This is a genomic window from Pseudomonas sp. 5.2, assembly GCF_059025405.1.
The window spans coordinates 168,175-279,218 of sequence record NZ_JBYBHH010000003.1; the positions used below are offsets into that span (position 1 = coordinate 168,175).

The window sequence follows — 111,044 nt, forward strand, 5'->3', positions numbered from 1 at the left end:
GATATCTGGCGCAACGAGCTGATCTGGGCCCACAGCCAAGTGCTGTGGGACGCGCCGAGCAAGGTGCTAGCCGATGACGAGCCCGACCCGCACCTGCTGCTGAGCCAGCAGTTGGCGCCGGACCTGGCCAACGTGCACAAGGAGCTGATCCTGGTATCGGCGTACTTCGTGCCGGGCGAGCCGGGGTTGCTGTACCTGACCGGCCGTGCCGATGCCGGGGCGTCGGTCCGGCTGCTGACCAATTCGCTGGAAGCCACCGATGTGCCAGCGGTGCATGGCGGCTATGCGCCCTACCGCCGTGCGCTGCTCGAACATGGCGTGCAACTGTTCGAGCTGCGCCGCCAGCCGGGCGACCCCAGCGCCGGGCGCCTGAGCTTCCGTGGCAGCTCCGATTCGAGCCTGCACAGCAAGGCGATCGTCTTCGACCGGCGCAAGACGTTCATCGGCTCGTTCAATTTCGACCCGCGTTCGGTGCTGTGGAATACCGAGGTCGGGGTACTGGTGGACAGCCCGGAGCTGGCCGAATACACCCGCGAGCTGGCCGTGCAGGGCATGGCGCCCGCGCTGAGTTATCAGGTGAGGCTGGCCAATGACAAGCTGGTCTGGGTGACCGAGGACAATGGCCAGCTGCACACGCTGAAAGCAGAGCCCGGCGGGCTCTGGCGGCGCTTCAATGCCTGGATCAGCAAGGCGGTTGGCCTGGAGAAGATGCTGTAGTTCCGATTGCGGGGGGGCGCTTTGCGCCCCATTCGCAGCACAAGGCTGCTCCTACAGAGCACCGCTATTCCTGTAGGAGCAGCCTTGTGCTGCGAAAGGGCCGCAAAGCTTCCAAAGAACATCAGGCAGGCGCAGGTTCGAAGGCACCGCGCCGACGGGTCAACACCACCAGCCCTGCGGCCCCAATAGCCATCAACAACGGCAACGCATGCCCGCTGATCCACTGGCTACCCGCCCCAGCCAACAGCGGCCCGAGCAGGCAACCGATGCCCCACAGCTGCGCCACATGGGCATTGGCACGTACCAGCGCATCATCCCGATAACGCTCGCCGATCAGCACCAGCGACAGGGTGAACAACCCCCCAGCACTGGCCCCGAACAGCACCCACAGCGGCCAGATTACCGGCGTGTGCAGCAGCAACGGAATCGCCAGGCTGGAGCACATCAAGGTCACCGCACAACCGGTGAACAGGGTGCGCCGCGACATGTGGTCAGCCAGCGCGCCGATCGGCAACTGCAGCACTGCATCGCCCACCACCACCGTGCTCACCATGAACAAGGCAACCTCGGTGGTGAACCCTTGCTGCAGGCTGTAGACCGGCAACAAGGTCAGGATCATCGCCTCGAACGAGGCAAACAGGGCGATTGCCCAAGCGATCACCGGCAGGCGGCGACAGAAAGCGACCAGGTCGCGGAAGGTGACGCTGTAGGCTTCAGTGGTCGGCGCCCCGCCGCGGCCCAACAGCACCAGCGGTGCCAGCAACAGCAAGCCGGTCGCGGCCCAGAACCCAAAGTCGTCGTCCGAACCGAGAAAGCCCAGCACCAGCGGCCCGGCCAGTTGGCTCAACGCATAGCTGCTGCCATACAGCGCCACCAGGCGGCCACGCCATTGCTCGACCACCAATTGGTTGATCCAGCTTTCGCCGAGGATGAACACCACGGTCAGGGACATGCCGATCAGCAGGCGCAGGGCCAGCCACAGCGGGTAGCTGGGCAGCACCGCGACCAGGCCAATCGACAGCGCGCCGCCCCAGAGGCACAGGCGCATGGCCGAAGGCACGCCGACCCAACCGGCCAGGCGGCTGGCCAGGCTGGCACCCAGCAGTACGCCCAAGGCGGGCATCGCTGCCATTACGCCGATGGCGAAACTGCCGTAGCCCCAGGCCTCCAGGCGCAGGGAGACCAGCGGCATGCTCACGCCGAGCGCAAGGCCGACGCTGAGTACGGATGCCAGTACGGCGAAGTAGGTGCCCCAGCGCATGTGCTCCCCCTGTTGGATTTTCTTGGGCCCATTCGCGGGACAAGCCCGCTCCCACAGGTACTCCGCGATTCTGAAATCAGCGGTGAACGTGTGGGAGCGGGCTTGTCCCGCGAATGGGCCGCATCGCGGCCCCAGCGATTTACAGCTTGATCCAGGTCGCTTTCAGCTCGGTGTATTTCTCCAGCGCATGCAGCGATTTGTCACGGCCGTTGCCCGACTGCTTGAAGCCACCGAACGGCGCGGTCATGTCGCCGCCGTCGTACTGGTTGACCCAGACGCTGCCAGCGCGCACGGCACGGGCGGTCTTGTGGGCCTTGGAAATGTCCGAGGTCCAGATGCCAGCCGCCAGGCCGTACGGCGTGTCGTTGGCAATGGCGATGGCTTCTTCGGCCGTGTCGAAGGTGATCACCGACAACACGGGGCCAAAGATTTCTTCCTGGGCGATCTTCATGGCATTGGTCACGCCGTCGAAGATGGTCGGCTCGACATAAGTGCCGCCGGTCTCTTCGAGGATGCGCTTGCCACCGGCCAGCAGTTTGGCGCCATCCTTGTGGCCAGCGTCGATGTACGACAGCACGGTGTTCATCTGCTGGGTATCGACCAGCGCGCCAACGGTGGTCTGCGGGTCCAGTGGGTTGCCCGGTTTCCAGCCTTTGAGGGCCTCGACCACCAGGGGCAGGAACGTGTCCTTGATCGAGCGCTCGACCAGCAGGCGCGAACCCGCGGTGCAGACTTCGCCCTGGTTGAAGGCGATGGCGCTGGCAGCGGCTTCGGCAGCGGCTTGCAGGTCCGGTGCGTCGGCGAAGACGATGTTCGGGCTCTTGCCGCCGGCTTCCAGCCAGATGCGCTTCATGTTCGATTCGCCAGCGTAGATCATCAATTGCTTGGCGATCTTGGTCGAGCCGGTGAACACCAGGGTGTCGACGTCCATGTGCAAGGCCAAGGCCTTGCCGACAGTGTGGCCGTAGCCTGGCAGCACGTTCAGCACACCGGCCGGGATGCCGGCTTCGATGGCCAGCTGGGCGATGCGGATGGCGGTCAGTGGCGATTTTTCGGACGGCTTGAGCACCACCGAGTTACCGGTGGCCAGCGCCGGGCCGAGTTTCCAGCAGGCCATCAGCAGCGGGAAGTTCCACGGCACGATGGCACCGACGACGCCCACCGGCTCACGGGTTACCAGGCCGAGTTGGTCATGCGGGGTAGGTGCGACTTCGTCGTAGACCTTGTCGATGGCTTCGGCATTCCAGTGCAGGGCTTGTGCTGCGCCTGGGACGTCAATGGTCGAGGAGTCGCCGATCGGCTTGCCCATGTCCAGGGTTTCGAGCAGTGCCAGCTCTTCGACGTTCTTGCGCAGCAAGTCGGCGAAGCGGATCAGCTTGGCCTTGCGCTTGGCCGGAGCCAGGCGCGACCAGACGCCGGAATCGAAGGTGGCACGGGCGTTCTCGACGGCACGGTTGGCGTCAGCCAGGTCGCAGCTGGCGACCTTGGCCAGGAAGCGTCCGTCGACCGGGCTCAGGCACTCGAAGGTCTCACCGGATGCGGCGTCGGTGTATTCGCCGTTGATGAAGGCACGGCCTTCGATCTTCAGTTGCTGGGCACGTTGTTCCCAGTCCGCACGAGTCAGGGTGGTCATACGAAACTCCTCCTCTTGTTTAGGTGCAACGCCGCACTGAGGACTCACTGGCGTTGTCAGAATTCTGGCCGGGCGACGCGCGCGCACGGGCAAACGACACCCTAAACCAGCCTGTGTAAACTATCAATATATTTGACACGAATGGCCTAAAAGCCTACTGATGTTCATTTTATTAAACAACAACAGGAGCCGCACCATGAGCATCGCCAGCATCATCGACTTCGCCCAGGTTCTGACCGAGGCTGAACGCTACCGCCCGGCGGCAGAGAAAATCCTCAAGGGCGAGCCCGACCAGGCCGTCTATAACCACTACTCCAGCCCGTGCGGCCAGTTTGCGGCGGGTGTCTGGGAAGGTGAAGTCGGGCAGTGGACCGTGAACTATACCGAGCACGAATATTGCGAGATCGTGCAGGGCGTTTCGGTGCTGCGCGACCAGGATGGCGGCGCCAAGACCCTGCGCGCCGGTGATCGGTTCGTCATCCCGGCCGGCTTCAAAGGCACCTGGGAGGTGCTGGAGCCTTGCCGCAAGATCTACGTGATGTTCGAGCAGAAGTAAGGGTCCTGGCAGGCAAAAAAAAACCCGCGTCCTTTCGGATGCGGGTTTTTTTTAAGGTTGCCGATCAATTACTTGATCTTGGCTTCCTTGTACACCACGTGCTTGCGAACAACCGGATCATATTTCTTGATCTCGATTTTGTCCGGAGTGGTGCGCTTGTTCTTGTCGGTGGTGTAGAAGTGGCCGGTACCGGCACTCGAAACCAGACGGATCAATTCACGCATGATGTTCTCCCTTAAACCTTGGCGCCAGCTTTACGGATGTCAACCAGAACGGCGTCGATGCCGCGCTTGTCGATGATACGCATGCCCTTGGCGGAAACGCGCAGACGCACGAAACGCTTCTCGGACTCAACCCAGAAACGGTGGTGCTGCAGGTTCGGCAGGAAACGACGACGGGTTTTGTTGTTTGCGTGGGAAATGTTGTTCCCGGTTACTGGACCCTTACCAGTAACTTGACAGACTCTCGACATGACTCAGCCCTCTAAAACCACATGCCCAACCCGGCATGGGTTGGCCGCTTAATCTCTCAGTCTTTGGCGCCAGGCGCCGTGATTCTGGAGGTCTTATCGACCGGATCCGCTGATGCGACAGGCCGAGCCCCTAGAAAAGAGCGCTGCTTTATACCAGAAAGACTGCATTGCAACAACAGATGATGAGCATCTAGCTGAGGCAAATCGTGCGCGAGCAGCATAGCGACTAGCGCGGCGCACTGTCGACCACTCGTCGCCAGCCGACAGAAAAAGAGGGTGGTCATTTGCTGATGCGCACACTAGGGTAGGACGTTTCCAGACTGCACTGGCAGATGGGCCACTGACAGCCAAGGAGTCACGATGCGTGCCGCCGCCTTTTCCTTATTGTTTACCTCCCTGTTTGCCGCCGGCATCGCCCAGGCAGCCCCGCTGAGTGTCTGCAGCGAAGCCAGCCCCGAAGGCTTCGACGTGGTCCAGTACAACTCGCTGACCACCACCAATGCCTCGGCCGACGTGCTGATGAACCGGTTGGTGGAGTTCGACGCCGGCCAAGGCAAGGTTGTCCCTAGCCTGGCGGCGAGCTGGACGGTGTCGGCAGACGGCCTGATCTACGACTTCAAGCTGCGCGATGACGTGAAGTTCCACACCACCGCCTACTTCAAACCGACCCGCGAGCTGAACGCCGACGACGTGCTGTTCAGCTTCCAGCGCATGCTCTACCCGGCCCACGCCTGGCACAAGACTGCGCCGGGCGGTTACCCGCATGCGCAATCGCTGCAACTGGGCACCCTGATCAAGTCGATCGATGCCCCCGAGCCGCACACTGTGCGCTTCACCCTGACCCACCCGGATGCCACGTTCCTGGCCACCTTGAGCATGGGCTTTGCTTCGATTTATTCCGCCGAGTATGCCGACAAACTGCTCAAGGCGGGCACGCCGGACAAGCTCAACAGCCAGCCGATCGGCACCGGGCCGTTCGTCTTCCAGCGTTTCCAGAAGGACGCCGTGGTGCGCTACCGCGCCAACCCCGACTACTTCGCCGGCAAGCCTGCGGTCGACCCGCTGATCTTCGCCATCACCACCGATGCCAACGTGCGCCTGCAAAAACTCAAGCGCAACGAGTGCCAGGTGGCCCTGTCGCCCAAGCCGCTGGACATCGCTGAAGCCGGCAAGGATGGCAACCTCACGGTAGCCAGCACGCCGGCCTTCATGACCGCCTTCGTCGCCATCAACAGCGAACACCCGCCCCTGGACAAGCCAGAGGTGCGCCAGGCCATCAACCTGGCCTTCGACAAACAGGCTTACCTCAAGGCGGTGTTCGAAGGCACCGCGACGGCCGCCAACGGCCCCTACCCGCCCAACACCTGGAGCTACGCCAAGGACCTGCCCGGCTACCCCTTGGACCTGAAAAAGGCCAAGGCCTTGCTGACCAAGGCTGGCCTGCCTGACGGCTTCAGCACCACGATCTGGACCCGCCCTTCGGGCAGCCTGCTCAACCCCAACCCCAGCCTTGGCGCGCAGATGCTGCAGGCCGACCTGGGCAAGATCGGCATCAAGGCCGAAATCCGCGTGATCGAGTGGGGCGAGCTGATCCGCCGCGCCAAGGCCGGCGAGCATGACTTGCTGTTCATGGGCTGGGCGGGTGACAACGGCGACCCGGACAACTTCCTCAGCCCGCAGTTTTCCTGTGCGGCGGTGAAGTCGGGGACCAACTTTGCACGGTTCTGCGACAGCCGCCTCGACCAGCTGATCAACGCCGGGCGCACCACCAATGACCAGAGCGTACGCAGCCGGCTGTACCAGCAGGCGCAGACGCTGATCCAGCAGCAGGCGCTGTGGGTGCCGCTGGCGCATCCGACCGCGGCTACCCTGCTGCGCCAGGGGGTCGAGGGGTACCAGGTGAGCCCGTTTGGGCGGTTGGATTTCAGCAAGGTTTCGGTGACCAAGTAAGCCTGTGCCGGCCTCTTCGCGGGCAAGCCCGCTCCCACAAGGACCTCACAGCCTTTGAATGCTGTGCGGTACCTGTGGGAGCGGGCTTGCCCCGCGAAGAGGCCGGCACATGTACACCGCTAAGCAACGATCCACCCCTCCTCCACCATCGACAACGGCTCGCCATCGCCCACGATGATGTGGTCGAGCACCCGCACATCGATCAGCCCTAACGCGCGCTTTAGCGCCAACGTCATGTGCACATCATCCTGGCTGGGCTCGCTGTTGCCCGACGGGTGGTTATGGCACAGGATCAACGCCGCTGCGTTGTGCAGCAACGCTCGGCGCACCACTTCCCGCGGGTAGATACTGGCCCGGTCGATCGTCCCCCTGAACAGGATCTCGAACGCCAGCGGCCGGTGCTTGGTATCCAGAAACAGGCAGCCAAACACTTCACTGGGCTCATGGCGCAGCATGGCCTTGAGGTAGCGCCGCACCGCCTCCGGGCTCTCCAGCGCCGGCGTGCGCTCGATCGTCTCATCCAGGTAACGCCGGCCAATCTCCAGAAGCGCCTGCAACTGGGCATACTTCACGGGCCCAAGGCCTGGCTCGCGCAAAATGGCTTGACGATCAGCCTCCAGAAATGGCCTCAGGCCCCCAAAGCGAACCAGTAACCCCCGCGCCAGCTCCAGCACGTTACGCCCGGCAACGCCCGAGCCCAGCAGCACCGCTACCAGCTCGGCGTCCGAAAGCACCGCGGCCCCCCGCAACAACAACTTCTCCCTCGGCCGTTCTTCAGCCGGCCATTCCCTGATACTCATCCCCACTCCTTGGTCCTGCTGCGGCACGTTTGGGCCCTGTGTTAATCTATTTCGCCTCGTACATGCGACGTTCTGCCGCAGGCAGTTCTTGTCGCCGCCCGCTTTCACTGGAAAAAGGCAAAAGCCTATGCAGCGGCTGTATCACAAGCGCATCGTCCTCGGCGTCGGTGGCGGCATTGCCGCCTACAAAAGCGCCGAACTGATCCGCCGACTCCTGGAGCACGGCGCGCAGGTGCGCGTCGTCATGACCCGTGGCGGTGCAGAGTTCATCACCCCGCTGACCCTGCAGGCGCTGTCCGGCCACCCGGTGCACATGGACCTGCTCGACCCCGCCGCCGAAGCGGCCATGGGCCATATCGAGCTGGCCAAGTGGGCCGACCTGGTCCTCATCGCCCCCGCCACGGCCGACCTCATGGCGCGCATGGCCCAAGGCATGGCCGACGACCTGCTGACCACCCTGATCCTGGCCACCGACGCCACCGTTGCCGTCGCCCCGGCCATGAACCAGGCGATGTGGCGTGACCCGGCCACCCAGGCCAACCTCGACCTGCTCAAAAGCCGTGGCATCCAGGTGTTCGGCCCAGCTTCCGGCAGCCAAGCCTGTGGCGACGTAGGCCTTGGCCGTATGCTCGAGGCCACCGACCTGGCCTGGTGCGCCGCCGAAAGCTTCAAGCGCCAGACGCTCACCGGCAAACACGTACTGATCACTGCCGGCCCAACCCAGGAAAACATCGACCCGGTCCGCTACATCACCAATCATAGCTCCGGGAAGATGGGCTTCGCCCTCGCCGAAGCGGCTGCCGAAGCGGGTGCTCGGGTGACCCTCGTCACCGGCCCGGTGCACCTGCCGACCCCCGACCGGGTCAACCGCATCGACGTGGTCAGCGCGCGGGACATGCTCGCGGCCTGTGAAGCGGCCATGCCCTGCGACCTGTTCATTGCCTCGGCAGCGGTCGCGGACTACCGCCCAGAGGTGGTTGCCACGCAAAAACTCAAGAAAGATCCTACGACCGGCGACGGCATGCTGCTGCAGATGGTGCGTAATCCCGATATCCTTGCGACCATCGCTGGCCGTGGCGACCGCCCGTTCAGCGTCGGCTTCGCCGCCGAAACCGAACACCTGCTCGATTACGCCACACGCAAGCTCAAGGACAAGAACCTCGACCTGATCGTCGCCAATGATGTGGCCAACCCCAGCATCGGCTTCAACAGCGAAGAGAACGCCTTGACCGTGATCGACCGCCAGCAGCACCAGACCCTCTTTGCGCAGACCAGCAAGGGCAAGATCGCCCGGCAGCTGGTCGCCTTCATCGCCGAACGGCTCAACCAGGTTCAATAAGTTACATGCACGCTCTTCAAGCCAAGATCCTCGACCCACGCCTGGGCACCGAATTCCCCCTGCCGCAGTACGCCACCCCAGGCTCTGCCGGCCTGGACCTGCGCGCCCTGCTCAAGGAGGACACAGTCCTCGAGCCCGGCCAGACCCTGCTGATCCCCACCGGCCTGTCGATCTACATCGGCGACCCGGGCCTGGCAGCCATGATCCTGCCGCGCTCGGGCCTGGGCCATAAGCACGGCATCGTGCTGGGCAACCTGGTCGGCCTGATCGACTCGGACTACCAGGGCGAGCTGATGGTGTCGTGCTGGAACCGCGGCAACACCCCGTTCACCATCGCCATTGGCGAGCGTATCGCCCAGTTGGTGCTGGTGCCGGTGGTGCAGGCGCACTTCGACATCGTCGAAGCCTTCGACGAAAGCCAGCGTGGCACTGGCGGCTTCGGCCACTCCGGCAGCCACTGAGCCGACAGCTGACCGTTCAGGCCAAGGATGGCGAACTCTCTGGCGAAACCACCGTCCAAGCGTTCAGTTTGCGCCTGCCCAGACAGCCTTTGACTAATGGAGCTTCCAGAGATGAACGAAATGGCCCACCTGGTCCCCGCACTGCCGGACAGCATTTTCCGCGCTTATGACATTCGCGGCGTGGTCGGCAAGACCCTCCATGCCGAAACCGCCTACTGGATCGGCCGCGCCATCGGCGCGCAGACCCTTGCCCAGGGCGAGCCCAAGATTTCCGTTGGCCGCGATGGCCGCTTGTCCGGCCCAATGCTGGTGGAACAGCTGATCAAAGGCCTGGCCGACGCTGGCTGCCAGGTCAGCGACGTCGGCCTGGTGCCGACCCCGGCGCTGTACTACGCCGCCAACGTGCTGGCCGGCACATCGGGCGTGATGCTCACCGGCAGCCACAACCCGTCGGACTACAACGGCTTCAAGATTGTCATCGCAGGCGACACCCTGGCCAACGAACAGATCCAGGCCCTGCAGACCCGCCTGAAAACCAACGACCTGAGCCGTGGCGAAGGCAGCGTGGAAAAGGTCGAAATCCTCGAGCGCTATTACCAGCAAATCGTCGGCGACGTGAAGCTGGCGAAAAAGCTCAAGGTGGTGGTGGACTGCGGCAACGGCGCTGCCGGCGTCATCGCCCCGCAGCTGATCGAAGCCCTGGGCTGCGACGTTATCCCGCTGTTCTGCGAGGTGGACGGTCACTTCCCTAACCACCACCCAGACCCAGGCAAGCCGGAAAACCTTGCGGACCTGATCGCCAAGGTCAAGGAAACCGGGGCCGACATCGGCCTGGCGTTCGACGGTGACGGCGACCGCGTAGGCGTGGTGACCAACACCGGCACCATCGTCTACCCCGACCGCCTGCTGATGCTGTTTGCCCAGGACGTGCTGTCGCGCAACCCGGGCGCCGAGATCATCTTCGACGTCAAATGCACCCGTCGCCTGACCCCGCTGATCGAACAGCATGGCGGCCGCGCGCTGATGTGGAAGACCGGCCACTCGCTGATCAAGAAGAAGATGAAACAGACCGGTTCGTTGCTGGCCGGCGAGATGAGCGGGCACATCTTCATCAAGGAACGCTGGTACGGTTTCGATGACGGCATCTACAGTGCCGCACGCCTGCTGGAGATCCTCAGCAAGGCCGGGCAAGACGCCGAAAGCCTGTTCGCGGCGTTCCCGAACGATATTTCCACGCCAGAAATCAATATTGATGTGACCGACGAGGGTAAATTCAGCATCATTGATGCACTGCAACGCGACGCCGACTGGGGCGCGGCCAACCTGACCACCATCGACGGTGTGCGGGTCGACTACGCCCACGGCTGGGGCCTGGTACGCGCCTCCAACACCACCCCGGTGCTGGTGCTGCGCTTCGAGGCCGACAACGACGCCGAATTGCAACGTATCAAGGATGTTTTCCGCGCCCAGTTGCTGCGGGTTGCCCCTGAGCTGCAACTGCCGTTCTGACCGACTATCTGTTCCTTACAGGAGCCCTGCATGACCCTCGATCGCGATGCCGCTTCCCATGTAGCCGAAGTTTTGTCCGAAGCACTGCCTTACATCCGCCGCTTTGTCGGCAAGACACTGGTGATCAAGTACGGCGGCAACGCGATGGAGAGCGAGGAGCTCAAAACCGGCTTCGCCCGTGACATCGTGCTGATGAAGGCTGTGGGCATCAACCCGGTGGTGGTCCACGGTGGTGGCCCACAGATCGGTGACCTGCTCAAGCGCCTGTCGATCGAAAGCCACTTCATCGACGGCATGCGCGTGACCGACTCGGCCACCATGGACGTGGTCGAGATGGTGTTGGGCGGCCAGGTCAACAAGGACATCGTCAACCTGATCAACCGCCACGGCGGCAGCGCCATCGGCCTGACCGGCAAGGACGCGGAGCTGATCCGCGCCAAGAAGCTGACCGTCAGCCGCCAGACGCCAGAGATGACCACCCCGGAAATCATCGACATCGGCCACGTCGGCGAAGTCGTGAGCGTGAACACCGACCTGCTGAACATGCTGGTCAAGGGTGACTTCATCCCGGTGATCGCGCCGATCGGCGTGGGCGCCAACGGAGAGTCGTACAACATCAACGCCGACCTGGTGGCGGGCAAGGTTGCCGAGGCACTGAAAGCCGAGAAGCTGATGCTGCTGACCAACATCGCCGGCCTGATGGACAAGCAGGGCCAGGTGCTGACCGGCCTGACCACTGAGCAAGTCAACGAACTGATCGCCGACGGCACCATCTACGGCGGCATGCTGCCGAAGATCAAATGCGCACTGGATGCGGTGCAGGGTGGCGTGAACAGCTCGCACATCATCGACGGCCGCGTGCCGAACGCGGTACTGCTGGAGATCTTCACCGACAGCGGCGTGGGTACCCTGATCACCAACCGCAAGCCGCGCTGAGTGATTGCTTAGTCTGTCCCGGCCTCTTCGCGGGTGAACCCGCTCCCACAGGTACATCGCCAGACTTGAAGTTGGCGCAGATCCTGTGGGAGCGGGTTTACCCGCGAAGAGGCCAGGACAGGCGACACAAAAAAAGGCGACCTTCATCCAAAGGTCGCCTTTTTTATTACCGAGCCGGAATCAGATCCCGTACTGCGCCCGATACGCTTCAACAGCAGGCAGATGCTGCTTGAGCTGCGGATCATCGGCCAGGAACTCCAGCACCTGGGTCAGCGAAACGATGCTGACCACCGGAATACCAAAGTCACGCTCCACTTCCTGGATCGCCGACAGCTCGCCATTGCCGCGCTCTTCGCGGTTAAGCGCGATCAGCACGCCAGCGGCCTTGGCCTGCTGGGCATTGATGATCTGCATGACTTCACGGATGGCAGTACCGGCCGTGATCACGTCGTCGATGATCAATACGTCACCCGCCAAAGGCGCGCCAACCAGGCTGCCGCCTTCGCCGTGATCCTTGGCTTCTTTACGGTTGAAGCACCATGGCACGTCGAGCTGATGCTGATCGGCCAGGGCCACGGCGGTGGTCGCCGCCAGGGGGATACCCTTGTAGGCTGGGCCAAACAGCACGTCGAACGGGATCTTGCTGTCGACGATGGCCGCCGCGTAGCAACGGCCCAACTGCGCCAGTGCAGAACCTGTGTTGAACAGGCCGGCATTGAAGAAGTACGGGCTGGTACGCCCCGATTTCAGGGTGAATTCGCCGAAGCGCAGAACGCCGCGGTCGATGGCAAAACGAATGAAGTCGCGCTGATACGGCTGCATGGAAAGTCCCGGACACCACGGATTTAGCTAAATGAGTTGAGCTCGGGTATCATACACGCACGAGATTTTTGGGGCCATTTATGCGGATCATCAGTGTGAACGTAAATGGCATTCAGGCTGCGGCCGAGCGTGGTTTGCTCAGCTGGCTGCAAGCCCAGAATGCCGACGTCATCTGCCTTCAGGATACCCGCGCCTCGGCCTTTGAACTCGACGACCCAGCTTTCCAGCTCGATGGCTATTTCCTTTATGCCTGCGACGCGGAGGTGCCCGCCCAAGGTGGCGTAGCCCTTTACTCGCGCATGCAGCCCAAGGCAGTCATCACCGGCCTGGGCTTCGAGACAGCCGACCGTTACGGGCGTTACCTGCAAGCAGATTTCGACAAAGTCAGTATTGCCAGCCTGCTGCTGCCTTCGGGCATGAACGGCGACGAAGACTTGAACCAGAAATTCAAGTTGATGGACGACTTCGCCAAGTACCTGGACAAACAGCGGCGCAAGCGTCGCGAGTACATCTATTGCGGCTCGTTCTACGTGGCGCAGCAGAAGCTCGACATCAAAAACTGGCGCGACAGCCAGCAATCGCCTGGCTTCCTTGCACCGGAGCGTGCCTGGATGGACGCGATCACGGGCGAGATGGGCTACGTGGATGCCCTGCGTGAAGTCAGCCGTGAAGGCGACCAGTACAGCTGGTGGCCGGACAACGAACAGGCCGAGATGCTCAACCTGGGCTACCGGTTCGACTACCAGATCCTCACACCAGGCCTGCGCCGCTTCGTGCGTAACGCCCGCCTGCCGCGTCAGCCGCGCTTCTCGCAGCATGCGCCGCTGATTGTGGACTATGACTGGACGTTGACCATCTGAGTTGTATTCAGATACGAAAAAGCCGACATCAATGTCGGCTTTTTCGTATCTACAGAAACAGTCAGTCGGCCAGGGCGGCCTGCTGCAGTTCGAAGATCTCGTTCATGCCCTTCTGCGCCACGGCGAGCATGGCGTTCAGGTCTTCAGGCTGGAACGGCGCGCCCTCGGCGGTGCCTTGTACCTCGATGAAACCACCGGCGCTGGTCATGACCACGTTCAGGTCGGTCTCGGCGGCGGAGTCTTCCAGGTAGTCCAGGTCGAGCACGGCCTCGCCTTGGTACATGCCCACGGAAACCGCGGCGATCATGTGCTTGAGCGGGTTGCCAGCCTTGAGGCCGCCACGCTTCTTGATCACGGCCAGGGCATCGCACAGGGCGACCATGGCACCGGTGATCGACGCGGTGCGAGTGCCACCGTCGGCCTGAATCACATCGCAGTCGATGTACAGGGTGATGTCACCGAGCTTGCTCATGTCCAGCGCGGCGCGCAGCGAGCGGCCGATCAGGCGCTGGATTTCCAGGGTGCGGCCGCCCTGCTTGCCGCGGCTGGCTTCGCGCTGGTTACGCTCGCCGGTGGAGCGCGGCAGCATGCCGTATTCGGCTGTCAGCCAGCCTTGGCCCTGGCCTTTGAGGAAGCGGGGCACACCATTCTCCACGCTGACCGTGCAGATGACCTTGGTGTCACCGAACTCGACCAGTACCGACCCTTCGGCGTGCTTGGTGTAGTTGCGGGTGATGCGGATCGAGCGGAGCTGATCGGCGGCGCGACCACTTGGACGTTTCATCTGGGATACCTGTACTGGGACTTGAATCTGCCGAGCATTATAGAGCTCGCAGCTGCGGGAGGACACGCCTATTGTCGCGCCCCTGACAGCCTGTCGCCTTTTCCCACTGCGCATTTCGGCCTCTGTAACATGGCTGGATTGGGCGCCGAGGCCCCACTGCGCTACAATCCTGCGCCTTGCAGCCGAGAGGCTTCCCTGTTCATTCATCTACGCGAGGTACTCCCCATGGTGCACAGCATGACCGCTTTTGCTCGTGTCGAGCGCGCCGGCAGCCAAGGCACCCTGGTCTGGGAGCTGCGCTCGGTCAACCACCGCTACCTCGAGCCGCACCTGCGCCTGCCCGAGGCCCTGCGCGACCTCGAAGGCGCGGTACGCGAAGGCCTGCGCCAGGGGCTGTCGCGCGGCAAGGTGGAATGCACCTTGCGTCTCAATGAAGACAGCACCGGCAAGCCACTGAAAGTGGACCGTGAGCGCGCCGCACAGCTGGTCGCCGCCGCCGAAGAGGTGGCTGGCCTGATCAAGCAGCCGGCCCCGCTGAACCCCCTGGAAGTGCTGTCGTGGCCGGGCGTGCTGGTCGCCGACGCCAGCGACCCGCAGGCGCTGAACGCCGAGGCCGTGGCGCTGTTCGACGACGCGCTGGCCGAGCTCAAGGCTGGGCGCCTGCGTGAAGGCCAAGAGCTGGCCCGGCTGATCAACGAACGCCTGGACAACATGACCACCGAGGTCACCACCCTGCGCGCCCTGGTGCCGCAGATGCTGGCGGCCCAGCGGCAGAAAATTCTCGACCGCTTCGGCGACATGCAGGCTGAGCTCGACCCACAACGCCTGGAGCAGGAGATGGTGCTGCTGGCGCAAAAGAGCGACGTCGCCGAAGAGCTCGACCGCCTCGCCACCCACGTCACCGAAGTGCGCCGCGTGCTCAAGTCGGGCGGCGCGGCCGGCCGGCGCCTGGACTTCCTGATGCAGGAACTCAACCGCGAAGCCAATACCCTCGGCTCCAAGGCATTCGACCCGCGTAGCACGCAAGCGGCGGTCAACCTGAAGGTATTGATCGAACAGATGCGTGAACAAGTACAGAACATCGAGTAAGGCCACCCCGACCATGAATCACAGCAGCGGCACCCTCTACATCGTTTCGGCCCCTTCGGGTGCCGGCAAGACCAGCCTGGTAACGGCCCTGACCCAGGACGACAAGCAAATCCGCGTCTCGGTCTCGCACACCACCCGCGCCATGCGCCCGGGTGAGCAGCACGGGGTGAACTACCACTTCGTCGTGCACGAAGAATTCAAGGCACTGATCGAGCAAGGCGACTTCCTCGAGCATGCCGAAGTGTTCGGCAACTTCTACGGCACCTCGCGTAGCGCGCTGCAGCAGACCCTCGACCAGGGCTTCGACCTGATCCTGGAAATCGACTGGCAAGGTGCCCAGCAGGTGCGCAAGCTGATGCCCGAGGCACTCTCGGTGTTCATCCTGCCACCCAGCCAGGAAGCGCTGCGTCAGCGCCTGGATGGGCGTGGGCAGGACAGTGAGGAGATCATCGCCGGGCGCATGAAAGAAGCGGTCAGCGAGATGGTGCACTACGACGAGTACGATTACCTGATCATCAATGATGACTTCGGCGTCGCGCTGGAGGAGTTGAAGGCGGTGTTCCGCTCGAATCGCCTGCAGTTGAAGAAGCAACAGCAGCGCCACGGTGGGCTGCTGAAAGAACTGCTCTCCTGAGAGACCGAGCGGGGCTGCTTTGCAGCCCATTCGCAGCACAAGGCTGCTCCTACAAAGGCAAGGATGTAGGAGCAGCCTTGTGCTGCGAATGGGGCGCAAAGCGCCCCCTCTGCATTACTCCGCCAGCGGCAGGGTCGCCTGCTGACGCAGGGTCGCCCCCAGGAAGTACGCCGGCGCCCGCATCCGCGACAGCAGCATCAGCCCGATGCCAAGCACCGAAATGATCGCGGCAATCACGAACACCAGCCCCAGCCCACCCACATGCGAGCCGCTGCCGAAGTCTGGCGAGGCGCTGTCGATCGCGGTACGCGCGAAGATCACCGACAAGATGACCCCACCGACCAGCGGGCACAGGCCGCGCATGACGAAGTGGCGCACGCTGTCGAACAGGCTGTCGCGGAAGTACCAGACGCAGGCAAACGCAGTCAGCGAATAGTAGAAGCAGATCATCATGCCCAGCGCGGTGATGGTGTCGGCCAGCACGTTCTCGCTCAGGGTACGCATGGTCACGTAGAACAGGCCGGCGGCCAGGCCGGCGCAGATGGTGGCATAGCGCGGGGTTTGCGAACGCGGGCAAACGCTGGCGAACTTAGGCGGTACCGCACCGTAGTAACCCATGGCCAACAGGGTGCGCGCCGGTGCCACGAAGGTCGACTGCAGCGACGCTGCGGTGCTGGCCAGCACGGCGATGGACATCAGGATCGCCAGCGGCCCCATGACCGGGCCGGCCAGGTGGGCAAAGACGTTCTCCTGGATGCGCGGGTTGTTCAGGCCCAGGCCCGTTTCGCTGATACCGGCAAACTGCAGGGTGGCGATGGCGGTGAACAGGTACAGGCCGAGGATCAACATCACGGTCCAGGTGGCGGCCTTGCCCGGCACCTCTTCGCTGCCCACCGACTCTTCGCTGACAGTCAGGCAGGTGTCCCAGCCCCAGAAGATGAAGATCGACAGTGAAAGCCCCGCGGCAAAGGCCGAGAACGACTCGACACCGAACGGGTTGAACCAGGCGAAATCGAATTCCAGCGGTGGCGGCGCAGTGGTGCCACCGAAGGCGGCGAAGGCAAAGCCGATCAACACCAGCAACTGCAGGGCCACCAGGCCGTACTGCACCGTCATGGTGGTGGCTATGCCGCGACAGCAGATCCACACCGCCAGGGCGATGAACACGCAACAGGTACTGATGTTGATCAGCAGGTTGTCCGCCAAGGCCGCCAGGCCATGGTTGCCGGTGATCTGCCCCAGGAACAGGTAGAAGAAGTCGACCGCCACGCCTGCCAGGTTCGACAGCACGATGGTGGTGGCGACCACCAACCCCCAGCCCCCGATCCAGCCGATCATCGGGCCAAAGGCGCGCGCCGACCAGGTGAACGACGTGCCGCTGTCCGGCTCTGCCGAGTTCAACTCGCGATAGCCAAGGGCGACCAGCAGCATCGGCAGGAAGCCGACGATGAATACCGCAGGCAGGTGGGCACCGACCTCTCGCACGGTTGGGCCAAGCGCGCCGGTCAGGGTATAGACCGGGGCGATGGTGGAAATGCCCAGCACCACGCTGGCCAACAAGCCCAGGCGGCCTTTGGCCAAGCCCTTGCTGCGCTGGGTGTTGCCCGCGTCGGCCGCCACATCGGGTGGGCGGCCGGCTTCTGTGTAATCGCTCATGAGTATGTGCCGTAAATTTTGGAATTGTTTTCGCGGGCCTTGTGTACAAGGCCCGCTTTCACTCATTGAAAGCTTGCAACAGGGGGTGCGTCATCCGAGACCTTCGGGTGACGTCAGAATGCCTTCTGGCGCGTACCCTCCCGTGCAGCATGGGCAATACAGGCCTCGCGAAACGCCTGGAAAAGGCGCCGGGAGACCGGGTTTTCGGCAAAACGCCATTCGGGGTGCCACTGCACGCCAAGCACGAAGCCCGGCGCATCTGGCATCGACACCGCTTCGATCAGGCCATCCGGGGCCCGCGCCTCGACGCGCAGCCCAGGGGCCAGGCGGTCGATGCCCTGGCTGTGCAACGAGTTGACCTCGAATTGCGCAGCCAGGCCCAGGCGCTCGAACAACCCGCCAGGCGCGATGCCAACGGGGTGACGAGGGCCGTATTGCACCTCCAGGGGTGCGTCCTCAGGTTCGCGGTGGTCAAGGTAGCCAGGCAGCTCCTGCACACGCTGGTGCAAGGTGCCGCCAAGGGCCACATTCAATTCCTGGAACCCACGGCAAATGCAAAACACCGGCACACCGGCGGCAATCGCCGCCTGCAGCAGCGGCAGGGTCAGGCGATCGCGCGCGCGATCATGCCGGGTACCCTCCGTGCTGGGGGCGCCATTGTAATGATGCGGTTCGATATTTGAAGGCGAGCCGGTAAAAAGAATGCCGTCGAGTTGGGCCAGCAGCGCGGGGGTATCACTGCCCCCGTCGCGCGCCGGCAAAATCAGCGGCAGCCCGGCAAAGCCGGCCGCCTCGACATACTTGTCGCCCACCGTGTGCGACGAGTTCTTCCCCACCTGCTGGCGGCAGGCGCTGATACCGATCAAGGGGACCGCATTTGCGCTCATGGGCTTACACCGTGTGCAGGTACCAGTTGTACTCGAGGTCGGAGATCGACACTTCAAACTCGGCCAGCTCGCTTTCCTTGCAGGCGACGAAGATATCGATGTAATCCGGGCTGATGTATTGATTGAGCACTTCGCTGTCATCCAGCGCGCGCAGGGCATCGCGCAGGTTGTTCGGCAGGCTCTGTTCCAGTTGTTCGTACGAGTTGCCTTCAATCGGCTCACCCGGCTCGACCTTGCTGGTCAGGCCGTGGTGAATACCGGCGAGAATGGCCGCGAGCATCAGGTAAGGGTTGGCGTCAGCGCCGGCCACACGGTGCTCGATACGCACGTTCTCGCTGCTGTCGGTCGGCACGCGAACCGCCACGGTGCGGTTGTCCAGGCCCCAGCTCGGCGCGTTGGGCACATAGAACTGCGCGCCGAAACGGCGGTACGAGTTGATGTTCGGGCAGAGGAAGGCCATCGACGCCGGCATGGTCTCCAGCACGCCACCGATGGCGTGGCGCAGCGCGTCGCTTTCCAGCGGGTCACTGCTGGCAAAGATGTTCTTGCCGGTTTTCTTGTCCAGCAGCGAAATGTGCACGTGCAGTCCGTTGCCCGCCTGGCCCGGGTAGGGCTTGGCCATGAAGGTGGTGTCCATCTCATGGTCGTAGGCCACGTTCTTGATCAGGCGCTTGAGCAGGATCGCGTAGTCGCAGGCCTTCAGCGGGTCGGCAACGTGGTGCAGGTTGACCTCGAACTGCGCCGGGGCGCTTTCCTTGACGATGGCATCGGCCGGCAGGCCTTGCTCCTTGGCCGCTTCGAGCATGTCTTGCAGGCAGTCGGCGTATTCGTCGAGGTCGTCGATCAGGTACACCTGGGTCGACTGCGGCCGCTTGCCCGAAATAGGCGAGCGCGGCGGTTGCGGACGGCCGTTGAGGTTGTCCTGGTCGATCAGGTAGAACTCAAGTTCGAACGCGGCGCAGATATCCAGGCCCAGGTCGTCGAACTTGCTTACCACCTGGCGCAGCACTTCGCGCGGGTCGGCGAAGAAAGGCTGGCCTTCGATCTCGTGCATGGTCATCAGCAGTTGAGCGGTCGGGCGTTTCTGCCACGGCTCGTTGCACAGCGTGCCGGGGATCGGGTAGCAGATGCGGTCGGCATCGCCAATGTCCAGGCCCAGGCCGGTGCTTTCAACGGTCGAACCGTTGATGTCGAGGGCAAACAGTGACGCCGGCAGGTTGATGCCTTTTTCGTACACCTTGTGCAGGCTGGCCCGCTCGATGCGCTTGCCGCGTACCACGCCATTCATGTCGGAGATCAGCAGATCGACATACTGCGTATCCGGATGGGCCTGGAGGAAGTCTTTCATCTCGCTGGAAGAACTGGCGCACGGGGTGACCGACGTCATGGTGTACATCCTTTGATTTGCTGCGGCGATGTGGGGATACGGCTGGCGCCTCACGGGCGACGATGGTTGCAGCTGTTGTTTTTTTCACTTTCCCATCGTGGGGATTGGTTGCCCGACCGGGCGCATTGATTCCCAGGGGCGGTTCCACTATAAAATGGCCTCAACGCAACAGACATTGGCATTTCGGCAAGCAGAGCGTGCATCAATGCAATATCAGATTACCCACGCCGACCTCTCCCTGGTCCTGGCCCTGGAACGTGGCCGCTCGTTGGCCAAGGCTGCCGAACTGCTCAAGGTGGACGTCTCGACGGTGTTCCGCTCGATCCGTCGCCTCGAGTCGGCACTGGGCACCGCGCTGTTCGTCAAAAGCCGTAAAGGCTACCTGCCCACCGACACCGCCCAGGCCCTGGCCGAGCAAGCCGAGCGCGCCGAACAGGCCCTGGAAGCCGCGCGCATCGCCATGACCAGCGGCGAACAGGTGGTCAGTGGCACGGTGCGGCTGACCTGCACCGAGGCGGTAATGCACAGCCTGCTGCTGCCGGCATTGGCCGACTTCATGCCCAATTACCCGGCGTTGTCGCTGGAAATGGGCACCTCCAACACCTTCGCCAACCTCAGCCGGCGCGATGCCGACATCGCCCTGCGCCTGACCAATACGCCGCCCGAACACCTGGTAGGCCGCTGCCTGGGTTCGACCTCCTACGTGATCTGCGGCCAGCCGCAGTGGCGCGAGCGGCTGACCGAGTCGGCCAGCAGCGTGCCGTGGATTGCCCCGGACGACTCGATGCAGGACCACCCGACCGTGGTCTGGCGCAACCAGCAATACCCTGGGTTGAGCCCGCGCTACCAGTGCAGCGGCATGTCGACCATTGCGCAACTGGTCAGCACCGGGCTGGGCGTGGCGGCGCTGCCCGACTACATGGTGCATGCCTTGCCTGGCGTCGATGCGCTGAGTGGCCCGCTGCCCGGTTGCGACACCCAACTGTGGCTGCTGACCCGGCCCGATTGCCGGGCGTTGCGCTCGGTGCAGACATTGTTCGAGGAATTGACCCCGCGGTTGCGCGACGCGATGTTGTGAGATACAAGAGGAGGGTGTCTGTTGCGGCCCTTTCGCGGCTAAACCCGCCCCCACAGGGGCTGGCCTGATCCGCGCGTGGCAAAACAGCGCTTCCCTATTGGCTGGTGAATTTTTATACTATCGAGTCCGCCTGCCCATATTGGGCTGCACGCCCACCGCAATTGCTACTGAGGAAGACCATGGCCCGCGTAACTGTTGAAGACTGCCTGGAACACGTGGATAACCGCTTTGAGCTGGTCATGCTCTCGACCAAGCGCGCCCGTCAGCTGGCGACCGGCGGCAAAGAGCCACGCGTCGCGTGGGAAAACGACAAGCCGACCGTTGTTGCCCTGCGTGAAATCGCCGAAGGCATCGTCACCAACGAGTTCATCGCTGCTGAAGAGATCGTCACCGAGGATCCGGTCTTCGCCGCGTTCGAGGACGAGTCCAACGAGGCTGTCTGATTGATGCCAGGTCGACGTCGCGCGGCACAAGGCCCTCTTCCTCTGCAAGAGGTGAACCCATGCCGGGTATAGAAGCCTTAGCCGAACGGCTGTCGACCTACCTGGGCCCCGAACAGGTCAACCTGGTTCGGCGCGCCTATTTCTACGCCGAGCAGGCCCACGACGGGCAGCGCCGCCGCAGCGGCGAGCCCTACGTGACCCACCCGCTGGCCGTGGCCAGCATCCTCGCCGACATGCACATGGACCATCAGAGCCTGATGGCCGCCATGCTGCACGATGTGATCGAAGACACCGGCATCGCCAAGGAAGCCCTCTGCCAGCAATTTGGCGAGACGGTTGCCGAACTGGTCGATGGGGTCAGCAAGCTGACCCAGATGAACTTCGAGACCAAGGCCGAGGCGCAGGCCGAGAACTTCCAGAAAATGGCCATGGCCATGGCGCGCGATATCCGCGTGATCCTGGTCAAGCTGGCCGACCGCCTGCACAACATGCGCACGCTGGAAGTGCTGTCCGGTGAAAAACGCCGGCGCATTGCCAAGGAAACCCTCGAAATCTACGCCCCCATCGCCAACCGGCTGGGCATGCACACCGTGCGCGTCGAATTCGAAGACCTTGGCTTCAAGGCCATGCACCCAATGCGTTCGTCGCTGATTCACCGGGCGGTCAAGAGTGCCCGCGGCAACCGCAAAGAGATCGTCGCTAAAATCGAACAATCGCTGGCCAACTGCCTGGCTGCCGACGGCATCCAGGGCGAGGTCAGCGGCCGGCAGAAACACCTCTATGGCATCTACAAGAAGATGCGCGGCAAGCGCCGCGCCTTCAACGAGATCATGGACGTGTATGCTTTCCGCATCATCGTCGACAAGGTCGACACCTGCTACCGCGTGCTCGGCGCCGTGCACAACCTGTACAAGCCGCTGCCCGGTCGCTTCAAGGACTACATCGCGATCCCCAAGGCCAACGGCTATCAGTCGTTGCACACTACGCTGTTCGGCATGCACGGCGTGCCCATCGAAATCCAGATCCGCACCCGCGAGATGGAAGAGATGGCCAACAACGGCATCGCCGCCCACTGGCTGTACAAGTCCAACGACGACGAACAGCCAAAAGGCAGCCACGCGCGGGCCCGCCAGTGGGTCAAGGGCATCCTCGAACTGCAACAGCGCGCGGGCAACTCGCTGGAATTCATCGAGAGCGTGAAGATCGACCTGTTCCCGGACGAGGTCTATGTCTTTACGCCCAAGGGCCGGATCATGGAGCTGCCGAAAGGCTCCACGGCCGTCGACTTCGCCTATGCGGTGCACACCGACGTGGGCAACAGTTGCATCGCCTGCCGCATCAACCGCCGCCTGGCGCCCCTGTCTGAGCCCCTGCAAAGCGGTTCGACGGTAGAGATCGTCAGCGCGCCGGGCGCCCGGCCGAACCCGGCCTGGCTCAACTTCGTGGTCACCGGCAAGGCACGCACGCACATTCGCCACGCCCTCAAGCAACAGCGCCGCTCCGAGTCCATCAGCCTCGGCGAACGCCTGCTGAACAAGGTGCTGACCGGCTTCGACAGCAGCCTCGAAAAGATCCCGCAGGAGCGCATTCAGGCGATTCTCGCCGAGTACCGCCTGGAGCTTATCGAGGACCTGCTCGAAGACATCGGCCTGGGCAACCGCATGGCCTATGTGGTCGCGCGGCGCCTGCTGTCGGCCGAAGGCGAACAGCTGCCGACGCCGGAAGGCCCGCTGGCCATTCGCGGTACCGAAGGCCTGGTGCTCAGCTACGCCAAATGCTGCACGCCGATCCCCGGTGACCCGATCGTCGGCCACCTGTCGGCGGGCAAAGGCATGGTCGTGCACCTGGAGAACTGCCGCAACATCAGTGAAATTCGCCACAACCCAGAGAAGTGCGTGCAGCTCTCCTGGGCCAAGGACATCGCTGGCGAATTCAATGTCGAGCTGCGTGTTGAGCTGGAGCACCAGCGCGGCCTGATTGCGCTGCTGGCCAGCAGCGTCAATGCCGCCGACGGCAACATCGAGAAGATCAGCATGGACGAACGCGACGGCCGTATCAGCGTGGTCCAACTGGTGGTCAGCGTGCACGACCGCGTGCACCTGGCACGAGTGATCAAGAAGCTGCGTACCTTGACCGGTGTGGTCCGCATCACCCGCATGCGTACGTAGTCCGCCAACCGCAAGGAGTCATCATGAGCAAGTCCGTCATCAACAGCGACAAGGCCCCTGCCGCCATCGGTACCTACTCCCAGGCAATCAAGGCCGGCAACACCGTGTACATGTCGGGCCAGATCCCACTGGACCCCAAGACCATGGAACTGGTCGAAGGCTTCGAGGCCCAGACCGTGCAGGTCTTCGAGAACCTCAAGGCTGTGGCTGAAGCCGCGGGTGGCTCGTTCAAGGACATCGTCAAGCTGAACATCTTCCTCACCGACCTGAGCCACTTCGCCAAGGTCAACGAAGTGATGGGCCGTTACTTCGAGCAGCCTTACCCAGCCCGCGCCGCCATTGGCGTTGCCGCGCTGCCAAAAGGCTCCCAGGTCGAGATGGACGCGATCCTGGTCATCGAGTGATGCCCCTGGTGACGGGCGCCCTGCCCGTCACCTTCTCTCCCCAAGGTTACCCACCATGCGTCAAGCACTGCCCCTCGCGCTGGCAGCCCTGCTTCTGAGCGGTTGCGCCAGCCATAAACCCGAAGACTTCAACGGCACCTGGATCAACCAGGACGCCATCAAAGCCGCCGTCAAAAGTGGCAGCCTGCGTCAGGCACTGAATGAGCACGGCCCTGTGTTCGAGTGGAAACTCGACGTGGCTCACCAACAGGCCAGCTTCAGCAATGGCTTCGAGGCGGCCGACGGCCAGTTGAGCGCCAACGAGAAGCAATGGCTGGCCAGCTTCCAGGACGGCCAGACCGAGCAGCTGGCGCTGGATGGCGACGAGCTGAAAACCACCGCGCAGTCCGGTACCGAACAAACCTTCGTGCGCGTCAAGCAACCCGGCAATGCACCGCTGGGTGGCAGCTTCGAGAAGGCGCTGTACCAGGCCTACCTGGGCGGTGAATGGAAAATCATCGACGGCCAGGGCAAAGGCACCGCCGTTCGCTTCAGCGACACCGGCAACGTCAGTGGCCTGCCTGGCCCGGACCGTTTTGCCCTGTGCCTGGCCGGCGATTGCGCGACCATGGGCGGTAGCAACGACAGCCTGTGGCTAGAGCGCAAACAGCGCGGCGCGCCGTTTATCATCAAGCGTGATGGCGACACGCTGGAGATTTTCCAGGCCGTTAACCGCGCGAAGCCGGATGAAATGCCGGTATTGGCGGCCGGTGCTCGGCAATGGGTGCTGGAGAAGGACTGAGGCCTGCCAGGATCTCTACCCGTCACGCCGGCCCTTTCGCGGGTAACCCCGCTCCCACAGCTACCCGCTGACAACAAAATCAGCGCTCACCCTGTGGGAGCGGGTTTACCCGCGAAGAGGCCGGTAGACTCACCCCTTACCCTGCAGAATCGCCGCATACCCTTCTTTGTAACTGGGGTACTCTGGCACCCAGCCCAACGCCCGCACACGGGCATTGCTGCAGCGCTTGCTGCCCGTACGGCGCACCCGCTGCTCATCCGACCACTCGGTAACGCCCAGGTACCCACGCAACCAGCCCACCACATCGGCCAGCGGCGCCGGGTCGTCATCGACACCTATATAGCAGTCATCCAGCGCCACGCCGTCGGCATCGGACTGCAGCAGGTAAGCCAGCAAGCTTGCGGCGTCTTCGGCATGAATACGGTTGCCATACAGCGGCGGCTCTTCAGCCACACGGTAGCCCTGACGCACCTGGCTCAGTAGCCATTCACGGCCCGGCCCGTAGATGCCGGTCAAGCGCACCACGCTTGCCGGGATACCACTGGCCAGCGCCAAGCGCTCGGCGTCGAGCATGATCCGGCCAGAATACCCTTCCGGCTCGGTGGCAGCCGTCTCGTCGACCCACTCGCCGTCTTTTTGCGCAAACACGCTGCTGCTGGACACAAACAGCAAGCGACGCGGGTGCTGACCACGTTCGGCAAGCCAGGCCAGCACATGCCGCAACCCGTCGACATAGGCCGACTGATACCCCGCCTCGTCGTGCTGGCTGGCCGCCACGCAGTACACCAGGTAGTCCGGCGCTCGCTGTGGCCACGCTGGCGGGATGGTGGGTTCGGCCAAGTCGGCAGCCACCGGCACAACACCCGCTGGCAGGTGCTCGACCGCGCGGCGCAGGCCACTCACCTGCCAGCCGCGGGCCAGCAATTGCTGGGCCAGACGGCCGCCCACATCACCACAACCTACGACCATTGCTGAAAGGTCTGACATCTCAAAACTCCCTAGACCAGTTGATCAAACCCGCCACGCTACACGATGAGTGGCTAGACCTTAGGTGAAAAAAGCAACAAGATTACTTTTGTTAACAAGAATTACTTGCAATAATGGCGCCCCTATCTGTTCTCGGCCTATCTCGAGGCCTTGGAGAACGTTCACTCTTTTTCTTCATCAGGTCCGGCCAGCATGACACGTACTCAACCCTCCGCTTCGCCAACCCCGTCGCGCGCCTGGCGTGCCATTGCCGCGCTGATGTTCAGCCTGGTGCTGGCCCCAGTGGCCATGGCCGATGAGCCAACAGCCAACGCCAGCACCCCGGCTGCCGCTACTGCCCCAGCTAACACCGCTGCTGCCCCAGCTGCAGACGGCTCGGCACCTGTCGCCAACGCCCCGGCCGATGCGCCAGCCGCTGTAGACCCAAGCGTCGAAGCACTGGTCGAAGATACGTCCCTGGGCATGGCGCACGACCTGTCCCCATGGGGCATGTACAAAAACGCCGACATCGTGGTGAAGATCGTCATGATCGGCCTGGCCATCGCCTCGATCATCACGTGGACCATCTGGATTGCCAAGGGCTTCGAGCTGATGGGCGCCAAGCGTCGTCTGCGCGGCGAGATCGCCCAGCTGAAGAAATCCGCCAGCCTCAAGGAAGCCAGCGACGTCTCGAACAAGGAAGGCACCTTGGCTCACACCTTGGTCCACGATGCGCTCGAAGAGATGCGCCTGTCGACCAATGCACGTGAAAAAGAGGGCATCAAGGAGCGCGTCGCCTTCCGCCTTGAGCGCCTGGTAGCCGCCAGCGGCCGCAACATGAGCAGCGGCACCGGCGTGCTCGCCACCATTGGTTCGACCGCACCTTTCGTCGGCCTGTTCGGCACCGTGTGGGGCATCATGAACAGCTTCATCGGCATCGCCAAGACCCAAACCACCAACCTGGCAGTGGTTGCCCCAGGCATCGCCGAAGCCCTGCTGGCAACCGCCTTGGGCCTGGTTGCAGCAATTCCGGCAGTGGTCATCTACAACGTCTTCGCCCGCTCCATTGCCGGCTACAAGGCTCAGGTGTCTGACGCTTCTGCCCAGGTGCTGCTGCTGGTCAGCCGTGACCTGGACCACCAAGGCAGCGAGCGCGCCGCCCCGCACATGGTGAAAGTGGGGTAAGCCATGGGCCTGCATCTCAACGAAGGTGGCGACGACCTCGCCGAAAACCACGAAATCAACGTTACGCCGTTTATCGACGTGATGCTGGTACTGCTGATCATCTTCATGGTGGCGGCGCCCCTGGCCACGGTCGACATCAAAGTCGACCTGCCGGCCTCGACCGCCAAGCCAGCGCCGAGGCCCGAGAAACCGGTGTTCGTCAGCGTCAAGGCCGACCAGAAGCTGTATGTCGGCGACGATCAGGTCCCTGCCCCCGACCAGCTTGGCCCGATGCTCGATGCCAAGACCAAGGGCGACAAGGAAACCACCATCTTCTTCCAGGCCGACAAGGGCGTGGATTACGGTGACCTGATGGAAGTGATGAACAACATGCGCGCGGCCGGCTATTTGAAAGTCGGTCTGGTAGGTCTCGAGACGGCAGCCAAGAAATGACGAAGACGCGGCACAACCTGGCGCGTTACAGCGGCAGCCTGGCACTTGTGCTGGGTGTCCATGCCGTCGCTGTGCTGCTCACGCTCAATTGGTCGGTGCCTCAGGCCATCGAGCTGCCGCCGGCAGCCATGATGGTCGAGCTGGCACCGTTGCCGGAGCCTGCGCCACCACCTCCTCCAAAAGCCGTCCCACAGCCGCCGGCACCGGTTGAAGAACTGCCGTTGCCCAAGCTGGTGGAAGCCCCTAAACCCAAGATCGCCATCGCCAAGCCGCCCAAGCCGAAGGCCAAGCCCCAGCCGCCCAAGCCCGAGAAAAAGCCTGAGCCGCCGAAGGAAGCGCCGCCGACCGAAAGCGTGGTAGACGCACCGCCAAGCAACACGCCGCCGCAGAAGTCCGCGGCACCGGCACCGAGCATTGCGTCCAACAGCAACGCCCTGCCTACCTGGCAGAGTGACCTGCTGCGCCACTTGGCCAAGTACAAGCGTTACCCGGAAGACGCGCGTCGTCGCGGCCTGCAGGGCATCAACCGCCTGCGTTTCGTGGTCGATGCCGAAGGCAAGGTGGTGTCGTACGCCATGGCCGGTGGTTCGGGCAGCGCGGCGCTGGACCGGGCGACCCTGGAAATGATCCGTCGTGCCGGCACGGTACCCAAGCCGCCACCCGAGTTGTTGAACAACGGCACGATCGAAGTCGTGGCGCCGTTCGTCTACTCGCTGGACCGCCGCTGAGACTTTTGTTTCTGTCACAAATCGGCAAGTCTGATAACGTGCGTCTATCGATTGCAGCCGCTATGCTGGGCTCGCAACTTCATGGACGCACGTTATGACCCTCACAGAATTACGCTACATCGTCACACTCGCCCAGGAACAACATTTCGGCCACGCGGCCGAACGTTGCCACGTGAGCCAACCGACCCTGTCGGTCGGTGTGAAGAAGCTCGAGGACGAGCTTGGCGTGCTGATCTTCGAGCGCAGCAAGAGCGCAGTTCGCCTGACCCCGGTCGGTGAAAGCATCGTCGCCCAGGCGCAGAAGGTACTGGAACAGGCCCAAGGCATTCGTGAGCTGGCCCAGGCCGGCAAAAACCAGCTGACTGCCCCGCTCAAGGTCGGTGCCATCTATACGGTTGGCCCTTATCTGTTCCCGCACCTGATCCCGCAGCTGCACCGTGTGGCGCCGCAGATGCCGCTGTACATCGAAGAGAACTTCACCCACGTACTGCGCGAAAAACTGCGCAACGGCGAACTCGACGCAGTGATCATCGCCCTGCCGTTCAACGAAGCCGACGTGCTGACCCTGCCGCTGTACGATGAGCCATTCTGCGCCTTGATGCCTGCCGACCACCCATGGACGGCCAAAAAGACCATCGACACCGCCATGCTCAACGACAAGAGCCTGCTGCTGCTCGGTGAAGGCCACTGCTTCCGCGACCAGGTCCTGGAAGCCTGCCCGACATTGAACAAAGGCGGCGAAGGCTCCCGGCACACCACGGTGGAATCCAGCTCCCTGGAAACCATTCGGCACATGGTTGCCTCGGGCCTTGGCGTCTCGATCCTGCCGCTGTCGGCCGTGCATAGCCACCATTACGCGCCAGGCATCATCGAAGTGCGCCCGCTGACTGCGCCAGCACCGTTCCGCACCGTGGCCATCGCCTGGCGTGCCAGCTTCCCGCGGCCCAAGGCCATCGAGATCCTCGCTGACTCGATCCGCCTCTGCTCGGTCGCCAAACCCCCTGTGGAACAGTCGGCCTGAGTCATGAGTGAGCTGTCGAAGGTCCCGGTCACGGTGCTCAAAGGGGTGGGCGATGCCATGGCGGAAAAACTCGCCAAGGTTGGCCTGGAGAACCTGCAGGACATACTGTTCCACCTGCCCCTGCGCTACCAGGACCGCACCCGTGTGGTGCCCATTGGCGAGCTGCGCCCGGGGCAGGATGCCGTAATCGAAGGTGTAGTAAGCGGTGCGGACGTCACCATGGGCAAGCGCCGCAGCCTCGTGGTGCGCCTGGGTGACGGCAGCGGCGTATTGAGCCTGCGCTTCTATCACTTCAGCAATGCGCAAAAAGAAGGCCTGAAACGCGGCACGCACCTGCGCTGCTATGGCGAAGCACGCCCCGGCGCCTCTGGCCTGGAGATCTACCACCCGGAGTACCGGGCGCTCAACGGCGACGAGCCACCGCCCCCGGTGGAACAGACCCTGACGCCGATCTACCCGTCCACCGAAGGCCTCACCCAGCAACGCCTGCGCCTGCTTTGCCAGCAGAGCCTTGGCATGCTTGGCCCGCGCAGCCTGCCAGACTGGCTGCCCGATGAGCTGGCCCGGGACTACCAATTGGCGCCGCTGGACGATGCCATCCGCTACCTGCACAACCCGCCGGCCGATGCCGACCTCGACGAACTTGCCGAAGGCCAGCATTGGGCTCAACACCGCCTGGCCTTCGAAGAGCTGCTGACCCACCAGCTGTCGCAGCAACGCCTGCGCGAGAGCCTGCGCAGCCTGCGTGCCCCAGTACTGCCCAAGGCCAGCCGGTTACCGGCGCAGTACCTGGCCAACCTGGGCTTCAAGCCGACCGGCGCCCAGCAACGGGTGGCCAACGAAATTGCCTACGACCTGGCCCAGGCCGAGCCCATGATGCGCCTGGTACAGGGCGATGTCGGGGCCGGTAAAACGGTGGTCGCCGCACTGGCGGCACTGCAAGCGCTGGAGGCTGGTTACCAGGTGGCGTTGATGGCCCCCACCGAGATCCTCGCCGAACAGCACTTCATTACCTTCAAGCGCTGGCTCGAACCGCTGGGCATCGAGGTGGCATGGCTGGCCGGCAAGCTCAAGGGCAAGGCCCGGGCCAGCTCGCTGGAGCAAATCGCCAACGGTGCACCGATGGTGGTGGGCACCCATGCGCTGTTCCAGGAAGAGGTCAAATTCAAGCACCTGGCCCTGGCGATCATCGATGAACAACACCGGTTCGGTGTGCAGCAACGCCTGGCCCTGCGCAAAAAAGGCGTGGCCGGCGAGCTGTGCCCGCACCAGCTGATCATGACTGCGACGCCGATCCCTCGGACCTTGGCGATGAGCGCCTACGCCGACCTCGACACCTCGGTCCTCGACGAGCTGCCACCCGGGCGTACGCCGGTGAACACCGTGCTGGTGGCCGACAGCCGCCGCTTCGAGGTGGTCGAGCGGGTACGCGCCGCCTGTGCCGAGGGGCGTCAGGCCTATTGGGTGTGCACCCTGATCGAAGAATCCGAAGAGCTGACCTGCCAGGCGGCCGAGAGCACCTATGAAGAGCTTGGCAGCGCCTTGGGCGAGCTACGCGTCGGCCTTATCCACGGGCGCATGAAGCCTGCGGAAAAGGCCGAGATCATGGCCCAGTTCAAGGCCGGTGAGCTGCAACTGCTGGTGGCGACCACGGTCATCGAGGTGGGGGTGGACGTGCCCAATGCCAGCCTGATGATCATCGAGAACCCCGAACGCCTGGGCCTGGCCCAACTGCACCAGCTGCGTGGCCGGGTTGGCCGGGGCAGCGCGGTGAGCCACTGCGTGTTGCTGTATCACCCGCCACTGTCGCAGATCGGCCGCGAACGCCTGGGGATCATGCGTGAAACCAACGATGGCTTCATCATCGCCGAAAAAGACCTGGAACTGCGCGGCCCCGGCGAGATGCTGGGAACACGCCAGACCGGCCTGCTACAGTTCAAGGTTGCTGACCTGATGCGTGATGCCGACCTGCTGCCGGCCGTACGTGATGCCGCCCAAGCGCTGATCGCGCGGTGGCCGGACCATGTCAGCCCGTTGCTTGACCGCTGGCTGCGGCACGGCCAGCAATACGGCCAAGTGTGACGCCAGTCCCACAATGGATCCAGATTTGCGGCGGGACTGGTTATACTTCGCGTTTAAAAGAATTAGTGGATACGGACCATGACTGAAGTTGCCCTGGACACCGCAACCCCACACGCGCCCTCTGTTATCCGGCTGCTGCTCGATAAGGTTGGCGTCACCTACCGCGAAGTGCTCGAGCATGCGCAATTGCCTGCCGCCTCGCGGGTGCAGGCGGTGCTCCTCGACGACGAAGTCGGCGCCTTGATGGTGTTGTTCCCGCAGAGCCAGCTGCTTGACCTCAATCGCCTGACCGAGCTGACCGGCCGCAAGCTGACCGCCGTATCGGTCCCCCGGCTCAAGCAGATGCTCGACAAGCACCACCTCAAGCGCCTGCCGGGCATTCCGGCGTTGACCAGCTCGCCGTGCCAGTACGAAAAAAGCCTGCTCGACTGCGAGACGGTGCTGATTCAGTCCGGCGAAGCTGGCCTGTTGCTGGAAATCGACCGCGCGGACTTCAAGCGCATGCTCGCCAAGGCCAGCGCCAGCAGCTTTGGCCAGGAGGTGAAGGCCATCAGCCCGAACCTCGACCGGCCTGATGACGACTCCCACGAAATCACCCAAGCGGTCCAGGCCTTTACCGCGCGACGTATCCAGAAACGCCTGGAAGAAACCATCGAAATCCCGCCATTGGCCGACACGGCGCAGAAGATCATCAAGCTGCGGGTAGACCCCAACGCCAGCATCGATGACATCACCGGCGTGGTCGAGACCGACCCTGCGCTGGCTGCGCAGGTGGTCAGCTGGGCCGCATCGCCCTACTACGCCTCGCCAGGCAAGATCCGTTCAGTGGAAGACGCCATCGTGCGCGTGCTGGGCTTCGACCTGGTCATCAACCTGGCCTTGGGGCTGGCCCTGGGCAAGACCCTGAGCCTGCCCAAGGACCACCCGCAGCAGGCCACTCCGTATTGGCAGCAGTCGATCTACACCGCAGCCATCATCGAAGGCCTGACCCGCGCCATGCCCCGGGCAGAGCGCCCGGAAGCCGGCTTGACGTACCTGGCCGGGCTGCTGCACAACTTTGGCTATCTGCTGCTGGCGCACGTGTTCCCGCCGCACTTCTCACTGATCTGCCGGCACCTGGAGGTCAACCCGCACCTGTGCCACACCTATGTGGAACAGCACCTGCTGGGCATCAACCGCGAACAGATCGGCGCGTGGTTGATGAAGCTGTGGGACATGCCAGAAGAGCTCTCGACGGCGCTGCGCTTCCAGCACGACCCGTCTTATGACGGCGACTATGCGGCGTTCCCCAACCTGGTGTGCCTGGCGACGCGCCTGCTGCGTTCGCGCGGTATTGGCTCGGGGCCTCAGGAAGAGGTACCCGATGAACTGCTGGAGCGGTTGGGGGTGACTCGGGAGAAAGCCGAGGATGTGGTGAACAAGGTGCTGGAAGCCGAAACCCTGCTGCGGGAACTGGCATCGCAGTTTCACGCCCCGCACTAATAGCTTGGGGCGTAATGCGCACCCGTTGTAGGAGCAGCCTTGCGCTGCGAAGAGGCCGGTGACAACACAGTGAATCTTCGCTGCAGTCACCGGCCTCTTCGCAGCACAAGGCTGCTCCTACAGGGCCAGGCTTAGCGCTTTTTCTTCGGCTTGAGGTACTTCATCAAGCCCTGGAACCACATCACCAACGCCGGATTGCCCTTGATCTGGATGTGCTTGTCCTGAATCCCCTGCATGAAGGCCAACTGCTTGTTGCTTGCCTGCAGCGTGGCGAACCCGTAAGCGGCATCTTTGAACGCAATGGCGAACGCCGGCTGCGGGTGCACGCCACCTTTGCTGCTGATGCGCTCGTCGCTGACGATGAAGTGCCGGGCGATTTTGCCGTCCAGGGTCTGCATCTGGAATACCAGATCCTTGTCCTTGAGCTGCTGCTTGAACGCCGGGTTGTTACGGCTGGCCCTGGCCATCAACAGCCCCATGGCCCAGAGAAGAAAGCGGAACTTCATCAACGCGCCTCGAATAAAAAATGACTGAGTCGCGCAGTTTATCCTCTTCCAGAACTATTTATGCAAGTTCGCAACATATCCCTACAGAAAGCACAACGGGCGCCCTTGGGCGCCCGCTGAACCGACACTGGGGATGTCAGGATTCGATCACTTGCCTTTCTTGGCTGGCTTGGCCGGTGCGTTGACGCTGTCACGCAGGTTCTTGCCTGGCTTGAAGGCTACGGTGTTGCTGGCCTTGATCTTCACCGGCTCGCCGGTCTGGGGGTTCTTGCCGGTACGCGCACCACGGTGACGTTTTTCAAAGGTGCCGAAACCGACCAGGGTCACGGTGTCCTTGTCCAGCGCACCGGTAATGCTGTCGAGGATCGCATTCAGCACCACGTTGGCCTTTTCCTTGGTCAGATCGGCCTTTTCGGCGATGACAGCGGCGAGTTCTGGTTTGCGCATAGTGAAGCCTCTTTGACGGGATTTTTTGTTGTTATGCCGTGCTGCCTCTGGGAGCAGCGCTCAAGGCACCGCAGGCTCTAATCTGCGGCAGACGGGAGTGAGAATGGCACGCTCACCGAGGCCGCGCCAGTATCTGGGCGGCCATTGTGTGAGCAACAACAGGATAAACCCGACAGAACGCCCGCTATTTACGCCATTACCGGGGGTAGCTGACGATTCAGGGCCAGCTTTTCCATCACGGCCGCACCGGTCAGGGCATAGCCCAGCAGCTTGCCGTCGGCATCGTGGCAGAGCACCTTGAGGTCGCTGCCCTGCCCTTCCACCTGCCAGTTGCCGTCGTGCCCTTGCGGGGGCGGCGAGACCACCAGCGGGCATGCGGGGGTCTTCACGGTGATCGGCATCGCCCCGTAACTGACGGCCGTGGGGTTGCCGACCAGGGTTTGCGCCAAGGCGCGGGCACAGCTCATCAGCGGCATCACATAGAGCAGGTTGATGCCGTCCACCTCGGCGCAGTCGCCCAGGGCGAAGATATTGGCGTGGGACGTGCGCAACTGCCGGTCCACCACCACGCCGCGATTAGTCTGCAGGCCAGCAGCGGCGGCAAGATCAGTACGGGGGCGCAAGCCGATGGCTGAAACCACCAGGTCGCAGGCGATCACGCTGCCGTCGGACAGGTGCGCCTCAAGGCCCTGCGCAACCTGCTGCAGGCGCGTCAGCACCGGGCCCAGGTGGAAGCGCACGCCAAGGCCTTCAAGCCCGGCCTGCACGGCAGCGGCGGCGGCTGGGTGCAACAGGGTCGGCATCACCTGCTCGCACGGGGCCACCACCTCGACCTGGAACCCGCCCAGGCTCATGTCATTGGCGAATTCGCAGCCAATCAGGCCGGCGCCCAGAATCAACACGCGCTGCTTGCCGGCAGCGGCGGCGCGAAAGCGTGCGTAGTCCTCCAGGTCGTTGATCGGGAATACCTGCCCGCCAGCGTCGCCCTCGATCGGCACCTGCACGGTCTGGGCGCCCCAGGCCAGCACCAGGTCGCGATAGGCCACGGCCTCTTCGCCGATCCACAGGCGCTTGTGGCCGGGGTCGATGCCGCTGATACGGGTGTGGGTGCGGATTTCGGCCTTGAGCTGCTCGGCCATCGCGCCTGGCTCGGCCATGCACAACCCATCGGCATCCTTGAGCTTGGCAAAACCCGTGGAGAGCATGGGCTTGGAGTAGGAACGACCATCGTCGGCGGTAATCAACAGCAGCGGCGTCTCGCCATCGAGCTTGCGAAATTCACGGGCCAGGTTGTAGCCGGCCAGGCCAGTACCGATGATGACTACGGGGGACGTCATGTCGTGCTTACCTCAGGGTGGGAACAGGGGATGATCAGCCGATGGCGATCATTTCGAAGTCGCTCTTGCCGACGCCGCAGTCGGGGCACAGCCAGTCTGCAGGCACGTCTTCCCAGCGGGTGCCGGGGGCGATGCCGTCGTCGGGCCAGCCTTCGGCTTCGTCGTAAATCAGGCCACAGACAATACATTGCCATTTTTTCATCGGTACGGATTCCTCGTTTCAGGCTCGGGCTTGTGTCGCTGCTGATGGCCCCCCAGGGGGCCGCCGCGCAATCTTTGGGGGCTTTTTACTGGCCCTGCCAGCAGTATGCAAGCAGTCGGGGCAATCATGCTAAGCTCGCCGCCTCTCTGGCTGTAACAAGCATACCGACGTGTCGTACGAATCCCCGCAAGCAGCCGCTGTCGCGTGGCTGCCGTATTCACAGCTGGCGACCGAGATCGACCAGCCGACCCTGGACTGGCTGTTCGACGAGGGCTCGCTGACCCGCCGCCTGACCCGCCTGTCCCACGATCATTTCTCCGTCACCCCGCTGCTGGAAGGCTGGCAGCCACTGCGTGATGACGAATGTCTGGCCCTGGGCATCGCGCCGGGGGCGCAAGGCTGGGTGCGCGAGGTGTACCTGCGTGGCCACGGCCAGCCCTGGGTGTTCGCCCGCAGCGTGGCCAGCCGCAGTGCCCTGGAGCGCGGTGGCCTGGACCTCGAGACCCTGGGCAGCCGCTCGCTGGGCGAGTTGCTGTTCTGTGACCAGGCGTTCATTCGCCACCCCCTGCAAGTGTGCAGTTATCCACAGGCCTGGTTACCGACCGAGGCCCGCCATGATGCGCTTTGGGGCCGACGCTCACGCTTTGAACGGGACGGCCTGGACCTGCTGGTAGCCGAGGTGTTCCTGCCAGCCCTGTGGCAAGCGGCCAAGGAGGAAAACCGCTGATGTACCTGCAACTGCTCAAGTCGCTCAACCGCGTGCACCCGCGCGCCTGGGACTTTGTCCAGCTCAGCCGCATGGACCGCCCCATCGGCATTTACCTGCTGCTGTGGCCGACCCTGTCGGCTGTATGGATTGCAGGGCAAGGTTCGCCGACCCTGGCCAACGTGCTGATCTTCGGCCTTGGCGTGGTACTGATGCGCGCTGCAGGCTGCTGCATCAATGACTTTGCCGACCGCAAGGTCGATGGCCACGTCAAACGCACCGCCGACCGCCCCTTGGCCAGCGGCCGGGTCAAGCCCCGCGAGGCGCTGGCACTGTTCGCGATCCTGGTCGGGGTGAGTTTCCTGCTGGTGCTGTGCACCAACAGCCGGACCGTCTGGCTGTCGTTCGGCGCCGTGGCCTTGGCGTTCTGCTACCCGTTCATGAAGCGCTATACCTATTACCCGCAGGTGGTGCTGGGCGCCGCATATTCCTGGGGTATCCCCATGGCGTTCACCGCTGCTGGCGGTGAGCTGCCGGCCAGTGCCTGGCTGCTGTACATCGCCAACCTGCTGTGGACCGTGGGCTACGACACTTATTACGCCATGGTCGACCGCGACGATGACCTGAAGATCGGCGTGAAATCGACGGCCATCCTGTTCGGCGAGGCCGACCGGGTGATCATCCTGACCTTGCAGTTGCTGTCGTTGGCTTGCCTGCTGTTGGCCGGAAGCCGCTTCGAGCTGGGCGGCTGGTTCCACCTGGGGCTGCTGGGGGCGGCGTTGTGCTTTGCCTGGGAGTTCTGGTCGACGCGCAAGCTGGACCGCGAGTCGTGCTTCAAGGCGTTTCTGCACAATCACTGGGCGGGGTTGCTGGTGTTCATTGGGGTCGTGCTGGATTACGCATTGCGCTGACTCCCCTGGGGCTGCTTTGCAGCCCATCGCGGCACAAGGCCGCTCCCACAGGGTCCTCCATACGCCGATCAATGTGGGAGCAACTGTCTTGTGGTGCTTGTTCCGGCCGCATCGCTGGCAAGCCCACACATGGTCCCCCATACGCCGATCAGTGTGGGAGCAACTGTCTTGTGGTGCTTGTTCCGGCCGCATCGCTGGCAAGCCCACACATGGTCCCCCATACGCCGATCAATGTGGGAGCGGCCTTGTGCCGCGAAGGGCCGCACAGCGGCCCCGGCTATCTCACGGCTTGGCCACGTGCCAGACGTCTTTCATGCCGTCACCAGTGGTATCGCCAGCCTTCTTGTCCTTGACGAAGGTGTACAGCGGCTTGCCGTCATAGGCCCATTGCATCGTGCCATCGTCACGCTTGATCTGCGTCCACTCACCCTCTGCCTTTTCACCCGCTTTAGCCATCAACGGCGGCCAATTCTTTGCGCAATCGCCATTGCACATCGACTTGCCCCCAGCGTCTTTGTCAAAGGTGTACAGCGTCATGCCGGCATGGTCGACCAGCATGCCGTTCTTCTCCATCGCATGGTCGGCCGAGGCCACCCCCGGGAGTGCCAGCGCAGCAAGAAGGGCCATCCAGCTCAGCGTATGTCGTGTCATTGGATTCACCATTGTTTCCGGGGAAATGAGTTCTGATAGCCGCCGCAGCGGCCCTTTCAAGCCTAGTCCAGTCATGGAATGTCGCCAGAACGGCCAATGCTCTGTCACACAGCTGCAATAATTCCGTTATCTAATGCGGGCCAGACACGATTTTCCAGGAGAGGTTTTGAGCATGGTTGGCAGGAACATTCTGATCGTCGACGACGAAGCGCCTATTCGCGAGATGATCGCCGTTGCATTGGAAATGGCCGGCTACGACTGCCTGGAAGCGGAGAACTCGCAACAGGCCCACGCGATCATCGTCGACCGCAAGCCTGACCTGATCCTGCTCGACTGGATGCTGCCGGGCACCTCGGGCATCGAACTGGCCCGCCGCCTGAAGCGTGACGAGCTGACCGGGGACATCCCGATCATCATGCTCACCGCCAAAGGTGAAGAGGACAACAAGATCCAAGGCCTGGAAGTGGGCGCCGATGACTACATCACCAAGCCCTTCTCACCCCGCGAGCTGGTCGCCCGCCTGAAAGCCGTGCTGCGTCGCACCGGCCCGAGCGACAGCGAGGCGCCGATCGAAGTCGGTGGCCTGCTGCTTGACCCGATCAGCCACCGCGTGACCATCGACGGCAAACCGGCCGAGATGGGCCCCACCGAATACCGCCTGCTGCAGTTCTTCATGACCCACCAGGAGCGCGCCTACACCCGTGGCCAGTTGCTGGACCAGGTCTGGGGCGGCAACGTCTATGTCGAGGAGCGTACCGTCGACGTGCACATCCGCCGCTTGCGCAAGGCGCTGGGTGAAGCCTACGAAAATCTGGTACAAACCGTCCGCGGCACTGGCTACCGTTTCTCGACCAAGAGCTGATACGCCTGCACGCCTGGCTGCACGACGTTGTACAAGGACCGTCAATTGAACCAGAACTGGCACGCGACCCTGATTCGCCACCTGCTGCTGCTGATCTCTGTCTGCCTGCTCGGCGGGCTGGTCAGCGGTTATTACGGCTGGAGCCTGGCCATCGGCCTGGCCCTGTACCTGGGTTGGACCCTCAAGCAGCTGCTGCGCCTGCATGACTGGCTGCGCAACCATCAACCCGACGAGGCCCCGCCAGACGGCTACGGCCTGTGGGGCGAAGTGTTCGACAGCATCTACCACCTGCAACGTCGCGACCAACGCGTACGCGGCCGCCTGCAGGCGGTGATCGACCGGGTGCAGGAGTCTACCGCCGCGCTGCGCGACGCGGTGATCATGCTCGACAGCGACGGCAACCTGGAATGGTGGAACCGCGCCGCCGAAACCCTGCTGGGCTTCAAGACCCCGCAGGACGGCGGCCAACAGGTGACCAACCTGGTGCGCCACCCTCGCTTCAAGGAATACTTCGAAGCGGAGAACTACGTCGAACCGCTGGAAATCCCTTCGCCGATCAATGACCGGATGCGTGTGCAGCTGCACATCACCCGCTACGGCAATAACGAGCACCTGATGCTGGTGCGCGATGTCACCCGCATCCATCAGCTCGAACAGATGCGCAAGGACTTCGTCGCCAACGTTTCCCATGAGTTGCGTACGCCGCTGACGGTGATTACCGGCTACCTGGAAACCTTGCTCGACAACGTCGAGGACGTGAACCCGCGTTGGACCCGAGCCCTGCAGCAGATGAGCCAGCAAGGTTCACGCATGCAGACCCTGCTCAATGACTTGCTGTTGCTGGCCAAGCTGGAGGCCACCGACTACCCCTCCGACAACCTGCCCGTGCCCGTCGATGCCCTGCTGCAGTCGATCAAGGGCGATGCCCAGGCGCTGTCCGGCCCACGTAACCAGCGCATCAGCCTGGAAGCCGCACCCGGCGTCAGCCTCAAGGGCAGCGAGGCAGAGCTGCGCAGTGCGTTCTCAAACCTGGTGTTCAACGCGGTCAAGTACACCCCGGACGAGGGCAGCATTCGTATCCGCTGGTGGGCCGATGCCCAGGGTGCGCACCTCAGCGTGCAGGATTCGGGTATCGGCATCGATGCCAAGCATTTGCCACGGCTGACCGAGCGCTTCTACCGCGTCGACTCCAGCCGGGCGTCCAATACCGGGGGCACGGGGTTGGGCCTGGCGATCGTCAAGCATGTACTGCTGCGCCATCGCGGGCGCCTGGAGATCAGCAGCGTGCTGGGGCACGGCAGCACCTTTACCTGTCACTTTGCGCCGGCACAATTGGCCAACGGCAAGGGTTGAGAAGGCTGCGCCGCAACCCCATCAAGACCATCACCCTTTGCTTTTGCGGTTTCAACCGCTACATTGGACCCCCTGTGCCAGCCTGTGCTGGCACTTTTTTTCTCCATTCCTCAAAGACGGACCCCGTAAAAACTCCATCATGGACCCTTCCCCTGGTATCAGCCTCACCTCGTTATTCGCCGATTTCGGCATGATCATCTTTGCCTTGCTCCTGGTGCTGCTCAACGGCTTTTTCGTTGCCGCCGAGTTCGCCATGGTCAAGCTGCGCTCAACCCGCGTCGATTCCATCGCCGAACTGCACGGCTGGCGTGGCAGCATCCTGCGCAAGGTGCACAACCAGCTCGACGCCTACCTGTCCGCCTGCCAGCTGGGCATCACCCTCGCCTCCCTGGGCCTAGGCTGGGTCGGCGAGCCGGCGTTCGCCCACCTGCTGGAGCCGCTGCTGGCCTACATGGGCGTGGACACGCCAGAGCTGATCAAGGGCATTTCGTTCTTCGTCGCCTTCTTCGTCATCTCTTACCTGCACATCGTGGTCGGTGAGCTGGCGCCCAAGTCCTGGGCAATCCGCAAGCCCGAGCTGCTGTCGCTGTGGACCGCGGTGCCGCTGTACCTGTTCTACTGGGCGATGTACCCGGCCATCTACCTGCTCAATGCCAGCGCCAACACCATCCTGCGCATTGCTGGCCAAGGTGAGCCTGGCCCGCACCACGAGCATCACTACAGCCGCGAAGAGCTCAAGCTGATCCTGCACTCCAGCCGTGGCCAAGACCCGAGCGACCAGGGCATGCGCGTGCTGGCCTCGGCAGTGGAAATGGGCGAGCTGGAAGTGGTCGACTGGGCCAACTCCCGCGAGGACATGGTCAGCATCGACGCGCACGCGCCGCTCAAGCAGATCCTGGCCCTGCTGCGCCGCCACAAGTTCAGCCGCTACCCGGTCTACGACGCCGAGCGCGAAGAGTTCACCGGGTTGCTGCACATCAAGGACTTGTTGCTGGAGTTGGCCGAACTCGACCACCTGCCAGAAACCATCGACCTCGAAGACCTGGCCCGCCCGCTGGAGCGGGTTTCCCGGCATATGCCGCTGTCGCAGTTGCTGGAGCAGTTCCGCAAGGGCGGCGCGCATTTCGTGCTGGTCGAGGAAGCCGATGGCAAGGTAATCGGCTACCTGACCATGGAAGACGTGCTGGAAGTACTGGTCGGCGATATCCAGGATGAACACCGCAAGACCGAGCGCGGCATCCTCGCCTACCAGCCGGGCAAGCTGCTGGTGCGTGGTGACACGCCGCTGTTCAAGGTCGAGCGCCTGCTGGGCATCGACCTGGACCACATCGAGGCGGAGACCCTGGCTGGGCTGGTGTATGAAACACTCAAGCGCGTCCCTGAAGAGGAAGAAGTGCTTGAGGTTGAAGGCCTGCGCATCATCATCAAGAAGATGAAAGGGCCGAAGATCGTCCTGGCCAAGGTGCTGAAGCTGGATTGACCTTACGGTCCCTCGTTCAGGGGTTGCCCGCCGTAAAGTCGGGCAGCCCACTGATCGGCCTGTCGAACTGATAGGGTATCGACTCCAGCGCCAACCCCACGTTGCGCTGCACCACAAAATGCAGGTGCGGGCCGGTGCTGTTGCCGGTGTTGCCGGACTTGGCCAGCATCTGCCCCTGCTTCACCCGCTGCCCCTCAGCCACCACCACCGAACCGCGCATCAGGTGCAGGTACACGCCCATGGTGCCGTCGGCGTGCAGGACCCTGACAAAATTGCCCGACGGGTTGCTGCCACGCCCGGTCTGGCTGTTCTCGACATTCACCACCACCCCTTCCCGGGCCGCAATGATGGTCGTGCCCTCAGGCATGGCGATATCCATGGCATAGCGCCCCTTGGGGCCAAAATGGCTGAAGCGGCCGTTGGGCCCCTGCGTCACCCGAAACGGCCCGCCCAGCCAGGGGAAGGCGTACCGATAACCCTGAGGGCGCAGCCCCGGGTCGCCCATTGCCTGCAGCAGCGTCGAGCGATAGCCCAGCAACGTCCCAGGGCGGCCCCGCAGCACGCTGAGCATCTGGGTTGAACGCCCTGGCAGCACCCTGCGCACGATCCGCGGCGCATTGCCGCCTTGAGCGTTGATCAGCTTGTCCAGGTGCAATTCGACCTGCACCGGCACATGCGATTCATTGCGCGCAGAAAAGCTCACGCCGCCCTGGAACACGATCGCGTTGAGCCGCACCTGGCTTTCCTGGCGCTCGACCATGGATTCATGCAGCTCGATCGGCTTGGCCCCGGGGCCTGGCCGGTCGGTATAGGCACCCACACCGTTGGCATCGGTAATCGGGTAGAGGGTCACGCCCAGGCTCGACGCCGAGGCCATGAGCAATGCACAGAACAGCAGCAGGCGGGCGGGCATGATAGTGGCTTTTTGACAGTTGTGATCTGTCGAAGCCTAGCAGCCGGTTTGGCGGGGGATATGACAGTTGGTCGGATGGCGAAAACGTACCCTGTAGCAGCAGCCTTGTGCTGCGAAGAGGCCGGTGATAACAGCCAATATCACTGTGTTATCACCGGCCTCTTCGCAGCACAAGGCTGCTCCTACAAGAACCGCGTAGGCCTGACTGTCGATCAGGCGCCGGGCGTGAAGTGCTTCTGCGCCGTGCCGCGGGCAATCAGCCGCGACAGGTAGTCGAGCTTCTGCGCATCCTGATCGACGAACTTGAAGGTCAGCTGCAGCCAGTCACTGTCTGGCTTGGGCTCCAGCGCCGCGACGGCATGCAGGTAACCGTTCAGGCGCGCGACTTCGGCGTTTTCGCCTTGCTCCAGGTCCAGTACCGCGCCCTCAAGCACCTGCGGCAGCGCTTCGCTGCGGCGCACCACCAGCAGCGCCTCTTTCAGGCTCAACGCCTTGATTACGCACGGCTGTGTGCCGCTAGACAGGCGCAACTGGCCTTGGCCACGGCCACTGGGTGCAGCCGCAGGCGGTGCCGGTGCGTTGAGCAGCGGCTTGGCCGGCGCGGCAGCAGGCGCCGCGATCTTGACGGCTTCAGGCTTGCCGCCCGTCAGCGCGCTCAGCGAATCGTTGGCAAACGCCGAATTCGCCCGCGCAGGCCCAGTGGCCATCAGGCTGTCGAGTTTGCCGATCTTGCTCAGGGCTTTCTTTACCTTGGTCAGCAACTGCTCGTTGGTGAACGGCTTGCCGACGAAATCGGACACACCGGCCTGAATGGCCTGGATCACGTTCTCCTTGTCACCACGGCTGGTCACCATGATGAACTGCAGGCTCTTCAACGCGGGCTGCTGACGGCACCAACTGAGCAGCTCCAGGCCCGACATCTCGGGCATTTCCCAGTCGCACAGGACCAGGTCGAACGGCTCCTTGCCCAACATGGCCATGGCCTTGCGACCGTTGACCGCATCGTCGATGACCATGCCCGGAAAGGCATTGCGCAGGCACTTCCTGACCAGATCGCGGATGAACGGGGCGTCATCCACGACCAGCACATTGACTTTACTCATCGATACTCCTCTTGAATCCCGACTAGCCTACCGGCAAGTGATGGCTACTTGCCACAACTGCGCGTGGAGCGGGACTTCTTCACACCGTTCGCGGGTGCCTGATGGCTGCTCGACCGCAAACGAAAACGCCCGGCCTAAGCCGGGCGTTGAGGCTCGGGAGCAATACTATTTATCGTCCGCTTGGCCCGGAACATTAGCGCTTTCGGCCTCATCGCCGCTGGTGCCCTGCACTTCCGCCTTCATGCGCTTGAGGCCCATGTGGCGGACGTCGGTGCCGCGCACCAGGTAAATCACCAGCTCGGAAATGTTGCGGGCGTGGTCGCCGATACGCTCCAGCGAACGCAAGGCCCAGATGACGCTCAGCACCCGCGAAATCGAACGCGGGTCTTCCATCATGTAGGTCACCAGCTCGCGCAGTGCGGTCTTGTACTCGCGGTCGATGGTCTTGTCGTACTGCGCCACCGACAACGCCAGGTCGGCATCGAAGCGGGCAAAGGCGTCCAGCGCGTCGCGCACCATGTTGCGCACCTGGTCGCCGATGTGGCGCACCTCAACGTAGCCGCGTGGCGACTCGCCTTCTTCGCACAGCTGGATGGCGCGGCGGGCGATTTTGGTCGACTCGTCACCGATGCGTTCCAGGTCGATCACCGACTTGGAGATGCTGATGATCAGGCGCAGGTCGGACGCCGCTGGCTGGCGGCGGGCGAGGATGCGGACGCACTCCTCGTCGATGTTGCGCTCCATCTGGTTGATCTGCTCATCGACCTCGCGCACCTGCTGAGCCAGGCCCGAATCGGCCTCGATCAGCGCGGTTACCGCGTCGTTGACCTGTTTCTCGACCAGGCCGCCCATGGCCAGGAGGTGGCTGCGCACCTCTTCGAGCTCGGCGTTGAACTGCTGGGAGATGTGATGCGTAAGGCTTTCTTTGTTGATCATCGTTTCGCTCCGCGAAAAAGCTGCAAGCCTCAAGCCGCAAGCTTCAAGTCGTTCGTGTTATCCCTTGGCCCCAGGCCTGCGGCTGGCAGACCGACTAGCCATAGCGACCGGTGATGTAATCTTCGGTCTGCTTCTTCGCCGGGTTGGTGAACAGGGTGTCGGTGTCCCCGAATTCGACCAGTTTGCCCATGTACATGAAGGCGGTGTAGTCCGAGACGCGCGCCGCCTGTTGCATGTTGTGGGTCACGATGACGATGGTGTACTTGGATTTCAATTCGTAGATCAGCTCTTCGACCTTCAGCGTCGAGATCGGGTCCAGTGCCGAGCACGGTTCGTCGAGCAGCAATACTTCTGGCTCCACGGCGATGGTGCGGGCAATGACCAGACGTTGCTGCTGGCCACCCGACAGGCCCAGGGCCGAATCGTGCAGGCGGTCTTTGACCTCATCCCACAGGGCGGCGCCCTTCAGTGCCCATTCGACGGCTTCGTCGAGGGTGCGCTTCTTGTTGATACCCTGGATGCGCAGGCCGTAGACGACGTTCTCGTAGATGGTCTTGGGGAACGGGTTCGGCTTCTGGAACACCATGCCCACACGGCGGCGCAGCTCGGCCACGTCCTCGCCCTTGCGGTAGATATTGGTGCCATACAGGTTGATGGCGCCCTCCACGCGGCAACCGTCAACCAGGTCGTTCATGCGGTTGAAGGTACGCAGGAGGGTCGACTTGCCGCAGCCGGACGGGCCGATGAAGGCGGTCACGCGCTGCTTGGGGATATTCATGCTGACGTCGAACAAGGCTTGCTTGTCGCCGTAGAACAGGCTCAGGCCCGGTACTTCGATGGCCACGGTCTCTTCGGCCAGGCGCAGGCTCTGCTTGTCGCGGCCCAGGGCAGACATGTCGATGCCGTGGGTATGGGATTCGTGCTGCATGGTCAACTCCATACGCTATCAATTCGTTTCAAAGGGCCGCCCGGCTTGCAGGCGGCACGCTTGTAATCAGGATCAGTGGTCCAGCGCCTTGTACTTCTCGCGCAGGTGGTTACGGATCCACACCGCCGAGAGGTTGAGGGTGGCGATCACCAGCACCAGCAGCAGCGCGGTGGCATACACCAGCGGGCGCGCGGCCTCGACGTTAGGGCTCTGGAAGCCGACGTCATAGATGTGGAAGCCCAGGTGCATGATCTTCTGGTCCAGGTGCAGGTACGGGTAGTTGCCATCCAGTGGCAACGACGGCGCCAGCTTCACCACACCCACCAGCATCAGTGGCGCCACTTCACCCGCGGCGCGGGCCACGGCGAGGATCATGCCGGTCATCATGGCCGGGCTGGCCATCGGCAGGACGATTTTCCACAGGGTCTCGGCCTTGGTCGCGCCCAGGGCCAGCGAGCCCTCGCGCACGGTGCGTGGAATCCGCGCCAGGCCTTCTTCGGTGGCCACGATCACCACCGGTACCGCCAGCAGCGCCAAGGTCAGCGAGGCCCACAGCAGGCCCGGGGTACCCAGGGTGGGTGCCGGCAGCGACTCGGGGAAGAACAGCCGGTCGATCGAGCCACCCAGTACATAGACGAAGAAGCCCAGGCCGAACACGCCGTAGACGATCGCCGGTACACCCGCCAGGTTGTTCACCGCGATGCGGATCAGGCGCGTCACCGGGCCCTGCTTGGCGTATTCGCGCAGGTAGACTGCAGCCAGCACGCCGAACGGGGTCACGATCACGGCCATGATCAGGGTCATCATCACGGTACCGAAGATGGCCGGGAAGATGCCGCCCTCGGTGTTGGCTTCACGCGGGTCGTCGCTGAGGAACTCCCAGACCTTGGCGAAGTAAGTGCCCATCTTGGTCAGCCCGGACATGCCGTTCGGCTGGATGGCGTGCACCACCTTGCTCAGGTTGATCTCCACTTCGCGGCCGTTGGCATCACGTGCCACCAGGCTGTCACGGGAGAAGGCCTGGTGCAGGCCGCTGAGGCGGTCTTCGATGGCCTTGTAGCGGCTGTTCAGCTCGGCACGCTCGGCGTCCATGTCGGCCTGGGCAGCGGCATCGAGCTTGCCCTCCAGCTCCAGCTTGCGGCTATGCAAACGCAGGCGTTCGAGGCCATGGTTGATGGCGCCGATGTCTTTTTTCTCGAGTTGCTGCAATTCGCCATTGAGCTGGTTGGCGCGCTTGAGGCGGGCCTGCAGTTCGTTCCAGGCAGCAGGGCCTTCGGCGACCACGCGGCCTTCTTCCTTGACGCTGACCAGGTAGCCGTAGAAGTTGCCCCACTCGCGGCGTTCCAACGCCATCAGGTCGACCGGGCGTTGCTCATCGACCAGCCAGTCGCCCACCACCCAAGTGAAGTCGCTGCCGTTGAGGTCGCGGTTACCGACCTTGATCAGCTCACGGGTCATGAACTCCGGGCCCTGCTCAGGTACCGGCAAGCCGGCACCCTTCAGGCGTGCACGGGGCACTTCTTCTTTTTGCACCACTTCGCCGACGACGATGTGATCAGCCTGGCCAGGCACCTTGTAGGTGGCCTGGACCAGGTCGGCCGGCCAGAAGTGGCCCAGGCCTCGCACGGCGATGACCGACAGCAGGCCGATGGTCATGATCACCGCCATGGCAACCGCGCCACCGCTGATCCAGACGCCTGGGGCGCCGCTCTTGAACCAGCCTTTGAGGGAATCCTTTTTCACGGATCTCTACCTTTCTATCAAAGCGACGAGTATTTCTTGCGCAGACGCTGGCGAATCAGCTCGGCCAAGGTGTTCATGATGAAGGTGAACATCAGCAGCACGAGGGCCGCCAGGAACAGCACGCGATAGTGGCTGCCACCGACTTCCGACTCCGGCATTTCTACCGCCACGTTGGCGGCCAGGGTGCGCATGCCTTCGAACAGGTTCATCTCCATCACCGGGGTGTTGCCGGTGGCCATGAGCACGATCATGGTCTCGCCCACCGCACGGCCCATGCCGATCATCAGCGCCGAGAAGATACCCGGGCTGGCGGTGAGGATGACCACGCGGGTCAGGGTCTGCCACGGCGTCGCACCCAGGGCCAGGGAGCCCAGGGTCAGGCTGCGCGGCACGCTGAACACGGCGTCTTCGGCAATCGAGTAGATGTTCGGGATGACCGCGAAGCCCATGGCGATGCCGACTACCAGGGCGTTGCGCTGGTCGTAGGTGATGCCCAGGTCGTTGGTGATCCACAGGCGCATGTCGCCGCCGAAGAACCAGGTCTCCAGGTAAGGGCTCATGGTCAGGGCGAACCAGCCGGTGAACAGAATCACGGGGATCAGGATCGCCGCTTCCCAACCATCCGGCACGCGCAGGCGGATCGACTCCGGCAGGCGGCTCCAGACGAAACCGGCCAGCAGGATGCCGAACGGCATCAGTACGAACAGGCTGAACACACCCGGCAAGTGGCCTTCGAGGTACGGCGCGAGGAACAGGCCGGCGAAGAAGCCGAGGATCACCGTCGGCATCGCTTCCATCAGCTCGATCACCGGCTTGACCTTGCGGCGCATGCCAGGGGCCATGAAGTAGGCGGTGTAGATGGCGGCGGCAATGGCCAGCGGGGCGGCCAGGATCATCGCGTAGAACGCAGCCTTCAGGGTACCGAAGGTCAGCGGCGACAGGCTCAGCTTGGGCTCGAAGTCGGTGTTCGACGCAGTCGACTGCCAGACATACTTGGGCTCGTCATAGTTCTCGTACCAGACCTTGCCCCACAGCGCGCTGAAGGAGACTTCCGGGTGCGGGTTCTTCAGGCTCAGCGGCAGCAGCTTGCCGCCTTCCTCGATGATGATGCGGTTGGCACGCGGCGACAGGGCCAGGATGCCAGCGCCTTCTGCAGCCGGCTCGACCAGCAGGGTGCGGTGCGCGGTGCTGTGGAACACACCAAGCTTGCCTTCGGCGTCCAGGGCGATGAAGCCCTTGCGGCGCTCTTCGGCATCGATCTGGACGATCGGCGCAGTGCCCATCTGGAAGCTGCGGATCAACTTGAAGCGCGACTCGCCATCGGGATCGCGGGCCATGAACCACTGGTTCAAGCCACCTTTGGAGTCACCGAAGATCAGCGAGATACCGCCCACCAACTGGCCACTGGCCGTGATCTCGGCATTGCCATCTTCCAGCAGCTTGTAGCGGCCGTTGAGGCTTTTGTCGCGCAGGCTGAAGACGTCGGCGGTGGCACGGCCGTTGACCACGTACAGCCATTGCTGGCGCGGGTCGACGTAGATGGCCTTGACCGGTTCGGTCATCTGCGGCAGGTCGATACGGTTCTGCTCGCTGGTGACCTCGCCGGTCATCATGTTCTCTTCGCGGGTCAGCTGGGTGACCTGCAGGTGCGAACCGGTGGAACCTGCCAGCAGCAGGGTTTCGCCGTTGACGTTGACGCTCACGTGCTCCAGAGGGCGGCCCTGGTCGTCAAGCACGAACGCGTCCTTGCCGTAGGGGTAGTCGATGCCTGGGGTGATGGTCTTCTTGTTGTCCGGGTAGGTGATCTTGTAGGTGTGGTGGAACACCAACGCCTGACCATTGGACAGACCCAGCACAACCAGCGGGCTACCCGGCTGATCGGTGCTGATGGAGCTCACCTGGGTACCGGCCGGCACTGGCAGGTCGACGCGCTGCAGCTCGGCACCGGTCTTGGTGTCGAAGAACAGTGCCTGCCCCTTGTCGGAAACCCGCATGCCCACCAGGTTTTGCTCTTCAAGCGCGATCATCAGCGGCTTGCCGGCATCCTGTTGCAGCCAGGTCGGCTCCAGGGCCTTCTTGCTGGTCAGCTCGGCGCCCTGGAACAGCGGCAGCACCACGTAGGCCAGGTAGAAGAAAATCAGGGTAATAGCCGCCAATACGGCAAGCCCGCCCACCAGTACATACCAGCGGGTCAGGCGGTCCTTGAGCGCACGCATGCGGCGCTTGCGTTGCAACTCGGGCGTATTGAAGTCAATCCGCACGGGTTGGGAATTTTGGGTCATGGTGGAGTTGGCCAGATCATTCATGCGCACACCCTAGCGGTCCCGTATGACAAAAACATGACAATGCAGTGACGCAAGAAAGCCCGACGCTCAGGGGTTCTGGCTTCGGACTGAGAATTCGTGGAAGCGGCCGGGCTTAGGCACCGGCCGCTTCCTCAGTTACTTACTTCTTTGCGACGTTACCAGCGTGGGACAAGCCCAGGTCAGCCAGGGTCTTGTCGACCACTTTGGCCGGCAGCGGGATGTAGCCATCCTTCACCACGACCTGCTGGCCAGCTTGCGACAGCACCAGCTTGATGAACTCGGCGTCCAGCGGAGCCAGAGGCTTGTTCGGGGCCTTGTTGACGTAGACGTACAGGAAGCGGGACAGCGGGTACTTGCCGTTCAGGGCGTTTTCTTCGTTGTCTTCGATGAACTCGCCGCCTTCTTTCTTGGCCAGGGCTACGGTCTTGACGCTAGCGGTCTTGTAGCCGATGCCCGAGTATCCAATGCCGTTCAGCGAGGAGCTGATCGACTGCACGACCGAAGCCGAGCCAGGCTGTTCGTTGACGTTAGGCTTGAAGTCGCCTTTGCACAGGGCTTCTTCCTTGAAGTAGCCGTAGGTGCCCGATACCGAGTTACGGCCGAACAGCTGCACTGGCTTGTTGGCGAGGTCGCCGGTCACGCCCAGGTCGCCCCAGGTTTTGACATCGGCCTTGGCGCCACACAGGCGAGTGGACGAGAAGATCGCATCGACCTGAGCCATGGTCAGGCCCTTGATCGGGTTGTCCTTGTGGACGAATACAGCCAGGGCGTCAACGGCGACCGGGATGGCGGTCGGCTTGTAGCCGTACTTCTGCTCGAAGGCCTGCAGCTCGACGTCCTTCATCTTGCGGCTCATCGGGCCCAGGTTGGCGGTGCCTTCGGTCAGCGCGGGTGGCGCGGTGGAGGAGCCGGCGGCCTGGATCTGGATGTTTACGTTCGGATATTCCTTCTTGTAGGCCTCGGCCCACAGGGTCATCAGGTTGGCGAGGGTGTCCGAACCGACGCTGGAGAGGTTGCCCGAAACACCGGTGGTCTTGGTGTAGGTCGGGATTGCTGGGTCGACAGCGGCTACCGCATTGGCGGTTGCAACGCCAGCGGCGGCGAAGGTAAGGGCCGCCATCAAACGCTTCAGTTTCATGCCTTGCTCCTAGCAGGAATATTGGGGGTGTTGGATGGATCGGGCCCAAGTATCTGCAGGCCGCATGAATACGATATGACTTCAATGTGACAATTGGATGAAAGGCCATCACCGGGTGCCGGGGATGGCCTTTTCAAGATGTTGCAAGGAGGCTTTTAAACGGAGGGCTAGCCGCCTGATCGCTTGCCGCCGGCAGGAAAGAGGCCGCGAATGACGCCGAGGAAGGCGGCAAACAAGTTAATCGACGTAGCGGTTGTTACAGCAATCAGCAGATTGTCGGAGAACGGCGACTTTCCGGTGTAGTAAGTCGCCCAGCCGTTCCAGACTAAAAGCGCACACCAAAACGAAACACCGGCGACCGCAAACCAGAACGCGCGGCCTGCATACTTTTTGCGCAGTTGGCGCTCAGCCTTCTGGTCCTTGAGGTTTTCTACCTTTTCGCGGTCAGCGTCCTTTTCAGCCGCGTCATTGACTGGCTGAACATCTTCAACCGGACCTTCGCCGGAAACCTCAAGGTTCAAATCACCTAGATCGAGATCATTCTTTGCCACTGAAACGGCTCTCAGGGTGAATTTTTTGAGCCATCTCGCCCCAGGTGATCGGCGAGCCGTCTGCATCACCTTCTGCCCAGGCGGTCCCCGCCTCATGCGTCAGATTGGAGAGTTCGGTGCCCGTCAACTTGCCGTACTTGCTGATGATTTTATCGATCAGGTTGTGGGTGGCCTGATCAGACTTTGGAACGGTTGGCGTGATGAGGATCGCATCACCATCGCTATCAAAATTTATATTCTTGATCAGCGATGTCACCTCTTGGGCGCCATAGGATTTGAGCTCATGGTAAAGCGACGGGATGACCGGGCCAAACTTCCAACGGGCAAAATTATCATCGATTAGAGGAGATCTCTCCCCGTTCAGACGCAGATGCCATGACTGCGTGTAGAAGAGAAGCTTCTGAAGCTTCATCGGCGTGAGATTTCGGATTTCACCTTTTCGCGCACGCTCAATGAAGGCGTTTGCCACAGCTAATGCTGAATAGGCCATGGGCACCTCCATGAAGGATCAAGTAGCCAAGGCCTTACTGTACATGAATACAGGGCCAACAGCAGCTTAAGGGAGCCGAATGAACAGGTAGGAAAATCGCCTGACAGGAAGGGAATGTTGCCCTATCTCTTCACCAGTAGGGCAACACACCGGCGCTATCGGGCGTGGTCAGCGCTTATTGGCGAACAGATAAACGCCTACGGCCAGCCCGACAGCACACAGCCCCGCCACATAATAGGCCGGCGCCATTGGGCTGACCTTCAACAGCGCGGTCACCACCATCGGCGTCAGCCCGCCGAAGATGGCGTAGGCGACGTTGTAAGAGAACGACAAGCCGCTGAAACGCACCACCGGTGGGAAGGCCTTGACCATCACATAGGGCACGGCGCCGACGATACCAACGCACAGGCCGGTCAGCGCATACAGCGGGAACAGCAGGTCGGGGCGGGTCGGCAGGCTGTGGTAGAAGGTCCAGGAGCTCGCCAGCAACAGCAGGCTGCCGACGATGAACACACGCCCAGCGCCGATGCGGTCGGCCAGGCTACCGGCACCGATGCAGCCGAGGCTGAGCAGCACAATGGCCAGGCTGTTGGCCTTGAGCGAGTCGGTTGGGCTGATTTGGTAGAAGCTCTGCAGCAGCGCCGGGGTCATCAGGATCACCACCACGATGCCAGCCGACAGCAGCCAGGTCAGCAGCATCGACAAGATGATCGCGCCACGGTGATCACGCAGCACGGCACGCAGCGGCAGCTCTTCGGCCAGGGCCTTGCGCTGCTGCATCTCGGCGAACACTGGGGTTTCATGCAGCCAGCGGCGCAGGTACACCGAGAACAGGCCGAACACACCTCCCAGCAAGAACGGTATACGCCAGGCGTAATCGGCAACTTCACCTGGGGTGTAAATGCTGTTGATCAGGGTCGCGACCAGCGAGCCGAGCAAAATGCCCGAGGTCAGCCCGGCGGTCAGCGTGCCGCAGGCGTAGCCGGTATTGCGCGCTGGTACGTGCTCAGAGACGAACACCCAGGCGCCCGGCACCTCGCCACCAATCGCCGCGCCCTGAATCACGCGCATCAGCAGCAGCAAAACCGGTGCCCACAGGCCAATCTGCGCGTAGGTCGGCAGCAGGCCCATGATCAGGGTCGGCAGCGCCATCATGAAGATGCTCAGGGTGAACATCTTCTTGCGCCCGAGCAGGTCGCCGAAGTGCGCCATGACGATGCCGCCCAGTGGCCGCGCCAGGTAGCCAGCGGCGAAGATGCCGAACGTCTGCATCAAGCGCAGCCATTCCGGCATGTCGGCAGGGAAGAACAGCTTGCCGACCACCGTGGCGAAGAACACGAAGATGATGAAGTCGTAGAACTCCAGTGCACCGCCCAGGGCGGACAGTGAAAGGGTCTTGTAGTCGCTGCGGGTCAGCGGCCGTGAAGGCTGCTCGATACTGCTCGGCACGGAGGTCATCGATCTTTCTCTTGTAGGTCATGCAGGCCGCTTGGCGCGCGACTTCTGGATTGGTAGACGAGCGAAGATAGCAAATTGCCGAGGCGCGCCGAAAGCGATACAAAAACCATACAGATATTCATGAATGCGCGGTCGTCGCTGGCCGTTATGCTCTATATACTGGCCGTTCGTAGGAAAAGGTTGCTCCTAGCGTGGGATGTTGTGCGAAAACGCCGGTCTGCATGTCAGGCGGTTTCGCAGAGTTTCCCTACGGCCGCCCAGTGAAACGAAATCGGCGTAGTATGTTTCCAGCTGAATCGTTTACCCGGCCTTTGCGCCACACCAACGAAAGCGTCACGGGTCAGAGGCCCCATCGCATGATTGAGCTCGAACAAGAAGATCCAATCCCGCAAGGCGACCTGGCCTTGCAAATCACCGCACTCCCTCGTGAGACCAACGGCTTTGGTGACATCTTTGGCGGCTGGCTGGTCGCTCAGATGGATTTGGCCGGCACTGCCATGGCCAGCCGTGTCGCGGGTGGCCGTGTGGCCACGGTGGCCATCGATCGCATGGCCTTCCTGGTCCCGGTCGCCGTGGGCGCCCAGCTCTCGTTCTATACCCAGACCCTGGAAATCGGCCGCAGCTCGATCCAGATGATGGTCGAAGTGTGGAGCGACGACCCGCTGTCCAGCGAATGGCGCAAGGTGACCGAAGCGGTATTCGTCTTCGTCGCCATCGACGGCAGTGGCCGCACCCGCTCTGTGCCTCGTCGCTGAGCCACGCCGGCGGTAAACTCATTGCACGTGCCCGGGTCCAAGGCCCACAGGGCAATCAATGAGACGAGTGCAATGGCTACTTTCAAGGTCGACACCGAGCAACACGGCGAACTCAATTGCTGGCGCATCACCAGCGAGCATGCCGAACTACTGATCGCCCAGCAGGGCGCGCAGATCCTCAGCTACCAGCGTGTGGGCGAACCGCCGCTGCTGTGGCTGAGCGACCAGGCCATTTTCCGCCAGGGCAAATCCGTGCGCGCCGGGGTACCGGTGTGCTGGCCGTGGTTTGGCAACCTGCAGCGCAACCCCGCGTCTGTACAAAATATGTACAAGGGCGAACAAGCCCCCGCGCATGGGCTGGTGCGGGGTCGCGACTGGCAGTTGAACAGGGCCGAGCAGGTCGGCGACACGATTCAGATCGAATTCGAGCTGCCTGCGGCTCAAGGTGACTTGCCCGGCTGGCCGCATGAGGTCGAGCTGAAGCTGCTGATCGAGCTGGGCGAACAGCTGAACGTGACGCTGACCAGCTATAACCTCGGCAGCGACAGTGTGACCATCAGCCAGGCCCTGCACAGCTACTTTGCCGTCAGCGACGTGCGCCAGGCGCGGGTCGAGGGTGTGGACGGGTTGAGCTACATCGAGACCTTGGCCGACTGGGAGCAGCGCCAGCAGCAAGGTGCGCTGGCATTTGCCGGGGAGACTGACCGGATCTACCTGGCTACCCCGCAAACCCTGAGCATTGTCGACCCGCACTGGGCGCGGCGGATTACCCTGACCAGCAGTGGCTCGCGCTCGGCGGTGATCTGGAACCCGTGGACCGAGCGGGCGCGGGAGCTGCCGGACATGGCGGATGATGGCTGGCAGCGGATGCTGTGCATCGAGACGGCGAATGTGTGGGATGACGTGGTGACGCTGAGGCCTGGGGCGAGTTGCTCGTTGAGCGTCAGTATCGGCAGTGAAGCGATCTGAGCCTTGCGGTGACTTTACCGGCCTCTTCGCGGGGCAAGCCCGCTCCCACAGGTCCCGTAATGCTCGGGACCTATGATCATCCTGTGGGAGCGGGCTTGCCCCGCGAAGAGGCCGGCACAGACCCACTCAGAGGTCAGCGTCCTCCACCACCCTCACCTTCTGCGCATCCAGCGCATAGGCCGCATCCGCCAGGTCGTTGCTGACCTTCTCCACCTTCAACGCCCCGCTAACCCACAGCGGCGTGTAGATGTCGTCGATTTTCAGCCCCTTCGGGTAGCGCACCAGCACCAACTGGTTCGGTGGCGGTGGCGGCACGTGGATGCAGGCGCCCGGGTACGGCACCAGGAAAAACAGCGTGCTGTTGCCCTTGGCATCGCTCTCCAGCGGCACCGGGTAACCGCCCAGGCGAATCTGTTTGCCGTTCATGGCGGCCACGGTCTTGGTCGAATACATCACCGCCGGCAACCCTTTGCTCTGCTTGAGGCCGCCCTTGTCGGTGAAGGTGCCCATGGCCTCCGGCGAGTTGTGGTCGATTTCGGGCATCTGCTCAAGGGCCTTCTGGTCCGACTTGGGCATCAGCTCCAGCCAGTCGGTTTCGGGCAGCTCGGCACGGGCCAGGGTGCTGGCCAGAAGCAAGGGGATGAGAAATAAGGCACGCATGAAAATGCTCGGCAACTCGGATGAATTGCCGAGCATTCTAAACGGTATTCAGCGTTTCTTGATTAATCCGTAGATCACCAGAAGGACGACGGCACCGACCAGCGCGCCGAAGAACCCTGCGGCCTGCCCCGCCTGATAAATGCCCAGTGCCTGGCCGCCGTAGGTGGCGAGCAAGGAGCCGGCAATACCCAGCAGGATGGTCATGATCCAGCCCATGCTGTCGTCGCCCGGCTTGATGAAGCGGGCCAGCAGGCCAACGATGAGGCCGATGAAGATGGTTCCAATGATGCCCATGGCAATCCCTCTGCAGTGAAGATGGAACAAGCCAAAGCCTAGACGGGCTTTGGCTTGTTGCCATGTTCAGAGGGCAAGCCGCTTGCAGAAGTTCGATTTACAGCCCGATCAGTTGCTGATCAGCGCCTCTACTTCGGCAATCTTGCGCTCGAGGGTGGCCATGTCCTGGCAACGCAGGGTGGCATGGCCAACCTTGCGCCCGACCTTGAAGGCCTTGCCATAGTGGTGCAGGTGGCAGTCTTCGATGGCAACCACTTTGTCCACCGCGGGTACTTCGCCGATGAAGTTGAGCATGGCGCTTTCACCGACCTTGGCGGTCGAGCCCAGCGGCAGGCCGGCAACGGCGCGCAGGTGGTTCTCGAACTGGCTGCACTCGGCGCCTTCGATGGTCCAGTGCCCGGAGTTGTGCACACGGGGGGCGATTTCGTTGGCCTTCAGGCCACCGTCGACTTCGAAGAACTCGAACGCCATCACGCCGACATAGTCCAGCTGCTTCAGCACACGGCCGACGTAGTCTTCGGCCAGGCCTTGCAGCGGGTGCGCTTCGCTGGCCACCGACAGACGCAGGATGCCGCTCTCGTGGGTGTTGTGCACCAGCGGATAGAAGCGGGTTTCGCCATCGCGGGCACGGACGGCCACCAGCGAGACTTCGCCGGTGAACGGCACGAAGCCTTCCAGCAGGCACGGCACGCTGCCCAGCTCGGCGAAGGTGTCGACCACGTCTTCAGCACTGCGCAGGACCTTCTGGCCCTTGCCGTCGTAGCCCAGGGTGCGGGTCTTGAGCACGGCTGGCAGGCCGATGCTGGCGACCGCGGCGTGCAGGTCTGCCTGGGAGAGAATGTCGGCAAAGGCCGGGGTCGGAATACCCAGGTCGCGGAACATGCTCTTCTCGAACAGGCGGTCACGGGCAATACGCAGCGCTTCGGCGCTTGGGTAGACCGGGACGAACTGCGAGAGGAAGGCCACGGTTTCGGCCGGGACGCTTTCGAACTCGAAGGTCACCAGGTCGACTTCGTCGGCCAGCTGGCGCAGATGGTCCTGGTCACCGTAGTCGGCGCGCAGGTGCTCGCCCAGAGGGGCGGCGCAGGCATCTGCAGCCGGGTCGAGGAACGCGAAGTTCATGCCCAGCGGAGTACCCGCCAGGGCCAGCATGCGGCCGAGCTGGCCACCACCGATTACACCGATCTTCATGGGGTCAGCCTCAAGCCTGGCGCGGGTCTGGATTGTCCAGCACGGTGTCGGTCTGTTCCGTGCGGAACTGCTTGAGCGCCGCGTGGTACTGCGGGTACTTGGCGCCCAGGATGCTCGCCGACAGCAATGCAGCGTTGATCGCGCCCGCCCGGCCGATGGCCAAGGTCGCGACCGGAACGCCCGCCGGCATCTGCACGATCGACAGCAGCGAATCGACACCCGACAGCATCGACGACTGCACCGGCACGCCCAGCACCGGCAGGTGGGTCTTGGCGGCGCACATGCCTGGCAGGTGGGCTGCGCCACCGGCACCGGCGATGATCACCTCGATGCCACGGCCTTCGGCCTCTTCGGCATACTGGAACAGCAGATCCGGGGTGCGGTGGGCGGAAACCACCTTCACTTCGTAGGGAATGCCGAGTTTTTCCAGCATATCGGCGGTGTGGCTAAGGGTGGACCAATCGGACTTGGAGCCCATGATCACGCCAACCAGTGCACTCATCGTCGAGCCTCTTCGCTTGTGCGCCCTTGGGCGCGTCAAAAAACAACAAGCCACGCGGGACGACCGGCGTGGCTTGTTTGCTGATCAGGACCGGAGCTATCCGGTCTAAAGGCCGCGCAGTATACCGTAACCCTGGGCGATGCTGGCACCCCCGGCGACCAACTGTCGGCCTTATTTTTCGGGGCTTTGGCTGACTTTTGGGTCAACCGCCGCCGCCCCTTCCAACTTGCGCCACAACAAGCGCACGTTGGCCTTGCGCACCAGGGCGCAGCGGTACAGGCGGATTTCCAGGGGCACGTGCCATTGGCTGCCACCGCAGATGGCCAGCTCACCCCGCTCCAACTCGCCGCGCATCGACAGGCGGGGCACCCAGGCAATGCCCATGCCCTCCAGCGCCATGCTCTTGAGGCTGTCGGCCATGGCGGTTTCATAAACAGTGGTGTAGCGCAGGTTGCGCTGGCGTAGCAACAGGTTCACCGAACGGCCGAGAAAGGCACCGGCGGTGTAGGCCAAAAGTGGCACGCTGCCCTCGCCTTCCAGGTCGAACAAAGGCTGGCCGTCGGCATCCACGGCACACACCGGCAACATTTCGGTGGTGCCCATGTGCAGCGACGGGAAGATCTCGGCATCCATCTGCAGCGCGGCATCGGGGTCATAGAAGGCCAGCATCAGGTCGCAACCGCCTTCGCGCAGGGCATGCACCGCATCACCCACGTTGGTCGCCACCAGACGGGTGGCGATGTTCAACCCGTCGTTGCGCAACTGGGCCACCCAACGTGGGAAAAACCCCGACGCCAGGGAGTGCGCCGCCGCCACTTGGATAACCTCGCCCTGGCCACCTTCGAGGTGGTGCAAGTGACGCAGAATTTCGCTCAACTGGTCGACAACGGTGCGCGCCGTGACCAGAAACAGCTGCCCGGCCTCGGTCAGTTCAATCGGCGTGCGGGAACGATTCACCAGCTGCAGGCCCAAGGCTGCTTCGAGGCTGCGAATACGTCGACTGAAGGCCGGTTGAGTGACGAAACGCCGCTCTGCCGCCTGCGAAAAACTGCGCGTGGCAGCCAGGGCGCTGAAGTCTTCCAGCCATTTGCTTTCCAGGTTCACGAAGCACATCTCCCGGCGTGCACCAAAATGGAACACGCTCGAATGTCAATTGGCGTCACATGAAACACTATGCCGTTTGTGCATAGGTTAGCGTGCAACAGCATTGGCCGCAAAATCCTCTTCGGGCCTAGGATTAGCGCCATTCCGGCATGTGCCGGGTCAAATTCGAGATGATATACATCATGTCTGCCGCTGCATCGTTCCGCGTCGAAAAAGATCTGCTGGGTACCCTTGAAGTTCCTGCTGATGCCTACTACGGCATCCAGACCCTGCGCGCTGCCAACAACTTCCACCTCTCCGGTGTTCCGCTGTCGCACTACCCGAAACTGGTAGTGGGCCTGGCGATGGTCAAGCAGGCTGCTGCTGACGCCAACCGAGAGCTGGGGCACTTGAGCGATGCCAAGCACGCCGCCATCAGCGCCGCTTGCGGCCGGCTGATCAAAGGCGACTACCACGAGCAGTTCGTGGTGGACATGATTCAAGGCGGTGCTGGTACTTCTACCAACATGAACGCCAACGAAGTCATCGCCAACATCGCGCTGGAGGCCATGGGCCACCAGAAGGGTGAGTACCAGTACCTGCACCCGAACAACGACGTGAACATGGCGCAGTCGACCAACGACGCCTACCCGACTGCGATCCGTCTGGGTCTGCTGCTGGGTCATGACGCCCTGCTCGCCAGCCTCGACAGCCTGATCCAGGCCTTCGCCGCCAAAGGTAAAGAGTTCGACCACGTACTGAAGATGGGCCGTACCCAGCTGCAGGACGCCGTGCCGATGACCCTGGGCCAGGAATTCCGCGCCTTCGCCACCACCATGACCGAAGACCTCAACCGTCTGCGTTCGCTGGCGCCGGAGCTGCTGACCGAAATCAACCTGGGTGGTACTGCCATCGGTACCGGCATCAACGCCGACCCGGGCTACCAGATGCTCGCCGTACAGCGCCTGGCAACCATCAGCGGCCAGCCGCTGGTCCCGGCTGCCGACCTGATCGAAGCCACCTCCGACATGGGCGCCTTCGTGCTGTTCTCCGGCATGCTCAAGCGTACCGCGGTCAAGCTGTCGAAGATCTGCAACGACCTGCGCCTGCTGTCCAGCGGCCCGCGTACCGGCATCAACGAGATCAACCTGCCAGCGCGTCAGCCAGGCAGCTCGATCATGCCAGGCAAGGTCAACCCGGTAATCCCGGAAGCCGTCAACCAGGTGGCCTTCGCCATCATGGGCAACGACCTGGCCCTGACCGTCGCCGCCGAAGGTGGCCAGCTGCAGCTGAACGTGATGGAGCCGCTGATCGCCTACAAGATCTTCGACTCGATCCGCCTGCTCCAGCGCGCCATGGACATGCTGCGCGAGCACTGCATCGTCGGCATCACTGCCAACGAACAGCGCTGCCGTGAACTGGTCGAGCACTCGATCGGCCTGGTCACCGCCCTGAACCCTTACATCGGCTACGAAAACGCCACCCGTATCGCCCGTGTTGCCCTGGAAACAGGCCGCGGTGTGCTGGAACTGGTGCGCGAAGAGAAGCTGCTGGACGAAGAGATGCTCAACGACATCCTGCGCCCAGAAAACATGATCGCACCGCGTCTGGTTCCGCTGAAGGCGTAACCGACCGCTTCAACTGTCTCACCAGGTCGAGGGACTAGACACCTCTCAACCTTTCAAAGGCCCGAGCGCATGCATCGGGCCTTTTTTTTGCCTGCATGATCTGGCGCGGTTGCGCTGCCCCAGGTTTGCGGCACACAACTTGCTCCATAATGCATCCCAACCAACGGGATACCGAGCATGCTGCACAGCCACCTGACCACCCTCAACGCGGTTTCGCTGATCCTCAACGTCTTTCAGGCTGAGGGTTGCGAAGCTTCGGCCTTGCTCGCCGGCAGCGGCATCGGCCCGGCGGACCTGGGGCATGCAGACGCGCGCATCACCACCCAGCAAGAGCTGCAGGTGTGTGCCAATGCCGTCGCCCGGCGCGAAGACATCGGCCTGGAGCTGGGCCAGCGCATGCACGTGTCGTGCTATGGCATGCTCGGTTACGCCCTGCTCTCCAGTGCCACTTTGGGTGACGCCTTGCGCCTGGCGCTGCGCTTTCCGGCACTGCTGGGAACAGTCTTCCAGCTGCGCCTGATCGACGACGGCCAGCGTGTCTGGCTCAGCGCCAGCGATTACCGCGACAGCCCGGCGCTGACCGCTTTCAATGCAGAGTTCTGCCTGGTCTCGCTGAAAGTGATCTGCGACGACTTGCTGGGCCGGCCCCTGCCACTGCTCGGCAGCCGCTTCGAGCATGCCCGGCCGGGCTACCACAGCCTTTATACCCGTGCCTTCCAATGCCCGATCGGCTTCGCGGCCGAGGACAACGCGTTTGCCTTCGAGCGGCGCTGGCTGGATACGCCGCTACCGTTGGCCGACCCTATTACCCACAAAGCCATGAGCGAGCGCTGCCGACGCCTGAACCTCGAGTTCACAGGGCGTCAGGCCTGGCTGGGCAAGATACGCCAGCTGCTGGCCCAACAACTGGACGCAGCGCCCGGGCTTGAGGGTTTGGCGCGGCAGATGAACTGCTCATCGCGGACCTTGCGTCGGCACCTGCAGGCGCTGGGCAGCAGTTATCAACAGCTGCTCGATGAGCTGCGTTTCGAGCGGGCCAAGCAGTTGTTGGCCGATGAACAGATGCCGATCTACCGGATTGCCGAAACCTTGGGGTTCAGCGAAACGGCCAGCTTCCGCCATGCATTCCAGCGCTGGAGTGGCGTGGCGCCCAGCCACTTTCGCGGTTGACCTGGGCGGGCCTCTTCGCGGGCAAGCCCGCTCCCACAGGTACTGTAAAGCATCAAGGGTTCCCCCAATCCTGTGGGAGCGGGCTTGCCCGCGAAAAGGCCGGCACATTAAACCCGGCCAGCGACCTTGGCCACATCGATCCCCTTTTGGCCGTTTGCGTCGTTCTCCGCTACCGGGCTGCCCCTGAAAATGGGCCCACGCCAGTCCAACCGGAGAACAACAATGCTGACGATCTATTCCGATGACCACCGCCTGCACCACGGCCGCTGCGAGCTGATCGACGGCAAGCTGATGCCCTGCTTCGAAATGCCTTCGCGCGCCGACCATGTGCTCGATCAAGTGAACAAGCGCCAGCTGGGCGACGTGAAGGCGCCGGACGACTTCGGCCGCGCGCCGCTGCTGCGCGTCCACAGCGCCGACTACCTGGACTTCTTTGAAGGCGCCTGGGCGCGCTGGGCCGCGTTGGGCCACGAAGGCGACCTGCTGCCTTTCACCTGGCCAGCCCGCACCCTGCGCCAGGTTAAACCCACCGGCCTGCATGGCGAGCTTGGCTACTACAGCTTCGACGCCGGCGCGCCGATTACCGCCGGTACCTGGCAAGCCGCCTACAGCGCCGCCCAGGTCGCGCTCACGGCCCAGGCCGCCATCCAGCAAGGCGCCCATTCGGCGTTCGCCCTGTGCCGCCCACCGGGGCACCATGCCGCCGGCGAAGTCATGGGCGGTTACTGCTACCTGAACAACGCTGCCATCGCTGCCCAGGCCTTCCTGGACCAAGGCCGCGCCAAGGTCGCCATCCTCGACGTCGACTATCACCACGGCAACGGCACCCAAGACATCTTCTACAGCCGCAGCGATGTGTTCTTCGCCTCAATCCACGGCGACCCGCAGGACGAATTCCCGTTCTTCCTCGGCTATGCCGACGAAACGGGCGAAGGCGCAGGTGAAGGCTGCAACATCAACTACCCGTTGCCGGCCGGCAGTGACTGGGCCGCCTGGAGCGCAGCGCTGGAAGACGCGTGCCAGCGCATCGCTGCCTACGACGCCGATGTGCTGGTGATCTCGCTCGGGGTGGACACCTTCAAGGACGACCCAATCTCCCAGTTCAAGCTAGACAGCCCTGACTACCTGGAAATGGGCAAACGCATCGCCCAGCTCGGCAAGCCGACCCTGTTCGTGATGGAAGGCGGCTACGCTGTGGAAGAAATCGGCATCAACGCGGTCAATGTGCTGGAAGGTTTCCAGCGCGCCCAGCCAGGAGCCCGATAATGGCCCGACTCAAGCGTCTGCTCGCCCCGACCATCGCTGCCACCCTGTTCACCGGCGCCCTGCAGGCCCAGGCCGAACAGCGCACCCTGCGGGTCTACAACTGGTTCGATTACATCACCCCGCAGACCTTGGTCGACTTCCAGAAAGACAGCGGCGTAAAGCTGATCTACGACATTTTCGACACCAACGAGGCACTGGAAGCCAAGCTGCTGACCGGCAACTCCGGGTATGACGTGGTGGTGCCGTCCAACGTGTTCCTTGCCAAGCAGATCGAGGCTGGCGTGTTCCAGCCACTGGACCGCAGCAAGCTGCCGAACTGGCAACACCTGGACCCGGCACTGATGAAGCTGATCGAGGCCAACGACCCCGGCAACAAGTTTGCCGTGCCCTACATGTACGGCACCGTGCTGATCGGCTTCAACCCGGCCAAGGTCAAGGCTGCGCTGGGTGAGAACGCGCCTGTGGACAGCTGGGACCTGATCTTCAAGGAAGAGAACATCGCCAAGCTCAAGCAGTGCGGTGTTGCCTTGCTCGATTCGCCCTCGGAGATCTTGCCACTGGCTCTGCAATACCTGGGCTTGCCGCCCAACAGCGACAAGCCGGCCGACTACAAGAAGGCCGAGGAGCTGCTGCTGAAGATTCGCCCGCACGTGACGTATTTCCATTCCTCCAAGTACATGGCCGACATCGCCAACGGCGACATCTGCGTGGCGGTGGGCTACAGCGGCAGCTTCTCGCAGGCCGCCAACCGGGCCCGCGATGCGAAGAATGGCGTGGTGGTCGACATGCGCCTGCCCAAGGAAGGTGCCCCGATCTGGTTCGATATGCTGGCCATTCCGAAAAACGCCGCCAACGCCGAAGACGCCCACACCTTCATCAACTACCTGCTGCGCCCGGAGGTGATTGCGCCGATCAGTGATTTTGTCGGCTATCCGAACCCGAACAAGGACGCCACCGAGAAGGTGAACCCGGCGATTCGCAATAACCCCAACCTTTACCCGACGGCGGAAGCGATGGCCAAGCTGTACACCCTCAAGCCGTTGCCACGCGACGCCGAGCGCGCGCGCACCAGGGCCTGGACGCGCATCAAGTCCGGCACCTAGATGGTATGTAGGCCACAGCCCACATCGCTGTAGGAGCAGCCTTGCGCTGCGAAGAGGCCAGTAAACCCAGCAGCATCTTCGCTGCCTTTACCGGCCTCTTCGCAGCACAAGGCTGCTCCTACCGGGGTATGGCTTGGCGCAGAGGGTGTCGATTGGGCCGCGCAGCGGCCCCGATCACTTTCGCCAGGCACTGCGCAATCGCATCAGTGCATTGGCGATGTCGCCTTCCGGCACGGCCGCAAACCCCAGCACCAACCCTGCCCGCTTATCCACAGGCACCTCGCTGTCATCCAACCAGTAACTACTCAGTGGATTCACCTCAACGCCAACCGCTTCAGCCTTGGCGACCAAGGCTTGTTCCCGCGCAAAGTTATCCACATCCACCTTCACGTGCAGCCCCGCCGCCACTTCCGGCATGGCGCCCAAGCCTGGAACATCCACAGGCCAGCCCGCCTTGAGCACGTTGCGCCGGCTCAACGCGGCCCGGCGCATACGCCGGATGTGCCGCTGGAAATGCCCTTGGGCCATGAATTCGGCCATCACGCACTGGCTACTGACCTCCGAATGCCGCATGGCCAACGCCCGCCCCTGGCTGAAGGCCTGCACCAGGCGCCCGGGCAGCACCAGGTAGCCCAGGCGTAACGCGGGGAAGGCAATCTTGCCGAACGTGCCGATGTACAGCACCCGCCCCTGCCGGTCCAATGCCGCCAGCGGTGCCAATGGCGCACCGCTGTAGCGGTACTCGCCGTCGTAATCGTCTTCGATGATCCAGCCATCGCTGCGCTCGGCCCAGGCCAGCAATGCAAGGCGCCGTGCCAGGCTCATGGTCACCCCGGTCGGGTACTGGTGGGCTGGCGTCACATAGGCCAGGCGGCAGTCCGCCAGTTGCATCAGCCGCTGGCAATCCATGCCCTCGTCATCCACTGGCACACCCATCACCCTGCCACCCGCCACGGCGAAGGTATGCCCGGCGGCCCGGTAGCCCGGGTTTTCCACAGCCACCCCCTCGCCAGGCTGCAACAGCAACTGTGCACAAAGGCTGATGGCCTGCTGTGCACCACTGGTGATCACAATTTGTTCAGCCGTGCACGATAAGCCCCGCGAACGGCGTAAGTAGGTGGCAATCAGCTCACGCAGCTGCAGCTCGCCTGCGGGTTCGCCGTAGCCCAGCTGCGCAGGGTCCGGGTTACGCCAGAAACCCGCTTGCAGCTTGGCCCAGACGTCAAACGGGAACAGATCGAAGGCCGGAATACCCACCCGGAATGCGCGCGGCGCGCCACTTCTGGGAGGCGGCAAATGGTTACTTTTCAGACGCTCCAAAGGCTCGCTGGTGCGCTCACAGCTGGATAAATCCTCAGTCTTTTCTGAGGAAAATGTGGATAAACCTGTTGATAACCCTAGGGATAACCCTGTGGACAGTTGTGTGGATAGTTTATCGAGCTGGGTGACATAGGTGCCGTCCCCCACCCGGCTCTCGATATACCCTTCGGCATACAACTGGTCGTAGGCACGCACCACACTGTTGCGCGACAGCGCGAGGATGGCTGCCAGGTCACGGCTGGCCGGTAACCGCGTACCGCTGCTCAGGCGCCCATCCAGCACCCGTGCACGCAAGGCCTGGTAAAGCTGCTGGCTGAGCCCTCGCTGGCGGTCCAGCACGATGCCAGCGGGGTCGAAGGGCAAGATGAGGGGGCGCTTGTTCACCGTATTGGACCTGTCAAATCAGTCATAAATGGATCTTACACAGAACCAATAGCCTGCCTAGGATGGAGCCATTCGACAAGGAACCCACCATGTACAACAGCAAGCCCCACCAGGAACACGACCTCGATCGCCTGCACCAGCACATGGCCGATACTCGCCTTGCCGTGCTTATCAGCCACGGCGAACACGGGCTGCTGGCCACCCACCTGCCGGTGTTGATCGACCCCGAGCAAGGCGAGTTCGGCACGGTCTACGCGCACTTGGCGCGGGCCAATGCTCAGTGGAAAGACCTGGCGCAAGGCACTGAAGCGCTGCTGGTGTTCCCCGGCGCCGACGCTTATGTCAGCCCCAGCTACTACCCCAGCAAGGCCGAGAACCCCAAGATGGTACCGACCTGGAACTACCTGGCGGTGCACGCCTACGGCCCGGTTGAAGTGATCCACGAAGCCGCGCCCCTGCTGCAGATCGTCAGCCGCCTGACCGACCGTCACGAGCAGGGCCGCAGTGAACCCTGGAAGGTCTCCGACGCCCCCAGCGACTACCTCGACGGCATGCTGCGCGCCATTGTCGGCATACGCCTGCCGATCGCCCGCCTGCAAGGCGCCCGCAAGCTCAGCCAAAACCGTTCGGCCGAGGACATCGCAGGCGTGCGTGAAGGCCTGAGCGGCAGTGCCGACTACCCTGACAACCAACTGGCGGCGCACATGCGCCAACTCTGAAGGAAAAGCCCATGCCCAGCGTCACTCTGCGCCCCGTCAGCGCCAACGACCATGCAGCCTGGCTTGCCCTGTGGCAGGCTTACTTGCGCTTCTATGAGACCGAATTGGCCGAAGCGGTCAGCGCCAACACCTGGCAGCGCCTGCTCGACCCCAACGAGCCCACCCACTCGGCCCTGGCCTGGGTCGATGGCAACGCCGTAGGAATGGTCAACTGGATCTATCATCGTTCCAACTGGAGCATCGAAAATTCGTGCTACCTGCAGGACCTTTATGTGGATAACACGCAGCGCGGCCTAGGCATCGGCCGCCAACTGATCGAGCATGTCTATGCCACTGCCAAGGCTGCCGGCTGCGCTAAGGTGCACTGGCTGACCCACGAGACCAACGCCACCGCCATCAGCCTGTACCAACAGGTCGCCGAGCGGCCGGGCTTCATTCAATTCCGCAAAGGGCTGTAGGCACGACATGACTGACGCACTGAACTGGAAACCCGCCACCGCGCCCACCGCAGCGCCCATCGAGGGCCACTTCATCCGCCTGGAAAAACTCGACCCGGCGCGCCACGGCGACGACCTCTGGGACGTACTGCAAGGCCCGAATGCCGACCCGGCCCTGTGGGATTACCTGCCCTATGGCCCATTCCCGGAACGCAGCGCCTTCGACCGCTGGCTGCAGGGCCATGCCGCCAGCACCGACCCGTTGTTCTATACCGTCATCGACCGCCCCACCGGCCAGGCCCAGGGCATTCTCAGCCTGATGTCGATCGTGCCCGACCATGGCCGCATCGAGATCGGCCACATCGCCTTCGGCGCCGCCATGCAGCGCACGCCCAAAGGCACCGAAGCGGTGTACCTGCTGGGTAAGCGGGCGTTCGAGCTGGGCAACCGCAGGCTCGAGTGGAAGTGCAACAACGCCAATGCCCGCTCCAAGCGCGCGGCAGAACGGTTTGGCTTTGTCTACGAAGGGGTTTTCCGCAAGCACCTGGTGGTCAAGGACCACAACCGCGACACCGCGTGGTACTCGATTACCGATGATGAATGGCCACAGGTGGCGGCAGGGTTCGAGCGCTGGTTGAGTGCCGACAACCAGCGCCCTGAGGGGCAAGCCAGGACGCTGGAAGCCTGCCGCAACGGGTGATCAGGCCAGGTTGGCCTTGAGCGCCGAAATGTGCTCCGGGCCAATACCACAGCAACCGCCGAGCAGGCTCGCGCCGCGTTGCCGCCAGTTGCTGGCCCAGCTCAGGTAGCCCGGTGGGTCGAGGTCTTCACGCAGCTCATCGAGGCCATCGTTGGCGGTGGCGTCCTTGGGCTGTGGCGGGAAGGCATTGGCGTAGGCGCCGATGGCGATGTCCACGCCCAGGCGCTCGAAGGTCTCGCGCGCCACATCCAGCGCCGCGCCAATCACCTCAGGCTGGCTGCAGTTGAACAACAGCGTACTGACACCCAGCCCGGCAATCGCTTCGGCCGCGTCGGCGACCGTTTGTCCGGAACGCAGCCGCGGCACGTCGATGTCACCTTCGTCCTGCAGCGTGAACGATACCCAGAACGGCCTGCCGTCCTGCGGCAGTTGCGCGCCGATGGCCCGAACTTCTTCGATCGAGCTCTGGGTTTCTGCCAGCCACAGGTCCACGTAGGGCGACAGGCCGGCCAGCAGGGGGGTCAGCACTTCGGCGACGCGCTCGGGCTGATACAGGTCCGGGCGATAAGAGCCGAACAACGGCGGCAGCGAACCGGCAACGCGTACCGGCGCGGCAGCCGCATCGGCTGCAGCACGGGCCAATTGCCCCGCCGTTGCAGCCAATGTGCGCCCTTCCTGGGCGAACCGCTCTTCACCAATATGGAAGGGCACTACTGCATAGCTGTTGCTGGTGATGACCTGAGCCCCGGCCTCGATATACGCCGCATGCACCGCCAGCACCGCCTCAGGTGCTTCGCTCAAGGCCAGCGCTGACCACTCGGGCTGCCGAAACGGCGCACCACGACGCTGCAGCTCTCGCCCCATACCGCCATCCAGAATTACCAGCGATCGTTCGCCCATATGACTATCACTTATATGTTTATGAATAAAATTCATTAGTGTGCAACTTGTTATAACTATTAAATACCCAGCACCGATTGTCCAACAACTTTTTCAGGTACTTCCATGCGCTTGCTTACCTTGCTCGGCACCGGCCTCATCGCCCTGTGTGCCACCACTCAAGCCTTCGCAGGCGCCACGTTGGACCGAGTGGAATCGCGCAAGGAAATGGTCAACGTGCTGATGGAAAGCTATCCGCCGTTCTCGTTCCTGAACGCGCAGAACCAGCTCGATGGTTTTGACGTGGATGTGGCCAAGGCCGTGGCCGAAAAGCTGGGCGTCAAGCTGCGCCTGGAAACGCCGTCCTGGGATGTGATTGCCGCGGGCCGCTGGAGTGGCCGCTACGACCTTTGCATCTGCTCCATGACGCCAAGCAAGGCGCGCGCCGAGGTGTTTGATTTCCCGGTCGAGTACTACGCCTCGCCCGCCGTGATCGTGGTCAACGCCAAGGACGATCGCATTCATTCGGCCAAGGACCTGGATGGCCGCAAGGTCGGCTTGACCAGCGCATCCAGCTACGAGAGCTACCTGAACAAGAACCTGGTCATCGAAGGCAACGAAGACAAAAAAATCGATTACCCCTTCGAAATGGTGCAAATCGCCCCCTACGACACCGACAACGTCGCCTTCCAGGACCTGGGCCTGGGTGCCGGCGTGCGCCTGGACGCGATCCTGACCAACCTGGTCACCGCCCAGCCCCGCCTCGACCAGGACAAACGCTTCAAACTGGCCGGCGCGCCGCTTTATGAAGAACCCAACTCGGTGGCCATCGAAAAAGGCGACCCGGAGTGGGATGCCAAGCTGCGCCAAGTTTTTGCCGAGCTCAAGGCCGACGGTACCTTGGCCAAGCTGTCCCAGAAATGGATCGGCGCCGATATCAGTAAATGAGTGCTCATCAACCTGCCCCTCGCCCGACTGCCAAAGCCTCGGGCGCTGGACTGTTCGGATTCCGCACACGCCTATACCTGACCTGGGTTGGGCTGTTTGTGCTATTTGCCGCGTTTTTCCTGAGCTTTGACCTCAAGTTTTCGATCATTGTCGAGAAATTCCCGTATCTGGCGGGGTTCAAGCTGGGGCCGAACGGCTTCTTGCAGGGCGCGGCGCTGACCCTGTTCCTGTGCGTGTGCTCCATCGTCGTTTCCGTGGCACTGGGCTTCGCTGCAGCGCTGGCACGCCTGTCGAGCAGCGCAGTGCTGCTGGGCATCGCCAGCTTCTACACGTCGTTCTTCCGTGGCACACCGCTGCTGATCCAGATCCTGCTGATCTACCTGGGCTTGCCGCAGCTCGGTGTGGTGCCTGGGGCCATCAGTGCCGGCATCATCGCCCTGTCGCTGAACTATGGCGCCTACCTCAGCGAAATCTTCCGAGCCGGCATTCTTGGCGTGGCCCCCGGGCAACGCCAGGCGGCGATGGCGCTAGGCCTCGGCCCTGCGCAGATCTTCTGGCACGTCACCCTGCCCCAGGCCATGCGCACCATCATCCCGCCAAGCGCCAACCAGTTCATTTCGATGCTCAAGGACTCGTCGCTGATTTCGGTGATGGGCGTGTGGGAAGTGATGTTCCTGGCCCAGTCCTATGGCCGTTCCAGCTACCGCTACCTGGAGATGCTGACGACCGCAGCGGTGATCTACTGGGTGCTGTCGATTTTGCTGGAACTGGTGCAGGCCAAGCTGGAGCGGCATTTTGGCAAGGGCTATCAGCACTGAAAGCCGGCATCGTACAGATATGCATTAAATTGCATATCTTCGCCATGCATCGCTAAAAATATGCAATTTAATGCATAAAAAAGGGGAGCATCCGCTCCCCAGAGGTAAACCGCTTTTTAGATAAAGGTTTCTATCAACCTTCGATCTCGATCAGGATCTCGCCCGGGGTCACGCGGTCGCCCTTGGCCACGTGGATGGCCACGACTTTGCCGGCGATCGCAGCCTGCACTTCGGTCTCCATCTTCATGGCTTCGGTGATCAGCACGGCCTGGCCGGCCTTGACCATGTCGCCTTCCTTGACCAGTACATCGACGATGTTGCCAGGCATGGTGGTGCTGACATGGCCGGGGTCGGTGGCCTGCTTGCGCTTGCTGCCGCCGCCGCCGACGAACTCGTTGAGCGGCTCGAACACCACTTCTTCCGGCATGCCATCGATCGACAGGTAGAAGTGACGCTTGCCCTCTGCCTTGACGCCCACACCGGTGATGTCCACACGGTAGGTTTCGCCGTGCACGTCGATGACGAACTCGGTCGGCACGCCTTCGCCGCCAGGTGCGGCAATGGCGCCAGCTTCCGGGATCGGCAACAGGGCTTCGGGGGTCAGGGTGCCGGCTTCACGCTCTTCGAGGAACTTGCGGCCGATGTCCGGGAACATGGCGAAGGTCAGCACGTCTTCTTCGCAACGCGCCAGGGCGCCGATGTCGTTACGCAGCTTGGTCATTTCTGGCTTGAGCAGGTCGGCCGGGCGCACGTCGATCACTTCTTCGCTGCCAATGGCCTGGCGGCGCAGTTGCTCGTTGACCACGCCCGGGGCCTTGCCGTAACCGCCTTGCAGGTACAGCTTCACCTCGTTGGTGATGGTCTTGTAGCGCTCGCCGGCCAGCACGTTGAAGAACGCCTGGGTACCGACGATTTGCGAAGTCGGGGTCACCAGCGGAGGGAAGCCGAGGTCTTCACGCACCCGCGGGATCTCCGCCAGCACTTCGTTCATGCGGTTGAGGGCGCCCTGCTCCTTGAGCTGGTTGGCCAGGTTGGAAATCATGCCGCCCGGCACCTGGTTGACCTGCACGCGGGTGTCCACCGCGGTGAACTCGCTTTCGAACTGGTGGTACTTCTTGCGCACGGCGTAGAAGTACAGGCCGATTTCCTGCAGCAGCTCCAGGTCCAGGCCTGTGTCGAACTCGCTGCCCTTGAGCGCCGCGACCATCGACTCGGTGCCTGGGTGGCTGGTGCCCCAGGCGAAGCTGGAGATTGCGGTGTCGATGTGGTCGGCACCGTTTTCCACGGCCTTGAGCTGGCACATGGCAGCCAGGCCGGCGGTGTCGTGGGAGTGGATGAACACCGGCAGCGACTGCTCGGCCTTCAGTGCCTTGACCAGCTCGCCCGTGGCAAACGGGGTCAGCAGGCCGGCCATGTCCTTGATCGCCACCGAGTCGCAACCCATGGCTTCCATCTGCTTGGCCTGGTTCACGAAGGCTTCGATGGTGTGCACCGGGCTGGTGGTGTAGGCGATGGTGCCCTGGGCGTGCTTGCCGGCGGCCTTGACCGCTTCGATGGCCACGCGCAGGTTACGCACATCGTTCATGGCGTCGAAGATGCGGAACACATCGATGCCGTTCACGGCAGCCTTGGCGACAAAGGCTTTGACCACGTCATCGCTGTAGTGGCGGTAGCCCAGCAGGTTCTGGCCGCGCAGCAGCATTTGCAGGCGGGTGTTGGGCAGCGCGGCGCGCAGCTTGCGCAGGCGCTCCCACGGGTCTTCCTTGAGGAAGCGCACACAGGCGTCGAAAGTGGCACCGCCCCAGACTTCCAGCGACCAGTAGCCGACTTTGTCGAGCTTTTCGCAGATCGGCAGCATGTCTTCGGTACGCATGCGGGTGGCCAGCAGGGACTGGTGGGCGTCGCGCAGGATCGTGTCGGTTACGTGGATTTTCTTGGACATTATTAGGTTCCTCACAGGCCTGCGTGGGCGGCGATGGCGGCGGCGATGGCCAGGGCCAGCTCTTCGGGTTTGCGCTTGATCGAGTAGTTGGTCAGTTCAGGGTGGCTTTCGACGAAGCTGGTGTTGAACTGGCCGCTACGGAATTCCGGGTTGCGCAGGATTTCCTGGTAATACGCCGCGGTGGTTTTCACCCCTTGCACGCGCATGTCGTCCAGGGCCCGCAGGCCGCGGTCCATGGCTTCTTCCCAGGTCAATGCCCAGACCACCAGTTTCAGGCACATGGAGTCGTAGAACGGCGGAATGGTGTAGCCGGTGTAGATGGCCGTGTCGGTGCGCACGCCTGGGCCGCCGGGTGCGTAGTAACGGGTGATCTTGCCAAAGCTGGGCAGGAAGTTGTTTTTCGGGTCTTCGGCGTTGATCCGGAACTGCAGCGCGTAGCCGCGGTGCTGGATGTCTTCCTGCTTGACCGACAGCGGCAGGCCCGACGCGATGCGGATCTGCTCACGCACGATGTCGATGCCGGTGATTTCCTCGGTGATGGTGTGCTCCACCTGCACCCGGGTGTTCATTTCCATGAAGTACACCTCGCCATCGGCGAGCAAGAACTCCACGGTACCGGCGTTTTCGTAATTCACAGCCTTGGCTGCACGCACCGCCAGGTCGCCGATGTAGGCACGCTGCTCGGGGGTGAGCTGTGGGCTTGGGGCGATCTCGATAAGCTTCTGGTTGCGGCGCTGGATGGAACAGTCGCGCTCGAACAGGTGCACCACGTTGCCGAAGCTGTCACCGAGAATCTGCGCCTCGATGTGCTTGGGGTTGACGATGCACTTTTCCAGGAACACTTCCGCCGAACCGAAGGCCTTGGTAGCCTCGGAAATCACCCGCGGGAAGTTCTGCTCCAGCTCTTCACGGCTGTTGCAACGGCGAATACCGCGGCCGCCACCGCCGGAGGTGGCCTTGAGCATCACCGGGTAACCGATGCGGTCACCTTCGCTCAGGGCTTCATGGATATCGGCAACGTTGCCTTCGGTGCCCGGTGTGACCGGGACGCCGGCCTTGATCATGGTGCGGCGCGCTTCGGTCTTGTCGCCCATGCGGCGAATGACTTCGGCAGCCGGGCCGATGAACTTGATCCCGCGCTCGGCGCAGATCTCTGCCAGTTCAGCGTTTTCCGACAAGAAACCGTAACCCGGGTGCAGGGCATCACAACCGGTTTCAACAGCGAGGTTCACCAGCTTGCGCGGGTTCAGGTACCCGGCCAGCGGCTCGGCACCGATGCTGTGGGCCTCGTCAGCGCGCTTCACGTGCAGCGCATGACGGTCGGCGTCGGAATAGATCGCTACCGAGCGAATGCCCATCTCGGCGCAGGCACGCACGATCCGAACTGCGATTTCACCTCGGTTGGCGATCAGGATTTTTTTTATCACTGGAGTCTTCCCAAAGCCGTAGGAACAGTCGAGCCGGTTCTACCGGTCGGCGCGTGACCAGACGTTGCTGGCCAGTCGCACATTCACCCTAGCGCTGTAGGTCGATAAACAAAAATCAATATTTGTTAGGGGCAGTATTAGCAAAAGCTTATAGTGCCGTAACAAGGTTTTGCCGGAGCCTGGATAAAAATGCGTAAGTCCTTGATGCGTATGACTTTACGTCAGTTACAGATCTTCAACGAAGTGTGCGATCTGCGCTCGTACAGCCGCGCGGCCGAGGAGATGGCGCTCACGCAACCCGCCGTTAGTCTACAGATCCGCCAGCTTGAAGAACTGATCGGCCAGCCGCTGTTCGAGTACGTCGGCAAGAAGCTCTACCTGACCGAAGCGGCCGAAGCGCTGCAGCGCGCCAGCCGCGACATCTTCGGCCGGCTAGAGAGCCTCGACATGCAACTTTCGGACATGCAGGGCTCACTGCAAGGGCAGCTGAAGCTGGCGATCGAGTCCAGTGCCAAGTACTTCGTGCCACACCTGTTCGCCGCCTTCAAGCAACGACACCCGGAGGTCAACCTGACGCTCACGGTGGTCAACCGCGCCCAGGCGATACGGCGCCTTTCGGACAACCGTGACGACCTGATCATCATGTCCATGGTGCCGCAGGACATGGGCCTGGAGTTTCTGCCGTTCTTGAACAACCCGATCGTCGCCGTGGCCCCGCCGGACCATCCGCTGTGCAAGCTCGAGCACCTGCGCCTGCAAGACCTTGAGCCTCATACCCTGCTGGTCCGCGAACAAGGCTCGGGCACCCGCAAGGCGTGCGAGGAGTACTTCAAGGACAAGCGCGTGCACTTCACCCAGACCCTCGAAGTGGCCTCGGCCGATGCCCAGCGCGAGTGTGTGATTGCAGGCTTGGGCATCGCCCTGCTGACCCGCCATGCGTTGAACATGGAGCTGGCCACGGGGGTGCTGAAAGAATTGCCGGTGGAAGAACTGCCGCTGTACCGAAGCTGGTGCGTGGTACAGGCCAAGGCCAAGCGGCAGTCACCGGTGGCCCTGGCATTTTTAGCGTTCATCCGCAGCGAACGCGTACTTATCAGCGCAATTGTGGAGCGTTTTTCGGGGAAGTCGCTGCCGACGCCTGCCACACCGTGAGCGCTTGTAGCTCAGGGTAGTCGGCCAAGTCACGAAGCAATTGACGCTGGTCGCAGTAGCTTTCGATCGCGCGGCGATACTCCATGCGGCGCTGATCCTTTTCCTGCTGCTTGCGAGCCTTGGCGTTGGGTTGGTACGTACCGTCGAAGTCACGAGCCATTGCCTGTCTCCCAGTTAGGATGCGGGAGTTTCAGACTGGCGCTGGCGGTTTACGGTTTTGCGGTGGGGAGGTTACAAAACCATGAATTTTCGCTGGCTTCATCGCCGGGCCTTGCGCCCGCTGCAGGAGCAGCCTTGTGCTGCGAGGAGGCCAGTGATAACAGCGAAGATTCATGGCGTTTTCACCGGCCTCTTCGCAGCGCAAGGCTGCTGCTACAAAGGGCCGTGCAGATAATCGCGAGGGTCAGTCGTCGGTAGCCTTGATCGACTTGGGCGACAACCGCAGGCTGCGCAAACTGCGCTTCACGCTCTTGAGGTGGTTGACCAGGCTCGGCCCACGCGCCATGGCAACGCCCATGGCCAGCACATCGATCACCACCAGGTGCGCAATGCGGGAGGTCAGCGGGGTGTAGATCTCGGTGTCTTCATGCACGTCGATCGCCAAGTTGACGGTGGAAAGCTCCGCCAACGGGGTTGCGCTCGGGCACAGGGTGATCAGGTTGGCGCCACTTTCACGCACCAGGTTGGCGGTGATCAGCAGGTCTTTGGAACGGCCCGACTGGGAAATGCACACCGCTACATCGCCTGGCTTCAAGGTGACCGCCGACATGGCCTGCATGTGCGGGTCGGAATAGGCGGCGGCACTGAGCAACAGGCGGAAGAATTTGTGCTGGGCATCGGCAGCCACCGCGCCCGACGCGCCAAAACCGTAGAACTCCACACGCTGCGCCTGCGCCATCGCGCTCACGGCCTGCTGCAGCGCCTGCGGGTCGAGGTGCTCGCGCACTTCCATCAGCGTGTGCAAGGTAGTGTCGAAGATCTTCAGGCTGTAATCGGCGACCGAATCATCTTCATGGATCGCGAACTGGCCAAAACTGGCCCCGGCGGCCAGGCTCTGCGCCAGCTTCAACTTGAGGTCCTGGAAACCTGAACAACCTATCGCCCGGCAGAAACGCACGATGGTCGGTTCACTGATACCCACGTTGTGCGCCAAATCGGCCATCGAGCTGTGCATGACGGCAGCCGGGTCTAGCAGCACGTGGTCGGCCACTTTCAGTTCCGATTTGCGCAGCAGGTGGCGCGATTGGGCGATATGTTGCAACAGATTCACGGGCTGGACTCGGTTATGATCGGCTGGCCGGGATGTAGCTTTCTTGTAGTTATACTACATGGGCGCCAACCCGCCCAGTTAAACGAACGTGGAGAGTGGTGGTTTGACTATTCCTTGCGACATTCTGGTCTTCGGTGGTACCGGCGATCTGGCCCTGCACAAACTGCTTCCAGCGCTCTATCACCTGTTTCGCGAGGCTCGCCTGAACAACGCCGTGCGGATCATCGCCCTGGCGCGGCGCAACCTGCCACGTAACGACTACTTGAAGCTCGCCGAGCGCCACTGCCGGGCGCAGATTGCCCGTAATGACTTCGACGAAGAGGTCTGGCAGCGGTTCTCCGCCCGGCTCGACTACTTCGCCATGGACGCTGCGCAAAGCGCCGACTTCGGCCGCCTGGCACGCTACCTCGGCGAACCCGGCGGGCTGACGCGGATCTTCTACCTGGCCACCGCCCCCAACCTGTTCGTGCCCATCGCCAACCACCTGCGCATCGCCGGCCTGGCCGACCCCGAGGCCCGTATCGTGCTGGAAAAACCGATCGGCCATTCACACGCGTCCGCCACGGCCATCAATGAAGCGATTGGCGCGGTGTTCGAGGAAGCCCAGGTGTTCCGCATCGACCACTACCTGGGCAAGGAGACCGTGCAGAACCTGATGGCCCTGCGTTTCGCCAACGCCCTGCTGGAGCCGGTCTGGCGCAACAGCCAGGTGGACCATGTGCAGATCAGCGTCTGCGAAACCCTGGGTGTAGAGAACCGCGGCGGCTACTACGACCGCGCTGGCGCGACCCGCGACATGCTGCAGAACCACCTGCTGCAGTTGCTGTGCCTGGTGGCCATGGAGCCGCCGGCGCAGTTCGAGGCCGAGGCGGTGCGGGACGAGAAAGTGAAGATTCTACGTGCCCTGAAGCCGATCACCGGCCAGGACGTACAGGACACCACCGTACGCGGCCAATATGGCGCCGGGCGCATCGGCGGGCAGGAAGTGCCGGCGTACTACTTCGAAAAAGACGTGGACAACGACAGCGACACCGAGACCTTCGTTGCCGTGCAGGCCCACATCGATAACTGGCGCTGGGCCGGCGTGCCCTTTTACCTGCGCACCGGCAAACGCATGGCGCGGCGCTCGTCGCAGATCGTCATCCAGTTCAAGCCAGTGCCCCACGAGCTGTTCAACGGCGGCCAGGTCAACCAACTGCTGATCCAGCTGCAGCCTGAAGAACGTATCAGCTTGCGCATGATGACCAAGAGCCCTGGCAAGGGCATGCGCCTGGAGCCGGTCGACCTGGACCTGAACCTGGCTCAGGTATTTGGCCAAACGCGCCGCTGGGACGCCTATGAACGGCTGTTGCTGGACATTTTGGAGGGTGATTCGACGCTGTTCATGCGCCGCGATGAGGTCGAAGCGGCCTGGGCCTGGATCGACCCGATCATCAAGGGCTGGGAGGAGCACTTCCAGGCTCCACGCCCCTACGCGGCTGGCAGTAACGGGCCTGAGCAGGCCAACAGCCTGCTGGCGCACCAGGGCAGGCATTGGCACAGCTGAACTGTTTCTGGCTGCGATGATGTTCGTGGGTGCATGACCCTGTGCTCACGCGGCACTTCGTCGCGCAACTTCGGAGAACAGAAACATGACCCTCGACACCAAAGGCTGGGTTGCCCAAATGGACAACATGCCTGGCGCTACCGCATTTCGCGTATCTGGCAGCGTCATGGTTGGCCACCCCGGTATCCACCCGACCCTGAGCCTGCGCAAGATACAAGACAAGTCCTTCGCGCTGGCACTTGAATTGACGCTCGAAACCGACCAAGGCATTTATCCACAGGTGGTCACGCAAAAGCCGGTGAGCTTCAACATGCCAGGCGACCACAGCAACATCCCCAAGGTAGACATCTTTCACGATGGCGCCCTGATCACCAGCATCAGCGAGATCATGGTGACCTACTGAGCACCCGGCCTGCCTTTAAGGCAGGCCCTTGCTCGGGCACTCGGATGAACGGTGGGCCTGCAGGGTGAACATTTATACAGTAGACGTTTGCCCCATCCCTTGCCTCGCCCTAGAATGGCCCGATGCGCACAGATGACCTCTCCCTCCTGCTGAACTCCCTCAATGACGCCCAACGCCAGGCCGTAGCCGCCTCGCTCGGGCGTCAACTGGTGCTTGCCGGCGCCGGTTCCGGTAAAACCCGCGTGCTGGTGCACCGCATCGCCTGGCTGATCCAGGTCGAGCAGGCCTCGCCGCACTCGATCTTGTCGGTGACCTTCACCAACAAGGCCGCGGCAGAAATGCGCCAGCGGATCGAGCAGTTGCTGGGGATAAACCCGGCGGGCATGTGGGTGGGCACGTTCCACGGCCTGGCCCATCGCCTGCTGCGCGCGCACTGGCAGGAAGCCCGGCTGGTGCAGAACTTCCAGATTCTCGACAGCGATGACCAGCAGCGCCTGGTCAAGCGGGTGATGCGCGAGCTTGGCCTCGATGAGCAGAAGTGGCCAGCACGCCAGGCGCAGTGGTTCATCAACGGGCAGAAAGACGAAGGCCTGCGCCCCCAGCATATCCAGCCCGGCGGTGACCTGTTCCTGTCGACCATGCGCGACGTCTACACCGCCTACGAACAGGCCTGTGAGCGCGCCGGGGTCATCGACTTCTCCGAGCTGCTGCTGCGTGCCCTGGACCTGTGGCGCGATCACCCTGGCCTGCTGGAGCATTACCAGCGGCGCTTCCGTCATGTGCTGGTGGACGAGTTCCAGGACACCAACGCCGTGCAGTACGCCTGGTTGCGCCTGCTCGCGCGCGGTGGCGACAGCCTGATGGCGGTGGGTGACGACGACCAGTCGATCTACGGCTGGCGCGGCGCCAAGATCGAAAACATCCACCAGTACACAGCCGACTTCCCCGACGCCGAGATGATCCGCCTGGAGCAGAACTACCGCTCCACCGGCGGCATCCTCAAGGCAGCCAACGCCTTGATCGCCAACAACAGTGGGCGCCTGGGCAAAGAGCTGTGGACCGACATGGGCGAAGGCGAACCGCTGACCCTGTACGCGGCCTACAACGAACACGATGAAGCGCGCTACGTGGTGGAAACCATCGAGAGCCTGATCAAGCAAGGCAATGCGCGCAACGAAATCGCCATTCTGTACCGCTCCAACGCCCAGTCGCGCGTGCTGGAAGAAGCCCTGCTGCGCGAACGCATTCCGTACCGCATCTACGGCGGCCAGCGCTTCTTCGAACGTGCCGAAATCAAGAACGCCATGGCCTACCTGCGCCTGCTCGAAGGCCGTGGCAATGATGCAGCGCTGGAGCGGGTCATCAACGTGCCACCGCGCGGTATCGGCGAAAAAACCGTCGAAGCCATCCGCGACCACGCCCGCCACAGCCAGCTGTCGATGTGGGAGGCGATGTGCCAACTGATCGCCGCCAAAGCCCTCAAGGGCCGCGCCGCCAGCGCCCTGGGGGCGTTCATCGAGTTGATCGAGGGCTTGGCCGCCAAGGTTGTGGACATGCCACTGCATACCATGACCCAGGTCACCATCGAACAGTCCGGCCTGATCCTCTATCACCAGGAAGAAAAGGGTGAAAAGGGCCAGGCACGGGTAGAAAACCTTGAGGAACTGGTCAGCGCTGCGCGCAATTTCGAGTCCAGCGACGAAGACGCCGACCTCTCGCCGCTCTCCGCCTTCCTTGGCCACGCGTCGCTCGAAGCGGGCGATACCCAGGCCGACGAGCATGAAGACAGCATTCAGCTGATGACCTTGCACAGCGCCAAAGGCCTGGAATTCCCCTACGTGTTCCTGGTGGGCATGGAAGAAGGCCTGTTCCCGCACAAGATGAGCCTGGAAGAGCCTGGCCGCCTTGAAGAGGAACGTCGCCTGGCCTACGTGGGCATTACTCGCGCGATGCGCCAGCTGGTCATGACCTACGCCGAGACACGTCGCCTGTATGGCAGCGAGACCTACAACAAGGTGTCGCGTTTCGTACGCGAGATTCCGGCAGGCCTGGTCCAGGAAGTGCGCCTGTCCAACAGCGTCAGCCGCCCGTTCGGCGGGGCGAAGGCCACCACCAGCAACCTGTTCGCCAATGCCAACATTCCGCAGACCGCCTTCAATCTCGGGCAGCGGGTGCAGCATGCGGTGTTCGGCGAAGGGGTTATCCTCAACTTCGAAGGCTCTGGCGCCCAAGCACGTGTGCAGGTGAATTTTGCCGAAGGCAGCAAGTGGCTGATGCTGGGGTACGCCAAGCTCGAGGCGGTGTAGGCACCGCCTTGTAACATTCAGGCAAAAGCTCGAAACATTATGTCGCTGGTCATGTGCCCGGGAACCTGTGCACCATGACGCGCGTGCAATCCACAACAGGGGATATCCCACTTATGCAACGTTTTCTTAGCATCGCTCTGGCGCTCTGCGTCGGCTTGACGCTGAGCCTGGACGCCAACGCCAAGCGGTTCGGCGGCGGCAAGAGCTCGGGCTCCGCGCCTATTCACCAGACCCGTCAGGCCACGCCAACCACGCCTGCCGCCGCGCCGACCGCGCCAGGCCGTGCACCGGCTGCCGCCAGCGGTGCTTCGCGCTGGCTGGGCCCACTGGCCGGCCTCGCCGCCGGTGGCCTGCTGGCCTCCATGTTCATGGGTGACGGCTTCCAGGGCATGCAGATCATGGACTTCCTGATCATGGGCCTGATCGCCTTCCTGGTGTTCCGCTTCATTGCCGCGCGTCGCCGCCAGCAGCAGCCGCAAATGGCCGCACCGGGCCATGCGCCGTTCCAGCGTGAAGCCCACGCACAGCCTGCCCAGCCGTCGGTCTTCGGTGGTTCGGCCGCACCTGCCGCTGCAGCCGCTCCGGTGATCAACGCACCGGCCTGGTTCAACGAGCAGAGCTTCCTGGCTGCCGCGCAAAGCCACTTCCAGTCGCTGCAGCAGCACTGGGATGCCAACGAGATGGACAAGATCGCCGAGTTCGTCACGCCGCAGATGCTCGAGTTCCTCAAGCGCGAACGTGCCGAGTTGGGTGATGGCTTCCAGGCCACCTACATCGACAACCTCGAAGTGCAGCTGGACGGTGTAGACGACCGCGCCGACCGTACCGACGCCACCCTGACCTTCCGTGGCGTGTCGAAGACCTCGCGCTTCGACCAGGGCGAAGTGTTCAGCGAAAGCTGGCACATGGTTCGCGCCCAGGGCGAGAACCAGCCTTGGCTGGTCGCCGGTATCCGTCAAAACGGCTAACCGACAGGCGCACTACAAAAACCCCGGGCCTTGTCCCGGGGTTTTTGCTTTTGCCACAGTGGGCTACTAGGGTATAACGCGCAGCGTTGTCATCAGGTAAGAGGAAGTGAACCGTGGAAGAAGTGATCGAACAACTCCGTGAAGCCAATGAGCCGGTACCGGTACCTTTGGAGCTTCCCGATGAAGATCAGCTGGTAGAAATCGAAGAGCAGCTGTTCATCAACATTCCCTTCGTGTTCAAGGAGTTCCTGCTGACCGTCAGTGATGTGGTCTACGGCTCCCTGGAACCGGTCACGGTCACCGACCCGCAGTCGCATACCTACCTGCCGGATGTTGCATCCAATGCGTGGGATGCCGGCGTGCCGCGCGAGCTGATCCCGATCTGCCAGGACGGTGATAACTATTACTGCGTGGAAGAAGACGGCACTGTCGTGCTGTGGGACGCCGAAGAAGAAATCGTCCTTGAAGACAGTTGGGAGTCGGTCTGGCACTGGGCGCGGGACGTCTGGCTGGAAAGCTGATTATTCCTACAAAAGCATCAGAAATATCGCCAGGAAAAACAATGGCTCATAGCCATTAATGCGATTAAAATCGCCAGGCTTTCTGCGCCTGGCGACATCGCTACCGCTCCATCCCCTCGGACGACGGTGAAATCTTGCGCAGGGAGCATTACCTCCTCAGTGCGAATTCTCGCGGCTGTTCTCCAGCGTCTCCAGCAAGGCAATCTGCATGCGCGTGTGCACGCGGATAAACCAACGCCACAGCAAAGCCACCACCACTGCCGCCACCACCGCAATGACCAATAACAGTTCACTGGTAGGCAGGATGCTCGCCGACAGCGCCGACAACAGCAGGAAGATCACCAGCAGCGACAGCAGCGGGATCACCTCGGCAATCACACGCCGCACACGCTGGGTGTGACGCCCCGCCATTTCAGGCTTAACGCCCATTTCCGCCAGTAGCATCGACAGCGCCTTGAGCTTGCGATAGGCCGCAATCAGGAACGGCAGCGACAGCAGCAATGCCGCCCCCCAGATCATCGCCTTTTGCTGGCTGACATCGGTGAACCACTCACTGAGCCAGTTGCCAATGCGCCCAGCGAAGTAACCACCGCTGAAGAAGATGGCAATCACCAGCGCCAGGTTAACGCCAACCTGCAACAGGATGCGGCGGATCATGGCTGCCAGCATGGCACCCTCACCTTGCGGCTGAATGTTGCGCAACCATTCGCCATACAGCGACAGCACACGCGCCAGACGGCTCGGCACCACCTTACCCAGCTTCAATGACAGGGGGTCGGCCGCACGGATCAGATAAGGCGTCAGCAGCGTGGTAATGGCCGAAACAGCAACCGCCACTGGATAAAGGAAATCACTGGTGACCTGCAGGGTCATGCCCAGCGCGGCGATGATGAACGAGAACTCGCCGATCTGCGAAAGCCCCATGCCGACACGCAACGAAGTGCGGCCATCATTGCCCGCGATAAACGCCCCCATGCCACAGGACAGCATCTTGCCAAGTACTACCGCCAAGGTGATGACCACGATCGGCCAGGCGTAGTCGATCAGTACCTGAGGGTCGATCATCAGGCCGATGGCGACAAAGAAAATGGCGCTGAACAGATCACGTACCGGCTCGATCAATTGCTCGATCTTCAGCAGCTGGCGCGACTCGGCCATGATCGCGCCAATCAGGAAGGCGCCCAGGACCATGCTGTATTCCAGCTTCACCACCAGCAGGCAGAACCCGAAACACAGGCCCAACACGGTAATCAGCAACATCTCGTTGCTTTCGAATTTCGCCACATAGGCCAACAGCCGTGGCACCAGCAAGATGCCGATGACCAGCGCGACAATCATGAACAGCGACAGCTTGCCGACCGTGGAAAACACCTCGCCAGAGCTGACCGTGCCGCTGACGGCGATGCCCGAGAGCAAGGCGATGATGCCGATACCGAGGATATCCTCGACGATCAGCACGCCGAATATCAGTTGAGCGAAGCGCTCGTTCTTCATCTTCAGGTCGTTGAGCGCCTTGACGATGATGGTGGTCGAGGAGATCGCCAGGATTGCGCCGAGGAACAACGAATCCATGGTGTTCCAACCGAACCAGCGACCGATCTCGAACCCGATCCAGATCATCAGCACGATTTCCAGGAACGCCGCGATAAACGCTGTGGCGCCGACCTTGAACAGCTTGCGCAGGCTGAACTCGAGCCCCAAGCAGAACATCAGGAAGATCACCCCGAGCTCGGCGAGGGTCTTGATGGTGTCTTCATCGTGGATCAGGCCAAACGGCGGTGTGTGTGGGCCGATGATGAAGCCGGCGACGATATAGCCCAACACGACGGGTTGCTTGAGGCGGTGGAAGAGAATCGTGACCACCCCGGCAACCAGCATGATCACTGCCAGGTCCTGGATGAAGCTGATGGCATGCATGGCGCGATACTCCTTTTATCGAATGCCCGGGCAGACCGCTCCTCTGCCAAGGCAAACCGAGCGAGCAGCAAGTACATACTGTATTGAATGCAGGAAAGCCCATGTTGCATGGGCGTACTCAGGTTAACATCGCACCCCGCCGCATAACGCCGGTGCAATATGTAGAAACAGATCGGCAGGTAAACCGCCGCCGATGGCGTGATCAGCGTGACCATGGCGCATCAGCCAACGTCCCGTACCAGGCAGGCAAACTCAAAGAGGGGAAACAGAACGTGTCAGCAGATACCCGCCCCGATTCAGCGCAACCTCACCGTGAGCACACTATGGAACCTGGAAACGCCCAGCTGAGCATGACCGTCCTGATGACCCCGGACATGGCCAACTTCTCCGGCAACGTGCATGGCGGCACCTTGCTCAAGTACCTGGATGAAGTCGCCTATGCCTGTGCAAGCCGCTACGCCGGCAGCTACGTGGTGACCCTGTCGGTCGACCAGGTGATCTTCCGTGAACCCGTACACGTGGGTGAACTGGTGACGTTCCTCGCATCGGTCAACTACACCGGCAACACCTCGATGGAGGTGGGCATCAAGGTGGTGACCGAAAACATCCGGGAACGCTCGGTACGCCATTCCAACAGCTGCTTCTTCACCATGGTGGCGGTCGATGACAACCGCCGCCCGGTAGCGGTGCCGCCGCGCCAACCGCACAGCAGCGAGGAGAAGCGCCGGTTCCTGCAGGGCCAGCAACGCCGGCAAATCCGCCAGGAGCTGGAAAAGCGCTACCAGGACCTCAAGACCGACGCCGTTTAAAGCGCCAAGCGCTGCGCCTCGAAGCGCACGCGCGGGTGGGCGATACGATCCTGGGCCCGCACCAGCTGCAGTTCGTAGCTGGCACAGGCTTGGGTTTCGAGCAGCACTTCATGCACTGCCGAGGCCGTGAACTCGAATGCCTGCAGCCACGTGTCGCCAAGCAGCACACGGGCCAGGAACAGGCCGGACGTCAGGTCGCCCACGCCCACCGGCTGACGCGGGAAAGCCAGCAGCGGGCGGCGCAGGTGCCAGCTGTCTTCGGCGGTCACCAACAGCATCTCGAACTGGTCCTCGGCGCGCCCGGGATACGCCAGGTGCTTCACCAGCACCACTCTCGGCCCGCGCGCGAGCAGGCTGCGCGCCATCTGCACGCAATCTTCCAGCGACTGCGCACGGCGGCCACAAAAACTGTCCAGCTCCAGCTGATTAGGGCAAAGGATGTCGGCCCGGGCGGCCGCTTCTTCAAGCAGAAACTCGCTCACTTCCTGCGGCACGATGCAGCCTTTCTCGGGGTGGCCCATGACCGGGTCGCACAGGTACAGGGCTTTGGGGTTCACGCCCTTGATGCGCTCGACCCCCGCCAGGATCGCCCGCCCCTGTTCGGCACTGCCCAGGTAGCCAGAAAGCACCGCATCGCAGTGGCCCAGCTCGCCGATGTTGGAAATGCCTTCCACCAACGCAGGAATTTGCGCTGGAGCAAGCACGTCGCCTGCCCACTGGCCATACTGAGTATGATTGGAAAACTGCACGGTATTGAGCGGCCAGACATTGACCCCAATACGCTGCATGGGAAACACCGCGGCGCTGTTGCCGGCGTGGCCGAACACCACATGTGACTGGATGGCGAGCAGGTGCGGGGTACGTTTCATGCGGGAGATTTCCAAAGCTGTTTCAAGGATTGTGCGCAGCGCAGTATGAACTCGATTGCCACCTGTACGACAGGCCAGGGACGCAGTTAAGCTGGTTCGACCTGTTTGGAGCATACGCAAATGTTGACCCTGGAGAATCTCTTCGTCCTGATGCTGGTCGCCACGGCAGGCGCTTGGTTGTGGCACAACCATGGGTTGCGCGAGAAAGCCTTGGAGCGGGTCAAGCAGCATTGCGCCAAGCTCGACCTCGAACTGCTCGACGATGCCGTTGCCCTCAAGCGCATCGCCTTTGTCCGTGACGCCAACGGCAAAAAGCGCCTGGCGCGCATCTATGCCTTCGAGTTCACCGTGACGGGTGAGCAGCGTCACCCCGGCACCGTCACCCAGTTCGGCGCCCACAGCGTGCAGATCGAACTGGCGCCCTACCCGTTCGAGATCAAGACGCCACCGCGCACTGACAATGTGATCGAGATGCAGCAGTGGCGCCAAGAGCACAACCGCTGGCGCTGATCAACGCATAAGGCATTCCTTCAAGCCGGCCTCCAAGGCCGGCTGCGGTTGAGCGTGATCAAAAATCAGCTCGATGCGCGTATCCCTGCGCCAGTCGCTCGGCTGCCACTGCGGCAGCACCCCGTCCAGCCCATTGAAAGACTGCCAACCTTGCCCTGTGTGGATAACTCCCTTGGCACGGCGCCACGGCCAGGCGTGCAAAAACGCTAATACGCGTTGTGGATAAAATTGCTGGCTGGGATGCCAGCGCCAGCCAATACTCCAACCTCCCTCCCCTTGCTGCGCACTGCAGACTGGCTCATTGGGCTTATTCCATAGGGTTGCAGGCGTATTTCCCAGATTGTCGACAATCCTGTTATCCACATCTGGCGGCGAAATACCCCCTGTGGATGAAATCGGAAGCCGCGAAATGGGCAGCATCCCCTGGCTTGTCCAAAGAATATCTTTTTGTGGAAATCTCTTAGTTATCAACAACCTATGATATTCATCCACAGCCTCTGATTTGTTGAAAACCACTGTCTGGGAAGCCTCGAAAGCGTGCAGTTGAGCCTCTGGAAGCGGCTCGTCGCGGAGCATTTTCTGGGCATCTACAACCATGAGAAATGGCTGGATTGTCAGCACTCCAACCCAAGGCGCTTGCTGAAGTTGAGCGAGCAACTGCAACGGATGGCCTAGGCCGGAGGGCTCGATGAACAATCGATCAGGTCGGGCCTTGCGCAACAGCCGGCCCAAGCCCACCTGGAACGGCATGCCATTAACACAGCACAGGCAGCCCCCAGCGACTTCACCGATGGCGATGCCGTCCTCGTCGCGGCTTAGCAAGGCGGCATCGAGCCCCACCAGGCCGAACTCATTGATCAACACGGCCCAACGCTCACCGGCCGGGCGCTGGGCCAGCAAATGACGGAAGAGCGTGGTCTTGCCGGCGCCCAATGGGCCGGCAATCACGTGGGTAGGGATGTTCTGCAACATGGCATGGCTTCAGGCTGGAGGTTCGCCTCACTATGCGCCGTCACGCCAGCCAGTCAAGGCTGAGCAACAAGCGCCCTTGGCGCCCGGAGGGGGAGCGATGAACCAACCCAGCGCCCTCGTTTCCCTGCCACTTTTCGCCTTTCAGCACGGCCACTTCGCCTGCCTGCAGGCACTGAATGTTATCCACAGGTGGCACGGCCTGGTGTAGTTCGCGCCGATCCACAGCGCCTTCTTTCAGCCACTCGCTACCGGCGCCTGCATAGCTGGTAAGCAAGCGCACCGGCACGTGGTCCACATGGAAGCGCGGGCACATCGGCCCTTGCAGCACACGCAGGCGCAGGCCCACTCGGCGCGCGCCGAGCAGGCAGGTATAGGCAGCCACTAGCCAGCTGACATCGGCGACGAAGCTCTCATAGCCTTGCAGGTCGGCAGCTTCGCGCAACAGGCCGGTCAACGCCGGCATCTGCTGTTCGTCCACATCGATTACGCGCTGGTCAGCCAAGGGTTGGCCGAGGCTGATAACCAGCTGTGCAAAATCCTCCAGCTGGGCCGGCAAGCGCCGACGCCATACCGCCAGGTTCACGCCGTCCTGTAGAACCTCGGTCAGCACCTGGGGCGAATCACCGAACACCTGAAAGATATCCACAGGCCTGAGGGCAGGGTTCATGCTGCCGCCTCTTCATGCCAAGGGCCGAATGGATCGGGCAGACGCAACCAACCCATCGGGCCCAATTCCATTTCTGCATCCGTCAACAGGCAGCGTTCAAGCTCTGTGGATAACTTTTCGAAGTCGATATTTTGCCCGATGAACACCAATTCCTGGCGGCAGTCACCCGTCTCCACAGTCCAGTATTTCAGTATCGCCTCGGCGTTATCCACATCCTGCGGCCACTGTTCACGCGGTACGAATCGCCACCAGCGACCGGCCATGCCATGGCGCATCATGCCCCCCGCCTGAGACCAGCTACCGGCCTCCTGATACTTGCTGGCAAGCCAGAAAAAACCCTTCGAACGCAGCAGCCTGCCGTTGCTCCAGGGCTTGTGGATAAAGTCGAAAAAGCGCTGTGGATGAAGTGGTCGCCTCGCCTGCCAGGTGCTGGCCGCGATGCCGTACTCTTCGGTTTCCGGCACATGCGCGCCACGCAACTCCTGCAGCCAGCCGGGGGCTTGTGCGGCCTGGTCGAAGTCGAACAGGCCCGTGTCGAGGATGCGCGCTAGCGGTACCTCCCCCATCACCATGGGCACAATCTGCGCCCTGGCGTTGAGGCTGCGCAAAATGGCCGTGAGCTCTTCACGTTCGTGCTGGCTGATCAAGTCGATCTTGCTCAACAGCAACACGTCGGCGAACTCGACCTGCTCGATCAGCAGGTCGCTGATCGAACGCTCATCGTCATCACCCAGGGTCTCGCCACGGCTGGCCAGGCTGTCCGCTGCCTGGTAGTCGCGCATAAAGTTGAGGCCATCGACCACCGTGACCATGGTGTCCAGCCGGGCCATGTCGGACAGGCTGCGGCCCTGTTCATCGCGAAAGGTGAACGTCTCGGCCACCGGTAGCGGCTCGGATATGCCGGTGGACTCAATAAGCAAGTAATCGAAGCGCCCTTCTTCGGCTAACCGCGCCACTTCCTCGAGCAGGTCTTCGCGCAGCGTGCAGCAGATGCAGCCGTTGCTCATCTCGACGAGTTTTTCTTCTGCGCGGTTCAGGCTGACGTTGCGTTGCACCTCGCTGGCATCGATGTTGATTTCACTCATGTCGTTGACGATCACCGCGACGCGCAGGTTGTCGCGGTTACGCAGTACATGGTTGAGCAAGGTGCTTTTGCCGGCGCCAAGGAAGCCAGACAGGACGGTAACGGGGAGACGGTTGGGCATGGCGAAACCTCTTCAGGCAGACGCATTCGAAACGATGCATTGCATAATGTTATAAAGTAACAATACAATTTCGCCAAGCTGTTCTCGTCGGAAGAGTGATCGCCGGAGATGAAAATGAAGCCTCCACGCGCTGTGCTGATGCTGTTGCTGGCCATGCCCGCAACGCTGCTAGCCATGCCACAGAGCAACCCGTTGGCACTGTGTACCCGCAGCGCGACCTTGTTGGCCTGCCAGGATGGCAAGGGCAGTTACTACAGTGTGCGCACTGAAGGCAGCACGTTCTATCTGCGTGGCTATGAGCACGTGAGCCGCCGTTCATGGGCGCAAACCAACAGCCGCTATGGTGGGTTGACCTTCTACACCGGCTTGGCCAGCGACGGCGAGGCTTGGGTGGGTTATAGCCGCCGTATCGGCTGGACCACGTTGAACCGGGTGTCCAGCTCCAATGGGCAGCGCTTCAACCTGCACTGCAGCTTGATTGGCGGTTGCCGCTGATCTTTTCGTTTGGAATCACACATGACCCAACTCTCGCTTCCCGATATTGCCGCACAAGCTCAACAGTATGCATTGCCCCTCGACTGGGTAGGTATGTGCGGGATCGCTGTGCCTGTGCAATTCGAAGGTCGCATAGCCGCTGCCACTGTCGACGCGGGCGTGAGCCTGGTGGACGGCAGCTCACGTGGTATCCACATGTCGCGCCTGTACTTGGCATTGGAATCACTGGAGCATCAACCACTCACTCCCTTAGCGATTCGTCAGCTACTGGCAGATTTTCTGAGCAGCCATGAAGGGCTCTCTTCCGCTGCCTATCTGCGCCTAACCTTCGAGCACCTGCTGAAACGGCCAGCTCTGATCAGCCCATTGGCAGGTTGGAAAAGCTATCCGATTACCCTCGATGCCCGCATCGAAAGTGAAGTGTTCCACGTGGAACTATTTGTTTCTGTGCCTTACTCATCGACGTGCCCGTGCTCGGCAGCACTCGCAAGGCAGCTGATTCAGCAGCAGTTTCAGGAGGACTTTGCACAGGGGCAGTTGGATAAAGACAGCATGCTGGAGTGGCTGGGCAGCAGCCAGGGCATCGTTGCGACGCCCCATAGCCAACGCAGTAGCGCAAAAATTCACGTGCGCCTGAAGCGTAATTTGCTAGCGCTGCCGATTACCGAGTTGATCGACGGTGTTGAGACCAGTTTGGGAACGGCTGTGCAAACGGCGGTTAAACGCGCGGACGAACAGGCGTTCGCGTTGGCCAACGGGCAGAACCTCATGTTCTGCGAAGACGCCGCTCGGCGACTGCATCAATCATTGCGACAAATAGAGTGGGCCACGGCCTTCAAGCTGCGCGTGGAACATGCAGAGAGCCTGCATGCCCACGACGCAGTCGCCACCAGCCAATGGCAATGGGACCTCACGTGCGCGGTTTGACCGCGCCACAATCATTGCCCAACCAGACGGCTCGGGTGTTCATGCTGCCTTGCTGCTGCACGCCCGATGCGTTGAATGTACCACTGACCTGGGTGGTGAATTCCTTATCACTGAGGAAGGTAGCCTGCCCAGTGCCCTGAGCCTTGGGGCAGCTGAACTGGAACTTCCAGACATTACCGGTGCGGTCGGTAATCTTCTGCGTGCAACCCGACTTCGGGTCCTGCAGCGGGATATCGTTGGTTGCCACCTGCTCTTGCGTCAGGCACGAGCGCACGCCCTTGCCCCCCACTGTCACACCCTGTTTTGCCAGCACCCCTTCCATCATGGCGCGCTGCTCTGGCGGCAGGTTTTTCAACTGGCCGAGCATGAACTCCATGTCGGGTAACGGCTTGCCATCGACCTGCATGTTGCTGGTGGTCAGCTCCCACAAGCCGGGCTGCAACATCTGTGCATGCACCAATGGGCTGCTCAGGCCAAGGGCCAACGCCAACAGTGGCAGACGAATCTTCATGGACGAACGCTCCTGGAAAAAACCGGCCAACGGGCCGGGCTGAGGCTTAGACGCCAAATCCAGCTGCAGGTTGCAAGCCGCACCTGGAACGTGTTCTGTTACCCACAGTGTACTCGGCAAGCAGGATGCATATGGATTACCACAGCCCCTACTTCTTCGGTTATGTGCTCGGCCTGATTCACCTGTTGGGCATTGTCGCCGCACTGCATGCAGTGTTCACCGTGCGCACCGCCCAAGGTGCGATTGCCTGGGCCATGCCCCTGGTCTTCATTCCCTACCTGACGCTCATCCCCTACCTGATCTTCGGTGCCCGCTCCTTCTACGCCTACATCAAGGCACGGCGCCAGGCCAACCAGGAAATGCACGTGGCCATGGCCAACCTGAACTGGCGCCCCTGGGTAGAAGAGGCCCTCACCGCCCGCGAGTCGGAAAGCTATGCCGCCCTGCGCGCCATGCCCAAGCTTGGGCGTATGCCTTGCCTGGCGAACAACCAGGTAAAGCTGTTGATTGACGGCAAGGCGACTTTCGATGCCATCTTCGCCGCCATCCATCAAGCCCGCGACGTGGTGCTGGTACAGTTCTTCATCATCCACGACGACACGTTGGGCAAGGCACTGCAGCAGTTGCTGTTGCGCAAAGCGGCTGAAGGCGTGAAGGTTTTCGTCTTGTATGACCGTGTCGGCAGCCATGCCTTGCCAGCCAGCTACAGCCAGGTACTGCGTGACGGTGGCGTGGAGATTCATGCCTTCGCTACACGCCGCGGTTGGTTCAACCGCTTTCAGGTCAACTTCCGCAACCACCGCAAGATCGTCGTAGTGGATGGCCTGACGGGTTTCATCGGCGGGCACAACGTGGGTGACGAGTACTTGGGTGAGCACCCGCAACTGTCGCCCTGGCGCGATACCCATGTGCAGATCGGTGGCCCGGTACTGGCCTGTTTGCAGGAGTCGTTCGCCGAAGACTGGTACTGGGCGACGCGCCAGCTGCCGCCGTTGATCCTGCCCGACACCTACCCGGAGAACGGCGTACTGTGCCAAGCCCTCGCCAGCGGGCCGGCAGACCCACAGGAAACCTGCTCGCTGTTCTTCCTCGAAGCGATCCATTCGGCGACACGCCGGGTGTGGATCACCAGCCCCTACTTCATCCCGGACGAGGCCGTTTTTGCCGCGTTGCGTCTGGCGGTTCTGCGCGGTGTGGATGTGCGCATCCTCATTCCGTCACGGCCCGACCACCGGATCGTCTACGCCGCCTCCAGCCTGTTTGCCTTCGAAGCGGTACGTGCCGGTGTGCGCATGTTCCGTTACTTGCCGGGCTTTCTGCACCAGAAGGTGGTACTGGTGGATGACGAGGTCAGCGCGATCGGCAGTGCGAACCTGGATAACCGTTCGTTCCGCCTGAACTTCGAAATCACCTTGCTGACCGTCGATCGCGTGTTCGCCGACCAGGTCGAACAGATGCTGCTGCGTGACTTTGATCAAGCCCGGGAAATCACCCCAGAAGACAGTCTCGATACCCATCGGCTGCAACAGCTTGGGATGCGAATAGCCCGGTTGATCTCGCCGATTCTTTGAGTTGAGTTTCAAGCTTACTCATTCTTTGTAGGAGCAGCCTTGCGCTGCGAAGAGGCCGGTGCAGGCACCCGCAATCGATGGTGCTTGCACCGGCCTCTTCGCAGCACAAGGCTGCTCCTACAAAGGTTGGATGTTCAGCGGTAAAGATCCTCGCGGGTCCAAGGCAGGTCACATGGCGACCATCGGCGTAGGGCTTCACAGCCAGGATCTGGTGCACGGGCTTTGTGCACCAGAACGTGGTGCTGCGTGACTTTGATCAAGCCCGGGAAATCACGGCAGATAATGGACAGGTGCCCAAGATCTGGGGCGCAGCTCAATTCTTTGTAGGAGCAGCCTTGCGCTGCGAAGAGGCCGGTGCAGGCACCCGCAATCGATGGTGCTTGCACCGGCCTCTTCGCAGCGCAAGGCTGCTCCTACAAAGGTTGGACGTTCAGCGGTAAAGGTCCTCGCGGGTCCAAGGTAGGTCATGGTGACCATCGGCATAGGGCTTCACAGCCAAAATCTGGTGCAGGTTGATCCAGCCCTTCTCAAAGGCATAGGCACAACCGGCCAGGTACAGCCGCCAGATACGCAAGGTCTTTTCCGGCACCATGGCCGCGGCGCGGTGCAGCTGGTTCTCCAGGTTTTCGCTCCAGTGGTGCAAGGTCTTGGCGTAATGCAGGCGAAGGCTTTCTACATCGACCACCTCGAGCCCTGTTTCACAGATGCTCGCGCTGATCATCGACAGGTGGGGTAGCTCGCCATGGGGGAACACATAACGGTCGATGAACTCCCCTGCCCCCCGCCCTACCGGCCGGCCATCCACATGCTTGGCGGTGATGCCATGGTTCATCACCAAGCCACCTTCGCGCACGGCACCGAACAGCTTCTGGCAATACAACGGCAGGTTGGCATGCCCCACGTGTTCGAACATGCCGACACTGACCACCTTGTCGAAACGCCCATCCTGGGGAAGGTCACGGTAGTCGAGGATCTGCAGGTCGACCTGCTCGGCCAGCCCTTCCTCCTTCACCCGCTGACGGCCCAGCTTGAGTTGCTCCTTGCTCAAGGTAATGCCGAATACCTTGGCACCGTATTCGCGCGCGGCGAAGCGTGACAGGCCGCCCCAGCCACAGCCGACGTCCAGCAGGTAGTCGCCGGCCTGCAAGCGCAACTTGCGGCACAGGTGATCGAACTTGTCCTGTTGGGCCTGAGCCAGGGTGTTGTCTGGCTCACGGAAGTAGCCACAGGAGTAAGCCATGTCCGGGTCCAGCCACAGCTGGTAGAACGCGTTGGACAGGTCGTAGTGGTAGGAAATGGCTTCGGCATCGGTGTGTTTGTCATGGGCGGTACGCTGTGGAACAGCGTCCTCGTCGTCACTCAGCAGCGCCTCGCTGAGTTCGTCGCATACCCGAATGACCTCGCCGATATCGCCTTCAAGCTCCAGCTTGCCTTCAACGAAAGCCTCACCCAGCTCGTTCAAGCTCGGGTGGGTCAGCTGGCTGATCAGTTGAGGCTCCTTGATCAGGATCGTGACTTGCGGGCTGGGCCCAAGATCGAACTGGTTGCCGTCCCACAACTTCAGACGCAAAGGTAAGTGCAGGCTCTGCAACGCAGGTGGAAGTTGCGCAAGCATCAATGACCCTCCCTTCAGGTAACGGGGCGTCACGCCTCATAATTTCGGACGCCTCCGGATCAGGGTAGTTCATTGGTGCCGATTTTGGGCTTTACACGACGATGGTCTAGAACAAACAGACATGAAAGACACGCAGATTGTATACAACTTTAAACGCACAGACTAACCTTGTGCCCCTCTCGCGCTTCTTCATCCTGGAGTTGAACCCATGAAATCCTATGACGTGGTGATCATCGGCGGTGGCCCTGGCGGCTACAACGCGGCAATCCGTGCAGGCCAGCTGGGCCTGACCGTTGCCTGTGTGGAAGGCCGCTCGACCTTGGGCGGCACCTGCCTCAATGTCGGCTGCATGCCGTCCAAGGCGCTGCTGCATGCATCCGAGCTGTACGAGGCCGCCAGCGGCGAGGAGTTCGCCCACCTTGGTATCGAAGTGAAGCCCACCTTGAACCTCGCCCAGATGATGAAGCAGAAGGACGAGAGCGTTACCGGCCTGACCAAGGGCATCGAGTACCTGTTCCGCAAGAACAAGGTCGACTGGGTCAAGGGTTGGGGGCGTCTGGATGGCGTTGGCAAAGTCGTGGTCAAGGCCGAGGACGGCAGCGAAAGCACCCTTCACGCCAAGGACATCGTCATTGCCACCGGCTCCGAGCCCACGCCCCTGCCAGGCGTGACCATCGACAATCAGCGCATCATCGATTCGACCGGTGCCCTGTCCCTGCCCCAGGTGCCCAAGCACCTGATCGTCATCGGCGCCGGCGTCATCGGCCTCGAGCTGGGTTCGGTATGGCGCCGCCTGGGCAGCGAAGTGACTGTCATCGAATACCTCGACCGCATCTGCCCGGGCACCGATGAAGAAACCGCCAAGACCCTGCAGAAGGCCTTGGCCAAGCAAGGCATGAGCTTCAAGCTCGGCAGCAAGGTCACCCAGGCCACCTCGTCGGCCGACGGCGTCAGCCTGACGTTGGAGCCCGCCGCCGGTGGCGACGCACAAACTTTGCAGGCCGACTACGTGCTGGTGGCCATCGGTCGCCGCCCCTACACCCAGGGCCTGAACCTGGAAAGCGTAGGCCTGGCGACCGACAAGCGCGGCATGCTGAGCAACGATCATCACCGCAGCTCGGTGCCTGGCATCTGGGTGATCGGCGATGTCACCTCAGGCCCGATGCTGGCGCACAAGGCTGAAGATGAAGCGGTGTCGTGCATCGAGCGCATCGCCGGCAAGGCCCATGAGGTCAACTACAACCTGATCCCCGGTGTCATTTATACCCGCCCCGAGCTGGCCAGCGTCGGCAAGACCGAAGAACAGCTCAAGGCCGAAGGCCGCGCCTACAAGGTGGGCAAGTTCCCCTTCACCGCCAACAGCCGCGCCAAGATCAACCACGAGACCGAAGGGTTCGCCAAGGTGCTCGCCGATGCCAACACCGACGAGGTACTGGGCGTGCACCTGGTGGGCCCGAGTGTCAGTGAGATGATCGGTGAATTCTGCGTAGCCATGGAGTTCTCGGCGTCGGCAGAGGACATCGCCCTCACCTGCCACCCGCACCCGACCCGCTCCGAGGCGTTGCGCCAGGCGGCGATGAATGTGGAAGGGATGGCGATGCAGATCTGACAAAACCTCGGCCACAGGGGCCGGTGCTGGCACGGTTGATACGGAGATCAACCGTCTGGCGCCCTCCCAGGCAGATTTTTACAACCCGGATATGCTGGACGATGGAGCAGTAAACCCCCGAGTTTTCGGGACCAGTGGCAACAAGGAGGTTCACCATGTCATCCACCCCGCGTGTACGTCGTTCGCTCAGCGATATCCAGGCTGACTACGATCAAGGCAAAAAAGCAGAACTTGAGAATCTGATCCGCGCCTGGAAGGGCATCAAGGATCTTCCCGCTAACGACCCAAACTCCTTCTTCACCCTCGGCGGCCTGCATGGCGAGCCATTCCGTGACAAGGGCAAGACCGACCCCAACTGGTGGGGCGGCTACTGCCAGCACGGGACGGTGCTGTTCCCAAGCTGGCACCGCGCCTACCTCTGGCGCCTGGAAGAGGCGTTGCGCAGCATCCCCGGCTGCAAAGACGTGACCTTGCCGTTCTGGGATGAATGCAGCGATGCATCACGGGAAAACGGTATCCCGTCGGCGCTGACCCAAGAATATTTCGAGCTCGACGGCCAGAAAATCGACAACCCTCTGCGCTCCTTCGTGTTCCCGAAAGCCATCACCGACGAGGTCGAGGACACGCCGATCATCTACAGCAAGCCGGAAGGCTACGAGACAGTGCGTTACCCGCTGTCCGGTTTGGTGGGCACTGATGAGGACCGCGCAAAGACCGACGCCCATAACGCGCAATTCCCAGACCCAGAGCAGAACATCGGCTACCTCAATAGCAACATCAGTACCTGGCTGAGCGGCAAGATCAAGATCGGTGGCAGGTGGCGTGGCGAGGTGTTCACCCGCTTCGAAAACTGCTTGGACGCGCCCACCTACACCCTGTTCTCCAATACCACGTCGGCCGCCGCGAAAAACAAGGCTGACCCAGCGGGCACTCACCATGTCTCCCTGGAAGAGCCGCATAACTTCATGCACCTGGCCGTCGGCGGCTTCGACTACCCGGGGCAAGGCAACAATTCGGCGATCCCGGGTGCCAACGGCGACATGGGCGAGAACGAGACCGCCGGCCTGGACCCGATCTTCTTCTTCCACCACTGCTTCATCGACTATGTGTTCTGGACCTGGCAGCGTCGGCAAGGCGCAACTGATGAATTCAGCATCGATGCCACCGATCCCGGCGCCAGCTACTACAAGCCCGATGGCGTGCAACCGCCAGCAGGTGCAGCAGGCCTGGACCCGAATGCCATCCTGAGCCTGGACACTACGCTTGACCCGTTCGTGAAGGCCGACGGCAGCCCTTTCACCACCCGTGACTGCTTCAACATCGAAACCCAGCTGGGCTATGGCTATGGCAAAGGCTCGCTGGACGCCTACGCCCAACCCAACAAGCCGTTGCTGTTCAAGGCCGAGGCCGTGCAACCCGCTGGCAAGACCTTGCGCATCAGCCGCATCAACCGGGGCAAGATCCGCGGTTCGTTCCTGATCAGCGCCTACGCCAAGGTCGATGGCAAGCGCGAATACCTGGGTACCCGGCCGATTCTCAGCCGCTGGCATGTCGAAGGCTGCATGAACTGCCAGACCCATCTGGAAGCCACCGCTACCTTCAAGCTGCCACTCAACGCCGACAACTCGGCGATTGATGAAGGCACAATCGAAGTGGAAGTACAGACCCGTGACACGGTGCTCAAACGGCCAGAGGGGGCCAAACTGCTCAATAGCAGCAACGCTGTAGCCGCTGACGTGCCATTCAAACTGGAAACCTACTGAGCCACCGCCGTCGCAGCATCCTAAGCCTGGCTTCGGGTGCTGCGCTCAGGCGCTTGAACGCTGTCGGTCCCTACGCTCATAGGCAATAATGATTGCACCGGCGATCATCACGGGCAGGTGAACAGACGGCAGGCAAAATGCGATCAGCATCAACGGCCAACAGGTGGCGTAGCACCACACCCCATGCAGCGCCCCCTTGACCAATGGGTTGGCGACGCTGGCGGGCCGATGGCAGCGCAGAAGGCAACGCGCCCTGAACGCGCACAACTGCCACCCCCCTGCCCCTATCAGCGCCAGCAACCCTGCTGCGAGTTGCGAGCCGGCGAAAGAAACCAGCAACAGCGCAATCATCAACAGCAGTGAACTGCCCGCCAGCCACACGCCAAAATACCCCAGCAGAAATGCCGCGACAGCGGGCGCTCGATGGTAGGGCCTTGATTGATGCCACAGATGCGCCAATGGCCCCTGCAGCGCGGGCAGCATCATCGCGACCAGCATCAGCCCCACCGCACCGGTGAAAACGGCGATGTCCATGCTGGAATAATAGAGGCGCAGGTTCAGCCATCCCTCGGTCAGCATCGAGGGCGAGCCGGAAATACAGAACGATTCAAGATCGTGGTGGCTGTCGTTATTGAGCGCCATCCAGATAAAAGCAACGAGGCTGGCAGCCCATAACGCGCATTTGAGCGGATCACCGCAGGTGTCGCGCACCCATGCTGGCAGGGGCGCATTAGCCTGGCGCGCCATCAGACGACCTCCCTGTCATCGGCTAGACGGCCTGGCTCATTGCCTGTGCCGCGCTAGTGACTATAGAGCAGGTTACTAGGGCTTGCCGGTACGCCGACTGATGGTGACAGGGGCGCGCGGATGCTACGCAGGCTATGCCGCAGCGCCCTGCAAACAAGAGCGCCGCAGCCTGGCATCACCTTCAGAACGTCGCGTTCTTGAGCGAGATGTGGCAGTTCTTATAGTCGTAGTCGACCAGTGTCACGACACCGGAAACATTCGATTTTTTCCCAACGGAGAGCGCATTGACCATGCTGGTGTTGGTCGATTCAGCGTGGATATCCACGTCGCCAACGCTCAGCACTACCCGATACGCCTCGAGCCCTTGATTGATCATGGCGACTTCACCGTTGGTGGAGAAGGTCTTGCCGCGGTACAGGCTGTTTGCGCGAACCTTGTTTTCTTTCGTGACACGGCAGATTTCTGCAAGGCTTTGATCGATGGCTACTGGCGCGGTCGCCTTCTGAATTTCCTGCATTGTTTGCTCAAAATTCGCGCAACCCGAAAGGGCTACGAAAGGCAGCGCGGCGAAGAGGCAATTACGAAGAGCTTTCATGTGGACAACCTTACAGATGATTAAAGAAGTGCTTTGGCCTTGAGCACACCCTGACTGGAGAAATTTCAGACAGTTCCATACGAACCTCGCGGGCACATGCAGGCGTGGTGAATAGGCGATGGCTATGCGTTGGGCTGACTTGCGGAAAATCGGGCACTACCGATCAGGACGACGGCGGCAGCGAAGTAAGAAGGGGGGACAGCAGGCATCAGTCATTCCTTTGAGGCGCGTTTGAATGTGTTCAATCCCTTGAACCGGCCGAAAGTTATACCAAAAACCGTTTTACTGCGCAAAAAAGCACCAGTACCTGCTGTTGATCACAGCGGGGCCGGTGCTTTTTAACGGTTGCCCGTCGGTTTATTCCACCGTCACCGACTTCGCCAAGTTACGCGGCTGGTCAACGTCGGTGCCCTTGAGCACCGCCACGTAGTACGACAGCAACTGCAGCGGGATGGTGTACAGGATCGGCGCCAGGGCGTCAGCGATGTGCGGCACCTTGATCACGTGGGTGCCTTCACCATTGGTCATGCCAGCGTGCTCGTCGGCAAACACTACCAACTCACCGCCACGGGCACGCACTTCCTGCAGGTTGGACTTGAGCTTCTCCAGCAGTTCGTTGTTCGGCGCCACAGTCACGACTGGCATGTCGTTATCCACAAGTGCCAGCGGGCCGTGCTTCAGCTCACCTGCCGGGTAGGCTTCGGCGTGGATGTAGGAGATTTCCTTGAGCTTGAGCGCGCCTTCCATCGCTACCGGGTACTGGGCGCCGCGGCCGAGGAACAGGGTGTGGTGCTTGTCGGCGAACAGCTCGGCGATCTTCTCGACAGTTGCGTCCATGGCCAGTGCCTCGCCCAGGCGGGCCGGCAGGCGACGCAATTCTTCAACCAGCTCGGCTTCGACACCGGCTTCGAGGGTGCCGCGTACCTGGCCCAGGGCCAGGGTCAGCATCATCAGCGAGACCAGCTGGGTGGTGAACGCCTTGGTCGAAGCAACACCGATTTCCGGGCCAGCCAGGGTCAGCAGGGTCAGGTCGGATTCACGCACCAGCGAGCTGATGCCGACGTTGCAGATCGCCAGGCTGCCGAGGAAGCCCAGCTCCTTGGCGTTGCGCAGGGCAGCCAGGGTGTCGGCAGTCTCACCGGATTGCGAGATCGAGACGAACAGGGTGTCGGGCTGCACCACCACCTTGCGGTAGCGGAACTCGCTGGCGACTTCGACCTGGCAAGGGATGCCGGCCAGGCTCTCCAGCCAGTAACGGGCGACCATACCGGCGTGGTAGCTGGTGCCGCAGGCAACGATCTGTACGTTGCGCACTTTGGCGAACAGGTCGGCGGCTTTCGGGCCAAAGGCCTGTACCAGCACGTGGTCTTTGCCCAAACGGCCTTCCAGGGTGCGCTGGACCACGCTTGGCTGCTCGTGGATTTCCTTGAGCATGAAGTGACGGTAGTTACCTTTGTCCGCCGCTTCTGCACCTTCGTGATACTGCACGGTTTCACGCTGGACCTTGTTGCCAGCCTGGTCCCAGATGCTGACCTGGTCACGGCGGATTTCAGCGATATCGCCTTCTTCCAGGTACATGAAACGGTCGGTGACCTGGCGCAGGGCCAGCTGGTCCGAGGCCAGGAAGTTCTCGCCAAGGCCCAGGCCGATCACCAGCGGGCTGCCGCTGCGGGCAGCTACCAGGCGGTCTGGCTGTTTAGCGCTGATCAGGGCCAGGCCATAAGCACCGTGCAGGCGCTTCACCGCAGCCTTCAGCGCGTCGGTCAGGTCTGTAACGGTCTTGAGCGTGTGGTGGATCAGGTGGACGATGACTTCGGTATCGGTCTGCGAGGTGAACACGTAGCCGAGGCCTTTGAGCTCTTCACGCAGTTCTTCGTGGTTCTCGATGATGCCGTTGTGCACGACCGCCAATTCACTGCCCGAGAAGTGTGGGTGGGCATTGCCTTCGGTTGGCGCGCCGTGGGTAGCCCAACGCGTGTGAGCGATACCCAGCTGGCCGACAAGCGGCTCGGCGGCCACGGCAGCTTCCAGCTCGCTGACCTTGCCAATCCGGCGGCGGCGCTCCAGGCCACCCTGCTGGCTGTAGACCGCCAGGCCGGCACTGTCGTACCCGCGGTACTCAAGGCGCTTGAGGCCTTCGATCAGGATGGCGGTGATATTACGTTCGGCTACGGCACCAACGATTCCACACATGTTCATTGCTCCTGGCTGATCGCGGCGCAAATCAGGTTGATGCCGCGGGCTTGAATTTGTTCGCGTGCCGCTGCGGGCAGGCGTTCGTCAGTAATGAGGGTATTCACGCTGCCCCACGGCAGCTCAAGGTTAGGGATCTTGCGCCCCACCTTGTCGGACTCGACCATCACGATCACCTCACGGGCGACCTCGGCCATGACTCGGCTCAAGCCCAGCAGCTCATTGAAGGTGGTGGTGCCCCGGTTGAGGTCGATGCCATCGGCACCGATGAACAGCTGATCGAAATCGTAGGAGCGCAGCACCTGCTCGGCAACCTGCCCCTGGAACGACTCGGAGTGCGGGTCCCAGGTACCACCGGTCATCAGCAATACAGGCTCATGCTCGAGATCGCTGATGGCGCGGGCCACGTTCAAGGAATTGGTCATCACCACCAGGCCAGGCTGTCGGCCCAGCTCGGGAATCATCGCGGCAGTGGTGCTGCCACTGTCGATGATGATCCGCGCATGTTCGCGGATACGCCCTACCGCCGCGCGGGCAATGGCCTTCTTGTAGGCAGACACGGGCTGGGCCGGCTCACCGAGCAGCTCTTGCGGCACCGGTACCGCACCGCCATAGCGGCGTAGCAACAGGCCGTTGGTTTCCAGGGCGGCGAGGTCTTTGCGAATGGTCACTTCCGAGGTTTCGAAGCGCTTGGCCAATGCATCCACACTCACCTCCCCTTGCTCACTGAGCATGGCCAGGATGTTGTGGCGGCGTTGAGGCGTGTTACGTTTCGACATGAGCGCTTAAGTTTCGTTTCGAAAGATAATGGTTGCAATCAAAACCTAAGACGCTCGTTTCGTCAAGCAGTTGCTGCCCTGTGGATAGTTTCGTCCCCTGTAGGAGCGCAAACTCACCCCCCAAAGAAAAGCCGACTTATTCACATAAGTCGGCTTTCGATCGAACAGCTGTGTATAACTCAGCTCTTCTTAATCTTCTCCGGCCGCTTCCAGCCCGAGATGTTTCGCTGGCGCGCGCGGCCCACAGCCAGGTCGGCGGCTTCGACGGTCTGGGTGATAGTCGAACCGGCTGCCGTGGTCGCGCCGGCCTTGATTTCCACAGGCGCCACCAGTGAGTTGTTCGAACCGATGAACACGTCCTCACCCATCACGGTCTTGAACTTGTTGGCGCCATCATAGTTGCAGGTGATGGTGCCAGCGCCGATGTTGGTGCGCGCGCCAATTTCGGCGTCGCCCAGGTAGCTCAGGTGGCCTGCCTTGGCGCCTTCGCCCAAGTGAGCGTTTTTCAGCTCGACGAAGTTACCCACATGGGCCTTGGCATCCAGCACACTGCCTGGGCGCAGGCGAGCGAACGGGCCGGCGTCGCTGCCCTCACCCATCACCGCACCTTCGATGTGGCTGTTTGCCTTGACCACCACACCCTTGCGCAGGGTGCTGTTCTTGATCACGCAGTTGGGGCCGATCTCTACGCCGTCTTCGATGACCACCTGGCCTTCGAGGATCACGTTGATGTCGATCAGCACATCGCGACCAACGGTCACTTCACCCCGTACATCGAACCGCGCCGGGTCACGCAGGGTGACGCCCTGGGCCATCAGGCGGCGGCCTGCGCGCAGCTGATAGTGGCGCTCGAGCTCGGACAGCTGGCGACGGTCGTTGGCGCCCTGCACTTCCATCGGGTCTTCAGGTTGCTCGGTGGCAACCACCAAGCCATCGGACACCGCCATGGCGATGACGTCGGTCAGGTAGTACTCGCCTTGGGCATTGTTATTCGACAAGCGGCTCATCCAGTCCGCCAGGCGCGCCGCAGGCAGGGCCAGAATGCCGGTGTTGCCTTCCTTGATCGCTTTCTGCGCGTCGCTGGCATCCTTGTGCTCAACGATGGCCGTCACCTTGCCCTGCTCGTCACGCACGATACGGCCATAGCCGGTCGGGTCTTCGAGGGTGACCGTGAGCAAGCCCAGCTGTTGATCATTGGCCTTGGCCAACAGGCGCTGCAAGGTCTCCACTTCGATCAACGGCACATCACCGTACAGCACCAGTACGGTGTCAGCGGTCAATGCTGGCAGCGCCTGGGCCACGGCATGGCCTGTACCCAGCTGCTTGTCCTGCATGACAAAGTTCAGATCGTCAGCTGCCAGGCGCTCACGCACCTGCTCGGCACCATGGCCAATGACCACGTGGATACCTTGCGGCTGGAGTTGACGCGCGCTGTGGATAACATGGCCAAGCATGGAGTTGCCGGCAACCGGGTGCAGCACCTTGGGCAGCGCCGAGCGCATGCGGGTACCTTGGCCGGCGGCGAGAATAACGATATCGAGTGACATTACTGGCTACCAATCCTGGGCGGTCAGTGAAATGACCGGGGGGAGAAATTCGGAAAAAGAAAAAGGGTAGCCGAGGCTACCCTTTTACTCAATCGCAACAGAAGTGATCAGCCCAGGGCCGATTACTTGCCTTTGCGCATTTGCTGGACGGTACGCAGCTGAGCTGCGGCCTCGGCCAGACGTGCGGCGGCGGCGCCGTAGTCGAAGTCCGCGCCTTTCAGATTCAGGGCGTTCTCGGCAGCCTTGAGGGCTTCCTGAGCCTGAGCTTCATCCAGGTCTGCAGCACGTTGCACGGTATCGGCAAGCACCTTGACCATGTTCGGCTGAACCTCGAGGAAACCACCAGAGATGTAAAACACCTCTTGGGCGCCACCCTGCTTGGTCAGCGTGATCGGACCTGGCTTCAGATTGGTGATCAGCGGCGCGTGGCCCGGAGCGATACCAAGATCACCCAGGTTACCGTGCGCAACCACCATCTCGACCAGACCGGAGAAAATCTCTCCTTCCGCGCTGACGATATCGCAATGGACTGTCATAGCCATCTGCTTGCCTCAACCTGATAGCGCCCCTTGCGGGGCGCAGGAATTACAGTTTCTTGGCTTTCTCGATCGCTTCGTCGATGCTGCCGACCATGTAGAACGCTTGTTCTGGCAGGTGGTCGTAGTCACCTTTGAGGATGCCGCTGAAGCCAGCGATGGTGTCTTTCAGGGAAACGTACTTGCCTGGCGAACCGGTGAAGACTTCGGCCACGAAGAACGGCTGCGACAGGAAGCGCTGGATCTTACGAGCGCGGGCTACCAGTTGCTTGTCGGTCTCGGACAGTTCGTCCATACCCAGGATGGCGATGATGTCTTTCAGCTCTTTGTAGCGCTGCAGAACATACTGAACGCCACGCGCGGTGTCGTAGTGCTCGTTGCCGATCACGTTCGGGTCCAGCTGGCGCGAAGTCGAGTCCAGTGGGTCGACCGCTGGGTAGATACCCAGGGAGGCGATGTCACGGGACAGAACGACGGTGGCGTCCAAGTGGGCGAAGGTGGTCGCTGGCGACGGGTCGGTCAAGTCGTCCGCAGGTACGTATACGGCCTGGACGGAGGTGATCGAACCTTCCTTGGTGGAGGTGATGCGCTCTTGCAGAACGCCCATCTCTTCAGCCAGGGTCGGCTGGTAACCTACTGCCGAAGGCATACGGCCCAGCAGTGCGGATACTTCAGTACCGGCCAGGGTGTAACGATAGATGTTGTCGACGAACAGCAGAACGTCGTTACCTTCGTCACGGAACTTCTCAGCCATGGTCAGGCCGGTCAGCGCTACGCGCAGACGGTTTCCTGGTGGCTCGTTCATCTGACCGTAGACCAGCGCTACTTTGTCGAGAACGTTGGAGTCCTTCATCTCGTGGTAGAAGTCGTTACCCTCACGAGTACGCTCACCCACACCAGCGAACACGGAGTAACCGCTGTGTTCCATGGCGATGTTACGGATCAGTTCCATCATGTTTACGGTCTTGCCGACACCGGCACCACCGAACAGACCAACTTTACCACCCTTGGCGAACGGGCAAACCAGGTCGATAACCTTGATGCCGGTTTCCAGCAGGTCGTTGCCGCCTGCCTGGTCAGCGAACGAAGGCGCTGGCTGGTGGATACCGCGACGCTCTTCTTCACCGATCGGGCCGGCTTCGTCGATCGGGTTGCCCAGTACGTCCATGATACGGCCCAGGGTGGCCTTACCAACAGGAACGGAAATGGCAGCGCCGGTGTCGACGACATCCAGACCGCGCTTCAAGCCTTCGGTCGAGCCCATCGCAATAGTACGAACCACGCCGTCGCCCAGCTGCTGCTGAACTTCGAGGGTGGTTTCCGCGCCTTGTACTTTCAGCGCGTTGTATACACTCGGCACGACGTCACGTGGGAATTCCACGTCGATGACGGCGCCGATGATTTGAACGATACGTCCGCTACTCATAGCTGGATCCTCTGAATATGTGAACCGTTAAACCGCGGCAGCGCCGCCGACGATTTCCGAGATCTCCTGGGTGATCGCAGCCTGACGCGCCTTGTTGTAGATCAACTGAAGCTCTTTGATCAAATCACCGGCGTTGTCTGTGGCGTTCTTCATGGCGATCATCCGGGCCGCTTGTTCAGCAGCGTTGTTCTCGACCACCGCCTGGTATACCTGCGACTCCACATAACGCACCATCAAGCCGTCCAGCAGCTCTTTTGCGTCGGGTTCGTACAGGTAATCCCAGTGATGCTTGAGATCCTGATCCGGGGTTGCCACCAACGGTACCAATTGCTCGACCGTTGGCTTCTGGGTCATGGTATTGATGAACTTGTTCGAAACCACGGAGAGGCGATCGATACGGCCGTCCAGGTAGGCGTCCAGCATCACTTTGACGGAGCCGATCAGATCGTTGATCGATGGCTCTTCGCCCAGGTGGCTGATCGCGGCTACGACGTTGCCGCCAAAGATGCGGAAGAAAGTCGCACCCTTGCTGCCGATCACGCACAGGTCGATTTCCACGCCCTGTTCGCGGTTTGCGTTCATGTCCTTGACCAGGGCCTTGAACAGGTTGGTGTTCAAGCCACCGCACAGACCACGGTCACTGCTCACCACGATATAACCGGTGCGCTTAACAGGGCGCTCGATCATGAAAGGGTGGCGGTATTCCGGGTTGGCGTTGGCCAGATGACCGATCACCTGGCGGATACGCTCCGCGTAAGGACGGCTAGCAGCCATGCGCATTTGTGCCTTGCGCATTTTGCTGACCGCCACTTTCTCCATGGCGCTGGTAATTTTTTGCGTGCTTTTGATGCTCGCAATCTTACTGCGAATCTCTTTTGCGCCTGCCATGTATCACCTATCAGGTTAGCAAGCGGGGGCCTGGGCCCCCGCTGCGGCTTACCAGGTCTGGGTGGCCTTGAACTTCTCGATACCGGCTTTCAGGCCAGCGTCGATTTCGTCGTTGAAGTCACCCTTCACGTTGATCTTCGCCATCAGTTCAGCGTGATCACGGTTGAAGAAGGCGATCAGTGCTTGCTCGAAGCTACCGATCTTGGAGACTTCTACGTCAGTCAGGAAACCACGCTCAGCGGCGTACAGCGACAGGGCCATGTCCGCGATGGACATTGGCGCGTACTGCTTCTGCTTCATCAGCTCGGTAACGCGCTGACCATGCTCCAGCTGCTTGCGGGTCGCTTCGTCCAGATCGGAAGCGAACTGGGCGAATGCAGCCAGTTCACGGTACTGAGCCAGAGCGGTACGAATACCACCGGACAGCTTCTTGATGATCTTGGTCTGAGCGGCACCACCTACGCGGGATACCGAAACACCGGCGTTCACTGCAGGGCGGATGCCCGAGTTGAACATGGCCGATTCCAGGAAGATCTGACCGTCGGTGATCGAGATCACGTTGGTCGGAACGAACGCGGAAACGTCGCCAGCCTGGGTTTCGATGATCGGCAGCGCGGTCAGGGAACCGGTTTTGCCAGTCACAGCACCGTTGGTGAACTTCTCGACGTACTCTTCCGAAACGCGCGATGCACGCTCCAGCAGACGGGAGTGGAGATAGAACACGTCGCCTGGGTACGCTTCACGTCCTGGTGGACGGCGCAGCAGCAGGGAGATCTGACGGTAGGCAACGGCCTGCTTGGACAGGTCATCGTAAACGATCAGTGCGTCTTCACCGCGGTCACGGAAGAACTCGCCCATGGTGCAACCGGCGTATGGCGCCAGGAATTGCAGTGCGGCGGATTCCGAAGCACTGGCAACCACCACGATGGTGTTCTTCAGTGCGTCGTTTTCTTCCAGCTTGCGAACGATGTTGGCAACGGTGGAACGCTTCTGGCCGACAGCAACATACACACAGAAAATACCGGAGTCTTTCTGGTTGATGATGGCGTCGATGGCCATGGCGGTCTTGCCGATCTGACGGTCACCGATGATCAGCTCACGCTGGCCACGGCCGACAGGGATCATGGCGTCAACGGACTTGTAGCCAGTCTGTACAGGCTGGTCTACCGACTTACGCCAGATCACGCCTGGAGCAACTTTCTCGACCGCGTCGGTCTCGGTGTTGCCCAGCGGGCCTTTGCCGTCGATCGGGTTGCCCAGTGCGTCGACGACGCGACCCAGCAGTTCCTTACCAACCGGAACTTCCAGGATGCGGCCGGTGCACTTGGCGCTCATGCCTTCGGCGAGGGTGTCGTATGCACCCAGGATCACTGCACCTACGGAGTCTTGCTCCAGGTTCAGGGCCATGCCGTAGACGCCGCCAGGGAACTCGATCATTTCGCCGTACATGACGTCGGCCAGACCGTGGATCCGCACGATACCGTCGGAAACCGAAACGACGGTACCTTCGTTACGGGCTTGGGAGCTCACATCGAGGTTGTCGATGCGGCCCTTGATGATTTCACTAATTTCGGAAGGATTGAGTTGCTGCATTGCTCTGCTGCCCCTTCAAACTCAAGATTTCAATGCTTCGGCCAGTTTCGCGATTTTGCCGCGAACAGAGCCATCGATTACCAGGTCACCAGCGCGGATGACGACGCCGCCAATCAGGCTGGCATCCTCCGACGCGTGCAGGCGCACTTCCTGGCCTAACCGTGCACTGAGAACCTTGGCGAGTTTGTCTTGCTGTTCTTGGTTCAACGCGAAGGCACTGGTGACTTCCACGTCCACGGATTTCTCTTGCTCGGCCTTGTACAGGTCGAACAGAGCGGCAATCTCCGGCAGAAGCAGGAGACGGTCGTTTTCCGCGGCAACATGAATGAAATTCTGTGCCTGTGCATTGAACTTGTCACCGCACACGTCAATGAACGTGGCGGCCTTTTCTGCGCTCGTCAGTCGCGGGGCCTTGAGCAGGCGCTGCATGGTGTCGTCTTGCGACACCGCAGCAGCCAGGCCGAGCATGGCTGACCAATTGGCCAGTTGCTGATGGGCCTGGGCATGCTCAAAGGCAGCCTTAGCGTAAGGTCGGGCCAACGTGGTCAGTTCTGCCATGATCGCCCTCGCTTAAATTTCAGCGGCCAGTTTGTTAACCAGCTCCGCATGCGCGTTTTGATCGATTGTGGCGCCAAGGATCTTTTCAGCACCGCCAACGGCCAGAGCACCCACTTGGGCACGCAGGGCGTCTTTAGCGCTGTTCAGTTCCTGTTCGATCTCGGCCAGAGCCTGAGCCTTCACACGGTCAGCTTCGACGCGGGCCTGTTCACGGGCTTCCTCGACAAGCTGAGCAGCGCGTTTCTTGCTTTGCTCAATGATTTCGGCTGCCTGTGCTTTAGCTTCACGCAGTTGCTGACCCGCTTTCTCTTGGGCCAGCTCCAGGTCGCGAGCTGCGCGGTTGGCAGCGTCCAAGCCATCGGCAATCTTCTTTTGGCGCTCTTGCAGAGCAGTGATGACCGGAGGCCATACGTACTTCATGCAGAAGAGTACAAAAATCAGGAAAGCAACGGATTGGCCAATCAGGGTTGCATTAATGTTCACGCCAACACCTCGCTCGGTCTTAATTCATACAGCAAATCAACTCGTGGTGACGAGTGATTAGCCGGCGATCTGACCAACGAACGGATTCGCGAAGGTGAAGAACAGAGCGATACCAACACCGATCATGGTTACGGCGTCGAGCAGACCGGCAACGATGAACATTTTAACCTGCAGCATCGGAACCATTTCTGGTTGACGAGCAGCGCCTTCCAGGAATTTGCCGCCCAGCAGGCCGAAACCAATGGCGGTACCCAGAGCACCCAGGCCGATCAGCAGAGCAACAGCGATAGCGGTCAGACCAACTACAGTTTCCATCTTTCCTCCCGACTTTTACGTCGTATTGGTTAGGTTTTTAGTTTGAAGCGGTAAAACAAATCGTGAGTACAGCTGCCCTTGCGGACTTTTTAAGCCCTCCCCCCGTACCGGCGAGGAAGGCTATCAGACACGCCAGGCGGTCTTAATGGTTATCTTCGTGCGCCATCGACAGGTAGACGATGGTCAGCATCATGAAGATGAAAGCTTGCAGGGTGATGATCAGGATGTGGAACACAGCCCACGCCCATTGCAGCACCACACCCAGGCCGCTCAGCCAGAGCAGGCCGGAGCCGAACATGACGGCGATCAGGATGAACACCAGCTCACCGGCGTACATGTTGCCGAACAGACGCAGGGCCAGCGAGATCGGCTTGGCGATCAGGGTGACGAATTCGAGCAGGAAGTTCACCGGGATCAGCAGGATCTGCACAAAGATGTTCTTGCTGCCGAACGGGTGCAGGGTCAGCTCACCGAGGAAGCCGCCCAGGCCCTTGACCTTGATGCTGTAGAAGATGATCAGGGCGAACACGCTGAAAGCCATGGCCAGGGTCGCGTTCGGGTCGGTGGTCGACACGGCGCGGAACGGAATGTGCGGATCACCGGAGATCAGGATGGCCAGCTGAGGAATCCAGTCGACCGGTACCAGGTCGACGGCGTTCATCAGGAATACCCAGACGAAGATGGTCAGCGCCAGCGGTGCGATCACCGGGCTACGGCCGTGGAAGGAGTCCTTCACGCTGCCGTTGACGAAGTCGACCATCACTTCGACGAAGTTCTGCAGACCGCCAGGTTGGCCGGAGGTCGCCTTCTTCGCCGCCATGCGGAAGATGAACAGGAAGATCAGACCCAGCGCAACGGACCAGCCCAGGGTGTCCAGGTGGAACGCCCAGAAGCCCATTGCCTTGGCTTCTGCAGCCGAATGGGCGAAGCCCCAGCTGCCGTCTGGTAGTTGACCGTAGGTCAGGTTCTGCAAGTGGTGCTGGATATAGCCCGAAGCGGTTTCTGCTGCCATGGTTGCCTCAAACGCCCTAAGGTCTCGAAAGTCTTTTATTCATTAGCAGTGGCGCGAACCAGCTGACCATTAGGGTCAGCAGGAAGACGCCGAATACTGCTAACGGCGCCAATGGCTTCACTCCTGCGAAGGTCAGTGCAAACAGCACTGCCGTCAAAATCATTTTGCCTGCCTCGCCAGCGTAGAACGACTTGACGATGGCCTGCGCTGCCCGGGCTCCGCTGAAGCGAAATGCCTTCCAGGCGAAATACACATTGGGTAGCCAGGCAATCAAACCTCCGCAGAGACCTGAATATCCACTGACCGCCCCTTTCCACTGCCACAACACCAACGTTGCCAACAGCAGTACAACACATTGAGTCAGCAGTACCGGAAAAACCGCCCAGCGATGGAAAGGCAAGCGGTTTGGCGTGCGTATTTCCATCACAACTGCTCCTCGGAAGTCGACCAACAAGTCAGCTATGACTTGGCATAATTTGTGCCGACAAAATGCGCGCAGAGTATAGGGGTGGATTAACCCCTATTCAACTCTTCGTAGTGATTTCCGACTGCGCGCTACAACAGGAATTGTTTCAGCGGATGTGAGCAAGGACGCCTTGCAACTCGTCAAGCGAGTTATAGCGAATAACCAACTGGCCCTTGCCCTTGTTGCCATGACGGATCTGTACGGCAGAGCCCAGGCGCTCTGCGAGCCGCTGTTCAAGGCGTGCGATATCCGGATCAGGTTTGCTCGGTTCGACCGGATCAGGCTTGTCGCTGAGCCACTGACGCACCAGTGCCTCAGTTTGGCGCACGGTGAGGCCACGTGCGACAACATGACGCGCCCCCTCTTCCTGACGATGCTCTTCAAGACCGAGCAAAGCGCGCGCATGACCCATCTCCAGGTCACCATGGGCGAGCATGGTCTTGATCGCTTCAGGCAGGGTGATCAGGCGCAGCAGGTTGGCCACGGTAACCCGCGACTTGCCCACGGCATCCGCTACCTGCTGCTGGGTCAGTTCGAACTCCTGCTGCAGGCGCTGCAGCGCGAGGGCCTCTTCCAGGGGGTTGAGGTCTTCGCGCTGGATGTTTTCGATCAGCGCCATGGCGATGGCCGTTTCGTCCGGCACTTCGCGGACCATGGCCGGCACAGTGTCCAGGCCAGCCTGCTGGGTGGCGCGCCAACGGCGCTCACCGGCGATGATCTCGTAGCGGTTGTCGGCAATCGGGCGAACCACGATCGGCTGCATCACGCCATGGGTGCGGATCGAGTGCGCGAGTTCTTCCAGCGCCACCGGGTCCATGTCGCGACGCGGCTGGTACTTGCCACGTTGAATCAGCTCGACCGGCAGGTGTTGCAGTTCTTTCTGGTCGATCTTGACAGCCTGCTCTTCGAGCGCGCTGACGGAAGGACCACTGAGCAGTGCATCCAACCCACGTCCGAGACCCCGTTTCTTAACGGCCATACGGATTCCTTAAGTTGTTTGTGCAGTGCGGGATGGACGGCGCTGACGGCGTACCAGTTCCCCAGCCAGGGCCAGATAAGCCAGCGCGCCACGCGATTGCTTGTCGTAGGCCAGGGCCGGCATGCCAAAGCTTGGGGCCTCGGCCAGGCGAATGTTGCGCGGGATGACCGTGTCGTACAGCTGCTCGCCGAAGTGTTCCTTGAGCTGGGCCGAAACATCGTTGTTCAGGCTCAGGCGCGGGTCGAACATGGTCCGCAACAGGCCTTCGATCTTCAGCTCCGGGTTCAACCGGGCGGCGATGCGCTTGATGTTATCCACAAGGTCACTGAGACCTTCCAGTGCGTAGTACTCGCACTGCATGGGGATAATGACACCATCGGAGGCCACCAACGCGTTCAGCGTCAGCATCGACAACGACGGCGGACAGTCGATGAGAATGAAGTCGTAGTTCTCGCGGATCGGCGCCAGGGCGTTGCGCAGGCGGCTTTCCTTGACCTGCATTTCCAGCAGCACCACTTCGGCGGCGGTCAGGTCACGGTTGGCCGGCAACAGCTGGAAACCACCGTGCTCGGAGTAATGCAT

At 61.9% G+C, this 111,044-nt stretch carries 109 protein-coding genes and 1 pseudogene (2 of these 110 only partly in view); 50 read left to right on the plus strand and 60 right to left on the minus strand.

Annotation, left to right across the window (positions count from 1 at the left end; translation table 11 throughout):
• Nucleotides 1-717: the 3' end of a phospholipase D family protein gene (locus tag AC5PZ0_RS06545; protein WP_265970271.1), read on the plus strand. The gene continues 837 nt to the left of window position 1, outside the view; only the last 717 of its 1,554 coding nucleotides appear in the window; its start codon lies beyond the left edge, outside the window; the stop codon is at nt 715-717.
• Between the two features lie 121 nt (nt 718-838).
• On the opposite strand, the gene AC5PZ0_RS06550 is transcribed toward AC5PZ0_RS06545, so the two are convergent.
• Together AC5PZ0_RS06550 and AC5PZ0_RS06555 are read right to left on the minus strand one after the other, a co-directional pair.
• A complete protein-coding gene (locus tag AC5PZ0_RS06550; RefSeq protein WP_238210126.1) occupies nt 839-1,978 on the minus strand; it encodes an MFS transporter in 1,140 nt (379 codons plus the stop codon).
• Nucleotides 1,979-2,117: 139 nt separating this feature from the next.
• Complete coding sequence (locus AC5PZ0_RS06555; protein ID WP_027592165.1) at nt 2,118-3,611, minus strand: aldehyde dehydrogenase; 1,494 nt, start codon at nt 3,609-3,611, stop codon at nt 2,118-2,120.
• A 196-nt stretch (nt 3,612-3,807) separates the two neighbouring features.
• On the opposite strand from AC5PZ0_RS06555, the gene AC5PZ0_RS06560 reads away from it, so the two are divergent.
• Nucleotides 3,808-4,167, plus strand: a complete 360-nt coding sequence (locus AC5PZ0_RS06560) for a cupin domain-containing protein (protein WP_027592164.1) — start codon at nt 3,808-3,810, stop codon at nt 4,165-4,167.
• 68 nt (nt 4,168-4,235) lie between these two features.
• Here AC5PZ0_RS06560 and rpmG read toward each other — a convergent pair whose 3' ends face one another.
• Both rpmG and rpmB read right to left on the minus strand, forming a co-directional pair.
• Nucleotides 4,236-4,391, minus strand: a complete 156-nt coding sequence (rpmG, locus tag AC5PZ0_RS06565; protein ID WP_003253507.1) for a 50S ribosomal protein L33 — start codon at nt 4,389-4,391, stop codon at nt 4,236-4,238.
• Between the two features lie 11 nt (nt 4,392-4,402).
• Nucleotides 4,403-4,639 carry a 50S ribosomal protein L28 gene (gene rpmB / locus AC5PZ0_RS06570; protein WP_003253504.1) on the minus strand — a complete coding sequence of 79 codons (237 nt, stop codon included), beginning with the start codon at nt 4,637-4,639 and terminating at the stop codon, nt 4,403-4,405.
• Nucleotides 4,640-4,999: 360 nt separating this feature from the next.
• On the opposite strand from rpmB, the gene AC5PZ0_RS06575 reads away from it, so the two are divergent.
• Complete coding sequence (locus tag AC5PZ0_RS06575; RefSeq protein WP_493854565.1) at nt 5,000-6,589, plus strand: ABC transporter substrate-binding protein; 1,590 nt, start codon at nt 5,000-5,002, stop codon at nt 6,587-6,589.
• Between the two features lie 119 nt (nt 6,590-6,708).
• Here the strand turns inward: AC5PZ0_RS06575 and radC are convergent, their stop codons facing one another.
• Entirely contained in the window at nt 6,709-7,389 is a 681-nt protein-coding gene (gene radC, locus AC5PZ0_RS06580; protein ID WP_027592162.1) for a RadC family protein, read from the minus strand.
• A 127-nt stretch (nt 7,390-7,516) separates the two neighbouring features.
• On the opposite strand from radC, the gene coaBC reads away from it, so the two are divergent.
• The 4 genes and pseudogenes from coaBC to argB all read left to right on the plus strand — a co-directional run bounded on the left by coaBC (nt 7,517) and on the right by argB (nt 11,634).
• On the plus strand, nt 7,517-8,728 hold the full coding sequence (gene coaBC, locus AC5PZ0_RS06585; protein ID WP_027592161.1) for a bifunctional phosphopantothenoylcysteine decarboxylase/phosphopantothenate--cysteine ligase CoaBC: 1,212 nt from the start codon (nt 7,517-7,519) through the stop codon (nt 8,726-8,728).
• Between the two features lie 5 nt (nt 8,729-8,733).
• Entirely contained in the window at nt 8,734-9,189 is a 456-nt protein-coding gene (gene dut, locus AC5PZ0_RS06590) for a dUTP diphosphatase (protein ID WP_027592160.1), read from the plus strand.
• A 135-nt stretch (nt 9,190-9,324) separates the two neighbouring features.
• Nucleotides 9,325-10,698 (plus strand): annotated as a pseudogene (locus AC5PZ0_RS06595) (phosphomannomutase/phosphoglucomutase); the annotation flags it as partial.
• A gap of 30 nt (nt 10,699-10,728) precedes the next feature.
• Entirely contained in the window at nt 10,729-11,634 is a 906-nt protein-coding gene (gene argB / locus AC5PZ0_RS06600) for an acetylglutamate kinase (RefSeq protein ID WP_027592158.1), read from the plus strand.
• Between the two features lie 180 nt (nt 11,635-11,814).
• On the opposite strand, the gene pyrE is transcribed toward argB, so the two are convergent.
• On the minus strand, nt 11,815-12,456 hold the full coding sequence (gene pyrE, locus AC5PZ0_RS06605; RefSeq protein ID WP_008091580.1) for an orotate phosphoribosyltransferase: 642 nt from the start codon (nt 12,454-12,456) through the stop codon (nt 11,815-11,817).
• Nucleotides 12,457-12,536: 80 nt separating this feature from the next.
• Between pyrE and crc the strand changes: the two genes are divergently transcribed.
• Nucleotides 12,537-13,316, plus strand: a complete 780-nt coding sequence (gene crc / locus AC5PZ0_RS06610) for a catabolite repression control protein Crc (protein ID WP_003253401.1) — start codon at nt 12,537-12,539, stop codon at nt 13,314-13,316.
• Nucleotides 13,317-13,377: 61 nt separating this feature from the next.
• Here the strand turns inward: crc and rph are convergent, their stop codons facing one another.
• The gene (rph, locus tag AC5PZ0_RS06615) at nt 13,378-14,100 is read right to left on the minus strand and encodes a ribonuclease PH (protein WP_027592157.1); all 723 of its coding nucleotides are present in this window, start codon (nt 14,098-14,100) and stop codon (nt 13,378-13,380) included.
• Nucleotides 14,101-14,325: 225 nt separating this feature from the next.
• Here rph and AC5PZ0_RS06620 point away from each other — a divergent pair, with 225 nt between their 5' ends.
• Entirely contained in the window at nt 14,326-15,189 is an 864-nt protein-coding gene (locus tag AC5PZ0_RS06620) for a YicC/YloC family endoribonuclease (protein ID WP_085272162.1), read from the plus strand.
• 13 nt (nt 15,190-15,202) lie between these two features.
• Nucleotides 15,203-15,823, plus strand: coding sequence for a guanylate kinase (gene gmk, locus AC5PZ0_RS06625; RefSeq protein WP_027592155.1), 621 nt, complete (start codon nt 15,203-15,205; stop codon nt 15,821-15,823).
• Between the two features lie 114 nt (nt 15,824-15,937).
• On the opposite strand, the gene AC5PZ0_RS06630 is transcribed toward gmk, so the two are convergent.
• From AC5PZ0_RS06630 to AC5PZ0_RS06640, 3 genes are all read right to left on the minus strand, one after another.
• The gene (locus AC5PZ0_RS06630) at nt 15,938-17,479 is read right to left on the minus strand and encodes an APC family permease (RefSeq protein WP_027592154.1); all 1,542 of its coding nucleotides are present in this window, start codon (nt 17,477-17,479) and stop codon (nt 15,938-15,940) included.
• Nucleotides 17,480-17,592: 113 nt separating this feature from the next.
• Nucleotides 17,593-18,366: a gamma-glutamyl-gamma-aminobutyrate hydrolase family protein gene (locus tag AC5PZ0_RS06635; RefSeq protein WP_099430802.1), complete on the minus strand. Its 774-nt coding sequence runs from the start codon at nt 18,364-18,366 to the stop codon at nt 17,593-17,595.
• 4 nt (nt 18,367-18,370) lie between these two features.
• Nucleotides 18,371-19,714, minus strand: coding sequence for a glutamine synthetase family protein (locus AC5PZ0_RS06640; protein WP_371097094.1), 1,344 nt, complete (start codon nt 19,712-19,714; stop codon nt 18,371-18,373).
• A gap of 244 nt (nt 19,715-19,958) precedes the next feature.
• Between AC5PZ0_RS06640 and AC5PZ0_RS06645 the strand changes: the two genes are divergently transcribed.
• From AC5PZ0_RS06645 to AC5PZ0_RS06665, 5 genes are all read left to right on the plus strand, one after another.
• On the plus strand, nt 19,959-20,831 hold the full coding sequence (locus AC5PZ0_RS06645) for a LysR family transcriptional regulator (RefSeq protein ID WP_027592151.1): 873 nt from the start codon (nt 19,959-19,961) through the stop codon (nt 20,829-20,831).
• Nucleotides 20,832-21,010: 179 nt separating this feature from the next.
• A complete protein-coding gene (gene rpoZ / locus AC5PZ0_RS06650; protein WP_012312123.1) occupies nt 21,011-21,274 on the plus strand; it encodes a DNA-directed RNA polymerase subunit omega in 264 nt (87 codons plus the stop codon).
• Nucleotides 21,275-21,333: 59 nt separating this feature from the next.
• Nucleotides 21,334-23,442, plus strand: coding sequence for a bifunctional GTP diphosphokinase/guanosine-3',5'-bis pyrophosphate 3'-pyrophosphohydrolase (gene spoT / locus AC5PZ0_RS06655; protein ID WP_027592150.1), 2,109 nt, complete (start codon nt 21,334-21,336; stop codon nt 23,440-23,442).
• A 23-nt stretch (nt 23,443-23,465) separates the two neighbouring features.
• On the plus strand, nt 23,466-23,846 hold the full coding sequence (locus tag AC5PZ0_RS06660) for a RidA family protein (protein WP_027592149.1): 381 nt from the start codon (nt 23,466-23,468) through the stop codon (nt 23,844-23,846).
• 55 nt (nt 23,847-23,901) lie between these two features.
• Nucleotides 23,902-24,627, plus strand: coding sequence for a hypothetical protein (locus AC5PZ0_RS06665; protein WP_099430803.1), 726 nt, complete (start codon nt 23,902-23,904; stop codon nt 24,625-24,627).
• Nucleotides 24,628-24,756: 129 nt separating this feature from the next.
• Here AC5PZ0_RS06665 and AC5PZ0_RS06670 read toward each other — a convergent pair whose 3' ends face one another.
• Complete coding sequence (locus AC5PZ0_RS06670) at nt 24,757-25,614, minus strand: SDR family oxidoreductase (protein ID WP_493854566.1); 858 nt, start codon at nt 25,612-25,614, stop codon at nt 24,757-24,759.
• Between the two features lie 192 nt (nt 25,615-25,806).
• Here AC5PZ0_RS06670 and exbB point away from each other — a divergent pair, with 192 nt between their 5' ends.
• The 6 genes from exbB to AC5PZ0_RS06700 all read left to right on the plus strand — a co-directional run bounded on the left by exbB (nt 25,807) and on the right by AC5PZ0_RS06700 (nt 32,523).
• The gene (gene exbB, locus AC5PZ0_RS06675) at nt 25,807-26,778 is read left to right on the plus strand and encodes a tonB-system energizer ExbB (RefSeq protein ID WP_099430805.1); all 972 of its coding nucleotides are present in this window, start codon (nt 25,807-25,809) and stop codon (nt 26,776-26,778) included.
• A 3-nt stretch (nt 26,779-26,781) separates the two neighbouring features.
• A complete protein-coding gene (gene exbD / locus AC5PZ0_RS06680) occupies nt 26,782-27,210 on the plus strand; it encodes a TonB system transport protein ExbD (protein ID WP_013974803.1) in 429 nt (142 codons plus the stop codon).
• Nucleotides 27,207-27,938: an energy transducer TonB gene (locus AC5PZ0_RS06685; protein WP_027592144.1), complete on the plus strand. Its 732-nt coding sequence runs from the start codon at nt 27,207-27,209 to the stop codon at nt 27,936-27,938. Before exbD ends, AC5PZ0_RS06685 begins: the two co-directional genes overlap by 4 nt.
• Nucleotides 27,939-28,032: 94 nt before the next feature.
• Nucleotides 28,033-28,959 (plus strand): hydrogen peroxide-inducible genes activator, encoded by a 927-nt coding sequence (locus AC5PZ0_RS06690; RefSeq protein ID WP_493854567.1) that lies wholly within the window; start codon nt 28,033-28,035, stop codon nt 28,957-28,959.
• A 3-nt stretch (nt 28,960-28,962) separates the two neighbouring features.
• Nucleotides 28,963-31,041, plus strand: a complete 2,079-nt coding sequence (gene recG / locus AC5PZ0_RS06695) for an ATP-dependent DNA helicase RecG (protein ID WP_027592142.1) — start codon at nt 28,963-28,965, stop codon at nt 31,039-31,041.
• A gap of 78 nt (nt 31,042-31,119) precedes the next feature.
• Nucleotides 31,120-32,523 carry an aminoacyl-tRNA deacylase and HDOD domain-containing protein gene (locus AC5PZ0_RS06700; RefSeq protein ID WP_493854568.1) on the plus strand — a complete coding sequence of 468 codons (1,404 nt, stop codon included), beginning with the start codon at nt 31,120-31,122 and terminating at the stop codon, nt 32,521-32,523.
• 131 nt (nt 32,524-32,654) lie between these two features.
• Here AC5PZ0_RS06700 and AC5PZ0_RS06705 read toward each other — a convergent pair whose 3' ends face one another.
• The 4 genes from AC5PZ0_RS06705 to AC5PZ0_RS06720 form a co-directional block, all read right to left on the minus strand.
• The gene (locus tag AC5PZ0_RS06705) at nt 32,655-33,029 is read right to left on the minus strand and encodes a helicase (RefSeq protein WP_027592140.1); all 375 of its coding nucleotides are present in this window, start codon (nt 33,027-33,029) and stop codon (nt 32,655-32,657) included.
• Nucleotides 33,030-33,176: 147 nt separating this feature from the next.
• A complete protein-coding gene (locus tag AC5PZ0_RS06710; protein ID WP_099430807.1) occupies nt 33,177-33,476 on the minus strand; it encodes an HU family DNA-binding protein in 300 nt (99 codons plus the stop codon).
• Between the two features lie 188 nt (nt 33,477-33,664).
• Nucleotides 33,665-34,813 carry an NAD(P)/FAD-dependent oxidoreductase gene (locus AC5PZ0_RS06715; RefSeq protein ID WP_186679399.1) on the minus strand — a complete coding sequence of 383 codons (1,149 nt, stop codon included), beginning with the start codon at nt 34,811-34,813 and terminating at the stop codon, nt 33,665-33,667.
• A 34-nt stretch (nt 34,814-34,847) separates the two neighbouring features.
• On the minus strand, nt 34,848-35,015 hold the full coding sequence (locus tag AC5PZ0_RS06720; RefSeq protein ID WP_027592137.1) for a rubredoxin: 168 nt from the start codon (nt 35,013-35,015) through the stop codon (nt 34,848-34,850).
• A gap of 169 nt (nt 35,016-35,184) precedes the next feature.
• On the opposite strand from AC5PZ0_RS06720, the gene AC5PZ0_RS06725 reads away from it, so the two are divergent.
• Together AC5PZ0_RS06725 and ubiA are read left to right on the plus strand one after the other, a co-directional pair.
• Nucleotides 35,185-35,742 carry a chorismate--pyruvate lyase family protein gene (locus AC5PZ0_RS06725; protein WP_027592136.1) on the plus strand — a complete coding sequence of 186 codons (558 nt, stop codon included), beginning with the start codon at nt 35,185-35,187 and terminating at the stop codon, nt 35,740-35,742.
• Complete coding sequence (ubiA, locus tag AC5PZ0_RS06730; RefSeq protein WP_027592135.1) at nt 35,742-36,632, plus strand: 4-hydroxybenzoate octaprenyltransferase; 891 nt, start codon at nt 35,742-35,744, stop codon at nt 36,630-36,632. The genes AC5PZ0_RS06725 and ubiA overlap by 1 nt, the downstream gene beginning before the upstream one ends.
• Nucleotides 36,633-36,914: 282 nt before the next feature.
• Here ubiA and AC5PZ0_RS06735 read toward each other — a convergent pair whose 3' ends face one another.
• Entirely contained in the window at nt 36,915-37,283 is a 369-nt protein-coding gene (locus AC5PZ0_RS06735) for a COG4315 family predicted lipoprotein (protein WP_099430810.1), read from the minus strand.
• A 172-nt stretch (nt 37,284-37,455) separates the two neighbouring features.
• Here AC5PZ0_RS06735 and phoB point away from each other — a divergent pair, with 172 nt between their 5' ends.
• The 3 genes from phoB to AC5PZ0_RS06750 all read left to right on the plus strand — a co-directional run bounded on the left by phoB (nt 37,456) and on the right by AC5PZ0_RS06750 (nt 40,978).
• The gene (gene phoB, locus AC5PZ0_RS06740) at nt 37,456-38,145 is read left to right on the plus strand and encodes a phosphate regulon transcriptional regulator PhoB (RefSeq protein ID WP_003253341.1); all 690 of its coding nucleotides are present in this window, start codon (nt 37,456-37,458) and stop codon (nt 38,143-38,145) included.
• A 45-nt stretch (nt 38,146-38,190) separates the two neighbouring features.
• The gene (gene phoR / locus AC5PZ0_RS06745) at nt 38,191-39,498 is read left to right on the plus strand and encodes a phosphate regulon sensor histidine kinase PhoR (RefSeq protein WP_493854569.1); all 1,308 of its coding nucleotides are present in this window, start codon (nt 38,191-38,193) and stop codon (nt 39,496-39,498) included.
• 139 nt (nt 39,499-39,637) lie between these two features.
• Nucleotides 39,638-40,978 carry a hemolysin family protein gene (locus AC5PZ0_RS06750; protein WP_027592132.1) on the plus strand — a complete coding sequence of 447 codons (1,341 nt, stop codon included), beginning with the start codon at nt 39,638-39,640 and terminating at the stop codon, nt 40,976-40,978.
• A 16-nt stretch (nt 40,979-40,994) separates the two neighbouring features.
• Here AC5PZ0_RS06750 and AC5PZ0_RS06755 read toward each other — a convergent pair whose 3' ends face one another.
• The 10 genes from AC5PZ0_RS06755 to AC5PZ0_RS06800 form a co-directional block, all read right to left on the minus strand.
• Nucleotides 40,995-41,891, minus strand: coding sequence for a peptidoglycan DD-metalloendopeptidase family protein (locus AC5PZ0_RS06755; RefSeq protein WP_027592131.1), 897 nt, complete (start codon nt 41,889-41,891; stop codon nt 40,995-40,997).
• Between the two features lie 212 nt (nt 41,892-42,103).
• Complete coding sequence (locus AC5PZ0_RS06760) at nt 42,104-42,994, minus strand: response regulator (protein WP_493854570.1); 891 nt, start codon at nt 42,992-42,994, stop codon at nt 42,104-42,106.
• Nucleotides 42,995-43,159: 165 nt separating this feature from the next.
• Nucleotides 43,160-43,930, minus strand: a complete 771-nt coding sequence (phoU, locus tag AC5PZ0_RS06765) for a phosphate signaling complex protein PhoU (RefSeq protein ID WP_027592129.1) — start codon at nt 43,928-43,930, stop codon at nt 43,160-43,162.
• Nucleotides 43,931-44,024: 94 nt separating this feature from the next.
• On the minus strand, nt 44,025-44,858 hold the full coding sequence (gene pstB / locus AC5PZ0_RS06770; RefSeq protein ID WP_027592128.1) for a phosphate ABC transporter ATP-binding protein PstB: 834 nt from the start codon (nt 44,856-44,858) through the stop codon (nt 44,025-44,027).
• Between the two features lie 72 nt (nt 44,859-44,930).
• The gene (gene pstA, locus AC5PZ0_RS06775) at nt 44,931-46,601 is read right to left on the minus strand and encodes a phosphate ABC transporter permease PstA (protein WP_027592127.1); all 1,671 of its coding nucleotides are present in this window, start codon (nt 46,599-46,601) and stop codon (nt 44,931-44,933) included.
• Between the two features lie 17 nt (nt 46,602-46,618).
• A complete protein-coding gene (locus AC5PZ0_RS06780; RefSeq protein ID WP_274884824.1) occupies nt 46,619-48,907 on the minus strand; it encodes an ABC transporter permease family protein in 2,289 nt (762 codons plus the stop codon).
• Between the two features lie 139 nt (nt 48,908-49,046).
• Nucleotides 49,047-50,045: a phosphate ABC transporter substrate-binding protein PstS gene (locus AC5PZ0_RS06785; RefSeq protein ID WP_027592125.1), complete on the minus strand. Its 999-nt coding sequence runs from the start codon at nt 50,043-50,045 to the stop codon at nt 49,047-49,049.
• A gap of 167 nt (nt 50,046-50,212) precedes the next feature.
• The gene (locus tag AC5PZ0_RS06790; protein WP_225874404.1) at nt 50,213-50,596 is read right to left on the minus strand and encodes a hypothetical protein; all 384 of its coding nucleotides are present in this window, start codon (nt 50,594-50,596) and stop codon (nt 50,213-50,215) included.
• Nucleotides 50,583-51,086, minus strand: coding sequence for a Panacea domain-containing protein (locus AC5PZ0_RS06795; protein ID WP_099430814.1), 504 nt, complete (start codon nt 51,084-51,086; stop codon nt 50,583-50,585). The genes AC5PZ0_RS06790 and AC5PZ0_RS06795 overlap by 14 nt, the downstream gene beginning before the upstream one ends.
• A gap of 168 nt (nt 51,087-51,254) precedes the next feature.
• The gene (locus AC5PZ0_RS06800; RefSeq protein ID WP_027592124.1) at nt 51,255-52,544 is read right to left on the minus strand and encodes an MFS transporter; all 1,290 of its coding nucleotides are present in this window, start codon (nt 52,542-52,544) and stop codon (nt 51,255-51,257) included.
• Nucleotides 52,545-52,900: 356 nt separating this feature from the next.
• On the opposite strand from AC5PZ0_RS06800, the gene AC5PZ0_RS06805 reads away from it, so the two are divergent.
• Entirely contained in the window at nt 52,901-53,299 is a 399-nt protein-coding gene (locus AC5PZ0_RS06805; RefSeq protein WP_003253317.1) for an acyl-CoA thioesterase, read from the plus strand.
• A gap of 72 nt (nt 53,300-53,371) precedes the next feature.
• Nucleotides 53,372-54,268 (plus strand): D-hexose-6-phosphate mutarotase, encoded by an 897-nt coding sequence (locus AC5PZ0_RS06810; protein WP_493854571.1) that lies wholly within the window; start codon nt 53,372-53,374, stop codon nt 54,266-54,268.
• A gap of 126 nt (nt 54,269-54,394) precedes the next feature.
• Here AC5PZ0_RS06810 and AC5PZ0_RS06815 read toward each other — a convergent pair whose 3' ends face one another.
• The 5 genes from AC5PZ0_RS06815 to AC5PZ0_RS06835 form a co-directional block, all read right to left on the minus strand.
• Nucleotides 54,395-54,928 carry a DUF3299 domain-containing protein gene (locus AC5PZ0_RS06815; RefSeq protein ID WP_420832917.1) on the minus strand — a complete coding sequence of 178 codons (534 nt, stop codon included), beginning with the start codon at nt 54,926-54,928 and terminating at the stop codon, nt 54,395-54,397.
• A gap of 48 nt (nt 54,929-54,976) precedes the next feature.
• A complete protein-coding gene (locus AC5PZ0_RS06820; protein ID WP_027592121.1) occupies nt 54,977-55,222 on the minus strand; it encodes a GlsB/YeaQ/YmgE family stress response membrane protein in 246 nt (81 codons plus the stop codon).
• Nucleotides 55,223-55,330: 108 nt separating this feature from the next.
• Nucleotides 55,331-56,413, minus strand: a complete 1,083-nt coding sequence (locus tag AC5PZ0_RS06825) for a 5-(carboxyamino)imidazole ribonucleotide synthase (RefSeq protein ID WP_493854572.1) — start codon at nt 56,411-56,413, stop codon at nt 55,331-55,333.
• A 10-nt stretch (nt 56,414-56,423) separates the two neighbouring features.
• The gene (gene purE / locus AC5PZ0_RS06830; protein WP_016489856.1) at nt 56,424-56,915 is read right to left on the minus strand and encodes a 5-(carboxyamino)imidazole ribonucleotide mutase; all 492 of its coding nucleotides are present in this window, start codon (nt 56,913-56,915) and stop codon (nt 56,424-56,426) included.
• 171 nt (nt 56,916-57,086) lie between these two features.
• Nucleotides 57,087-58,019, minus strand: coding sequence for a LysR substrate-binding domain-containing protein (locus AC5PZ0_RS06835; RefSeq protein ID WP_172960396.1), 933 nt, complete (start codon nt 58,017-58,019; stop codon nt 57,087-57,089).
• Between the two features lie 182 nt (nt 58,020-58,201).
• Between AC5PZ0_RS06835 and aspA the strand changes: the two genes are divergently transcribed.
• The 4 genes from aspA (at nt 58,202) to AC5PZ0_RS06855 (ending at nt 63,165) form a co-directional block, all read left to right on the plus strand.
• Nucleotides 58,202-59,626, plus strand: coding sequence for an aspartate ammonia-lyase (gene aspA / locus AC5PZ0_RS06840; RefSeq protein ID WP_027592118.1), 1,425 nt, complete (start codon nt 58,202-58,204; stop codon nt 59,624-59,626).
• 177 nt (nt 59,627-59,803) lie between these two features.
• The gene (locus AC5PZ0_RS06845) at nt 59,804-60,796 is read left to right on the plus strand and encodes an AraC family transcriptional regulator (protein ID WP_099430818.1); all 993 of its coding nucleotides are present in this window, start codon (nt 59,804-59,806) and stop codon (nt 60,794-60,796) included.
• Nucleotides 60,797-61,018: 222 nt separating this feature from the next.
• On the plus strand, nt 61,019-62,062 hold the full coding sequence (locus AC5PZ0_RS06850) for a histone deacetylase family protein (RefSeq protein WP_252826261.1): 1,044 nt from the start codon (nt 61,019-61,021) through the stop codon (nt 62,060-62,062).
• A complete protein-coding gene (locus tag AC5PZ0_RS06855) occupies nt 62,062-63,165 on the plus strand; it encodes a polyamine ABC transporter substrate-binding protein (RefSeq protein WP_493854573.1) in 1,104 nt (367 codons plus the stop codon). The genes AC5PZ0_RS06850 and AC5PZ0_RS06855 overlap by 1 nt, the downstream gene beginning before the upstream one ends.
• Nucleotides 63,166-63,339: 174 nt before the next feature.
• On the opposite strand, the gene pdxR is transcribed toward AC5PZ0_RS06855, so the two are convergent.
• Complete coding sequence (pdxR, locus tag AC5PZ0_RS06860; protein ID WP_099455738.1) at nt 63,340-64,869, minus strand: MocR-like pyridoxine biosynthesis transcription factor PdxR; 1,530 nt, start codon at nt 64,867-64,869, stop codon at nt 63,340-63,342.
• Nucleotides 64,870-64,958: 89 nt separating this feature from the next.
• Here pdxR and AC5PZ0_RS06865 point away from each other — a divergent pair, with 89 nt between their 5' ends.
• Genes AC5PZ0_RS06865 through AC5PZ0_RS06875 form a run of 3 tightly spaced genes read left to right on the plus strand, consistent with a single transcriptional unit; the run spans nt 64,959 to nt 66,725 of the window.
• On the plus strand, nt 64,959-65,588 hold the full coding sequence (locus tag AC5PZ0_RS06865; RefSeq protein WP_493854574.1) for an FMN-binding negative transcriptional regulator: 630 nt from the start codon (nt 64,959-64,961) through the stop codon (nt 65,586-65,588).
• A gap of 11 nt (nt 65,589-65,599) precedes the next feature.
• Nucleotides 65,600-66,046, plus strand: coding sequence for a GNAT family N-acetyltransferase (locus tag AC5PZ0_RS06870; protein ID WP_099430823.1), 447 nt, complete (start codon nt 65,600-65,602; stop codon nt 66,044-66,046).
• Between the two features lie 7 nt (nt 66,047-66,053).
• Nucleotides 66,054-66,725, plus strand: coding sequence for a GNAT family N-acetyltransferase (locus tag AC5PZ0_RS06875; RefSeq protein ID WP_493854575.1), 672 nt, complete (start codon nt 66,054-66,056; stop codon nt 66,723-66,725).
• Here AC5PZ0_RS06875 and AC5PZ0_RS06880 read toward each other — a convergent pair whose 3' ends face one another.
• Nucleotides 66,726-67,625 (minus strand): homocysteine S-methyltransferase family protein, encoded by a 900-nt coding sequence (locus AC5PZ0_RS06880; protein WP_172960397.1) that lies wholly within the window; start codon nt 67,623-67,625, stop codon nt 66,726-66,728. It abuts the gene before it with no gap.
• Nucleotides 67,626-67,730: 105 nt separating this feature from the next.
• On the opposite strand from AC5PZ0_RS06880, the gene AC5PZ0_RS06885 reads away from it, so the two are divergent.
• Together AC5PZ0_RS06885 and AC5PZ0_RS06890 are read left to right on the plus strand one after the other, a co-directional pair.
• Nucleotides 67,731-68,552 carry an ABC transporter substrate-binding protein gene (locus tag AC5PZ0_RS06885; protein ID WP_027592109.1) on the plus strand — a complete coding sequence of 274 codons (822 nt, stop codon included), beginning with the start codon at nt 67,731-67,733 and terminating at the stop codon, nt 68,550-68,552.
• Nucleotides 68,549-69,370 (plus strand): amino acid ABC transporter permease, encoded by an 822-nt coding sequence (locus AC5PZ0_RS06890; protein WP_027592108.1) that lies wholly within the window; start codon nt 68,549-68,551, stop codon nt 69,368-69,370. Before AC5PZ0_RS06885 ends, AC5PZ0_RS06890 begins: the two co-directional genes overlap by 4 nt.
• A gap of 133 nt (nt 69,371-69,503) precedes the next feature.
• Here AC5PZ0_RS06890 and oadA read toward each other — a convergent pair whose 3' ends face one another.
• Nucleotides 69,504-71,312, minus strand: coding sequence for a sodium-extruding oxaloacetate decarboxylase subunit alpha (oadA, locus tag AC5PZ0_RS06895; RefSeq protein WP_027592105.1), 1,809 nt, complete (start codon nt 71,310-71,312; stop codon nt 69,504-69,506).
• Nucleotides 71,313-71,323: 11 nt separating this feature from the next.
• On the minus strand, nt 71,324-72,739 hold the full coding sequence (locus AC5PZ0_RS06900; protein ID WP_027592104.1) for an acetyl-CoA carboxylase biotin carboxylase subunit: 1,416 nt from the start codon (nt 72,737-72,739) through the stop codon (nt 71,324-71,326).
• A 189-nt stretch (nt 72,740-72,928) separates the two neighbouring features.
• Between AC5PZ0_RS06900 and AC5PZ0_RS06905 the strand changes: the two genes are divergently transcribed.
• The gene (locus AC5PZ0_RS06905; RefSeq protein WP_027592103.1) at nt 72,929-73,891 is read left to right on the plus strand and encodes a LysR family transcriptional regulator; all 963 of its coding nucleotides are present in this window, start codon (nt 72,929-72,931) and stop codon (nt 73,889-73,891) included.
• Here the strand turns inward: AC5PZ0_RS06905 and AC5PZ0_RS06910 are convergent.
• Nucleotides 73,833-74,051, minus strand: coding sequence for a PA3496 family putative envelope integrity protein (locus tag AC5PZ0_RS06910; RefSeq protein WP_081717438.1), 219 nt, complete (start codon nt 74,049-74,051; stop codon nt 73,833-73,835). The genes AC5PZ0_RS06905 and AC5PZ0_RS06910 overlap by 59 nt on opposite strands.
• 243 nt (nt 74,052-74,294) lie before the next feature.
• Nucleotides 74,295-75,161 carry a transcriptional regulator HexR gene (gene hexR, locus AC5PZ0_RS06915; protein ID WP_027592102.1) on the minus strand — a complete coding sequence of 289 codons (867 nt, stop codon included), beginning with the start codon at nt 75,159-75,161 and terminating at the stop codon, nt 74,295-74,297.
• Nucleotides 75,162-75,264: 103 nt separating this feature from the next.
• Between hexR and zwf the strand changes: the two genes are divergently transcribed.
• The 5 genes from zwf to AC5PZ0_RS06940 all read left to right on the plus strand — a co-directional run bounded on the left by zwf (nt 75,265) and on the right by AC5PZ0_RS06940 (nt 80,905).
• Nucleotides 75,265-76,707 carry a glucose-6-phosphate dehydrogenase gene (gene zwf, locus AC5PZ0_RS06920; protein WP_027592101.1) on the plus strand — a complete coding sequence of 481 codons (1,443 nt, stop codon included), beginning with the start codon at nt 75,265-75,267 and terminating at the stop codon, nt 76,705-76,707.
• Nucleotides 76,708-76,792: 85 nt separating this feature from the next.
• Nucleotides 76,793-77,110 carry a hypothetical protein gene (locus AC5PZ0_RS06925; protein ID WP_027592100.1) on the plus strand — a complete coding sequence of 106 codons (318 nt, stop codon included), beginning with the start codon at nt 76,793-76,795 and terminating at the stop codon, nt 77,108-77,110.
• 122 nt (nt 77,111-77,232) lie between these two features.
• On the plus strand, nt 77,233-79,416 hold the full coding sequence (uvrD, locus tag AC5PZ0_RS06930) for a DNA helicase II (RefSeq protein WP_099430829.1): 2,184 nt from the start codon (nt 77,233-77,235) through the stop codon (nt 79,414-79,416).
• 113 nt (nt 79,417-79,529) lie between these two features.
• Complete coding sequence (locus tag AC5PZ0_RS06935; protein ID WP_027592098.1) at nt 79,530-80,384, plus strand: Tim44 domain-containing protein; 855 nt, start codon at nt 79,530-79,532, stop codon at nt 80,382-80,384.
• A 113-nt stretch (nt 80,385-80,497) separates the two neighbouring features.
• The gene (locus AC5PZ0_RS06940) at nt 80,498-80,905 is read left to right on the plus strand and encodes an SMI1/KNR4 family protein (protein ID WP_099455749.1); all 408 of its coding nucleotides are present in this window, start codon (nt 80,498-80,500) and stop codon (nt 80,903-80,905) included.
• Nucleotides 80,906-81,061: 156 nt separating this feature from the next.
• Here the strand turns inward: AC5PZ0_RS06940 and AC5PZ0_RS06945 are convergent, their stop codons facing one another.
• On the minus strand, nt 81,062-82,822 hold the full coding sequence (locus AC5PZ0_RS06945; RefSeq protein WP_099430831.1) for a cation:proton antiporter: 1,761 nt from the start codon (nt 82,820-82,822) through the stop codon (nt 81,062-81,064).
• A 323-nt stretch (nt 82,823-83,145) separates the two neighbouring features.
• Between AC5PZ0_RS06945 and AC5PZ0_RS06950 the strand changes: the two genes are divergently transcribed.
• The gene (locus AC5PZ0_RS06950) at nt 83,146-83,631 is read left to right on the plus strand and encodes an acyl-CoA thioesterase (RefSeq protein WP_027592095.1); all 486 of its coding nucleotides are present in this window, start codon (nt 83,146-83,148) and stop codon (nt 83,629-83,631) included.
• Here the strand turns inward: AC5PZ0_RS06950 and pdxY are convergent.
• Complete coding sequence (gene pdxY, locus AC5PZ0_RS06955; protein ID WP_085272148.1) at nt 83,628-84,500, minus strand: pyridoxal kinase PdxY; 873 nt, start codon at nt 84,498-84,500, stop codon at nt 83,628-83,630. The two genes, AC5PZ0_RS06950 and pdxY, sit on opposite strands and share 4 nt — an antisense overlap.
• 120 nt (nt 84,501-84,620) lie before the next feature.
• On the opposite strand from pdxY, the gene AC5PZ0_RS06960 reads away from it, so the two are divergent.
• The gene (locus AC5PZ0_RS06960) at nt 84,621-85,010 is read left to right on the plus strand and encodes a DUF3301 domain-containing protein (RefSeq protein ID WP_027592093.1); all 390 of its coding nucleotides are present in this window, start codon (nt 84,621-84,623) and stop codon (nt 85,008-85,010) included.
• On the opposite strand, the gene AC5PZ0_RS06965 is transcribed toward AC5PZ0_RS06960, so the two are convergent.
• Genes AC5PZ0_RS06965 through zigA form a run of 3 tightly spaced genes read right to left on the minus strand, consistent with a single transcriptional unit; the run spans nt 85,011 to nt 87,854 of the window.
• Complete coding sequence (locus tag AC5PZ0_RS06965) at nt 85,011-85,982, minus strand: CobW family GTP-binding protein (protein ID WP_493854576.1); 972 nt, start codon at nt 85,980-85,982, stop codon at nt 85,011-85,013.
• 40 nt (nt 85,983-86,022) lie between these two features.
• Nucleotides 86,023-86,649, minus strand: coding sequence for a DUF1826 domain-containing protein (locus AC5PZ0_RS06970; RefSeq protein WP_493854577.1), 627 nt, complete (start codon nt 86,647-86,649; stop codon nt 86,023-86,025).
• Nucleotides 86,646-87,854, minus strand: a complete 1,209-nt coding sequence (gene zigA / locus AC5PZ0_RS06975; protein WP_493854578.1) for a zinc metallochaperone GTPase ZigA — start codon at nt 87,852-87,854, stop codon at nt 86,646-86,648. The genes AC5PZ0_RS06970 and zigA overlap by 4 nt, the downstream gene beginning before the upstream one ends.
• Before the next feature lie 108 nt (nt 87,855-87,962).
• On the opposite strand from zigA, the gene AC5PZ0_RS06980 reads away from it, so the two are divergent.
• Both AC5PZ0_RS06980 and folE2 read left to right on the plus strand, forming a co-directional pair.
• On the plus strand, nt 87,963-88,349 hold the full coding sequence (locus AC5PZ0_RS06980) for a glutamine synthetase (protein WP_493854579.1): 387 nt from the start codon (nt 87,963-87,965) through the stop codon (nt 88,347-88,349).
• Between the two features lie 21 nt (nt 88,350-88,370).
• Complete coding sequence (gene folE2, locus AC5PZ0_RS06985; protein WP_493854580.1) at nt 88,371-89,276, plus strand: GTP cyclohydrolase FolE2; 906 nt, start codon at nt 88,371-88,373, stop codon at nt 89,274-89,276.
• Here folE2 and AC5PZ0_RS06990 read toward each other — a convergent pair.
• Complete coding sequence (locus AC5PZ0_RS06990) at nt 89,260-89,787, minus strand: DUF3617 domain-containing protein (protein WP_099430837.1); 528 nt, start codon at nt 89,785-89,787, stop codon at nt 89,260-89,262. The genes folE2 and AC5PZ0_RS06990 overlap by 17 nt on opposite strands.
• Nucleotides 89,788-89,918: 131 nt before the next feature.
• On the opposite strand from AC5PZ0_RS06990, the gene cls reads away from it, so the two are divergent.
• Nucleotides 89,919-91,358 (plus strand): cardiolipin synthase, encoded by a 1,440-nt coding sequence (cls, locus tag AC5PZ0_RS06995; RefSeq protein ID WP_027592086.1) that lies wholly within the window; start codon nt 89,919-89,921, stop codon nt 91,356-91,358.
• Nucleotides 91,359-91,788: 430 nt separating this feature from the next.
• Here cls and cfaB read toward each other — a convergent pair whose 3' ends face one another.
• A complete protein-coding gene (gene cfaB, locus AC5PZ0_RS07000) occupies nt 91,789-92,973 on the minus strand; it encodes a C17 cyclopropane fatty acid synthase CfaB (RefSeq protein ID WP_027592085.1) in 1,185 nt (394 codons plus the stop codon).
• Nucleotides 92,974-93,181: 208 nt separating this feature from the next.
• Here cfaB and lpdA point away from each other — a divergent pair, with 208 nt between their 5' ends.
• Together lpdA and AC5PZ0_RS07010 are read left to right on the plus strand one after the other, a co-directional pair.
• Nucleotides 93,182-94,582, plus strand: coding sequence for a dihydrolipoyl dehydrogenase (lpdA, locus tag AC5PZ0_RS07005; RefSeq protein ID WP_085272144.1), 1,401 nt, complete (start codon nt 93,182-93,184; stop codon nt 94,580-94,582).
• A 155-nt stretch (nt 94,583-94,737) separates the two neighbouring features.
• Nucleotides 94,738-96,345, plus strand: a complete 1,608-nt coding sequence (locus AC5PZ0_RS07010; protein ID WP_493854581.1) for a tyrosinase family protein — start codon at nt 94,738-94,740, stop codon at nt 96,343-96,345.
• Nucleotides 96,346-96,390: 45 nt separating this feature from the next.
• Here AC5PZ0_RS07010 and AC5PZ0_RS07015 read toward each other — a convergent pair whose 3' ends face one another.
• The 16 genes from AC5PZ0_RS07015 to AC5PZ0_RS07090 form a co-directional block, all read right to left on the minus strand.
• Nucleotides 96,391-97,092 carry a copper chaperone gene (locus tag AC5PZ0_RS07015; RefSeq protein ID WP_493854582.1) on the minus strand — a complete coding sequence of 234 codons (702 nt, stop codon included), beginning with the start codon at nt 97,090-97,092 and terminating at the stop codon, nt 96,391-96,393.
• A gap of 181 nt (nt 97,093-97,273) precedes the next feature.
• Nucleotides 97,274-97,687, minus strand: coding sequence for a hypothetical protein (locus AC5PZ0_RS07020; protein WP_081717437.1), 414 nt, complete (start codon nt 97,685-97,687; stop codon nt 97,274-97,276).
• Between the two features lie 357 nt (nt 97,688-98,044).
• The gene (glmS, locus tag AC5PZ0_RS07025) at nt 98,045-99,880 is read right to left on the minus strand and encodes a glutamine--fructose-6-phosphate transaminase (isomerizing) (protein WP_454242734.1); all 1,836 of its coding nucleotides are present in this window, start codon (nt 99,878-99,880) and stop codon (nt 98,045-98,047) included.
• Nucleotides 99,881-99,882: 2 nt separating this feature from the next.
• Nucleotides 99,883-100,659, minus strand: coding sequence for a DeoR/GlpR family DNA-binding transcription regulator (locus AC5PZ0_RS07030; RefSeq protein WP_027592080.1), 777 nt, complete (start codon nt 100,657-100,659; stop codon nt 99,883-99,885).
• Nucleotides 100,660-100,838: 179 nt separating this feature from the next.
• Nucleotides 100,839-102,206, minus strand: coding sequence for a bifunctional UDP-N-acetylglucosamine diphosphorylase/glucosamine-1-phosphate N-acetyltransferase GlmU (gene glmU, locus AC5PZ0_RS07035; protein WP_027592079.1), 1,368 nt, complete (start codon nt 102,204-102,206; stop codon nt 100,839-100,841).
• Nucleotides 102,207-102,328: 122 nt separating this feature from the next.
• The gene (locus AC5PZ0_RS07040) at nt 102,329-102,748 is read right to left on the minus strand and encodes a F0F1 ATP synthase subunit epsilon (RefSeq protein WP_016489909.1); all 420 of its coding nucleotides are present in this window, start codon (nt 102,746-102,748) and stop codon (nt 102,329-102,331) included.
• A gap of 43 nt (nt 102,749-102,791) precedes the next feature.
• A complete protein-coding gene (gene atpD, locus AC5PZ0_RS07045; RefSeq protein WP_016489910.1) occupies nt 102,792-104,168 on the minus strand; it encodes a F0F1 ATP synthase subunit beta in 1,377 nt (458 codons plus the stop codon).
• Nucleotides 104,169-104,195: 27 nt separating this feature from the next.
• Nucleotides 104,196-105,056: a F0F1 ATP synthase subunit gamma gene (gene atpG, locus AC5PZ0_RS07050; RefSeq protein ID WP_016489911.1), complete on the minus strand. Its 861-nt coding sequence runs from the start codon at nt 105,054-105,056 to the stop codon at nt 104,196-104,198.
• Nucleotides 105,057-105,104: 48 nt separating this feature from the next.
• Complete coding sequence (gene atpA / locus AC5PZ0_RS07055) at nt 105,105-106,649, minus strand: F0F1 ATP synthase subunit alpha (RefSeq protein ID WP_099430841.1); 1,545 nt, start codon at nt 106,647-106,649, stop codon at nt 105,105-105,107.
• A 21-nt stretch (nt 106,650-106,670) separates the two neighbouring features.
• Nucleotides 106,671-107,207, minus strand: a complete 537-nt coding sequence (locus AC5PZ0_RS07060; RefSeq protein WP_003253191.1) for a F0F1 ATP synthase subunit delta — start codon at nt 107,205-107,207, stop codon at nt 106,671-106,673.
• Nucleotides 107,208-107,219: 12 nt separating this feature from the next.
• Nucleotides 107,220-107,690 (minus strand): F0F1 ATP synthase subunit B, encoded by a 471-nt coding sequence (locus tag AC5PZ0_RS07065; protein ID WP_003253189.1) that lies wholly within the window; start codon nt 107,688-107,690, stop codon nt 107,220-107,222.
• Between the two features lie 57 nt (nt 107,691-107,747).
• Complete coding sequence (gene atpE / locus AC5PZ0_RS07070; RefSeq protein ID WP_003097235.1) at nt 107,748-108,005, minus strand: F0F1 ATP synthase subunit C; 258 nt, start codon at nt 108,003-108,005, stop codon at nt 107,748-107,750.
• Nucleotides 108,006-108,147: 142 nt separating this feature from the next.
• Nucleotides 108,148-109,017 carry a F0F1 ATP synthase subunit A gene (gene atpB / locus AC5PZ0_RS07075; protein WP_493854583.1) on the minus strand — a complete coding sequence of 290 codons (870 nt, stop codon included), beginning with the start codon at nt 109,015-109,017 and terminating at the stop codon, nt 108,148-108,150.
• Between the two features lie 16 nt (nt 109,018-109,033).
• Nucleotides 109,034-109,441, minus strand: coding sequence for a F0F1 ATP synthase subunit I (locus AC5PZ0_RS07080; RefSeq protein ID WP_027592077.1), 408 nt, complete (start codon nt 109,439-109,441; stop codon nt 109,034-109,036).
• 148 nt (nt 109,442-109,589) lie between these two features.
• Nucleotides 109,590-110,462 (minus strand): ParB/RepB/Spo0J family partition protein, encoded by an 873-nt coding sequence (locus AC5PZ0_RS07085; protein WP_027592076.1) that lies wholly within the window; start codon nt 110,460-110,462, stop codon nt 109,590-109,592.
• A gap of 9 nt (nt 110,463-110,471) precedes the next feature.
• Nucleotides 110,472-111,044: the 3' portion of a ParA family protein gene (locus tag AC5PZ0_RS07090; RefSeq protein WP_027592075.1), read on the minus strand. It continues 219 nt past the right edge of the window; only the last 573 of its 792 coding nucleotides appear in the window; its start codon lies beyond the right edge, outside the window; the stop codon is at nt 110,472-110,474.

What these genes read in the sequence shown, in the direction of transcription:
- AC5PZ0_RS06810 (WP_493854571.1), top strand. Translation starts at nt 53,372, where the DNA reads ATGGCTACTTTCAAGGTCGACACCGAGCAACACGGCGAACTCAATTGC.
- crc (WP_003253401.1), top strand. Translation starts at nt 12,537, where the DNA reads ATGCGGATCATCAGTGTGAACGTAAATGGCATTCAGGCTGCGGCCGAG.
- AC5PZ0_RS06670 (WP_493854566.1), bottom strand. Translation starts at nt 25,614, where the DNA reads ATGTCAGACCTTTCAGCAATGGTCGTAGGTTGTGGTGATGTGGGCGGC.
- AC5PZ0_RS06885 (WP_027592109.1), top strand. Translation starts at nt 67,731, where the DNA reads ATGCGCTTGCTTACCTTGCTCGGCACCGGCCTCATCGCCCTGTGTGCC.
- AC5PZ0_RS06690 (WP_493854567.1), top strand. Translation starts at nt 28,033, where the DNA reads ATGACCCTCACAGAATTACGCTACATCGTCACACTCGCCCAGGAACAA.
- AC5PZ0_RS06970 (WP_493854577.1), bottom strand. Translation starts at nt 86,649, where the DNA reads ATGAACCCTGCCCTCAGGCCTGTGGATATCTTTCAGGTGTTCGGTGAT.
- AC5PZ0_RS06665 (WP_099430803.1), top strand. Translation starts at nt 23,902, where the DNA reads ATGCGTCAAGCACTGCCCCTCGCGCTGGCAGCCCTGCTTCTGAGCGGT.
- AC5PZ0_RS07085 (WP_027592076.1), bottom strand. Translation starts at nt 110,462, where the DNA reads ATGGCCGTTAAGAAACGGGGTCTCGGACGTGGGTTGGATGCACTGCTC.
- AC5PZ0_RS06805 (WP_003253317.1), top strand. Translation starts at nt 52,901, where the DNA reads ATGATTGAGCTCGAACAAGAAGATCCAATCCCGCAAGGCGACCTGGCC.
- AC5PZ0_RS06755 (WP_027592131.1), bottom strand. Translation starts at nt 41,891, where the DNA reads ATGCCCGCCCGCCTGCTGCTGTTCTGTGCATTGCTCATGGCCTCGGCG.
- cls (WP_027592086.1), top strand. Translation starts at nt 89,919, where the DNA reads ATGGATTACCACAGCCCCTACTTCTTCGGTTATGTGCTCGGCCTGATT.
- AC5PZ0_RS06820 (WP_027592121.1), bottom strand. Translation starts at nt 55,222, where the DNA reads ATGGGCATCATTGGAACCATCTTCATCGGCCTCATCGTTGGCCTGCTG.
- dut (WP_027592160.1), top strand. Translation starts at nt 8,734, where the DNA reads ATGCACGCTCTTCAAGCCAAGATCCTCGACCCACGCCTGGGCACCGAA.
- AC5PZ0_RS06875 (WP_493854575.1), top strand. Translation starts at nt 66,054, where the DNA reads ATGACTGACGCACTGAACTGGAAACCCGCCACCGCGCCCACCGCAGCG.
- pdxY (WP_085272148.1), bottom strand. Translation starts at nt 84,500, where the DNA reads ATGAAACGTACCCCGCACCTGCTCGCCATCCAGTCACATGTGGTGTTC.
- AC5PZ0_RS06925 (WP_027592100.1), top strand. Translation starts at nt 76,793, where the DNA reads ATGACCCTCGACACCAAAGGCTGGGTTGCCCAAATGGACAACATGCCT.
- rpoZ (WP_012312123.1), top strand. Translation starts at nt 21,011, where the DNA reads ATGGCCCGCGTAACTGTTGAAGACTGCCTGGAACACGTGGATAACCGC.
- AC5PZ0_RS06945 (WP_099430831.1), bottom strand. Translation starts at nt 82,822, where the DNA reads ATGCATGCCATCAGCTTCATCCAGGACCTGGCAGTGATCATGCTGGTT.
- AC5PZ0_RS06715 (WP_186679399.1), bottom strand. Translation starts at nt 34,813, where the DNA reads ATGACGTCCCCCGTAGTCATCATCGGTACTGGCCTGGCCGGCTACAAC.
- AC5PZ0_RS06880 (WP_172960397.1), bottom strand. Translation starts at nt 67,625, where the DNA reads ATGGGCGAACGATCGCTGGTAATTCTGGATGGCGGTATGGGGCGAGAG.
- glmS (WP_454242734.1), bottom strand. Translation starts at nt 99,880, where the DNA reads ATGTGTGGAATCGTTGGTGCCGTAGCCGAACGTAATATCACCGCCATC.
- AC5PZ0_RS06635 (WP_099430802.1), bottom strand. Translation starts at nt 18,366, where the DNA reads ATGAGCGCAAATGCGGTCCCCTTGATCGGTATCAGCGCCTGCCGCCAG.
- coaBC (WP_027592161.1), top strand. Translation starts at nt 7,517, where the DNA reads ATGCAGCGGCTGTATCACAAGCGCATCGTCCTCGGCGTCGGTGGCGGC.
- AC5PZ0_RS06720 (WP_027592137.1), bottom strand. Translation starts at nt 35,015, where the DNA reads ATGAAAAAATGGCAATGTATTGTCTGTGGCCTGATTTACGACGAAGCC.
- AC5PZ0_RS06735 (WP_099430810.1), bottom strand. Translation starts at nt 37,283, where the DNA reads ATGACACGACATACGCTGAGCTGGATGGCCCTTCTTGCTGCGCTGGCA.
- glmU (WP_027592079.1), bottom strand. Translation starts at nt 102,206, where the DNA reads ATGTCACTCGATATCGTTATTCTCGCCGCCGGCCAAGGTACCCGCATG.
- AC5PZ0_RS06950 (WP_027592095.1), top strand. Translation starts at nt 83,146, where the DNA reads ATGGAACCTGGAAACGCCCAGCTGAGCATGACCGTCCTGATGACCCCG.
- AC5PZ0_RS06795 (WP_099430814.1), bottom strand. Translation starts at nt 51,086, where the DNA reads ATGGCCTATTCAGCATTAGCTGTGGCAAACGCCTTCATTGAGCGTGCG.
- AC5PZ0_RS06870 (WP_099430823.1), top strand. Translation starts at nt 65,600, where the DNA reads ATGCCCAGCGTCACTCTGCGCCCCGTCAGCGCCAACGACCATGCAGCC.
- AC5PZ0_RS06710 (WP_099430807.1), bottom strand. Translation starts at nt 33,476, where the DNA reads ATGCGCAAACCAGAACTCGCCGCTGTCATCGCCGAAAAGGCCGATCTG.
- AC5PZ0_RS06620 (WP_085272162.1), top strand. Translation starts at nt 14,326, where the DNA reads ATGGTGCACAGCATGACCGCTTTTGCTCGTGTCGAGCGCGCCGGCAGC.
- AC5PZ0_RS06980 (WP_493854579.1), top strand. Translation starts at nt 87,963, where the DNA reads ATGAAAATGAAGCCTCCACGCGCTGTGCTGATGCTGTTGCTGGCCATG.
- AC5PZ0_RS06855 (WP_493854573.1), top strand. Translation starts at nt 62,062, where the DNA reads ATGGCCCGACTCAAGCGTCTGCTCGCCCCGACCATCGCTGCCACCCTG.
- oadA (WP_027592105.1), bottom strand. Translation starts at nt 71,312, where the DNA reads ATGTCCAAGAAAATCCACGTAACCGACACGATCCTGCGCGACGCCCAC.
- cfaB (WP_027592085.1), bottom strand. Translation starts at nt 92,973, where the DNA reads ATGCTTGCGCAACTTCCACCTGCGTTGCAGAGCCTGCACTTACCTTTG.
- AC5PZ0_RS06800 (WP_027592124.1), bottom strand. Translation starts at nt 52,544, where the DNA reads ATGACCTCCGTGCCGAGCAGTATCGAGCAGCCTTCACGGCCGCTGACC.
- AC5PZ0_RS06785 (WP_027592125.1), bottom strand. Translation starts at nt 50,045, where the DNA reads ATGAAACTGAAGCGTTTGATGGCGGCCCTTACCTTCGCCGCCGCTGGC.
- AC5PZ0_RS07020 (WP_081717437.1), bottom strand. Translation starts at nt 97,687, where the DNA reads ATGAAAGCTCTTCGTAATTGCCTCTTCGCCGCGCTGCCTTTCGTAGCC.
- AC5PZ0_RS06825 (WP_493854572.1), bottom strand. Translation starts at nt 56,413, where the DNA reads ATGAAGATCGGTGTAATCGGTGGTGGCCAGCTCGGCCGCATGCTGGCC.
- AC5PZ0_RS06965 (WP_493854576.1), bottom strand. Translation starts at nt 85,982, where the DNA reads ATGTTGCAGAACATCCCTACCCACGTGATTGCCGGCCCATTGGGCGCC.
- AC5PZ0_RS06575 (WP_493854565.1), top strand. Translation starts at nt 5,000, where the DNA reads ATGCGTGCCGCCGCCTTTTCCTTATTGTTTACCTCCCTGTTTGCCGCC.
- AC5PZ0_RS06700 (WP_493854568.1), top strand. Translation starts at nt 31,120, where the DNA reads ATGACTGAAGTTGCCCTGGACACCGCAACCCCACACGCGCCCTCTGTT.
- AC5PZ0_RS06905 (WP_027592103.1), top strand. Translation starts at nt 72,929, where the DNA reads ATGCGTAAGTCCTTGATGCGTATGACTTTACGTCAGTTACAGATCTTC.
- lpdA (WP_085272144.1), top strand. Translation starts at nt 93,182, where the DNA reads ATGAAATCCTATGACGTGGTGATCATCGGCGGTGGCCCTGGCGGCTAC.
- AC5PZ0_RS07040 (WP_016489909.1), bottom strand. Translation starts at nt 102,748, where the DNA reads ATGGCTATGACAGTCCATTGCGATATCGTCAGCGCGGAAGGAGAGATT.
- AC5PZ0_RS06760 (WP_493854570.1), bottom strand. Translation starts at nt 42,994, where the DNA reads ATGAGTAAAGTCAATGTGCTGGTCGTGGATGACGCCCCGTTCATCCGC.
- radC (WP_027592162.1), bottom strand. Translation starts at nt 7,389, where the DNA reads ATGAGTATCAGGGAATGGCCGGCTGAAGAACGGCCGAGGGAGAAGTTG.
- phoU (WP_027592129.1), bottom strand. Translation starts at nt 43,930, where the DNA reads ATGATCAACAAAGAAAGCCTTACGCATCACATCTCCCAGCAGTTCAAC.
- pstB (WP_027592128.1), bottom strand. Translation starts at nt 44,858, where the DNA reads ATGCAGCACGAATCCCATACCCACGGCATCGACATGTCTGCCCTGGGC.
- uvrD (WP_099430829.1), top strand. Translation starts at nt 77,233, where the DNA reads ATGCGCACAGATGACCTCTCCCTCCTGCTGAACTCCCTCAATGACGCC.
- atpB (WP_493854583.1), bottom strand. Translation starts at nt 109,017, where the DNA reads ATGGCAGCAGAAACCGCTTCGGGCTATATCCAGCACCACTTGCAGAAC.
- atpG (WP_016489911.1), bottom strand. Translation starts at nt 105,056, where the DNA reads ATGGCAGGCGCAAAAGAGATTCGCAGTAAGATTGCGAGCATCAAAAGC.
- AC5PZ0_RS06705 (WP_027592140.1), bottom strand. Translation starts at nt 33,029, where the DNA reads ATGAAGTTCCGCTTTCTTCTCTGGGCCATGGGGCTGTTGATGGCCAGG.
- aspA (WP_027592118.1), top strand. Translation starts at nt 58,202, where the DNA reads ATGTCTGCCGCTGCATCGTTCCGCGTCGAAAAAGATCTGCTGGGTACC.
- zigA (WP_493854578.1), bottom strand. Translation starts at nt 87,854, where the DNA reads ATGCCCAACCGTCTCCCCGTTACCGTCCTGTCTGGCTTCCTTGGCGCC.
- AC5PZ0_RS06845 (WP_099430818.1), top strand. Translation starts at nt 59,804, where the DNA reads ATGCTGCACAGCCACCTGACCACCCTCAACGCGGTTTCGCTGATCCTC.
- ubiA (WP_027592135.1), top strand. Translation starts at nt 35,742, where the DNA reads ATGTACCTGCAACTGCTCAAGTCGCTCAACCGCGTGCACCCGCGCGCC.
- argB (WP_027592158.1), top strand. Translation starts at nt 10,729, where the DNA reads ATGACCCTCGATCGCGATGCCGCTTCCCATGTAGCCGAAGTTTTGTCC.
- AC5PZ0_RS06685 (WP_027592144.1), top strand. Translation starts at nt 27,207, where the DNA reads ATGACGAAGACGCGGCACAACCTGGCGCGTTACAGCGGCAGCCTGGCA.
- AC5PZ0_RS07060 (WP_003253191.1), bottom strand. Translation starts at nt 107,207, where the DNA reads ATGGCAGAACTGACCACGTTGGCCCGACCTTACGCTAAGGCTGCCTTT.
- AC5PZ0_RS06780 (WP_274884824.1), bottom strand. Translation starts at nt 48,907, where the DNA reads ATGAATGATCTGGCCAACTCCACCATGACCCAAAATTCCCAACCCGTG.
- exbB (WP_099430805.1), top strand. Translation starts at nt 25,807, where the DNA reads ATGACACGTACTCAACCCTCCGCTTCGCCAACCCCGTCGCGCGCCTGG.
- AC5PZ0_RS06750 (WP_027592132.1), top strand. Translation starts at nt 39,638, where the DNA reads ATGGACCCTTCCCCTGGTATCAGCCTCACCTCGTTATTCGCCGATTTC.
- exbD (WP_013974803.1), top strand. Translation starts at nt 26,782, where the DNA reads ATGGGCCTGCATCTCAACGAAGGTGGCGACGACCTCGCCGAAAACCAC.
- AC5PZ0_RS06640 (WP_371097094.1), bottom strand. Translation starts at nt 19,714, where the DNA reads ATGAAAGACTTCCTCCAGGCCCATCCGGATACGCAGTATGTCGATCTG.
- AC5PZ0_RS07015 (WP_493854582.1), bottom strand. Translation starts at nt 97,092, where the DNA reads ATGGCGCGCCAGGCTAATGCGCCCCTGCCAGCATGGGTGCGCGACACC.
- purE (WP_016489856.1), bottom strand. Translation starts at nt 56,915, where the DNA reads ATGAGTGCACTGGTTGGCGTGATCATGGGCTCCAAGTCCGATTGGTCC.
- recG (WP_027592142.1), top strand. Translation starts at nt 28,963, where the DNA reads ATGAGTGAGCTGTCGAAGGTCCCGGTCACGGTGCTCAAAGGGGTGGGC.
- AC5PZ0_RS06850 (WP_252826261.1), top strand. Translation starts at nt 61,019, where the DNA reads ATGCTGACGATCTATTCCGATGACCACCGCCTGCACCACGGCCGCTGC.
- atpA (WP_099430841.1), bottom strand. Translation starts at nt 106,649, where the DNA reads ATGCAGCAACTCAATCCTTCCGAAATTAGTGAAATCATCAAGGGCCGC.
- AC5PZ0_RS06815 (WP_420832917.1), bottom strand. Translation starts at nt 54,928, where the DNA reads ATGCGTGCCTTATTTCTCATCCCCTTGCTTCTGGCCAGCACCCTGGCC.
- AC5PZ0_RS06865 (WP_493854574.1), top strand. Translation starts at nt 64,959, where the DNA reads ATGTACAACAGCAAGCCCCACCAGGAACACGACCTCGATCGCCTGCAC.
- AC5PZ0_RS06645 (WP_027592151.1), top strand. Translation starts at nt 19,959, where the DNA reads ATGCAATATCAGATTACCCACGCCGACCTCTCCCTGGTCCTGGCCCTG.
- AC5PZ0_RS06560 (WP_027592164.1), top strand. Translation starts at nt 3,808, where the DNA reads ATGAGCATCGCCAGCATCATCGACTTCGCCCAGGTTCTGACCGAGGCT.
- rpmB (WP_003253504.1), bottom strand. Translation starts at nt 4,639, where the DNA reads ATGTCGAGAGTCTGTCAAGTTACTGGTAAGGGTCCAGTAACCGGGAAC.
- AC5PZ0_RS06960 (WP_027592093.1), top strand. Translation starts at nt 84,621, where the DNA reads ATGTTGACCCTGGAGAATCTCTTCGTCCTGATGCTGGTCGCCACGGCA.
- gmk (WP_027592155.1), top strand. Translation starts at nt 15,203, where the DNA reads ATGAATCACAGCAGCGGCACCCTCTACATCGTTTCGGCCCCTTCGGGT.
- AC5PZ0_RS07030 (WP_027592080.1), bottom strand. Translation starts at nt 100,659, where the DNA reads ATGTCGAAACGTAACACGCCTCAACGCCGCCACAACATCCTGGCCATG.
- AC5PZ0_RS06630 (WP_027592154.1), bottom strand. Translation starts at nt 17,479, where the DNA reads ATGAGCGATTACACAGAAGCCGGCCGCCCACCCGATGTGGCGGCCGAC.
- rpmG (WP_003253507.1), bottom strand. Translation starts at nt 4,391, where the DNA reads ATGCGTGAATTGATCCGTCTGGTTTCGAGTGCCGGTACCGGCCACTTC.
- rph (WP_027592157.1), bottom strand. Translation starts at nt 14,100, where the DNA reads ATGAAACGTCCAAGTGGTCGCGCCGCCGATCAGCTCCGCTCGATCCGC.
- spoT (WP_027592150.1), top strand. Translation starts at nt 21,334, where the DNA reads ATGCCGGGTATAGAAGCCTTAGCCGAACGGCTGTCGACCTACCTGGGC.
- atpD (WP_016489910.1), bottom strand. Translation starts at nt 104,168, where the DNA reads ATGAGTAGCGGACGTATCGTTCAAATCATCGGCGCCGTCATCGACGTG.
- AC5PZ0_RS06935 (WP_027592098.1), top strand. Translation starts at nt 79,530, where the DNA reads ATGCAACGTTTTCTTAGCATCGCTCTGGCGCTCTGCGTCGGCTTGACG.
- AC5PZ0_RS06550 (WP_238210126.1), bottom strand. Translation starts at nt 1,978, where the DNA reads ATGCGCTGGGGCACCTACTTCGCCGTACTGGCATCCGTACTCAGCGTC.
- AC5PZ0_RS06660 (WP_027592149.1), top strand. Translation starts at nt 23,466, where the DNA reads ATGAGCAAGTCCGTCATCAACAGCGACAAGGCCCCTGCCGCCATCGGT.
- AC5PZ0_RS06910 (WP_081717438.1), bottom strand. Translation starts at nt 74,051, where the DNA reads ATGGCTCGTGACTTCGACGGTACGTACCAACCCAACGCCAAGGCTCGC.
- AC5PZ0_RS06890 (WP_027592108.1), top strand. Translation starts at nt 68,549, where the DNA reads ATGAGTGCTCATCAACCTGCCCCTCGCCCGACTGCCAAAGCCTCGGGC.
- AC5PZ0_RS07010 (WP_493854581.1), top strand. Translation starts at nt 94,738, where the DNA reads ATGTCATCCACCCCGCGTGTACGTCGTTCGCTCAGCGATATCCAGGCT.
- AC5PZ0_RS06990 (WP_099430837.1), bottom strand. Translation starts at nt 89,787, where the DNA reads ATGAAGATTCGTCTGCCACTGTTGGCGTTGGCCCTTGGCCTGAGCAGC.
- phoB (WP_003253341.1), top strand. Translation starts at nt 37,456, where the DNA reads ATGGTTGGCAGGAACATTCTGATCGTCGACGACGAAGCGCCTATTCGC.
- AC5PZ0_RS07080 (WP_027592077.1), bottom strand. Translation starts at nt 109,441, where the DNA reads ATGGAAATACGCACGCCAAACCGCTTGCCTTTCCATCGCTGGGCGGTT.
- atpE (WP_003097235.1), bottom strand. Translation starts at nt 108,005, where the DNA reads ATGGAAACTGTAGTTGGTCTGACCGCTATCGCTGTTGCTCTGCTGATC.
- AC5PZ0_RS06555 (WP_027592165.1), bottom strand. Translation starts at nt 3,611, where the DNA reads ATGACCACCCTGACTCGTGCGGACTGGGAACAACGTGCCCAGCAACTG.
- folE2 (WP_493854580.1), top strand. Translation starts at nt 88,371, where the DNA reads ATGACCCAACTCTCGCTTCCCGATATTGCCGCACAAGCTCAACAGTAT.
- pyrE (WP_008091580.1), bottom strand. Translation starts at nt 12,456, where the DNA reads ATGCAGCCGTATCAGCGCGACTTCATTCGTTTTGCCATCGACCGCGGC.